This window comes from Micromonospora sp. NPDC050795, from assembly GCF_044456785.1.
GTDB lineage: Bacteria > Actinomycetota > Actinomycetes > Mycobacteriales > Micromonosporaceae > Micromonospora.
In genome coordinates, this window is record NZ_JBITGE010000007.1 from 1 (window position 1) to 115,343 (window position 115,343).

Genomic DNA, 115,343 nt, shown 5'->3' on the forward strand with positions numbered 1-115,343 from the left:
GCCGCGATCTGGCACAACCGGACCACCGGCCAGCCCGTGACGAGATCCCTGATCGCCTACGACCACTGAACCAACTTCGGACTTACTCGTCTAGGGGCGCGCGAACCGCTCGACCGGAAGGAGGTTTTCGGTTCAGTAGGCTGCGGCGTCGGCGCGGGCGCCGTGGCCGGCCGGGCGTCGGGACCAGCACTGGGGGCGCTGTCGGACGGCGAGCTCCAGGGCCTGATGGTCGGACTCGATCATTTCCCGGGCTATTCGACGCGCCATTTCCAGGCGGTCGACGTGCATGTCAAGATCCGTCGGGCCGGCGCCTGCCATCTCGAACTCCTTGTCAGCGTTCGAACTAGTCGCATCATGCGTCACGCCGAGAATCGTCACCATTCCCCGATCGGTGGAAAGCTTCCGCCGTACGGTTCGGTGTCACTTACCCCGGTTGCGCCGATGGTAGCGGTGGCCGCGCCACGTCGCCCGGAACTGCGTACACCTTGTCTTGCCTGCGGTTTGTACATTGCACGGTGCGCGGGTCGGGGGGCGCGACAAGTCCGGTGAGGGATCTTCGTTACGGGAGGACCGCCGTGCAGCATTCGAGCAGGACCGATCCCTTGTTCGTCGCCGTCGAATCAGAATCGATCACCCGGGCGGATGTCGCCGGGCTCATCGCGGGCCGGCTGGCCGCCGTTCGGGTGCCGGGGTTGCTCTCGGTGGCCCGCTGCCAGGCGATCACCGCCGCCCTCGCCAACGCGCCGATGGACCGCTACGACGAGAGTCGGGTCTTTCCCGTCGTCGCCAAGTTCGGTCCGGCCATCAACGACCACCGGTCCGCCGGGGAGCTCCGCGAGGACTACTGGGACGCGGCCAGCGCGGCCGAGAAAAGCTGGTCCACGCTGGGCGTTTCGGACTCGCCCCGGGACCTGTGCCTGGCCGCGTTCCGCAGTGCCTGGCCGGACGTGGCACCCGGGCGGCGGCAGGGTCGGGAGATGCACGTCGGCATCGTCCGCGAGATCAACTCGGGGCTCCAGGTGCACTTCGACGACGCGGTACGGGAGTACGCGGGCCGGCTGCTCGACAGCGAGGTGGTGGCCCAGTTGGCGTTCAACATCTACATCCGGGTGCCACCGGCCGGTGGCGAGACGGTGCTGTGGCGGCGGCGGTGGCAGCCGGACGACGAGCCGCTGCGGATCCCCAGCGGGTACGGCTTCCAGGAGGCGGTGGCCGCCGACACGCAGTCGTTGACGTTGCGCCCCACGCTCGGGGAGGGCTTTCTGTTTGATCCGCGGCACTATCACACGGTGCGTCAGGCGTCGGATGGCCGACGCATCTCCATAGGATGTTTCGTCGGGCTCACCGACGATGGTCGACTGGCCCTCTGGTCGTAGTGAAGGGCGTTTCCCCATGGTGGACAGAAACGACGTCGAGGCTGCTGCGGCCCTTGTCGAGGGGCGGGTCCGGGAAACCCCGGTCATCGCCGTCGACGGCACCGATCTGGGTGTGCCGGGGCAGCTCAGTCTCAAGTTGGAGCTGCATCAGCACACTGGCTCGTTCAAGCCGCGCGGCGCGTTCAACCGGATGCTCCAGGGGTCCCTGCCCTCGGCCGGAGTGATCGCCGCGTCGGGTGGCAACCATGGCCTCGCCGTCGCGTACGCGGCCCGGTCGTTGGGCGTGCCGGCGGAGGTCTTCGTGCCGGTCACCGCCTCGCCGGTGAAGGTGCAGCGGTTGGCCGGGCTGGGCGCACAGGTGCGCCAGATCGGCCAGCACTACGCCGAGGCCCTGGCCGCGAGCACACAGCGGGCCGCGGAGACCGGCGCGCTGGTGGTGCACGCGTACGACCAGCCGGAGGTGGTGGCCGGTCAGGGCACCGTCGGCCGGGAGCTGGAGCGGCAGGTGGACGGGATCGACACCGTGCTCGTGGCGGTCGGCGGCGGCGGGTTGGTGTCCGGCATCGCCAGTTGGTTCGGTGGCTCGGTACGGGTCGTGGCGGTCGAGCCGGAGCAGATCCCCACCCTGCACTCGGCCCTGAAGGCGGGTCGTCCGGTCGACATCGAGGTGGGTGGCATCGCCACCGATTCGTTGGGTGCCCGGCGGATCGGCGAGATCGCCTTCGACACCGCCCGCCGGACCGAGGTGGTGTCCGTGCTGGTCCGCGACGAGGACCTGGTGCGGGCGCGCCGGCTGCTCTGGTCGGAACTGCGGGTCGCCGCCGAGTTGGGTGGCGCGGCCGCGCTGGCCGCGCTGGTCGGCGGCGCGTACGTGCCGCAGCCGGGGGAGCGGGTGGCAGTGATCATCTGTGGTGGCAACACCGACCCGAGCGACCTGGGCCCCGCCGCACCGCACTGACTGTTCAGTCGCCGTTGCGCAGCCGGCGCAGCGCGTGCTCCACCTGAAGGGTGTCCAGGTGGGTGTCGCCGAGGAGTCGCCGACGGTCGGCCAGCAACTGCTCGTACACCCCGATCGCCGCGTCGACCTGCTCCTCGAGCAGCAGCACGAGCGCCAGGGTGGATCGGATGGCGAGCACCTCGCTGCGGTCGGCGTGCCGGGGTTCCACGGTGGCCAGGGTGGCGCGCAGCTCGGCTTCCGCCTCGGCGAACCGGTCCTGTGCCTGCATGCAGCGGGCCAGCGTGTGCCGGGCCTGCCAGGTCTCCGGTTGGTTGAGCGGCCACAACCGGTAGCGGACCTCCAGGATGGCGTGCAGCATCTCCTCGGCCTCGGGTGCCCGTTGCTGGGCCAGAACCGCCAGCGCCAGGCTGTGCCGCACGATCATGGTGTCCCAGTGTTCCGGGCCGCGTACCTGATCCTCGGCGGCGACGATCTGCCGCAGCTCCAACTCGGCCTCCGGCCACTGCCGCTGCGCCATGATCGCTTTGGTGAGCTTGTGCCGGCTGGCCAGGGTGTCGGCGTCGTCGCTGCCCAGCACCCTGGTGCGGTCAGCGATCACCTCGCGGAGCACCCGGTCGGCCATCTCCGGCTGGTTGCGCTCCAGCCAGGTGCGGCCCAGTTCGTGGCGCAGCGCCAGCACCTGCGGCCGGTCCAGGTCGTGGTCATACGCGGCGCAACCGCGCACGATCGGGTCGAGGATGTCGAAGGCCGAGCCGGGTAGGCCGACCGCGATGAGGTAGCGGGCGGTGAGTCGGGTCAGCTCCAGCGCGCGGCGTACCGTCTCGGGGTCGTGCTTGTGCCTCTGCGGCACGAGGTATCCCCGCACGGCCTCGACCAGGTGCGGCACCAGCACGTCCCAGTTGGTCCAGGCCGCCGAGTCGTCCGGGTTCTGCCCCTCGGTGGCGGCGAGCAGCAGCTTCATGACCAGCCCGTGGTATTCGGCGATCTGCTCACGCACCTCGTCGCGGTCGCGGAACATCGCGTGCACCAGTGGGTGCAGCGAGAGCACGTGCGCGAACGCGGGGTCGGTGACCTCCTCCTGCACGTCGAAGTCGACCAGGGCCAGGTTGCCGATGCCTTCCAGCACCTTCACCCGCTGCCGGCCGGTGAGCCCCTTGAAGAGCGGCGACTCGGCCAGGATGGCCGGCTTGAGCACCACCTCGTAGGGCACCGGGGAGATGCTCAGGCAGGCCAGCACGTTGAGCAGTGGTCGGCTCTGTTGGAGTTGGCGGCGGGCCAGCAGGTCCAGTGAGATGTCGTCGACCTCGCGGACGATCTCCAGGCCGAGGGACTCGTCGAGGTCGACGTCGTCGTCGTCGCGCGGGGAGCGGAACCGACGCTGCACGGCGGTGCGGTAGTCGGCGAAGGTGGTGATCGTGGATGAGCCGCGCCAGACGGGGCTGGCGTTGACCGACCGCAGGTAGTTGCCGGCGGCGCGCAGAGCGAGAGGCAGCCCGCCCAGCTCGCGGGCGAGTTCCCGGGCGTCAGCCGGGCCGCCGGCCTGGGCGCCGGCCCGGTCGATGAGCACCTTCGCGCCGGCGTCGGCGTCGAGTGGGCGCACCTGGTGCAGCACCGACCAGGTGCCCCAGGTGGCCCGGTTGCCGTCCCGGCTGGTCACGATGACCATGCCGTCTTCGGCCTCCGGGCTGCGCAGCCAGCCGGTGCCGTCGGCGAGGACTCCGTCGGTGGGGCCCAGGCTGGCGGGCTCGTCCGCACTGTCGAAGATCAACAGCCAGGGCTGCGCGGCCTGGTTGAGGTAGCGCCACACCAGGTCGGTGGCGCTGATCATGCCGGCCCACGCCTGGTCGACCTGGGTCTCCGACGCGCCGAGTTGGCTGACCACCTCCCGCATCCCGGAGTTGAGCCGCCCCGCCTGCACCCACCAGACCGTACGGCCGTCGGCGCGGGCCCGACGGGCGATCTCCAGCGCGACGTGGCTCTTGCCGGAGCCACCCATGCCGCACAGGATGTGCACAGCGGGTCGCTCCGCGGCAGCTTCGCCCTGGGGCATGATCTTGCCGATCAGGTCGTCGCGCCCGTGCAGCGGGCTGTCCAGTCGCCCGAGCGGTGGATCGACGGAGACCCGACTCGGTCTGTCGTACGCAGGCCGAGGCACGCCGGCATCCTCGGGTGGAACGTCCGCAGTCAATGCGGTCCCCCTTCGGTGGCGAATTCGCAATGGGGCGGAGGCGAAGGATCCTGTCCATCTGATGGACAGTCGGAGGGATTGCCATCCGCACCATGTCGACCGCAAGCGTATCCATCCCCGTACTGGGTTGCACACTCTCCGTTCAGGCCACCCGGCTGACCAAAATCAGCGCTGGAATTCCCAATTCGCCGCTGATTCCGGCCGATCCGCCGTGCGCGGCACTCGACACGGGCATCCACGATGGACTTATGAACTGGTCGCCAATCCAGGACGTCGTCGACTGGGGTTCCGTGCCGGACTGGTTCGGTGCGGTCGGCTCCATTGCCAGCGTGCTCTTCGTCTACCTCGGATTGCGGCGGGAAATCCGTGCCCGTCGCGACGACGATCTGCGGGTTCGGGCCACTCAGGCTCGGCTGGTCTCGGCGGTGGCCGAGATTCGCGGCGCCTCGGTGCTGCGGGTCGCGGTGGCCAACGAGAGCGACGCCCCGGTGCTGGACGTGGTGGTGCTGGCCCGGCTCGCCGCGCCCGACGATCCGGACGCCCCACCGGTCGGGCTGGCGGCGGCGAAACAGGTCCGGCGGATTCCTGGCCGCGACGTGCACGACCTCTTCGTCACCGTCGCGGCGGAGCATCGGCTCCGCCCGGCCGACACCGTTCTGGTGGACCTCACCTTCACCGACCACGACGGTAATCGCTGGCACCGGATCGGTGCCGGCCAACCGGAGCCGGTGGGTTGACCGGAAACGGTGGTCCGGCGGAAGAACGCTCCGCCGGACCACAGTGCGCTCAGAGGGGATAGGTGCGGGCGACCGCCAGCATCTCCGAGCTGTGCGACCCGACGACGCCGACGGCCGGCGGCCGAGGGCGGAAGCCGGGCAGCGCGTCCAACCCGTCACTGGCATCCATCGCCCGCAGCGACACCTGCCCGGCGATCGGGCGCACTGTCAACACGACCTCGATGCCCTCCGCCGGCGGGGCGTGGAACACCAGCCCGAAGCCCCACTTCCCGGCGCGGGGCTCCACCGGCACCGACCGCCCCGCCACGTCGGCGCGCAGCACGGTGGCGGTCGACGTGTCGACGTGCAGGGTGGCGAGCCGGGCCACCCGCTGCGGGGTGAGCCGCAGCCGCAGCGTGCGCTCGCCGCCCGCGGTGGCGTCGGCCACCACCTCCAGCTTCGGCGCCGGCAGGTTCGCCGACTGCGCCGGACCGGCCCGCAACTCACCGTCGCCGAGCCCGGGGAAGTCGTCGCCGACGTCGGTGACCCCGTCGACGTAGCCGTCCGTCCACGGCTGCGGGTCGCTCTCGTGGCTGAGCCAACGGGCCTGGCCGGTGCCGGCGTCCAGGGCGTACATCAGGTGGGTGGGAGCGGGGTGGGCGGCGTCGAAGCGGTCGACGCCCAGGCCGACCCCGGCGAGCACCACGGCCGCCACGGCGGCGGCGCCGGCCGGCAGCACCGCGAGCCGCCGGGCCCGCAGCGCGAGCAGACCACGCTGGCCGCCGGCCTGCGGGTGCAGCAGGTCGACCACCGGCAGGGCGACCAGGCCGAGCAGCACCGCGACCAGCGCGGCCACCCCGCCCATGGCCATCCCCAGCGCGGGGAAGAGCAGCACCACGGTGGGCAGCAGGATGACCACACCCACTGCCGCGGCGGCCGTCACCGCCACCACTGGCCACGGTCCGGTCTGCCGGGTACGCAGCGCGACGAGCCCGCAGAGGGCGCCGGCCAGCGCCGGCACCGTGGTGAGGTACGCCCCACCCGGCACCGCCACGGCGAGCAGCACCCCGAGCACTGCCAACCAGGCCAGCCCGCCGACGGCCAGCGCGGCCGGGCCGATCCGGCGGCGGGTCAGCGCGTACCAGGTGAACAGGATGGCGGAGGCGAGCGCCAGGACGGCCAGCCGGTACCAGATCGGCCGGTACGGGTCGAGCAGTTCCGCGTACCCCGGTCGGATCGTGGTGATCGCCAGCCAGAGCAGTTGGGCGGCGACCGGCGCGGCGATGATCGGCACCAGGGCCAGCGCGAAGCCGGCGGCCAGCCGGCCGGTGCTGGCCCGGCCGCTGCGGCGGGTCAGCCAGCCCAGGGCGCCCACCAGTGCCACCGCGAGCAGGGCCAGCGGCACTGTGAGCCAGCCGGGGTAGCGGACCAGCCCGCCGGGGACGGGGAAGTAGGTGGCGTCGTGCCCGGAGCGCAGGTCGGTCAGGTCGGTGCCACCGAACTCCCGGGCGAGGCCCAACGCGTTGTCCCCGTGCTGCTGGAGGCTGCCCCGGTCCATGGCGGCCGGGGTGTCCAACGGCGTGTGGTAGATCGCACCTCCGTCGATGTACGCCGAGTTCAGCCCGACGAACTTCTGATCGAGGAAGGCGGTGAAGTCGGTGTCGTTGGGCAGCGCGCGGTAGATCTCCACAGCGAACGAGGTGCCGACCGGGTGTGGGGCGGCCCGGCCGAAGATGTCCACCAGCTTCGCGTTGTTCCGGGACGTCTCGAACATGATCACGGGCCCGGTGGAGCCCCGCGCCTCCAGGTTCAGCACCACACCGCCGTCGGCGGCCAGCGGGTGGCTGGCGGCGAACGCGGACGCGCCGCAGAGGCACGCCTCCTCGGCGTCGGTCAGGACGAAGACGATGTCGTTGCGCGGCCGGGGGCCGGTGGTCAGCGCGCGGGCCACCTCCAGGATCGTCGAGGTGCCGGCCGCGTCGTCGTTGCCACCCGGCCCGGTCTGCACCGAGTCGTAGTGGGCGACCAGGAAGACCCGGCCCGTCGAGTCGGTGCCCGGCATCCGGGCCACCACGTTGCGGACCCGGGCCAGCGTCGCCCCTCCCGCCGCCCCGCTGAGCTGACCGGCCTCCGGTGCCACGGTGTCCTGCACCTCGGTCTCCAGGCCCAGCCCCCGCAACTGCTGCTCAAGGTGAGCGCGGACCTGCTCGTTGGCCGGGCTGCCGGCGACGTGCGACCGGGCGGCGATCACCTGGACGTCCTCGTACGCCCGGCCGGCGCTGAACGCGTCCGCCGGGGCGTCGGCCGACTTCGGGGCGGGGGTGCTCAGGTCGAGCAGACTGCCGGCGCCAACGGCGGCCAGCGCGACCAGAGCCGCCGCGGCGGCCACGAGCCGCCGGCGCGGCCGGGTCAACGCGCGATCGGCAAGGGGTACGCCCGGGACCGGACGGGGTGGCGTGCCCGTCGTGGCCGGGGTGGTGGGTGCTCCCACGGGAACTCCTCGGGGGGTGGTGGGGCCTGGGGTGGGATCATCCTGCCCGTCGGCGGTCGCGGAGGGGATGGCCGGTACGTCAGGCGTCCATCAGCCGCCCGGTTTGTCCACGGCCGAGCAGTGACGCGCCCCATCCCCGCCCGCGCCGGAGGCATCGTGTTGTGTGCGACCGTTGTCTAATACAGGATCAGCGGGGCACTCGGAAGGAGCCCGACATCACCAGCGAACTCCCGCGTCTCGCGGCGGTGACCCGGCCGCACCGGGGGGCCGGCTCGGCCGGTTCCCCAGTTGTGCCGTACCCGCACGGTGGTCTGGCGCGGCACGCCAACCTGCCGCCGGGTGAGCGGCTGCGTGTGCTGCTGGTGGAGGACGACGAGGGCGACGCCTTCCTGGTCGGTGAGCTGCTCGCCGAGACGAACTCGATGATCGACCTGCTGGTCGCCACCAGCCTGCGGGAGGCGCGGCAGCGGATCAACGACGTCGACTGCGTCCTGCTCGACCTGGGTCTGCCCGACGCGCAGGGGCTGGACGGGCTGCGCCAGGTGCTGGAGATGTCCAGCGGCGCCGCGGTCTGCGTGCTGACCGGCCGCACCGACGAGCACCTGGGCGTCGTGGCGGTCGCCGAGGGCGCCCAGGACTACCTGGTCAAGGGCCAGGTCGACGGGGTGCTGCTGACCCGGGCGCTGCGCTACGCCGTGGAGCGTAAGCGCGCCGACGAGAACGCCCGCCGGTTGCGCGAGGTCGAGCTGCGCCAGGCCGAGTCGGCCCGACTCGAACGCGGTCTGCTGCCCCAACCGCTGATGACGACCGACCAGGTCGCGGTGCACACCTTCTACCGGCCGGGCCGGCACGCCGCCCTGATCGGCGGGGACTTCTTCGACGTGGTGCAGACCCACCCGGACCGCCTCGACCTGATCGTCGGCGACGTCTGTGGGCACGGGGTGGACGAAGCCGCGCTCGGGGTCGAGCTGCGGGTGGCCTGGCGCGCCCTGGTGCTCGCCCGGGTGCCGGACGACGAGGTGCTGCCCGCCCTGGAGCAGGTGCTGATGAGTGAGCGCCGCCTCCAGGAGATCTTCGCGACGGTGGCCACCATCAGACTGGACCTGGACGCCAACCGGGCCACCGTACGACTGGCCGGGCACCCGCCACCACTGCTGCTCTCCGGCGGCCGGGTCACCCCGGTGCCCGCGCCCGGCGGCCTGCTGCTGGGCGTACGACCTCGCCGGCCGATCGCCTACGACCTGGAGTTCGACACCGATGACTGGTCCCTGTTGATGTACACCGACGGCCTGATCGAGGGGCGGGTGGGTGCCGGCAACGAACGGCTCGACGTGCCGGGCCTCAGTGGCTTGCTGGACGAGCCGGCCAACCGTACGGTGTCGCTGCCCGAGCTGCCGGCGTGGCTGGTCGGGCGGGCCGAGCGGCTCAACGGTGGTCCGCTCGCCGACGACGTGGCCATGCTGCTGGTCAGCCGGGGCGGTGGCCGGTGAGGCCGGTCGTCGGCGGCTGGAGTCTCCGCCGCCGGGTGATCACCCTGCTCACCGTCGTGGGCTTCCTGTTGATCGGGCTGGCCGGCGCGGAAGCGGCGATGGCCGCCCGCAACCGCACCCAGATCGACGCGGTGTTGAACGAGACCGGCCCGTTGCGGGTGCAGTCCCAGGAACTGCTCAACGCGCTGCTCGACCAGGAGACGGCGATCCGCGGGTACGCGGTCAGCGGCGACCAGGACGACCTGAACCCCTACCGGGAAGGGCTCGCCCAGGAGCAGAGCGTCACCGCCTCGATGCGGAAGCTGCTCGACGACTATCCGGAGATCAGCCAGGAGCTGCGGACCGTCGAGGAGCGTGTCACGCAGTGGCGGCGGTCGGTCGCGGAGCCGGTGATCACCACCACCGAGCAGAGCGGCACCAGCGCCGGCCAGGCGTTGGTCACCGAGGCGGCCCGGCAACAGTTCGACGAGGTGCGCTCGGCGGTGAACGACCTCCAGCAGGAGGTCCTGGCCGCCCGGGAGAAGACCGCCGCCAACGTGCGTAGCAGCAGCAACGTGCTGGTCGTCCTGCTGATCGTGGCGGCCCTGGTGGTGGTCATCGCCGGTACGGTGCTGCTGCTCTCGCTGGACCGGATGGTGATCCGGCCGCTGACCGGCCTCGCCAACCAGGTCCGCGAGGTCGCCGAAGGCGACTACCAGCACCGCATCGCCACCGTCGGCCCGCCGGAGTTCATCCAGCTCGGCGAGGACGTGGACGCGATGCGGCAGAAGATCGCCGCCGACCTGGCCGAGGTCCGGGCCGCCCGCGAGCGCATCGAGTGGGTGAACAGTCAGCTCCAGAAGCAGGCCGAGGAGTTGACTCGTTCCAACCGGGATCTGGAACAGTTCGCGTACGTGGCCTCGCACGACCTGCAGGAGCCGCTGCGTAAGGTCGCCAGCTTCTGCCAGCTTCTCCAGCGCCGTTACGCCGGGCAGCTCGACGAGCGGGCCGACCAGTACATCGCCTTCGCCGTGGACGGCGCGCAACGGATGCAGCGCCTGATCAACGACCTGCTCGCGTTCTCCCGGATCGGGCGGCTCACCACCGGCTTCGTCGAGGTCGACCTCAACAAGGTGATGGGCGACGTGGCCGGCCAGACCGAGGCCGCCCGGCAGTACGCGGACGCCGAGTTGACCTGGGCCGGGCTGCCGACGATCTCGGGTGAGGAACCGCTGCTCACCAACCTGCTGGCCAACCTGGTCAGCAACTCGATCAAGTTCCGCCGCCCGGACGTGCCGTCGAAGGTGCACGTCTCGGCCCGCCTGGTGGGTGCCGAGTGGGAGATCACCTGCCAGGACAACGGCATCGGGATCGAGCCGGAGTTCGCCGACAAGATCTTCGTGATCTTCCAGCGGTTGCACTCGAAGGACGCGTACCCGGGCACCGGCATCGGGTTGGCGATCGTGAAGAAGATCGTCGAGTACCACGGCGGCCGCGTCTGGGTGGACACGGACGTGCCCGAGGGCACCGCGATCCGGTTCACCCTGCCGGCACTTCCCGAGGATGTCGCGGCGGCTGCCGCCTCCGATTCCGCGGGGGAGCCGACCGATGGTGACGTGACGCCCTCGACCGAGGCTCCGGCAGAGCTGACGGAGCAGGCCGACGGACCGGACCATCCGGACCGGGCCGACCAGACGCTGGAAAGCGGTAGAACGGGTGACATGAAGGAGACGGTGGGATGACCGCGCCGGCGGATGGCAAGAGCCCGATCGAGGTCCTGCTCGTCGAGGACGACCCGGGTGACGTGCTGATGACCCAGGAGGCGTTCGAGGAACACAAGCTGCGTAACCGGCTGACCGTCGTCTCCGACGGGGCCGAGGCGCTCGCCTACCTGCGGCGGGAAGGTCAGTACGCCGACGCGACGGCACCCGACCTGATCCTGCTCGACCTCAACCTGCCCCGGCGCGACGGCCGGGAGGTGCTGGAGGAGATCAAGAAAGACCAGGATCTGCGCCGGATCCCGGTGGTGGTGCTCACCACCTCGCAGGCCGACGAGGACATCCTGCGCAGCTACCAGCTGCACGCCAACGCCTACGTGACCAAGCCGGTGGACTTCGAGCGCTTCATCTCGGTGGTCCGTCAGATCGACGAGTTCTTCGTCAGCGTGGTCAAGTTGCCGCCGCGTGGCTGACACCCTGCTGGACGACGTCGGCGGCCTGCTCTGGGAGGCCGCCGACCAGGTCGTGCTGCCACTGTTCCGCAAGCTCGACGACGATGACGTGTCGGAGAAGGCGCCCGGTGAGGTGGTCACCGTCGCCGACCGCCGGGCCGAGGAGCTGCTCTCGGCGGGGCTGCGCCGGCTGCGGCCGGGCTCGATGGTGGTCGGCGAGGAAGGTGTCGCCGACGATCCGGGATTGCTGCGGCACCTCCGCGACGGCGGGGACGTCTGGCTGGTCGACCCGGTCGACGGGACCGCCAACTTCGCCGCCGGTCGCCGGCCGTTCGCCCTGATGGTGTCGCTGCTGACCGACGGGCGACCGGCCGCCGGCTGGATCCTCGACCCGCTCGCCGGCACTCTCGCCGCCGGCTCGGCGGACGAGGGCACCCTGCTCAACGGTCGACCGGTGGACAGCACCGGCTCGGTGCCGCCGCTCGGCGAACTGCGCGGCGCGGCGATGACCCGGTTCCTGCCGCCGGAGACCCGCGACCGGGTCCGCGCCGGCGGGCGGCGGCTCGGTGAGCTGCTGCCCGGCCAGCACTGCGCCGGTCGGGAGTACCTGGACATCCTCACCGGCGAGCAGCAGTTCGTCCTCTTCTGGCGCACCCTGCCCTGGGACCACGGCCCGGGCACGCTGCTGGTCCGTGCCGCCGGGGGCGTCGCCCGCCGATTCGACGGCGTCGACTACCACCCCGCCGACGACGGCAGCGGTCTGCTCGTCGCCGCCAACGAGCGGGTCTGGGCCGACGTGCGCGAGGCGCTCCTCAGCCCCTGATCCGCGCGCTGTGCGACGGCGCTGGAACGCTGCGTCGACATCGAGGCGGCCGGAGGGTCAGCAGGCTGGTCACCAGGCCACGATCCGGTATCGTGACCGGCGGTCTCCGCCAGCGGGCCGCCGACCGGCGTCGCCATGCAGCGTTCAATCGGGGGCCGGCGGTCGACGGAAGGACGCTTTCGTGCCCAGGACCAGGTTCAGCCCGTGGCTCGGTCGCCGCGCTCTGTTCGCCGTGCTCGCCGCCGTCGCGCTGGTGCTCGGCGGTGCCGCAGTGCCCGCGTACGCGGAGCCGGACGAGGGCGGCAGCAAGAAGCTGCGGGACGCGCTGGAGCTGACCGCCAAGGGCCACATCGAGGCCAAGGCCAAGCTGGACAACTCCAAGCGTCGCCAGACCGCGCTGGCCGGCGAGCTGACGACGATCGAGGGTCGGCTGGTCGGGCTCACCAGCCAGGTGGGTGAGGTGGCCGCCCAGTCGTACCGGGTGGGTCGGCTGAGCGCCGTGTCGATGCTGCTCAACACCGCCACGCCAGAGGCGTTCCTGCAACGCGCCGGCGACCTTGATCTGATGGCCCAGCGGGACAGCAAGCGGCTGCGTGACCTCACCGAGGCCCGGCAGCAGGCGCAACAGGCCAAGGTGGCCATGGACGCCGAGGTGCGCGAGCAGCAGAAGCAACTCGCCGTGATGGCGAAGAAGAAGAAGGAAGCCGAGGAGGCGCTCGCCGAGGTCAGCTCCGGCGGCAGCAACGGTTTCAGTGGTGGCAGCTCCACGTCGGCGAAGCCGGCACCGCGTAACTCCGACGGGTCCTGGCCGTCGGAATCCTGCTCGGTGAAGGACCCGACGACCTCCGGATGCATCACTCCGCGCACCCTCAACGCGCTCAAGCAGACCCAGGCGGCCGGCTACAAGCGGCACGTCTCCTGCAAGCGCAGTGGCGGCGGCGGCGAGCATCCGAAGGGCCGTGCCTGCGACTTCTCGGCCGCCACGAACGGCTTCGAGGACAAGAACGCGACCGGCGGCGACAAGGCGTACGGGGACAGCCTCGCCGCCTGGCACGTGCGCAACGCCGACCGGCTGGGCGTGCTCTACGTGATCTGGTACCGGCAGATCTGGCATCCCGGCACCGGGTGGCGCTCGTACAGTGGAAGCGGCTCTCCGGCGGCGACCCACACGAACCATGTTCATCTCTCGATGTACTGACCCGGAGCACCAGCTTCGCTGCGTACCATCGCGACGATGAGCTCCCCACCGTCCGACGTAGCGGCCCTTCCGGCACCTCCGGCCCAGCCCGTGCCGATCACCGGCCGGGCGCTGCCCAACGGCCTGGCCGCGTTCCTGGTCTTCTTCTCCAGCGGTGCCGTGCTGGTGCTGGAGACCGTCGCGCTGCGCCTGGTCGGCCCGTACGTCGGGGTGACCCTTCAGGTGACCAGCTCCGTGATCGGCATCGCGTTGGCCGCCATCGCCTACGGCGCGTGGTCCGGTGGCTGGCTGGCCGACCGACGCAACCCGCGGGGCCTGCTCGCGCCGGCGTTGGTGCTGGCCGGCATCGCCACCGCTGTCACCCTGCCCGTCGTCCGGTACGCCGGTGAGGTGCTGCGCGGTGGTGCGGCCAGCGCCATCCTGCTGCTGGTCGCATTGGCGGTGTTCGTGCCGGCCGCGCTGCTGGCCGCGGTCACCCCGCTGGTCGTGAAACTCCAGCTCGCCGACCTGCGCCGCACCGGCCAGGTGGTCGGTCGACTCTCCGGGATCGGCACCCTGGGCGGCATCACCGCGACCCTGCTGACCGGGTTCGTGCTGGTCGCCGCGCTACGCAGCACCGTCATCCTGCTGGCCCTGGCGCTCGCGCTCGGGCTGGTCGGCATCGGCCTCGGCTGGTACCTGCGCCGACAGGAGCCCACCGAGCTGCCCGGTCCGGCCCGGGTCCGGGCCGCGCTGGCCGTGCTCGGCCTGGCCGGGGCGGGGCTGAGCACCGTGGCACCCAACCCGTGCGACATCGAGACGGCGTACCACTGCGCCCGGGTCACCGCGGACCCCTCCCGGCCCAGCGGACGGACGCTGCTGCTCAACTCCGCCCAGCACTCGTACGTGGACCTCGCTGACCCGAAACACCTGGAGTACGCGTACACGAAGTGGATCGGCGCGGTCGGCGACGTCGCCGCGCCGGCCGGTCAGCGCCTGGACGCGCTGCACCTGGGCGGCGGCGGGTTCACCGTGCCGCGCTACCTGACCGCGACCCGACCGGGCACCGACAACCTGGTGTTCGAGATCGACGGCGGGCTGGTCGAGCTGGGTGAGCAGGAGCTGGGCGTACGGTCGGGGCCGGACCTGCGGGCGGTGGTGGGCGACGCCCGGATGCTGGTTGCCGGCGAGCCGACCGACAGCCGTGACCTGGTGGTCGGCGACGCGTTCGGGCACCTGGTGGTGCCCTGGCACCTGGCCACCCGGGAGATGGCCGCCGACGTCCGGCGGGTGACCCGTCCCGGCGGCGTGTACGTGCAGAACGTCATCGACTATCCGCCGCTGCGGTTCATCCGCGCCGAATTGGCCACGGTGGCCGCCGAGTTCGGGCACGTCGCGTTGATCGCGCCCCCGGAGGCGCTCGCCGAGGAGCAGGGCTCCAACTTCCTCATCGTCGGCTCCGACGCGCCGTTGCCGCTGGAAGCCGTCCGGGCCCGGCTGGCCGAGGTGGACCCGAAGGTCAGCCTGCTGTCCGGCGCGGCGCTGATGGACTTCGTCGGTCAGGCGATGGTGTTGACCGACGACTACGCCCCGGTTGACCAACTGCTGGCCACCGCCTGATCGGGTGACAATCCTGACCGATTCCGATACTCCAGGTGTAGGCGGGCCGTTACTGGGCAACATCGCTCACCATGGGCGGTGGGGACCGGAACGGCGCGCAGTTGCTCGATGAGCGGTACCGGCTGATCGAGCAACTCGGCGCGGGTGGCATGTCGGTGGTCTGGCGTGGCTACGACGAGGTGCTGGGTCGCCAGGTCGCGGTGAAGGTGTTGGCCTCCCGGCTGGCCAGCGACCGGGCCTTCCGCCACCGCATCCGGATCGAGGCGCAGGCCGCCGCGCGGCTCTGCCACCCCAACATCACCAACGTGTACGACTACGGCGAGTCCGAGCAGGTCGGTCTCACGGTGCCGTACGTGGTGATGGAACTGGTCGACGGCGCTTCGCTGGCCAGCCGGTTGGGTCGGGAGAGTCAACTGCCGTGGCGGGAGGCGGTGACCATCGGCGCCGAGGTCAGCTCCGCGCTGGCCACCGCGCACGCTCGCGGGGTGGTGCACCGCGACGTCACCCCGGGCAACGTCATGCTCACCCCGACCGGCGTCAAGGTGGTCGACTTCGGCATCTCCGCGCTCGTCGGGGAGAGCGAGAAGGGTCCGGACGGCGCGCTGCTGGGCACTCCCGCGTACCTCGCCCCGGAGCGGCTGGACAACGGCCAGGTCTCCCCGGCCACCGACGTGTACGCCGTTGGGCTGCTGCTCTACCGGATGCTCACCGGCCGACTGCCGTGGCTGGCCAGCACGACCACCCAGATGCTGCGCGCCCACATGTACAACGACCCGGAGCCGATGCCCACCGTCCCGGGGCTGCCCGACGGGGTGGCCGACCTGGTCGGACGCTGCCTGGCCAAGCGACCCGCGGACCGGCCGGCCACCGCCGAGCTGACCCGGACGCTCGCCGAGGCGGCCGGCATGCTCGCGGCGGTGCCGGTCTCCCCGGCCGCCGGGCCGCTGGACGCGGCGATGCTCGGCAGTGCGCGTACCACCATCCTGCCCTGGTCGGCGGCGACCGACGCGTTGCCGCTGTCGCGGACCCGTAACCGTCGGACCCAGCAGCGGGTGACCCGGCGTCGGCGGGTGGAGGCCGGCGTGGCCGCCGTCGGGCTGATCGCTGTCACCGGGGCGATGTGGGGGTTCACCTCGCGCAGCCCGGCCAGCGGAGAGGACCGGCCGACGACCGAGGCTCGGATGGGTCTGCCGACGGCGGCGCCCTGCGAGGTGGCGTACGCGTTGCGCACCGACTCCGGCACCGACTTCTCCGCCGAGCTGACCCTGACCAACACGGGTGGCCGTGAGCTGCGGGACTGGGCGATGAGCTTCACCTTCCCCGGGCAGCAGAAGGTGACGAAGGCGGAGCCCGCGCCGGTTCACCAGCAGGGGAGCACGGTGCTGATCCGACCGGCGGCCCAACGCACCACGCTGGCCCCCGGTGCGGCCGAGAAGGTGACCCTCACCGGCAAGTACAGCGGGGCGAACCCGTTGCCTGTCGAGTTCCGACTCGGCGACGCGACCTGCGGGGTTCGGGTTTCCGGGGTCGCCGGCAGCGTGCCGTCCACGGCCCCGCCGGCCAAGGCCGCCACGGTGAAGGCCCCGCCGAAGAAGACGACGGCACGCGGCGGCTCCGGTGCGGGCGGCGGCGCGTCGAAGGCCAAGCCGCCGAAGCCTGCGAAGGCCCCGGCGAAGCCCGCGAAGGCCGCGAAGGCCGCCGGTGGTGGTCCGGGAAAAGTGTGAAGGTGACCAAGGGGCCGGGCGGTCACCGGAAGAAGTAAGCAGGCCACGGCGGGTCAGCGCATCCCCGCGAATCGCTGCACCTGGTCGATCCCACCCTCGACGATGAGCACCCCGCCCTGGGGAAGCGTGGTGTCGTCGGAGGTGTACCGGAAGCGTTCGCCCGGCAGCTTGGCGCCGACCACGCGTACCCCGAAGCGCTCCTCCGGTCTCAGGTCGAGCAGGGTGCGCCCGACCAGGGACTCCGGCACCCGGACGGTGGCGATGGCGAAGTCGTCGTCGAACTCGATGAAGTCGAGCAACCGGCTGACGATCAGGTGCGCGACCCGGTCCCCGGTCTCCGCCTCCGGGAAGATCACGTGGTGCGCGCCCACCGACGCCAGGATCTTGGCGTGCTTCTGCGAGGTGGCCCGCGCCCAGATCTCGGGTACACCCAGCTCGACCAGCGCCAACACGGTGAGCACACTCGCCTCCACCGAAGCCCCGATGGCCACCACCGCCCGCCCGAAAGTGGTGATGCCCAGTTGCCGCAGCGCCCCCTCCTCGGTCGCGTCGGCCTGAACCACCCGGTCGAGCTGAGCCGACCAGCGCTGCACCTTCGCCGGGCTGCGGTCGATCGCCAACACCTCGCGGTCCATCCGGGTCAGCGACCCGGCCAGGTGGCAACCGAATCGACCCAGCCCGATCACCACGATGCCGCCTCTGTCCGCCCGTCTAGCCGACACCTCGGCCCTCCCTGCTTCCGATGGCGTGTCCCCGGTGTGTGGACCGGCCGACACCTCCGAACCACGCCCTAGCCGACAATGGGTTGCTCCTGGGGATAGCGGTAGAGCCGGCGTCGGGTGTTCAGGGCGATCGCCGACCCCAGGGTGAGCGTCCCGACGCGGCCGATGAACATCAGCACGGTCAGCGCCAGTTGGCCGCCGGCCGGCAGGTCGGCGGCCAGACCGATGGTCAGACCGGTGGTGCTGAACGCCGAGGTGATCTCGAACAGGGCCGCGACGAAGCGGACGCCCTCGGTGAGCAGCAGCAACAGCATGGTTCCGGCCATCACCAATGCGACGCTGAGCAGCGCCACGGTGATCGCCTGCCGCTGGCTTGCGGTGGCCACCCGGCGGTGCCCGATCGTCACGTCGGGCTCACCGCGCAGCTCCGCCCACATGGTGAACGCCAGCAGGAAGAACGTGGAGACCTTGATGCCACCGGCCGTGCTGGCGCTCCCGCCGCCGATGAACATCAGCACGATCAGCAGGGGGTAGCTCTCCTCCTGAAGAGCGGTGATGTCCAGGACGCTGAAGCCGCCGGTGCGGCTCAACGCGATCTGGGTGAACGACGCGAGGACCTTCCCGGGTACGTCGTACTGGCCGATCGTGCTCGCGTTGGTCCATTCGGCGGCGAGCAGGCCACCGAAGCCGAGCAGCAGCAGCACCGCGCTGCCCCAGATGGTCAACTTCGTCGCCACCGCCCAGCGGGTCGGCTGCCGCCATTCGCGGACCGCCTCGAAGAGCGCGGGAAACCCGAGACCGCCGATGATCGCGCCGATCGCCAGGGGCAGCGACACCCACGGATCACGGCTGAAGGCCAGCAGGCCGTCGGTGTAGAGCGCGAAGCCACCGTTGTTGAACGCCTGGACGGCGTGGAAGACGCCCGACCAGAGGGCCTCGGAGAACGGGTAGTCGTAGGTCAGCCAGAGTCGACCGGCGACCAGCACTGTCATCACCGCCTCGCAGGCGAAGACGGTCAGCGCGATCCGGCGGAGCAACCGGCCCACGTCACCGAGGCCGAACTCCGCCGTCTCGGCCTGCACCAGCAACCGGTTGCGGAGTGCGAGCTGACTGGAGACCACCAGGATGACCAACGCGGCGACGGTGAGGATGCCGAGGCCGCCGAGCTGGGTGAGCAGGGTGATCACCAGCAGGCCCCAGCCGGACCAGTAGTTCGGCGTGTCGGTGATGGCCATGCCGGTGACCGACACGGCCGAGGTGGCGGTGAAGAGCGCCGTGACCACTGGCGGGCGTACGTGTTCGTCGGTCGCCCAGCGCGCCATGAGCAGCCCGGTGCCGAGCAGGATCGGCACCAGGAACGCGAACGGCACCAGCCGCACGGGATTGCGGAAGAACCGGCGCACCAGACAATCTTCCTGTCCGCCCGCGCCTCCGGAGTGGGAACGGGCATTCCGGAGATTCATCTGCCGGCCAGCCATCGACCAACTCCTGGCAAATCACGGACGGTCTGCTTACCCGGACCATCGATGACAGGAGACGGCGTTGCGACGTACCCTCTCGACCCTCGGCGTGGCCAGCGCTCTGCTCGCCGCCGCCGTGGCCCTGCCGACAATGGCCGCGGCCGAACCAACTGCCGACGCGGACCGCTCCCGGGCCAACGACCGACCAATAGTGATCGGCCACCGTGGTGCCAGCGGCTACCGGCCGGAGCACACGCTGGAGGCGTACCGGTTGGCGATCCGGATGGGTGCCGACTACATCGAGCCGGACCTGGTCTCCACTTCCGACGGCGTGCTGGTCGCCCGGCACGAGAACGAGATCTCCGGCACCACCGACGTGTCGACCCACCCGGAGTTCGCGGCCCGTAAGGCGACGAAGACCATCGACGGTGTCGCGGTGACCGGGTGGTTCACCGAGGACTTCACCCTCGCCGAGCTGAAGACGCTGCGGGCCAAGGAGCGGCTGCCGCAGGTACGCGTGGCGAACACCGCCTTCGACGGCCGTTTCGAGGTGCCCACCCTCCAGGAAGTCATCGACCTGGCCCGGACCGAGGGGCGGGCACGGGGCCGCACCATCGGCATCTACCCGGAGACCAAGCACCCGAGCTACTTCGCGTCGATCAAACTGCCGCTGGAGGAGCCGCTGCTGCGGGTGCTGCGGCAGAACACGTTGGACCGGAAGAACTCGCCGGTCTTCATCCAGTCGTTCGAGACGGCCAACCTGCGACGCCTGAGCCGGCTCACCGACGTGAAGCTGGTCCAACTGCTCGACGCGACCGGCCGCCCGTACGACTTCACCGTCGCCGGCGACGCCCGCACCTACCAGGATCTGGTCACGCCGGCCGGGCTGAAGTGGATCGCCGGGTACGCCGACGGCATCGGCGCGAACAAGAACCTGATCGTTCCCCGGAACGCTGCCGGCGCCCTGCTCGCCCCCACCAACGTCGTACGCGACGCGCACCGGGAGCGCCTGCTCGTGCACTCCTGGACGTTCCGGGCCGAGAACCAGTTCCTCCCGGCGGACTTCCGGATCGGCGCCGACCCGAACGCGCGCGGCGACATCACCGCCGAGTACGAGCTCTTCCTCGGCCTGGGCCTCGACGGGGTCTTCAGCGACCACCCGGACACCGCCGTCGCCGCCCTCGCCGGCCGCGCCGCGCGCTGACCCACTCCGGGCCTCCCTAGGAGTCCCCGCCGAGCTGACCTCGGCCCGGAGCTGATCCGCTCCGAGTCGACGACCGGGCTGACACGCCCGGCCCACACGCTGGCCCGTCGTCCGCCACCCGGACGACGGGCCAGCCCTGTGCCCGCCCGCCTGAAGGTGCCCGCAGGGGTGGGGGCATCACCTCGCGGACGCTTTGGAGCTGATGCCGTAACCGAATCGCACCGCGCTGTAGCCGCAGGTCAACCCGTGCTGAAGAAAGGGATCCTGGCCGATCACGGTAGGTGGAGCGAGAAGACCGCGCCGATCTTGCGATTTCGGTAGTCGACATGGGTGGAATGCAGCTTATGTCGGGACAGAAAGTGCAAGATCGCGGAGCAGGGGCAGTGCGGCGCGACGTCCACGATCGAGCACGATCTTGACAGCTCGAGCCGGAATCCGGGCGACAACTTCGGCGATCTTCGCCCGCTCGGCGTGCGGGGCGCGTCGGCGCTGCCCACGCGTGAGCGGCCCACGACGGGCCCTGCGGCCGACCGAACCGGGGCGAATGGCGCGGGGCGACACACGGTTCGGGTGCTCCGTGGGGGTTCGGGCCATCGAGGGCATGAGCTCCCGGCTGGTAGTGCGGCCCGCTGTAACCTCCGGCCACCTCATTCCTGTTACTTGTGTGTTTCCGCCACATAGCTCGTGGGTGACGTCACTTCTAGCGTGAGCCGTCACGAAGAAGTTCTCTCCCTCTGAGTCCTCATGTGGAGTCGCAATGACGGTCCGGACGACGCGGCGGGCGTTCCTCTCCGCCGCCACGATGATGGCCGCGGCGCTGGCCGCCACGGCCTGTGGCAGCCCGCAGGACACCGCCACCGGCGGCGGCGACAGTGCCGCGCCGGTCAAGGTCGGCCTGGTGTACTCCCAGTCGGGAGCCCTGGCCAGTTACGGAAAGCAGTACATCGAGGGGTTCAAGGCGGGGCTGGACTTCGCCACCCAGGGCACCGGCAAGGTCGGTGACCGGAAGATCGAGCTGACCGAGGTCGACGACGCGGGCGATCCGGCCAAGGCGGTCTCCGCGGCGAAGGACCTGATCGGCAAGGGCACGAAGATCATCGCCGGCTCCACCGCCTCCGGTGTGGCGCTCCAGGTGGCGCCGATCGCGGCGCAGAACAAGGTGCTGTTCATCTCCGGCCCGGCCGCCACGGACGCGGTGACCGGCGCGAACAAGTACACCTTCCGCTCCGGTCGGCAGTCGTACCAGGACGTGGTGACCGCCAAGTCGTTCATCGGCGACCCCACCGGCAAGAAGGTGGTGGTCTTCGCCCAGGACGGCGCGTTCGGTGACGCCAACGAGGCCGCCGTCAAGGCTGTCATCGGCAGCGCGGGCGCGACGGTGAGCAGCGTCCGGGCCCCGGCCAGTGCCACCGAGTTCACCCCGTTCGCCAGTCAGATCAAGGCCGCCAAGCCGGATCTGCTCTTCGTGGCGTGGGCGGGCACGACCGCCCCGGCCATGTGGCAGACCCTCGACCAGCAGGGCGTCCTCTCGTCCACCACCGTCGTCACCGGTCTGGACATCCGCGCCTCGTGGCCGACCTTCGGTGCTGCCGGCGCGAAGATCTCCTTCCTGTCGCACTACTTCGACGGTGCCAGCGACACCGAGGCCAGCAAGGCGCTCAAGGCCAAGGTCAACACCATCGACCTGTTCCACCCGGACGGCTTCGCCGCCGCGCAGATGGTGGTCCGGGCCGCGCAGGAGGGCGGGGACGACGTCGACAAGATGGTCACCGCTCTGGAGGGCTGGAGCTTCGACGGGGTCAAGGGCAAGATGACCATCCGGGCCGCCGACCACGCGCTGCTCCAGCCGATGTTCCAGGCCAAGCTGACCGGCAGCGGCACCGCGTTCACGGCGACCGCGCAGAAGAGCCTCACCGGTGACGAGACCGCGCCGCCGGCCGTGGCCATGAAGGGCTGACCATGCTCGCCACCCGCGGTCTGACCTGGCGGATCGGTGAGGTCGCCATCGTCGACAGCGTCTACCTCGACCTGGCTCCCGGGGAGTTCCTGGGCGTCATCGGGCCGAACGGCGCCGGTAAGACCTCACTGTTCAACCTGATCACCGGCCTGCGTCGGGCCACCGAGGGTCGGGTCGTTCTGGACGGGCAGGACATCGGGGCGCTTCCGCCGCACCGGCGGGCCCGCCTCGGCCTGGGCCGTACCTTCCAGGCGTCCTCGGTCTTCGGCTCGCTGAGCGTGCGGGAGAACGTCCGGCTCGCCGTACAGGCGCACCGCGGGGGCTCGATGGCGTTGTGGCGGCGGGCGGCGGCCGACCGGGAGGTCGCCGTCGCCGCCGACGCGGCGCTCGACCGGGTCGGCCTCGCCCACCGGGGTACGGCCCTCGCCGGCACCCTGGCCCACGGCGAGAAGCGCAAGCTGGAGATCGCCCTGCTGCTCGCCGGTGAACCGCGGGTGATGCTGCTGGACGAGCCGATGGCCGGGGTCAGCGCCGAGGACGTGCCAGAGCTGGTCGCCGTCATCAAATCGTTGACCGGCGACAGCGGCCGGGCGGTGTTGATGGTCGAACACCACATGGACGTCATCCTGGAACTGGCCGACCGCATCGCCGTCATGCACCACGGTGCGCTGCTGGCCTGCGACACCCCGGAGACGGTGATGGCCAACCCCACAGTGCAAGAGGCCTATCTGGGGGAGTCGCTGTGACGGAACCGATCCTCACTGTGGAGGACCTGTCGGTCCGGATCTCCGGGCTGCACATCCTCCAGGGGGTGTCCTTCACTGTCGCCCCGACCGGCGTGACAGTGCTGCTCGGTCGCAACGGCGTCGGCAAGACCACCACGCTGCGCGCGATCGTCGGCCTCACCCCGCCTGCCGGGGAGGTCCGCGGGACCATCCGGATGGGCGCGCAGAGTCTGCTGGCCCGGCCGACACACCGTCTGGTCCGCGGTGGGCTCGGCTACGTGCCCGAGGACCGCTGCGTGTTCGCCGGGCTCACCGTCGCGGAGAACCTGCGGCTCGCCGAACGGCGGGGCACCACCCCGGCGTACGACAAGGTCTTCGCGCTCTTTCCCGAGCTGGACCGACGCGGACGGCAACGGGCCGGTTCGCTGTCCGGAGGGCAGCAGCAGATGCTCGCCATCGGTCGGGTGCTGCTCAACGACAACCGGCTGCTGCTCGTCGACGAGCCGACCAAGGGGTTGGCGCCGAAGGTGGTGACCGAGGTGGCCGAGGTGTTGGAACGGGTCGCGGAGTCGGTGCCGGTGCTGCTGGTCGAGCAGAACCTCGCCGTCGTACGCCGACTGGCCCGCGACGCGGTCGTGCTGGCCGCCGGCAAGGTGGCCTGGACCGGCGACGCCCACGAGTTGCTGTTGGAGACCGCGTTGACGAAGTCGCTGCTCGGTGTCGGTTCGGCGGAGGTGTCGCACTGATGGGCACCGTGATCCTGTTGGCGTTGACCGGGCTCGGTCTGGCGGCGCTGTACTTCCTGGTCGCGTCCGGCCTGTCCCTGGTCTTCGGCCTGGCCGACGTGCTCAACTTCGCGCACGGGCTGTTCCTCGGCGTCGGCGCGTACGGCACCTGGTGGGCGGCGGGCAACCTGCCGGGCGCCGGCCCGGACGGGTTCGGCTTCGTGGTCGCTGTCGCCTTCGGGGTGGCCGCCGGCACGCTGGTCGCGATCCTGGTCGAGCTGGTGCTGATCCGCCCGCTGTACTCCCGCACCATCGAGCAGGTGCTGGTCACCGTCGGGCTGTCGCTGGCCGGGGTGGCGTTGCTCCAGGCCACCTGGGGTGCGGACGCCCGTCCGTTCCCGCGTCCGGACTGGACCCGGCAGGTGACCGGGATCTTCGGTGCGCAGGTGCCCAACGGTGGCCTGCTGCTGATCATCGCGGCGGTGCTGGTGCTCGGCGCGATCCTGGCGTTCCTGCGGTGGACCCGGTACGGCCTGGTGATCCGGGCCGGCGTGGAGAACCGGGAGATGGTGACCGCGCTGGGCATCGACGTCCGCAAGGCGTTCACGCTGGTTTTCGCGATCGGTGGGGCGGCTGCGGCGCTCGCCGGCGCGCTCGGCGGGGTCTACTTCGGCACCGTCTCGCCCGGGCAGGGCGGCTCGCTGCTGATCTTCGCGTTCATCGTGGTGGTGATCGGCGGAATGGGCTCGGTGGTCGGCTCCGCGTACGCGGCGGTCGTGGTCGGGCTGGTGCAGCAGTTCGTCAACTACTACGGCACGTCCGGGCTCGGCGACATCTGCGTGGTCGGGCTGCTGGCCGTGGTGCTGCTGCTGCGCCCGCAGGGCATCGCCGGAAAGGTGGCAACGGCATGACGGTGATCGACGCTCCTCCCGCGCAGGTGCCCGACGAGTTGACCCCGCAGCGGGGGAGGTGGCACCGGGCCCGCCCGTTCCTGCCGCTGGTAGCGCTCGTCGTGCTGGCGATCCTGCCGTACTCGACGATCTCCCTGCCGGGGATCTTCGAGGGGCCGGTCAACTCACCCGGCACCCTGCAGATTCTCGCCATCTGCCTGATCTTCGGCGGGCTGGCGGCCGGGTACGACCTGCTCTTCGGTCGGACCGGGATGCTCTCCTTCGGGCACGCGCTGTACTTCGCCGCCGGTGTCTACGGCACCGACATCCTGGTCACCAGGGCCGGTCTGCCGCTGTGGCAGGCGGCGCTGCTGACCATCACCGGCGGCACCATCCTCGCCGCGCTGCTCGGCGCGGTGGCGCTGCGTACCGTGGGCATCGCGTTCGCCATGGTCACGTTGGCCTTCGCGCAGGTCGGGGCGATTCTGGTGGCCCGGGACTTCGGCGGGCTCACCGGTGGCGAGGAGGGCCTGCCGCTGGACGTGTCCGGGCTGCCCGCCGGACTGGTCGGGGTGACCAACACGGTCAACCTGTACTGGCTGGCGCTCGCGTACCTGACGCTGGTGGTCTTCGTGGTGCACCGGGTGAGCGGCTCACCGACCGGTCGGGTGCTCGCCGGGCTGCGCGACGACGAGCGGCGGATCGGCGTGCTCGGGCTGGACCCGTACCGCTACAAGCTGGTGGCGTTCACCCTGGCCGGCGGGTTGGCGTCGGCGGGCGGGGTGGTCTACGTCCTGATCGTCGGCGGCGCGTCGCCGCACATCACGTCGTCCGAGCTGACCCTGTCGTTGCTGGTCATGGTGGTGCTCGGCGGGCCGGGCACCCGGTGGGGTCCGGTGCTCGGTGGTGTCCTCTACATGTACCTGGACCACCGGCTCACCGCCTTCGGTACGAGCGACGCGGTGGACAACCTGCCGGCCGTCCTCAGCCGTCCGCTGAGCCAGCCGCTGTTCGTCCTGGGCACTGTCTTCATCCTGGCCGTCTACTTCTTCCCAGGTGGCCTGACCAGTCTGGCCCCCCGCCTCTCCCACCTGACCCGAGCCCTCCGCCCCCGCCGATAACCCCGGGCCGATAAGCCCGTTGATCAAGAGGTTTGCGTCAGAAGCCGACCGGATGGTGACGCAAACCTCTTGATCAACAAGGGTATGACGGACGGCGCTGGTAGAAATGCCGGGTGGAGACAGCAGAGCGGGCAGCGGTACGCGAGCGGGCCGAGGCGGTGCTGCGCCGGCTGGCCGGTGACCACGCCCGGCTGCGCGAGGATCAGTGGCGCGCCATCGAGGCGCTGGTCGTCGACCGGCGGCGGGTGCTCTGCGTCCAGCGCACCGGTTGGGGCAAGTCGGCTGTCTACTTCGTGGCCACCGCCCTGCTGCGGGAGCGGGGGGAGCACGGCCCGACGGTCATCGTCTCGCCGCTGCTGGCGTTGATGCGCAACCAGGTCGAGGCCGCCGCGCGGGCCGGCATCCGGGCCCGCACGATCAACTCGGCGAACCTCGACGAGTGGGACGAGATCACCGCCGAGATCCAGACCGGCGCGGTGGACGTGCTGCTGATCAGCCCGGAACGGCTCAACAACCCGGATTTCCGCGACGGCGTCCTGCCGAAGCTGGCCGCCACCACCGGCCTGCTGGTGGTCGACGAGGCGCACTGCGTCTCCGACTGGGGGCACGACTTCCGGCCGGACTACCGGCGGCTGCGGACGTTCCTCGCCGAGCTGCCCGAACGCACCCCCGTGCTGGCGACCACCGCCACCGCCAACGCCCGGGTCACCCAGGACGTCGCCGAGCAGCTGGGTGACGCCCTTATCCTGCGCGGCACCCTGGACCGCGAGTCGCTGCGCCTCGGGGTGCTCGACCTGCCCAGCCCGGCGCACCGGCTGGCCTGGCTCGCCGACCACCTGGACCAGCTGCCCGGCTCGGGCATCGTCTACACGCTGACAGTGGCCGCAGCGGGGGAGACCGCCGAGTTCCTGCGCTCCCGGGGCTACCCGGTCGCCTCGTACAGCGGGCAGTCCGACGACGCCGACCGCCGCGCCGCCGAACAGGACCTGCTCGACAACAAGATCAAGGCGTTGGTCGCCACCAGCGCCCTCGGCATGGGCTTCGACAAGCCCGACCTGGGCTTCGTCGTCCACCTCGGCGCGCCACCCTCGCCGATCGCGTACTACCAGCAGGTCGGCCGCGCGGGCCGCGCCGTCGAGCACGCCGAGGTGCTGCTGCTGCCCGGCGTCGAGGACGCCGCGATCTGGCGTTACTTCGCCTCGCTGGCGTTCCCACCGGAGCAGCAGGTCCGGGCCGTGTTGGCGGCCCTGCACACCGACCGCCCGCTCTCCACCCAGGCCCTCGAACCCCTCGTCGACCTGCGCCGGGCCCGGCTGGAGCTGATGCTCAAGGTGCTCGACGTGGACGGCGCGGTCCGCCGGGTGCGCGGTGGTTGGCTCGCCACCGGCGAGCCGTGGGTCTACGACGAGGCCCGGTTGCGCCGCGTCGCCGAGGCGCGCACCGTCGAGCAACAGGCCATGCGGGAGTACGCGACGACGTCCGACTGCCGGATGCGGTATCTACGGGAACGCCTGGACGACACCGAGGCGGTCGACTGCGGCCGATGCGACAGGTGCGCCGACCCGCTCTTCGCCGCGGACGTGTCGACAGCCGCGCTCGCCGCCGCGCAGACCTACCTGGGTCGACCCGGCGTGGAGATCGCTCCGAAGAAGCTCTGGCCGACCGGGCTCGACGCGGTGGGCGTACCCCTCAAGGGCCGGATCGCCCCCGCGGAGCAGGCGCTGCCGGGCCGGGCCGTCGGGCGACTCTCCGACCTGGGCTGGGGCAGCCGGCTGCGTGCCCTCGTCGGCCCGGAAGCGCCGGACGCGCCGGTGCCCGACGACGTCGCCGGCGCGGTCGTGGAGGTGCTGAAGGCGTGGGCGCACGGCGACAACCCGTGGCCTCGTCGACCGGTGGCGGTGGTCGCGGTCGGTTCCCGGCGGCGGCCCCGGCTGCTCGGCTCGCTGGCCGAGCGGATCGCCACAGTGGGTCGGCTGCCGCTGCTCGGTGAGGTCACCGCGGCCGGCCCCGACGGCCCGGCCGGGCCGCGCGGCAACAGCGCCCAACGGGTACGCGCGCTGCACGACGCCTTCACCGTGCCGACCGACCTGGCCGACGCCCTGGCCGGGCTGGACGGCCCGGTGCTGCTCGTAGACGACCTGATCGACTCGGGCTGGACGATGACGCTGGTGGCCCGGGCCCTGCGTCGGGCCGGCGCGACCGACGTGCTCCCGCTCGCCCTCGCCGTGGCCGGTTGACCCGCCGCCCCCACGTCCGCCACGAGGCCGGTCCTCGGCGATGTTCGGGTCTGCGCCGCGGTCCGTGCCTTTTCGGGGCGTTGCCCGGCGCTGCGGCGCGATCTGCGCCGTGGTCCGTGCCTGCTCGGGGCGTTGCTTGGCGCCGCGGCGCGATCTGCGCCGTGGTCCGTGCCTGCTCGGGGCGTTGCTTGGCGCTGCGGCGCGATCTGCGCCGGTCGGGGTGGGAAAGTTCCCGGGCGGTGTCGAGTGCGACGGTCGCCACGCTGTCCGGGCGTCGGCCTGACCCGGCCGGGCGCGGCGGTACCGTGGTCGGCATGACCAACCAGCAGCCCTTCACCCGTGCGCGGACCATTGCGGGCAGGATCGCTGGCGGCGAGGCCGGTCAGGCGCTGGGCGTCGGTCGTGGCTGACCAGGGCCCCGTCGAGCCGGACCGGAGCACCCTCCGGCTGGCGCTGGTGGTCGGCGGGCTGGTGCTGGCGGTGCTGCTCGGCTTCGGCCTCGGCCGGCTGAACGCCAACGGCGCCGTCACCGGCAGCCCGTCGTTGGCCGCCGAGCACACCGACCCACCGGGCGTCGCGCCGCACAACCACGGCAGCGCCACGGCCACCGATCAGGGCGCGGCCGTCGAGCCGGGTGGTCTGGCGGTCAGCTCGGCCGGGTTCACCCTGGTGCCCCTGGCCACCGAGTTCGTGGCGGGTCGCCCGGGTCAGCTCCGCTTCCAGGTGCGCGACGCGCAGCGCCGGCCGATCAGCCGGTTCGCCATCGTGCACGACAAGCCGATGCACCTCATCGTCGTCCGGCGGGACCTGACCGGTTACCAGCACCTGCACCCGACCATGGCGGCGGACGGCACCTGGTCGGTGCCGTTGACCCTCGCGCAGCCTGGCCTCTGGCGCGCGTACGCCGATTTCACAGTGGTCGCCGACAACGGCGCGCAGACCGCTGTGACCCTCGGGGCGGACCTGGTGGCCCCCGGCGACTACCGACCCCGTCCACTGCCGGGGCCGGCCACCTCGACGACAGTGGACGGCTTCACCGTCGGCTACCAGGGCACCGCGCAGGCCGGGGCGACAGTGCCGCTGACCTTCCGGGTGGATGGTGCTGGTGGCGCAGCCCAGTTGGCGCGGTACCTCGGGGCGTACGGGCACCTGGTGGCGTTGCGCGAGGGCGACCTCGGCTATCTGCACGTGCACCCGGAGACCGAGTTGGTGGACGGTCAGATCAAGTTCTGGTTGACCACCCCTGGCCCGGGCCGCTACCGCCTCTACCTCGACTTCCAGGTGAACGCGGAAGTCCGAACCGCCGAGTTCACCCTGACCGTCCCCTAGCCCCGCCCGTCCGCTATCCCCCGATGATCATGAGGTTGTCTTCTCTCGTCCCAGCGTGTCGTGACGCTAACTCCATGATCAACCCGTCTCGGGGCGGGGCGGGTTAGCTGGCTCGGCGGATGGGGCGGCGGGCCAGGTAGCGGAGCAGGTCGCGGATGTGGTGCTTCTCCTCGGCGGGGACCGTGGGGTCGGCCAGCCGGTCCAGGATGGCCCGGACGTCGGCCTCGACCGGGCCCTCGTCGGTGCGTCGACGGGGCGCGGGACCGGCGTCGGGCAGGCCGAGCGCGCGGAACGCGGCAGCGACCGGCAGATCCAGCGCGGCGCAGAAGCCGCGCACCTTGGCCAACTCGGGATAGTCCTGCCAGTCGCCGGCCAGCCAGCGGAAGACGGTGGAGCGGCCCACGCCCGTGTGCGAGGCAAGATCAGTCACGGTCCAGCCACGTTCGTCGCGAGCGTCATCGATGGCGCGCCGGACGAAGCGAGCGAAGGCCATCTGCGGTGATACGTCGGCTGATCCCATCCCTGCGTGTCTTCCCCCCTGCCGGAGCACCGGGACGATGCGCCTTCCGAGGGTAGTACGCGGGGAGCCGGAATCAATTGACTGACCGCACAAACTGTCCCGTGGGCGAGACTTTTCTCTGGAAGCGTGTGTGCAGAACGAAAATTGCATCGAGCGATCTTCATCGTTCTTCCATTAAGCTCGGTGCCCGTCCCGACATCGCGTCTTTCGCCCGCCGCCTGCGACGGGACCATCGCCGAGGAGCACCATGGCCGAATTGAGCCGCCCCCAGCCGTACCAGCCCGGTGCGGTGAGCCTCTTCTTCGTCGCCAAGGCCGGCGTCTTCGCCGCCGCGTTCTGGATCTGGTTGCTGGTCCTGGTGCTCCGCACCGACTCCGCGACCGGTCTCCAGGTGCTGGCCGCCACCGGCGCCATCACCACCACGCTGGTCGCTGTCCTGCTCGGCGCCCGGATGGCGTTGCAGCACAACGCCGCCATCCGGCACGCCGAGGTGAAGAAGCTGCTGGTCGACATCTCCTGGAACGCCTTCGCGGCGGCCGGCAACGCCGGGACCGACGGCAAGGTCGTGCCATTCCCGACCACCCCGGTCGACGGTGACTGGGCCGCCCAGCGGCCCGCCGCCGACCGAGTGTCGGTCCTCGACCGTGGTGTCAGCGAGCGCAACGGTGGCCGGGACCGCCGACGCTAGTTACTAAGGAGCTGAGCAGGCGTCTCTCCGGCGGCCAGCAGGGTCTCCAGCCGGGGAGTGACCTGCCACTGGTCCACCAGCTCGCGGTACTCCGCGCGCTGTGGCCCGGTCGCCCCGGCACCGGTCCGACGGGCGCGGATCAGCAGGTTACGCGGGGTGTGCTGCGAGTCCACGAACTCCACCACCTCGGTCCGGTAGCCGTGCACCCGCAGCAACCCGGCGCGCAGCGCGTCGGTGAGCACGTCGGCGAAGCGCTCGCGCAGGATGCCCTGCCGGGTCAGCAGCTCGTACGGGGCCGGGGCGGGATGGGCGCGGAGCTGCTTCGCCAGATCGTGGTGGCAGCACGGCGCGGCCAGCACCCAGCGCGCCTCCCAGCGCACCGCGCGGGCCAGCGCCTCGTCGGTGGCGGTGTCGCAGGCGTGCAGCGCCAGCACCAGGTCGGGGGCGGGGTCGACGACGGCGTCGGCGATCGTCCCGGCCACGAAGCTGACCTGGTCGGCCCAGCCGAGCCGCTGCGCCAGCTCGGTGTTGCGCCGCCGCTGGTCCTCCCGGACGTCCACGCCGACCAGGTGGACGTCGAGCCCCCGACTCGTCAGGTAGCGGTACGCGGCGAACGTCAGGTAGGCGTTGCCGCAGCCCAGGTCGACCACCCGTAGCGGGCCCGTCAGGTCGTCGGGCAGGGTCGCGGCCAGGGCCCGCAGGAACGCGTCCACCTGGCGACGCTTGGCCGCCGAGCCGCCGATCTCGGCGAAGATCGGGTCACCGGGGTCGAGCAGGTATTCCTTCGCCCGGTCGTTCCCGGTGGGCGTCGCCACCGGACGGGACGTCGCGGCCCGGTGCACCTGCGCCTCGCCGGACTTGGTCACCCGCAGTTGAAGGGTCGCGTCGGCTGTCTCGACGTGCCAGTTGCCGAACGGCTCGGCGAGCAGTTCGTCGATGGCCGCAGCGGCCTCCGGACCGGAGGCGAGGTTGCGGGTGTAGGGGCGAGCACCGTCGGACGTGGTGATCTGCATCCGGGGCCCGGCCTTGAGCCGCACCGGCCGCAGTTCGGCCCGCTCAACTGTGGGGCGGCGACCGCGTCGACGTCCGGCGGCGACCGCCCGGGTCAGCGCGGGGTCGAGCAGCAGCGCCCGAACCTCGGTCAGGGCGGCGTCCAGTGGTTGCGGCATCGTTCCATCTTCGGCAGGTGGGGTGGGAGAAGGGAACATCCCCCGTACCGCGCGAGGCGGTGCGGGGGATGTCAGGTGTGGCTGGTGGTCAGTCCGCTGTCGCTTCGGCCGGCGTACCCGCGTCGGAACCGCCACCACGGCGGCGGCGTCGGCGACGCGGCTTGGACGCCTCGCCGTCGGACGCGGTGGCCGGCTCGGACGGACCGGCGTCGGCGGAGATCACCGCGGTCGTCTCGGCCGCGACCGCCTCGCCGGCCCGGCGGCGACGCCGACGGCGGGGGGTACGGGTGCCTTCGTCGGCGGCGTCGGCCGCAGGTGCCTCGGCGGCGGCCGGCGTGCCGGCGTCGGAACGGTCGCGGCGGCCATCGCCCCGACCACGGCGCTCGCCACGACCCTCACCACGGCTCTCGCCGCGTCGGGGGCCACGACCACCGCTGTCGCCCCGACGGGAGCGGGTCGTCCCACCCAGATCCTCTTCGATCTCGGCGGACAGCCCGGCCCGGGTGCGCTCGGCCGTGGGCAGCGTGCCGCTGACCTCGGTGGAGATGTGCAGGTCGGTGTAGAGGTGCGGCGACGTGTGGTACGTCTCCGGCGGCTCCGGCATCTCCAGACCGAGGGTCTTGTCGATGATCCGCCAGCGCGGCATGTCGTCCCAGTCGACGAAGGTCACCGCGACACCCGTCGCGCCGGCCCGGCCGGTACGACCGATCCGGTGGGTGTAGGTGTCCTGGTCTTCCGGGCAGTCGTAGTTGATGACGTGGGTGACGCCGGTGACGTCCAGCCCACGGGCCGCCACGTCGGTGGCGACCAGGATGTCGATCTTGCCGGCCCGGAAGGCCCGCAGCGCCCGCTCACGGGCACCCTGGCCGAGGTCACCATGTACGGCTGCGACCGCGAACCCACGGAAGTCGAGATCCTCGGCGACCCGGTCGGCCGCCCGCTTGGTACGCGTGAAGATCATGGTCAGCCCGCGCCCCTCCGCCTGGAGGATGCGCGCCACCACCTCGACCTTGTTCATCGAGTGGGTGCGGTAGACCAACTGCTGGGTCTGCGGCGACGGGCCGGTCTCGGCGGTGTGCCCGGCGTGGATCGTCATCGGCTGGCGCAGGAAGCGCCGCGACAGGGTGACGATCGGATCCGGCATGGTGGCCGAGAAGAGCATCGTCTGCCGGTCTTCCGGAAGCATCGCCAGGATCTTCTCGACGTCGTCGAGGAAGCCCAGATCGAGCATCCGGTCGGCCTCGTCGAGGACGAGTGCGTGCACCCGGTCGAGCCGGAGGTGCTTCTGCTTCTGCAGGTCCATCAGTCGGCCGGGCGTGCCGACCAGGATCTCGACGCCCTTGCGCAGCGCGTCGATCTGCGGCTCGTACGCCACGCCGCCGTAGATCGGCAGCACCCGGACGCCACGCGTCCGGCCGGCGGCGGCCAGGTCCTTGGCGACCTGGATGCCCAGCTCACGGGTGGGGACGACGACCAGCGCCTGCGGAACACCGTCGCTGCCCTCGCCCGGGGCGAACACCCGGTCGAGCAGCGGTACGCCGAAGCCGAGGGTCTTGCCGGTGCCGGTGGGCGCCTGGCCGATCAGGTCGACGCCGCGCAGCGCGATCGGGATCGCGTACTCCTGGATGGCGAAGGCGCGGGTGATGCCGGCCGAGGCCAGGGCCTCGACGGTCTCGGCGCGGGCGCCGAGTGCGGCGAACGTGGGGGCCTCCGGTCGGACCGGGGCGGTGGGGGCCAGTTCCTGGCCGTCCAACAATTCTTGAGTCAGGTCGCTCATGTGGATGTGGGGGTGCCCTCTCGTGGGTGCGCCCGTCATGTCCTCAGGGCGCGTTCGGTATGACGCGGGCCACACGGTCGGCGGCAGATTGCCGAGCCGGACCGGGCCGCACGCGCGCCGCGGGCTGAGCTTCGATCAGATCGGCGCCCACGGCAACTGCTCCATGTTACCTGAACAGGCATACCCCCGTCCCGATTCCCAGTCGGCCACTCGCCACGCGGGGCAAGCAATTGTGACCCACACCACATCCGCGCCCAACCCGCCCGCGCCCCCGTTGTCCCGCGCCTCCGTGCCCCCGCCCCGCGCCCCCGCCCGCGTCGATCATGAAGTTGTGCTGGTGGACAAAAGCCTCGAAAATGCACCGAACCGGCACCACAACTCCAGGATCGGCGGGGCCAGCGCTCAGGGCGGCCACGCGATAGCCTGCCGCTCGTGTCCGCCTCCGGTTCCGCGTACGCCGACCTGCTGGGTCTGGTCGCCTTCGGCGAGCTGCTCGCCTTCGAGCGGATGGCGGGCGATGCCCGGCTCGCTCCTGACCTGCGCCGACGAGCCGCGCTGAACGAGATGGCCGCGGCTGAGATCGCCAACTACCGGCGCCTCGCCGACCGGCTCACCGCGTTGGGCGTACCGCCCGAGGACGCGATGGCGCCCTATGTCGAGCCGTTGCAGGCGTACCACGACTCGACCGAGCCGCGGGACTGGGCGGAGGTGGTCACGAAGGCGTACGTGGGCGACGCGATCACGGACGACTTCGTTCGCGAGATCGCCGACGCGCTGGAGGAACCGGACCGGGCGCTGGTGCTGGACGTCCTGCACGACTCCCGGTACGCGGACTTCGCCGCTACGGAGATCCGGGTGGCCGTCGCCGACGACCCCCGGGTGGCCGGTCGGCTCTCCATGTGGGCCCGACGGCTGGTGGGTGAGGCGTTGTCCCAGGCCGGCCGTGTCGCCGCCGAGCGGGCCACCCTCACCGCGCTGATCGCACGCGACGGCCGGGTCGACGTGCCGGGGCTGTTCGGCAGGCTCACCACCGCGCACACCGCGCGAATGGCCGCCGCCGGGCTGAACAACTGACCGCCCGACCGGGTTGGCCGGCGCCGGCCTGCGGCAGGTGGGCCGAGTGCCGACCTGCCGCGATGGCCGGACCGGTCAGCGGACGGTGAACCCGACCGACCGGGGCGACGCCTCGGCGATCTCGACGTAGGCGACCTTCTCGACCGGAACGATGACCCGCCGGCCCTTCTCGTCGGTCAGGGAGAGCGTGCCGCCGTTGCCGGCGAAGGCGTCGGTCACGATCTGCTCGATCTCGGCCGGCGACTGCGCGCTGTCCACTACCAGCTCGCGTGGCGCGTACTGCACGCCGATCTTGACCTCCACTGTGCCTCCTCAACTGGGGCGAGAGAACCGCCCTGCGAAGGCTATCCGATCACGGGCCCGGCGGTCAGGCTGACTCACCTTGCAGCGGGAAGCTCGCGATGCCCCGCCACGACAGCGCGGCCACCAACGCCTCAGCTTCGGCCTTCGGCACCTGCCGGCCGCCGGCCAGCCAGAACTGTGCGGCCGTCTCCGCCGCGCCGACCAGCCCGGAGGCGAGCAGCTCGGCGTGCGCCCGGCTCACCCCGGTGTCGGAGATAATGGTGTCGGTGATCGCCGCGATGCAGCCCTGCTCGACCCGCTCCACCCGCTGCCGCACGGCCGGGTCGTTGCGCAGGTCCGACTCGAAGACGAGTCGGAACGCCTCGCTCTCGTGGTCGACGAAGTCGAAGTACGCCCGTACCGACGCGCTGACCCGCTCCTTGTTGTCGCTGGTGCCGCGCATCGCATCCTGCACCTGAGCGACGATGGCGTCACAGTGCGTGTCGAGCAGCGCCAGGTAGAGATCCATCTTTCCGGGAAAGTGTTGGTAGAGCACCGGCTTCGAGACCCCGGCCCGCTCGGCGATGTCGTCCATCGCGGCGGCGTGGTAGCCCTGCGCGACGAACACCTCCTGCGCCGCAGCGAGAAGCTGCTTACGACGCGCGGAGCGAGGCAGGCGGGTGGGCCGGCCAGCGGTCTGTGCACCGTTCCCCGCAGCGGTCATGGGATCCTCCGAGTTCTCCGTACGAGCCGGCATTTTCCCCCCAGACCGGGCGAGGCCCGTGACCTCGGTCGTGGAAATGGCCCGCCGCTGTAACTTATCGCCACTCTCGGCACACGGTAGCCTCAGCGGGGGCGACCAAGGAGCGCGCGGTGAGTGAAACAGGGCAACCCGGAGCCGCCACCCCGGGAGAGCACGGTGACGGAGCGGGTCAGCACGACGACCCGAGCCGTTCCGTCAGTGGGTGGGCGCCTCAGGCGGGTGGGTGGCCCCGAGCCGCCGACCACGAGGACGCCCGGGATGAGGCGCCGCGCTGGCAGCCCGACCCCGCGTCGGGCTGGCGGACCTCCTCGGCACGGCACGGCGACCTTCCATCGCCGCTGGTGGGGCGGTCGGGCGACCCGGAGTCGCCGGCCCGCACCAACGGCCACCAGGTCAACGGCGTGCACCACCCGGACGACGTCAACGGCGTCCACCACCCCGGTCTCGAACCGCCGTCGGGGCGCCCCACGCCGGTGAGCGCACCGCCCGGGCTGCCCGAGGAGGGTCGCCTCGGGGCGGCCGGCGACCGGCTCGTGGTGCCCGCCCAACGTCCCGCACCGCCGACGGAGCAGGGTGCCGTCGAGTCCGACCCGGGCCCCGCCCCACAATCCAGCGCCGATCCGGCTGCCGCGCACCGTGCCCGCTGGGCCGAGCCCGGCCTGCCCACCTCGGCCCCGCCGGCCGTCCAGGTGCCACCCGTCGGCACCGCGGCGTCGGGTTTCGAGGTTCCACCCGGTTTCCACGCGCCGATCGGCGAGCGGCTGGCCGCCGACGAGAGTCCGACCGCCCCACGCGACTGGCGGGACCCGCTCGCACCCGAGCCCGCAGCCAACTCGGGACGCAACCCGGGCCCGGCCGCCTCCGCCGACGAGGGCGAGCCCGGTCGCGCTTCCGAGGGTTCCCGGCCGGCAGACACGCATCGCGCCGGCGAGGCGCATCGCACCGGGGACGCGCACCGTCCCGGCGAAACGCACCGGGCCGGGGAGCCGTCGGTCACCGAGCCCGACTGGTCGGGGCCGAGCTGGAACCGCCCGAGCTGGGGTGGCGGGTGGGCCCCGCCCTGGTCCCGCCAGGACGACGAGCCGGCTGGCCCGGCTGCACGGGACGAGTCGGCGCCGGACTGGGTCGGCGAACCCCACCAGCCGTACGAGCCCGTGCGCGCCGAGGTACCCCGTCCGTACGAGCCGGTGCGCGCCGAGGTACCCCGGCCGTACGAACCCGGCCGGGTCGAATCCGCGTCCACCCCGGAACGCCCCGCCGAACCGACCAGCGCACCACCCGCCGACCGTCCGTCGTGGGCGGGTGGCGCGTCGCCGACCAGTGGTCCGCCGGCTGACCGGCCGTCGTGGGCGGGTGGTGCGTCGCCGACCAGTGGTCCGCCGGCTGACCGGCCGTCCTGGGCGGGTTCCGGGGCGACCGGCGGATCCCGGGCCGACCGCCCGTCCTGGGCTGGCGGGGCCGATCCCGACCCCACCACCGCGTCGCCCGCGCGGCCCTCCTGGGCCGGGGGGTCCGATCCGACGCCGACCAGCCTGCCGCCGGTGCGGCCGTCCTGGGCCGGCGGGTCCGAGGCGGCGACCAGTGCGCCGCCGGTGCGGCCGTCCTGGGCCGGCGGTGCCGAACCGCCCGCCACCGGCGCTCCGGCGACGCGACCCTCCTGGGCCGGCGGCGCCGATCCGGCACCGGCCAGCTCCCCACCGACGCGACCCTCCTGGGCCTCCAGCCCGGCATCGGCCGACCCGTCCGCGCCGGCCGAGGCGACACCTCCGGTACCCGCCGGACCGCCTCCGGCTCCGGCCGGGCCACCTCCCACGCTGATTGACGCGCCACCGGCTCCGGCAGGCCCGTCGCTGGTCGCGGAGCGCTCGTCCTGGACCGGCGGTTCGCCGACGGCGAGCAGTTCCGGGGCCGAGCGGCCGGACTGGTCCGAGGGCCGGCTCCCGGCCACCCCGATCGAGCGCCCGTCATGGCCGGCCAGCCGGTCGGCCAGCGCCGGTGGGGGCGACGGAGGCGAGACGCCTGGCCGGTCCCGGCCCGACGTCCGACCGACCGGGCCGTTCCGGCTCCGGCCGGCGACACCCGAGCCCGGTCCGTCACCCGTCGGGCCGCCCACACCGGCCGCGCCGGTGAACGGCTCGCCATCGACTGACGTCACCCCGCCCTCCACCGCAGCGGTCCCGCCCACCGACACCTTGGGTTCCGGCCGCCGCGATCAGTCCGCACCGACGTCCGCCTCCGCCTCCGCCTACGCGGCGCGCCGATCCGCTCCCGACCCGACGTCCCCGGCCGACGATGGCCGGCAGTCGGCGGCGAGCGCGGTGGTGCTGCCGCAGCGCGTCCCCGCGGAACCGGACGTGCCCGTCGTGCCGGAGCCGCCAGCCGTGGAGCCACCCGCCGAAACCCCGGAACTCGCCCGCATCGCCACTCACCTGCGCCGGGACGACGAGCCAGCCCCACTGCGCGAGCGGCCCGAGGGGTTCGACGTCAACGCGATCCTGGACGCCGTCCGGGAGGTGGCCGGTGTGCGCGACGCGGCCCTGCGCCGCACTCCGGCGGGGGCGCACAGTCTGCGACTGGACCTGGCCGACGGTGCCGACCCGGCCGAGGTGAGCCGGCAGGTGGCCCGGCTGCTCCAGGAGCGGATGGGGTTGGCCGCGGCCCCGCAGAACGTGCCCGGCCTGCCCAGCACGCCACCACCACCGGTTCGCCGTCGCGCGGCCGAGCCCGCCGAACGGCGTACCCCGGAGACTCGAAACGCGGCTTCGCGCGATCCCGGCGAGGTCCGGTCGGCCGAGTCGCCGACGGTCGCCCGCCCGTCAAGCGGCCGGGTCGAGTCCCTGCCGGCCGGGCCGGAGCAGCGGACCGGCACGGACGCGACGCGCCGCCGCCGGTCGAACGCTCCGCACCGGGGGCGCGCCACGGTGGAGGAACCGGGGTCGGTCTCGTCCGCGCCGGCTGGCGCCGCGACCGGTAGCCCGGCAACGCTGGGCACCTCGTACTCCGGCGGTCAGGTGACCACGACGGAGTCGGCGCCGTCGCGGCCGCTGGAGACCGACGGTACGCCGGGGCCCCGGGTGGTGGTCGACCACGTGCAGGTCAGCACCTTCGGCCTGGACGCGAACGTGGAGGTCCGGCTGCTGGCCGGGGGCGACAGCGCCTCCGGGTACGCCACCGGGCCGGCGGTGGACGGCTACGTGTTGCGGCTCTGCGCGGTGGCGGCTGCGGCTGCGGTAGACGAGTTGCTGCGCGGTGCCGAGAACGCCGAGCGGGGGCGCTGTTTCGTCGAACACGCCGCGGTGGTGCCCTTCGGCAACTGCGAGGTGGCCACCGTTGTGGCGCTGCTGGTCTGTGAGGGCTGGGTCGAGCAGCTCGCCGGGTCGGCCCTGGTCGCGGGTGATCCGCGTCAGGCGGTGGTCCGGGCGACGCTGGCGGCGGTCAACCGTCGGCTTGAGGCGCTGCTGTCCTGAGTGGTTCGAGGCAGACTGGAGCAATGAGACGCGCCACCCTCTGGCCGGACCACCTGCTCCCCGACGACCGCGTCCCGCCGCCATGGCCGGGCCGGGAGGTCCGCCTCGACGGCCGGGTCACGTACGTCCGGGACACCCCGGCCACCGCCGCCGGGGCGGAGCCGGCGTTGTACGTGCACGGGCTGGGCGGGTCGTCGCAGAACTGGACCGACCTGGCCGGTCTGCTCGCCGACCGACTGGACGGTCAGGCCATCGACCTGCCCGGCTTCGGCCGTAGTGAGCCGGGCCCGAGCTACACGATTCCGGCCTTCGCGAATCTGGTCGTCCGCTGGATCGAGCAAACCGGTCGAGGGCCGGTGCACCTGTTCGGCAATTCGCTGGGTGGCGCGGTCGCGGTCCAGGTCGCCGCGCTCCGGCCGGATCTGGTCCGCACCCTCACCCTGATCTCCCCGGCGCTGCCGTTCCTGGATTTCCGGCGCTCGTTGCAGGGGCGGATGCTGCCGGTGCTCGCCATTCCCCGAGGTGAGCGGCTTGTCGCCCGGCACCTCACCCAGCTTGCCCCCGAGGTGATGGCCCAGCAGGTGCTGGAGGCGTGCGTCGCCGACCTCAGCCGGATCTGCGATCAGCGCCGGGCGGAGGCTCTGGAGGAGATCCGGGTGCGGTACGAGGCCGAGCACTACGCCGCCGCGTACGTCCGGACGTTCCGTGGGCTGGTGTCCAGCTTCCTGCGGGCGTACCTGCGGGGGCCGGGGTCGCTGTGGCGCCTCGCCGAGGCGGTACGCGCACCGACCCTTGTGGTGGGTGGTCTGCAGGACCGTCTCGTCGACGTGCGGGTCGGGCCGCAGACCGCCCGGCTGATTCCGGACAGCCGATTGATGATGCTCGAGGGCGTCGGCCATGTGGCGCAGTTGGAGGTTCCCCGGCTGGTCGCCCGCGCGGTGGTCGGCCTGCTCACCGAAACGGGGGACGCCGCGGGGCGGTCTGATCTGGCAGGCTGACCTGGATGCTCAGGTCAGCCCGCCATTCTGCTCGCCGTCGGAGACGGTTCGCGCTGGTCGCCCAACTGGTGGCGGTGGTGGTGGCCGTCGGCGCGGCGGTGACCGTGATCGCCGAAGGGCCGGGTGGGCACCCGGGCGCTGAGCGGTTGGCCGCCGAGGAGATCAGCGCGTCGCCGCCGCCGCTGGTGGCCGGGCCGCTGCCGCCCGCCCCTTCGCCCTCCGGCGCGGTCACGCCCAGCCCGCGCCCGGTGTTGCGGGTGCCCGGCGCGGTTCCGAGCGCGGGCACGGGCGGGTTCGGCTACGACGCCCGTTCCGGCCCGGTGCTGGGTCGGGCGGGTGAGCTGCGGCGTTACCGGGTCGCTGTGGAGTCGGGCAGCACGGAGGACGTCACCGAGTTCGCCGAGGCGGTGGAGGCGGCGCTGGCCGGGCCGGGCAGTTGGGTCGACAGCGGCAGGTTGCGGCTGCAGCAGGTGCCGGGGGCTGCGCCTCGGGACTTCACCGTCTACCTGGCCACCGCCCGCACCGCTGGTCGGATGTGCGCGAAGGGTGGGGTCGACATCCGGATCGACGGCCGCCCGTACACGTCCTGTCGGGCGCCCGGCCAGGTGATCATCAACCTGGATCGGTGGCGGTTGTCAGTGCCGCACTTCGTCTCGGCCGGCGTGCCGTTGACGGTCTACCGGACGTACGTGGTCAACCACGAGGTGGGTCACCAGCTCGGCCATCGGCACGAGCGCTGCCCCGGCAAGGGCCGGCAGGCTCCGGTGATGATGCAGCAGACGCTCTTCCTCAACGGCTGTCGGGTCAACCCCTGGCCGTACCTGAACGGGCGTCGATACACGGGCCCCGCCCTCTGAGTACGACACGCCGACCATTGACCCCTCCATCAGGCGTCTTGCGGCAATAGCGGCGAAAACGGAGAAATGCCCGAATAATCTGGCAGGCTTGATCCTATGACGCCGTCGTCCCCTTGCGGCCCGCCCCGGCCGCCCGAGCCCAGCTCGGCGTTGCGGGGTGCGCGTCCCGCGTTCGTCCGGATGCACCGGCGTCGTCGTCGCAGCATGCTGCTCGGTCTCCTCGTGCTCGCGGGCGCCATCGGGGTGACGGTGAGCCGGGGCGGCGAGCCGTCGGCCGAGCCTCCGGCCACCACGCAGGGCGGAATGGGCCACGGAGGCGGGGCGGTCGCGCACCCGGCGCCCACCGGCTATCCGTCGGTCGGCGCGGGACGCTTCTCGGTGGCCGACGGCGAGACACCGGTGTACGGCACGGACGGGCCGCTGCACCGATACCGGGTCGTCGTGGAACGCGGCGCCGGCCAGGACGCCGACGTGTTCGCCTCCCGGGTGGACGAGGTGCTGACCGACCCGCGCAGTTGGATCGCGTCCGACGAGCTGCGGGTGCAACGGGTGGCCGACGCCGGGGCCGCCGACTTCACCATCTACCTGGCCACCCCGGTCACGTCCGAGCGGATGTGCGCCGAGGGCGGGTTGACCACCGAGCGCTACACCTCCTGTCGCCTGCCCGGTCAGGTCATCATCAACCTGGCCCGCTGGATGGAGGCGGTCCCCGACTACGGCGCCCCGCTGGACACCTACCGGACCTACGTCATCAACCACGAGGTGGGCCACGAGTTCGGCGCGGAGCACGAGGCGTGTCCGGGCCCGGGGGAGCCCGCCCCGGTGATGCAGCAGCAGACGTACGGGCTGCAGGGCTGCGTCGCCAACGCCTGGCCGTACCTCGACGGTCGTCGCTACGCTGGGGACATCGTCCCCTGATCCGCCGGGTCGCCGGTTATTCCCGCTCCCGCATACCGGACCACGTGTCGTCCCTCATGGCCGAGGAGGGCTCCCGCGAGCAACAATGGCGCGGTTCACACCGCCGATCCCGGGGAGTCCACCGTGTCGTTGCCCCCGCTCGTCGAGCCCGCCGCCGAGCTGACCGTAGACGAGATCCGCCGCTACTCACGCCACTTGATCATCCCGGACGTCGGGGTGACCGGCCAGAAGCGGCTGAAGAACGCCCGGGTGCTCTGTGTCGGCGCCGGTGGCCTCGGGTCGCCCGCCCTGTTGTACCTCGCCGCGGCCGGGGTCGGCACGCTCGGCATCATCGACTTCGACACCGTCGACGAGTCGAACCTCCAGCGCCAGGTCATCCACGGCGTCTCCGACATCGGCCGGTCCAAGGCCGAGTCGGCCGCCGCGTCGATCCGCGAGATCAACCCCCTGGTGAATGTGGAGATCCACAACACCGCGCTGGACCGCGAGAACGTCCGCGAGATCTTCGCCCAGTACGACCTGATCGTCGACGGCACCGACAACTTCGCCACCCGCTACATGGTCAACGACGCGGCGGTGCTGCTGGGCAAGCCGTACGTCTGGGGGTCGATCTACCGCTTCGACGGCCAGGCGTCGGTGTTCTGGGCCGAGCACGGCCCCTGCTACCGCTGCCTCTACCCGGAGCCGCCGCCGCCCGGCATGGTTCCCTCCTGCGCCGAGGGCGGTGTGCTCGGCGTGCTCTGCGCGTCGATCGGTTCGATCCAGGTGAACGAGGCGATCAAGCTGCTCACCGGCATCGGTGAGCCGCTGGTCGGCCGCCTGATGGTCTACGACGCCCTGGAGATGGAATACCGCAAGATCAAGGTCCGCAAGGACCCGAACTGCGCGCTCTGCGGCGACAACCCGACGGTCACCGACCTGCTGGAAGACTACGAGGACTTCTGCGGCGCGGTCTCCGAGGAGGCCCAGGAGGCGACGCTCGACTCGACCATCACCGCACTGGAGCTCAAGGAGTGGCAGGACGCCGGCAAGGACATCTTCCTCGTCGACGTACGCGAGCCGGCCGAGTACGAGATCGTGCAGATCCCCGGTGCCACCCTGATCCCCAAGGGCGACATCATCTCCGGTGAGGCCCTCGCGAAGCTGCCACAGGACCGGCAGATCGTGCTGCACTGCAAGTCGGGCGTCCGCTCGGCGGAGGCGCTCGCCGCGCTCAAGGCAGCCGGTTTCAAGGACGCCGTGCACGTGCAGGGCGGCGTGCTCTCCTGGATCAAGCAGATCGACCCGTCGCTGCCCGCGTACTGACCGATCGAGCCGGGGCGGCCCCGGCGCGGCCACACCGCCAAGCCGGGGCGGCCCGCGCGACCGCCCCGGCAAATCGACGCAGATAACGCCGAGCGGCCGCCCGGCCGGAGCGACGCAGCCATCCCGGGCTGGCCGATACTCCGAGGCGGCATCGCGTCTGCGCAGGTAGCGTCTCCGCCGTGGTCGACTTGGAAGCCGCGATCGGGTTCGTCGTGGCGCACGGGGATGCGGTGGAACGCGCCCGCCTCTCCTGGCTCCGCAACGGCACCGCCGTGCCCGCCGAGTTGCTGGAGACGGCCGAGGTCGGCCAGTCACCGGACGGCGGTTGGCCGGCCACCTGGGGCGGCGAGGTCGCCTCGATCGACGCCACCTGCTTCCGGCTCGTCGAGCTGGACGACCTGGGTGCCCTCGGCCGTCCCGCCGCCCGCCGCGCACTGGACTGGCTGGCGTCCCGGCAGCAGGCCGACGGCGGTTGGGAAGAGGACGCGTCGCTGGCCGACTCGGCACCCGAGTGGGCCCGTCCCGGCGACCCTGAGGCCGGGTTCCTCGTGTCGGCGAACGCCGGTTTCTGGCTCACCGTCGCCGGCCTGGACGCCCGGGCGTCGGGTCCGCTCGACCATCGGGTCGGTGGGGCGTACGCCGGGGTGGTGCAGGCGGCGGCCCACTCGCTCGCCGCGCGGCTTCGCCCGGACGGTAGCTGGCCGTCGTACCTCGCGGCTGGCTGGCTGAGCGCGGCCGTGCTGCACCGGCAGGAGATGTTTCAGGAGTCCGCCCGGATCCAGGTGGCGCTCGCCGAGCGGATGCCGAAGATGTCCCCCGGGGACGTGGCGTGGCTGGCGGCCACGTTGCGCCGCGCCGGCATCGACTCACAGGACTGGATCATGGTGCGGGCGCTGCGTCGGCTGGCCGAGACCCAGCGCAGCGACGGCGGCTGGGAGAGCGACGACGGCCACCAGTTCGACGTGCACGCCACGCTGGCCGCGATCCGGGCGGCCCGCCCCGCACCACCCAGCTGAACCGCCCAGCCCCGGCCCCGCGCGCGCCCCGGCCCCGCCCGCGCCCCGGCCCCGCCCCGGCCCCGCCCGCGCCCCGGCCCCGCCCCGGCCCCGCCCGCGCCCCGGCCCCGCCCCGGCCCCGCCCCGACCTCGGCGATCTTGCAGTTTCTGTCGCGGAAATGCGGATAAACGTCCCTTATGCCGGGACAGGAACTGCAAGATCGCCGCGGGCAGGCGGGCAGGCGGGCAGGCGGGCAGGCGGGAGCGGGCGGGGAGCGAGGGGTTAGCGCACGTGACCGTCGCCGGTTACGACGTACTTGGTGCTGGTCAGCTCGGGCAGGCCCATCGGGCCGCGAGCGTGCAGCTTCTGGGTGGAGATGCCGATCTCCGCGCCGAAGCCGAACTCGCCGCCGTCGGTGAACCGGGTCGACGCGTTCACCATCACCGCCGCGGCGTCCACCCGCGCGACGAAGTCACGGGCCGCGCTCGCCGAGTCGGTGACGATCGCCTCGGTGTGGCCGGTGCCGAAGCGGCGGATGTGCGCGACCGCCGCGTCCAGCGAGTCCACCACCGCCACCGAGATGTCGGCGGACAGGTATTCGGTGGCGTAGTCCTCGTCGGTCGCCGGGACCACTGCGGCGGAGTGGGCGGCCACCTCGGGTGAGCCGTGCACTGTCACCCCCGCCTCGGCGAACGCGGCCAGCACCAGCGGCAGGAATGCGTCGGCGATGCCCGCGTGCACCAGCAGCGACTCAGCGGTGTTGCAGGTGGACAGGCGTTGTGTCTTGGCGTTCATCGTCACCGCGACGGCCTTCGCCAGGTCGGCGGCGGCGTCGACGTAGACATGGCAGTTGCCCACCCCGGTCTCGATCACCGGCACTGTCGACTCCTCGACCACTGTGCGGATCAGCGACGTGCCACCACGCGGAATGAGCACGTCGACGAGACCCCGGGCGCGCATCAGTTCCTTGACCGAGTCACGGGAGCTGGCGTCGAGCAACTGCACCGCGTCGGCGGGCAGACCGGCCCCGGCGACCGCGTCACGCAGCACCGCGACCAGCGCGGCGTTCGAGTGCGCGGCCGACGACGACCCGCGCAGCAGCGCCGCGTTGCCGGACTTGAGGCAGATCCCGGCGGCGTCCACCGTCACGTTGGGCCGCGCCTCGTAGATGATGCCGACCACCCCGAACGGCACCCGGATCTGGCGCAGCTCCAAGCCGTTGGGCAGGGTGGACCCGCGGACCACCTCGCCGACCGGGTCGGGCAACGCGGCCATCTCACGCAGCGCGTCGGCGATCCCGGCGACCCGACCCGCGTCGAGCGCCAGCCGGTCCAGCACGGCCGCGCTCAGTCCGGCCTCGCGGCCGGCCGCCAGGTCCGTCTCGTTCGCGCTCAGGATCTCCGGGGTACGCGCCACGAGCGCGTCGGCCATCGCCACCAGCGCGGCGTCCTTGACGGTACGGGTGGCGGTGGCCAGGTCGGCGGCGGCGTCCCGCGCCCGCTTCGCCTGCTCGACGACGCTCATCGACTACTCCTCAGCTGGGCAGTTGGCTTACAGCAGCACCAGGTCGTCGCGGTGGACGACCTCTCGTTCGTACGCCGGGCCGAGCGCCGCGGCGAGTTCGGACGTGGAACGGCCGAGCAGCCCGGGTAGCTCCACCGCGTCGTAGTTGACCAGCCCTCGGGCGACCGACGCGCCGGCGGTGTCCACCAGGTCCACGGGGTCGCCGGCGGTGAACGTGCCGTCCACGGCGGTGATGCCGGCCGGGAGCAGCGACTTGCGCCGCCCGACGACGGCGGCGACGGCGCCCGGGTCGAGGTGCAGCCGGCCCCGGGGTGAGGTGGCGTGGGCCAGCCAGAACAACCGGGCCGTCGGACGTCGCCGCTGCGGGTGGAAGAGCGTGCCGACCGGTTCGCCGGCCAGCGCCGGCGTGGCCAGGTCGGCGGCGGTGAGCACCACCGGGATGCCGAAACCGGTGGCGATCCGCGCGGCCTCGACCTTGGTCACCATGCCACCGGTGCCGACGCCGGACCGGCCGGTCCCGCCGATGGTGATGCCGGCGAGATCCGTGTCGTCGCGCACCTCGGCGATCCGGGTCGAGCGCGGGTTGGTGGGGTCACCGGTCCAGAGCGCGTCCACGTCGGAGAGGAGCACCAGCAGGTCGGCGTGCACCAGCGCGGCCACCAGGGCGGCCAGCCGGTCGTTGTCGCCGAAGCGGATCTCCTGGGTGGCCACCGTGTCGTTCTCGTTGACGATCGGCACCGCCCGCAGGTCGAGCAGCTTGCGCAGCGTCCGGTACGCGTTGCGGTAGTGCGCTCGCCGCGTCACGTCGTCGACGGTGAGCAGCACCTGCCCGACGGTGCGGCCGTGCCGGGCGAAGCTGGCCGCGTACCGGCCGATGAGCAGCCCCTGCCCGACGCTGGCGGCGGCCTGCTGGGTGGCCAGGTCGCGCGGACGTCGGGACAGCCCGAGCGGGGCGAGCCCGGCGGCGATGGCGCCGGAGGAGACCAGCACCACCTCGCGCCCCTCGGCGGTGAGTCGACCGAGGGTGTCGACCAGCGTGTCGACGCGCTCGTCGGCCAGCCCGCCGGTGGCGGTGGTCAACGAGGAGGATCCGATCTTGACGACGACCCGCCGGGCCGTCGTGACTGCGTCGCGCACCCGACCATTCTGCGTGGTTACCGCCGCACCGCCCGGCGGCGTTCCCATATGGTGGCGGATTGTGACTCCAGACGAGTACGTCGAGGCGGTTCTCGACCTGGTCGAGCGGATCCCGGAGGGCCGGGTCATGTCGTACGGCGGGGTGGCCGACGCCCTGTCCGAGCGCTCGGGCCGCGCCTCGGCCCGGTTGGTCGGCACCATCATGGCCCGGCACGGGGGCTCGGTGCCCTGGCATCGGGTGGTGACCGCGAGTGGTCGACTGCCGCCGGGACACGAGCGGGAGGCGCGGTCCCGACTGCGGGCCGAGGGGGTGCCGCTGCGCGGCGAGGGTGTGGACATCGCGGCGGCGGGCTGGTCGCCCGATGAGGGGATGTGACCGTCGCCCTAACGTGAGTAATGTTCGGCCCCATGAAAACGCCGCCGGGCCCCGGCTCGCTGCCTCGACGGGTGCACGCCGGCTACGCGCTCGGCTCCCTGGCGACCGGAGCGTTCGGCACCGTGCCCGGTCTGCTGCTGCTGCCGTACCTGACCGACACGCTGGGCGTGGCCGCAGGGCTGGCCGCGCTGCTGGTGCTGCTGCCCAAGGCCTGGGACGTGCTGGTCAACCCGGTCGCCGGGCGGATCTCCGACCGCACCCGGTCGCGGTGGGGCGCCCGCCGGCCGTACCTGCTCGTCGCCGGCCTCGCGCTCGCCGTCCTGTTCGCATCGATCTTCGCCGCGCCGTTCGGTAACGGCTCGGGCGCCGCGGCGTACGTGGCGTTCGCCTTCCTCGCCACCGCCACCGCGTTCGCCTTCTTCCAGGTGCCGTACGTGGCGATGCCGGCGGAGCTGACCGGCGACTACGCCGAGCGAACCCGGTTGATGACCTGGCGGATCGCGGTGCTGGCGCTGGCCATCCTCGTCTCCGGCGCGGTCGCGCCGCTGGTGGTCAGCGCCGGTGGTGACGGCGTGGCCGGGCACCGCTGGATGGGCCTGTTCGTGGCGGTGCTGATCGCCCTCGGCGCCCTCGGCGCGTTCCTGGGGACCCGGTCCGCGCCGACCGGCACCGTGGGCGAGAGCGAGCCGACGCTGCGCGCCCAGCTCGCCGTGGCCGGCGCCAACCGTCCGTTCCGGGCACTGCTGATCTGCTTCGTGGTGCAGTCCGCCGGGGTGGCGACGATCCTGGCCGGGGTCAACTACTTCGCGGGGCAGATCCTGCGCGACGAGGAGAGCGGGCCGACCCTGCTCTTCGTCTGCTTCGTCGGGCCGGCGCTGCTGGTGATGCCGGTCTGGAGCCGGATCGGTGCCCGGCTGGGCAAGCGCACCGCCCTGGTGGTCGCCTCGCTGATCCTTGCCGTCGGGGCCTTCGCCCTGGTCGCCGCGCCGGTGCTGCCGGCGGTCGCCGTCTATCTCCTGGTCGCGCTGATCGGCGTCGGGTACGCCGGTCAGCAGGTCTTCGCATTGGCGATGTTGCCGGACTGCATCGCGCACGAGACGGCGCGCACCGGCCGACGGCAGGCGGGGGTCTTCACCGGGCTGTGGACCGCCGGGGAGACCTTCGGGCTGGCGCTCGGCCCGGGTATTTACGGACTGGTGCTCCAGCTCTCCGGCTACGTGTCCTCCGACACCGGCTCGGCGGCGGCCCAGTCCGACACGGCGAGGCTGGGCGTCCTCCTCGGCTTCACGCTGATCCCGGCCCTGCTGATCGCCCCGCCAATCATCCTGCTCCGCCAGTACACCCTCACCGCCCACAGCGACCTGGTCGATCATGAAGTTGTGCCGGGGGACGAAAGCGTTGACCGCCACGAGAAGGGCACCGTTACCCCATGATCGACGAGAGCAGGGTTGAGGCCGGAGCACTTTCCGCCACCGGGGTTCCGGCGGAAGAGGTTCTGGAAGAGGTGCGCAAGCTGCGGGCGGGTGACGCGCCCACCCACGGGGGACGGCTGTTCGCGTACGTCTACGACCCGGCCGTCCCGGGGCTGGACGAGCTGGCCGCCGCCGCCCACCGGGAGAGCGCGCACGTCAACGGGTTGGACCCGACCGCGTTCCCGTCCCTGCTGGCCATGGAGAACGCGCTTGTCGGCGCCGCCGGCCGGGTGCTGGGCGCCGGCCCCGGGACGACCGCCCCGGACGTCGTGGGCAGCGTCACCAGCGGCGGCACCGAGTCACTGATCCTCGCCGTCAAGACCGCCCGGGACGCCCACCCGGAGATCTCCGAACCCCGGATCGTGGTGCCGTCGAGCGCGCACGCGGCATTCGCCAAGGCGACGCACTACCTGCGGGTGGCGCTGGACGTCGTGCCCGTCTCCCCGGCGACGCTGCGTCCCGACCCGGCCGCGATGGCCGCCGCGATCCGCCCGGAGACGGTGCTGGTCGCCTGCTCCGCGCCGTCGTACGCGCACGGGGTGGTGGACCCGGTGACGCAGATCGCGGCCGCCGCGGCCGAGGCCGGGGTGCGCTGCCACGTGGACGCCTGCTTCGGCGGCTGGACCCTGCCGTACCTGCGTCGGCTCGGGGAGCCGGTGCCGCCGTTCGACTTCGCGGTGCCCGGGGTCACCTCCATCTCGGTCGACCTGCACAAGTACGCGTACGCGCCGAAGGGGGTGTCGGTGCTGCTGCACCGCGACGCCACGTTGCGCGCCCCGCAGTACTTCGCGTACGCCGACTGGCCCGGCTACACCATGATCAACCCGGTGATCGCGTCCACCCGCTCGGGCGGCCCGATCGCCGCCGCGTACGCCACGTTGCGGCACCTCGGCGACGAGGGTTACCTGCGGCTGACCGCCCTCACCCGGGACGCGGTGGCCGGGCTGGCCGACGCGGTCCGCGCCGTCGACGGGCTGCGGCTGATGGCCGAGCCGGAGTCGACGGTCGTCTGCTTCACCGCCACCGACGGTGGTCCCGACCTGTTCGTCCTGGTCGACGAGCTGACCGCGCGGGGCTGGCACACCCAATCCCAGCTGTCGTACGACGGCCTGCCCGCCAGCGTGCACCTCACGGTGACCGCCGCTGTCGCGCCCCGGGTCGCCGAGTTCGGGCCGGACCTGACCGCCTCGGTGGCGGCAGCCAGGGCCGCCGGCCCGGTGCGGCTGCCCGCCGAGCTGGCGGCACTGGTCGGCGCGCTGACCCCCGAGGCGCTGACCCCGGACCTGATCGTCGGCCTGGCCGCCGGGCTGGGGCTGGGTGGCGAGGAGGGGTCGGACGCGGGACCGCTGCCGGAGCGGATGGCACTGGTGAACACACTGCTCGACGCCGCGCCATCGGCGCTGCGCGAGCGGTTGCTGATGGAATTCGTCAGTTTGCTGCAACGCCCCAGTTGGACGCCGAGCTGACCGTGCGGCAGCGGGCCCGGCCTCCGGTGCCGGCCGGGCCCGTTGCCGCAGGTCGATGTCAGACCTCGCCCGGCTCCTCGATGCTCTCGTCGAGCAGTCCCGCCAGCGCTGTCCGGCCGCGGTGCAGCCAGGACTTGATGGTGCCCTCGGCCACCCCCTCCTGACTCGCTATCTCGTTGACCGGCAGGTCGGCGAGGTAGCGCAGGATGACGGCCCGCCGGTGGTGGGCGGGCAGTTGGGCCAGCGCGGCGTCGATCGCCACCCGATCGGGCGTCGGCCCGGCCATCGTGGCCTCGGCTCGCCGTTGCCGGAGCAGGTGGTTGCGCGCGGTTTGAAGCCGCCGCCAACGGCTCCGGGCGAGGTTCAGGGCTACCTGCCGGACCCAGGCGACCGGGTCGTCGTACCGGGCCAGCCGGTCCCACCGGGTCAGGGCCCGGCAGAACGCCTCCTGCGCGAAATCCTGGGCCTGTGCGAGGTCGCCCACGTAGGCAACGAGTTGGCTGGTCACGTTGCGAAAGTGCGCGTGGTAGAAGTCGTCGAAGCTCACTGTCGTGCTGCGCTCTCCGGCCATCGCGGCAACTGCCGTCGGTGGCTCGTTGGCACGGGTCCCCGTCATCACTGTCACTGCCCTCCCCGTTCGCCGTCGGGCCCGTACCCGAGGCGGTCGTACCACTCGCCCAGCGGGGATCGGTTCCGCGGCCCCCGTTGTCGGCGGTCCTGCTCGGCGCGCCGTACCCCCCTAGAAGCCCGGAACGGGCCTCGGGGTTGCCGCCGACGCTGTGGATCGACTGTCGTGTGGAGGACTGAGTGGCGAGGTGGGGTCGGACGCGGGGCCAGCGCCCGGGTGGTGAGCGGAGCGCCGGCCACGTCGTACGCCCCCGTGGCGTACGACGCGGCCGGCGACCGTCAGCCGTAGGTCACCGTCATCTGAACCAGGTTGTCGGCTCTGTTGACGTCCGGCAGGACGTCACGTTCGCTGTCCATCGGCTGGACGTCCACGTCCGCCTTGTTCGTGCTCAACGTGATCCCTTGGAGCACCCGGAAGTCCAGGTCCAGCCGCATCTCCGCCCCGGCGGCCAGCTCACCCAGGCGGCAGGTGATCGGTTCGACGCTGTCGTGGACGCCCGCGCACGTGCCCCACCCGTCGACGTCCGCGCGCACCACAGCGGGCACGCCCAACCGCAGCACCACGTGAGCGACCGGGCCCGTGCCCCGGTTACGGATCCGCACCGTGGCCGTACCCGTCCGGGAGCCGTCGTCGGCAGTTCTCAGCACGAGGTCACCGGTGGTGACGGCGACGTCCGCCAGGTTCGGGTTCGGACCGAAGCTCGTCGGCCCGGAGACCTGGCTGAAGGCGTCACCCTTCCAGCGGTAGCCCCGCCACTGCCGTTGTGACCACCTGGCGTTCCAGCCACCCCCGGGAGCGATGTCACCGACCTGAACGCGAACCGTGCCGTCGCCCACGACATCCAGCGCGAACAGCCACTCCGGCTTGTCGATGGTGGTCGCGACCACCCGCCCGACAGTCGTCGCCTTCCCTTTCTCGTCGCGGTCGAAGGCGACCACCTGCATCGGCCCGCGGGTGCCGAGCACGCACTGCACGAGAGCCACGGTCTCCACCGCGCCGTCTCCGTCGATGTCGCCGTGGTCGAGCGCCAAAAGCCAGTTCGCGCCCTCCCGGGCGTCGGCGGTGAGCCGCGTCTGCGACGTCGGGCAGCCTCGTCCGGCCCGCCATGCCGGCAGGGTCACCGGCACCCCGAGCAACTGGGCCCGGCTGAACCGGCCGTCCGGCACCCCGACGGTCGGGCCGGCGCTGGTCCCGGCAGGGCTGGGGGTCGGACTCGTCGGCGTCGGCGCAGGCGTCGGTGACGCCGAGATGCTCGGCGTCGGGTCGACCGGACCGGGCCGATGGTCCGGGCCGCTCAAGGCCGCGTATCCGACGGCCGACCCGCCGAACAGGGCGAGCGCCGTCGTGGCGGTGGCAGCCAGCCGACGTCGGCCGCGGCCTCGTACGGTCCGTCGAACGGCGGCGGGCCCCGGCGCCTCGACCTCCGCCAGCGCGGTACGGCGGTAACGGGCGAACTCTTCGGCAAGGTCAAGAATCTCCTGCTCAGACATCCCGCACCTCCTCATTGGTGTCGCGTAGGTGAGTGGCGAGCGCGGTTCGGCCCCGGTGCAGCCAGGACTTGACGGTCCCTTCGGCGACCTGTTCCTGGGCGGCGATCTCCGCGACCGTCAGGTCGGCGAGATAGTGCAGTACGACGGCCCGCCGCTGTTTCGGCGGCAACTTCGCCAACGCGATGTCGACGGCGACCCGGTCGGGGCTCGGCTCCGCGACGTGTGTCTCCCGCTGCCGCAGCAGCCACTGCTGGGCGGTCCGCAGCCGCCGCCAGCGGTTGTGTCCGAGATTCCACGCGACCCGACGGACCCAGGCCAGCGGGTCCTGGTATCCGGCGAGCCGGTCCCAGCGGGCGTACGCCCGACAGAACGCCTCCTGGACCAGGTCCTGTGCCTGCCCGCGGTCACCGGTGTACGCGGTCAGCTGCACCACGAGACTGCGGTAGTGGGCGTGGTAGAAGTCGTCGAAGACCAGCTCTGCCGGCGCGGAGGTCGCGGCTCCCGGTGGGTCCGGTGGGCGCCCACCCACCGGCACATCTCGTGTCACAAGCACTTGTCCTCCCCGTGGCGACTGCCGGCATCGTGTTCGCCAGCACCGGTCACACAAGCGAGCGCACCGGTAGGTTGCGCGTCGATCGCTGCCGATCCTTGTCGGCTCGGGGACAATTGGTGGGCCGCTCGGGCCGATCACCGCCGGACCGCGCGGACGCCGGCTGTGATTCACTGTCGGTGAGGAGAGGGGGCGGTCGTGCAGCTGCCGGCAGTGCTCGGCGAGCCGATCCGGTTCGTGCTGAACTGGGGGCGCCGCTACTCGCTCTGGGTGTTCAACTTCGGTCTGGCCTGCTGTGCCATCGAGTTCATTGCCACCAGCATGGGTCGGCACGACTTCATCCGACTCGGCGTGATCCCGTTCGCCCACGGCCCCCGCCAGGCCGACCTGATGGTGGTCTCCGGCACGGTGACCGACAAGATGGCCCCGGCGATCAAGCGCCTGTACGACCAGATGCCCGAGCCGAAGTACGTCATCTCGTTCGGCGCCTGCTCCAACTGCGGCGGCCCCTACTGGGATTCGTACTCGGTGACCAAGGGCGTCGACCAGCTCATCCCGGTCGACGTGTACGTGCCCGGCTGCCCGCCCCGCCCGGAGGCGCTGCTGCACGGCATCCTGCGCCTGCAGGAGAAGATCGCCGCCGAGCAGTCCGGCATCGGAGGTGTGCCGCAACGGGACGTGCTGGCCGCGCCGCTGGACGCCCCGCCCCGCGAGGCCGCCGCACCCCGCTCGGTCTACTCGCTCACCGCCCCGCCGGTACGCCCACCAGCCGCGACCTGAGGGCGGCCGGCCGCCATCCGGAGCTCGTCCGGGTAGCGACTGACCGCCCTACAGTCAGGTCAGCTGGTCGGCAATGCCAGGGTGAACGTGACGGTGTTGTCGCTGGGGTCGACGTCGGAAACTGTCTCGTTCCAGTAGTGCGTCGCCAACTCCACGGTGATGGGGGTCGCCTCGTCCGCCGGGTCGGTCGGCCGGCTGATGAACAGCGCCACGTCGCGCTCCTCACCCTGCATCAGCAGCCCGCCCGGCACGAATGCCTGCGGGCCGTACACCGGGCCGTCGAAGGGCTCGGTAAAGAGGATCATCGACCCGGCGGGCAGCTGCGTGGCAGTCAGCGAGTTGGCGAGCTGCCGGGCGTCACCCGAGTACCGGACCCGGAGCGGCACCCGGCGGGTGTTCTCGGGGCCGTCGGTCACCGGACCGGCCAGCTCGACGGACGCGTTAGCCTGGGCGTCCTGCACATACGTCTGCGGGCGGGCCAGCTTCCCGTCGAGGGAGCGGAACTGTGCGCTGAACGGCACGGTGCCCAGGGACCCGGTCTCGTACGAGTAGGCGGTGACCAGGCCTCCCGCCGCGATCATCGGGTAGCTGCGAGGGGTGGTCAGCACCTGGAACTCCACGGTCGCCCGGCGAGACTCGCCCGGGGCCAGATCGTTGCCACGCGGCAGGGCGCAGGTGCGGACCAACAGCCCTTCCTCCACGCCGTCCGATTCGCAGCGTGACTCCACGCCCCCGGAGAAGGAGCCAGCCACGGCCTCGCGGATCTGGAAATAGATGCCCTGCGTGCTGTCACTGTTGTTGGTGATGGTCACCCGAAGGCTGCCCCGGTAGCCGCGTTCGGTCGGCTCTAGCACCAGCCGGCTCAGCGAGAACGTGGGGGCGTCGGCCGAAGCCGACGGTGCGGCCGAGGCTGGTCCGGCCCCGCCGATCGTCGCCGTCAGGCCGAGTAGTGCGGCGGTGAGTAGGGTCTTCGTTTTGCGGAGCATCTGTATCTGGTCCTCCATGGTCGATGCCCGGCGAGGGACCTGTCGCCGGTCGTGGCGATGCCTCGATCGACGACCGTAACCATGGTGTCCGGGCCCCCGCGCCGTGACCCGGACAGCATGATCGATGGATGGCTTTGTTCGCCACCCCGTTGTGGACCCGCCGGACTAGCCTGCGCACTATGAGCAGCTCAGGGGACCAGCGCTCCGTCCACATCGTCGACGTGCTCACCGAGGAGTTCGGCGCGTCGATGGCGATCGACCCGGCCGCCTTCCGCCGCAAGTTCCGAAAGATGGCGGCGTCGCCGTTCGCCTTCTACCGGGGCAGCGCAGCGCTTTTCTACGCCGACCAGGTCGGCGACTTCGCCGACGACCGGTTCTCCGACGAGCAGACCAGCCGGGTGTGGATCCACGGTGACCTGCACGCGGAGAACTTCGGCACCTACATGAACGCCTCCGGGCAGCTCGTGTTCAACGTCAACGACTTCGACGAGGCGTACGTCGGGCCGTTCACCTGGGACCTGCGCCGGCTCGCGGCCAGCGTGGCGCTGCTCGGCTACGGCAAGGCACTCTCCGACACGGCGATCGGGGAACTGGTGGCCGGGTTCGCCCGGTCGTACCTGACCGAGCTGCGGGCCATCGCCGCCGGCGGTGACGACGCGATCGGTTCGATCACCCTGGACAACGCCGACGGGGTGCTACGCCGGGTGCTCCAACGGGCCCGGCTGAACACCCGCGTGGACCTGCTGGCCGCGCAGACCACCATCGACAACTACGAGCGACGGTTCTCCATCGGCGACGGCGTCTTCGAGATCGACGACGCCACCCGCGACCTGGTCAGCGCCGCCTTCCAGGACTACCTGGGCACCCTGCCAACCGCCTCGACGCAGCTGCGCCCGGTGGCGGCGCGGATCAAGGACGTGGTGCTGCGCAAGGGGGTGGGCATCGGCTCGGCCGGGCTGCCGTCGTACAACCTGCTGCTGGAGGGGCACACCCAGGCGCTGGAGAACGACGTCGTCATCTACATGAAGCAGGCGCAGGTGCCGGCCGTGGCGCGGTACGTCACCGACGAGTCGGTCCGTGGCTACTTCCAGCACCAGGGCCACCGGACCGCCGAGTCGCAGCGGGCGTTGCAGGCGCACGCCGACCCGTGGCTGGGCTTCACCGAGCTGAACGGGGCCGGTCAGCTGGTCGCCGAGGTCTCCCCGTACGCCGCCGACCTGGACTGGTCGGACGTGAACGAACCGGAGGAACTGACCGGCGTACTCGTCGACCTCGGTCGGGCGGTGGCCCGGATGCACTCCGTCGCCGACGACGAATCCAGCCACGACCTGGTGGACTACTCCACCGAGGAGGCGATCGTCGCGGCGGTGGACGCCGACGAGCAGGGATTCGTTGCCCACCTGGTGGACTTCGCGCACGCGTACGGGGTGCGCGCCCGCCAGGACCACCAGCTCTTCGTCGACCTGTTCCGCAACGGTCGACTGCCGGGCATCTGATCGGGCGCGGCGTCGCTCAGGACGCGAACTCCAGCACCACCTTGATGTCGTCCGGCCCGGGGGTGTACGCGTCGGCGTACCGGTTCACCGGCACCCGCCGCGTGATCAGCGACTCGAGCCAGACCTGGTCGGCGCGGGCGAGCGCCTGCGCGGCCATGGTCCAGTGTCGCCGGTTGGCGTTCACCGAGCCGAACACCACGTTGTTCTCCAGCACCAGCGCCCGGTTCAGGGCCCCGGCGTCGAAGTCGATGCTCCGGCCACCGCTGGACACCCCGGCCAGGCAGACGATCCCGGTGGGGGCGGCCTTGCACATGACGTCGAGGACCACTGTGGGAGCGCCGGTGCACTCGATCACCACGTCCGGCTCGAAGGGCAGGTCGTTGACCGGCACCGTGTGGTAGGTGGCGCCCAGCCCGGCGACCAGCTCCGGCTTCGGGCCCTCGGTGTTGCGGTCCAGCACGTGGACGGTGAGCCCACGCTGGGTGCCGAGCAACGCGGCCAGCAGACCGATCGGCCCGGCCCCGGTCACCAGGACGGTCTGCGGCTGCCACTCGGCCCGGTGCCCGATCCGCTCGATGTGGTCCCAGGCCTTCGCCACCACACTCGTCGGCTCCAACAGCACCCCCACCTGGGCCAGCGTCGGGTCGAGCGCGACAGCGAACCGCGGTTCCACCCGCCAGCGGTCCCGGGCGAACCCGGCCAGTGCCTTGATGCCGTGTTCGGTGTACTGACCGTTACGGCACATGTCCCACTCGCCGACCGCGCAGTTCGGGCAGGGCACCGGGTCGGGATACCTGACGATTCCGGCCACCAGGTCACCGGGTTGCAGGGTGCCGCTGGAATCCTCGATCACCCGGCCCAGTGACTCGTGCCCGATGACCAGGCGCTCGGCACCCGGCGGTGCCTCGCCGTACTCCCCGGCGATGATCTCGTGGTCGGTGCCGCAGATCCCCACCGCCAGCGCCTCGACCAGGACAGAGCCCTCCTCGGCAGCCGGCTCCGGCTGATCGTCGACGAGGCTCAGTGAGTTGGCGACCCCAGGTTTTACCGTCACAGCGCGCACGTCCTCATCTTTCCCCGCCCAGGCGTGCGCCGCGCCCAAAGCCGGCAGATCGTCGGGCATCGGCGGCGGCCAGGTGCGGCCTCGGCCGGCACTAGGATCAGCGGCATGACTCCCGAAGAGGTCGGCGCTCGACTGGTCGCGCTGCTCGCGCCGGCTGAGGCGACCCCGTCGGTCTCCGGCGGGCAACGTTTCGCCCGGGCCACCGTCGACGTGCCACCCACGAGTTGGCTCACAGCGGTTTCGGCCGCCCGCGACGACGCCGAGCTGGCCTGTGACTTCTTCGACTGGCTCTCCGCCGTCGACGAGTTGGCCGAGGGCTTCGACGTGGTGGCGCACCTCTGGTCGACGCGACTGCGGCACGGCGTGCTGCTGCGTACCCGGCTGCCTCGCGGCGCGCCCATTGTCGCCTCGGTGGTCGACGTCTACCCCGGTGCCGCCTGGCACGAGCGGGAGACGCACGAGATGTTCGGCATCGACTTCGCCGGGCATGAGTCGCTGCTGCCGCTGCTGCTGCCGCCGGAGTTCGAGGGTCACCCGCTGCGCAAGGAGTTCGTGCTGGCCTCCCGGGTGGCGAAGCCCTGGCCGGGCGCGAAGGAGCCGGGCGAGTCCGAGGCCGGCGGCGGACGTCGACCGATCCGCCCGCCGGGCGTTCCCGCTCCGGGCGAGTGGGGGCCCACGCCCACCCCGGCCGGCGCCGGAGGAGTGGGGGAGGGCCCGCGTGGCGGCACCCCCGCCAGACCGGCCCGTGAGCGTCCGGCGCGGCCCGCCCCGGGGGCCCGCCCGGCGCGTACCCCCCGCCCGGTCGGTGCCACCGACGGCCCGACCCTTGCCGACCAGCCCGCGCCCGACGCAGGCCCGGCCGCACCTGACCAACCTGGCGCCGGCCCGACTGCCGCGCCCGGCGCGGCCACACGCGAAAAGCCTGTGTCCGGCGGGCCGGCTGCCGAGCCCGTTCCCGGCGTTGACGAGGCCGGCCACGCGGCGTCCGGCGCGGCCACACCCGACAAGCCCGGCGAGGGCTCAGCCGCGTCGGGTGGCGAGCCGGTCGAGGACCCGCCGGGCCGCGATGGCCGGAGCGACCACGACGGGGGTACGGCCTGATGCCGCTCTGGTTGGAGTTGGTGCTCCGGATCGGCGGCGTGGTGGTCGCTTTCCTCACCCTGCCGTTGCTTGTCGGCCAGGCCGAGCACAAAGTGATGGCGCACATGCAGGGTCGGCTCGGCCCGATGTACGCGGGCGGCTTCCACGGCTGGGCGCAGCTCGTGGCCGACGGGGTCAAGTTCGTGCAGAAGGAGGACATCACCCCGCGCGAGGCGGACCGGGCGGTGTTCCGGTTGGCGCCGGCGGTGGCCCTGGTGCCCTACCTGTTGGTGTTGCTCGTCATTCCGCTCGGTCCGAACGACCTGGTCGGGCAACCGTTGGACATCGGCCTCTTCTTCGTGCTGGCCGTGGTCGGCGTCGGGGTGGTGGCGGTGCTGATGTCGGCGTGGGCGTCGGCCAACAAGTACAGCCTGCTGGGCGGGTTGCGCGGGGCGGCCCAGCTGCTCGGTTACGAGCTACCGCTGGTGCTGGCCGCCGCGTCGGTGGCGATGGCGGCCGGCACGCTCAGCCTGTCGGGCATCGTCGAGGCGTGGCAGCCGTGGTGGCTGCTCTGGCAGGCACCCGCGATGATCATATTTTTCGTCGCCGGGCTGGCCGAGATCCGTCGACCACCGTTCGACATGCCGGTTGCCGACTCCGAGCTGGTCTTCGGCTACATGACCGAGTACACCGGGCTGCGGTTCGCGTTCTTCCTGCTCGCCGAGTACGTCGGCATCGTGGTGATCGCCGCGCTGACCACTGTGCTGTTCCTGGGTGGTTGGCAGGGCCCGTTCGCCGACGACCAGTTGGGCTGGCTCTGGACGCTGCTCAAGATCTTCGCGGTCTCCTTCGTGATTATCTGGCTCCGGGTTTCCTACCCCCGGCTACGCGAAGACCAACTCCAACGCCTCTGCTGGCTGGTCCTGGTCCCGGCCTCGTTGGCGCAACTGGTCCTGACCGCAGCCGTCCGCATAGCGCTGTAACCACGCCCTGCCCTGTCGCCCGGGTCCGCCCTGCCCTCCCGCCCCGCCCGGCCCTGCCCCGCCCGGCCCTGCCCTGCCCCGCCCGGCCCTGCCCTGCCCCGCTCGCCCCGCCGCCCCTGCTGCGTCGATCATGGAGTTGTGGTGGGTGACAAAGCTCCCGGACAGCAATAATCCAGGCACCACAACTCCATGATCGACGGGGCGAGAGGTCACCGACCCGCGATCTTGCACTTACTGTGCCGACAGAAGGGGCAAATTGCTCGAACCGGCAACCGAAACCGCAAGATCGGCGGCGCGGGCGGGGCGAGCGCGTGGCGCGCACGGGCACGGGGCGGGGGCGCGGGGGGTGCGGGGGTTGCTTGTTTAGGGCAGCGGGGTGTGGGCGGGGTCTACGGGCTCGACCGGGGGTGGGGGTGGGGTGCCGTCGCCGAAGGGGCGGCCACCCAGCGCTTCCCGATCGTGTGGGGTGAGCCAGTTGGACAGGTCCGGGCCGAGCGGCACGATCCCGGTCGGGTTGATGTCGCGGTGCACCTCGTAGTAGTGCCGCTTGATGTGGTCGAAGTCGATGGTGTCGCCGAAACCGGGAGTCTGGAACAGGTCCCGGGCGTACGCCCACAGCACCGGCATCTCGCTCAGCTTCTGCCGGTTGCACTTGAAGTGGCCGTGGTAGACCGGGTCGAAGCGGACCAGCGTGGTGAACAGCCGCACGTCGGCCTCGGTGATGGTGTCGCCGACCAGGTAGCGCTGGTCGGTCAACCGCTCGGTGAGCCAGTCAAGCCGGTCGAAGAGCCGGTGGTACGCCTTGTCGTACGCCTCCTGGCTGCCCGCGAACCCGCACCGGTAGACGCCGTTGTTGACGTCCCGGAACACCACGTCGTTGACCTCGTCGATCTGTTCCCGCAGGTGCTCGGGGTAGAGCTGCGGTGCGCCCTCGCGGTGGTACGCCCCCCACTGCGTGGACAGGTCCAGGCTCATCTGCGCGTAGTCGTTGGTCACCACCTGCCCGGTCGGCACGTCGACGATGGCCGGCACGGTGATGCCACGCTCGTAGCCGGGGAAGCGCTTGAAGTACGCCTCCTGGATGCGCTCGATGCCGAGTACCGGGTCCCGGCCGTCGGGGTCGAGGTCGAAGGTCCAGCTCCGGGCGTCGTGGGTCGGGCCGGCCACCGCCATCGAGATGGCGTCCTCCAGACCGAGCAACCGCCGCACGATGATCAGGCGGTTGGCCCACGGGCAGGCCCGGCTGACCGCCAGCCGGTACCGGCCCGGCTCGACCGGGTATCCGTCGCGCCCGTCCTCGGTGATCCGGGTGGCGATGTACCGCTGGTCGCGGGTGAACTCGCCGCCCGGCTCGACGTACTTGCCGCCTTTTTCCTCGCCCACGTCGCCCTCGCCCTCCCGGTCTGTTCTGTTGTTTCTACCCAATCCTCGCGGATCTACGGCGCACAGTGGTCCCGGATACCCTGCCGGCATGACGGATGTGGAGGCGGCGGCCCGGCGGTTCATCGCCGATGTGTGGAATGCCCGCCAGGAGGAGTCGGCGTACGAGCTGGTCGCCGAGGAGTGCCCGGGGCTGGGCGGCACCGGGCCGGAGGCGACGTTGGCCTGGCACCGCGAGCGTCGGGCGGCCTTCCCGGACCTCCGCTACAAGATCGTCGACGTGGTCGCGGCCGGCGAGCGGGTGGCGGTGCACTGGCGGGCCGCGGGCACCCACGCCGGGCAGTTCGGGCCGGTGCCGCCGACCGGGCAGGTGGTCAGCTACTCGGGGGCGACGTTCCTGCGCTTCGACACCGCGGGCCGGATCGTCGAGGTGTGGAGCTGCAACGAGTTGTTCCAGTTGTTGCAACAACTCGGCGTCGAGATGCTCCCACCGGCCGTGGTCAGCGGACCCGGGGCGTGATCCGGCTGTTCCGCAGGTGACCGCGCTCCTCGGGTGAGCCCTGAGGTCGTCGACCTGTGGGTGGTGGTCGCGCGCGCAGTGGCCACAGGGCAGGATGGTCGACATGAGCGACCCCAGCGAGCGCGGTGACACCAGCGAGCGCGGCCTCCCCGGCGCGGGCCTGGTGAAGGGGCTGGCGGTCACCCTCAAGACGATGACCAGCCGGTCGACCACTCAGCAGTACCCCGATGTGGCCCCCGAGCTGCCGCCCCGTTCGCGTGGGGTGATCGCGCTGTCGGAGGAGAACTGCACGGTCTGCATGCTCTGCGCCCGGGAGTGTCCGGACTGGTGCATCTACATCGACTCGCACAAGGAGGAGGTGGTGGTGCCCGGCGCCGCCCGCCCCCGCCAGCGCAATGTGCTCGACAAGTTCGACATCGACTTCTCGCTCTGCATGTACTGCGGCATCTGCATCGAGGTCTGCCCGTTCGACGCGCTCTACTGGTCACCGGAGTTCGAGTACGCCGAGTACGACATCAAGGACCTGCTGCACGACAAGGACCACCTCGGTCAGTGGATGGCCACCGTTCCGCCGCCGCCCGCGCACGACCCGAACGGCGAGCCGGCCAAGGAGGAGACCTCCGCCGCGCGCAAGGCGGCCGCCGCACGTCCCGCTCCACCGGCGGTACGCCCCGACGCCGACCAGGACCCGGCGTCGTGAGCGCCCGGGCCGCAAGGGCGCTCCGGTGACCGGCGCGGACGTGCTGCTGCTCGCCCTCGGCGCGGTGGCGGTCGGCGCGGGCGTGCTGGTGGTGACCACGAAACACCTGGTCCGGGCCGGGCTGTACCTGGTGGTGTGCCTGGGTGCGTTGGCCGGTGACTTCCTGGTGCTCAGCGCCGAGCTGGTGGCCTGGGTGCAGGTGCTGATCTACGTGGGCGCGGTGGTGGTCCTGCTGCTGTTCGCGGTCATGCTGACCCGGGCCCCGATCGGCGCTTCCGACGACCTGGACCGGCCGGGCTGGCCGGCCGCGCTGATCGGTGGCGGCGCCGGGCTGGGGCTGGCCGCGTTGCTGGTCGACGCGTACCGGTGGAGCACGGTCACGTTGCCTGACGCCGGCACCGCCGAGCGGCTGGGCGAGCAGATCTTCCAGTCCTGGGTGCTGCCGTTCGAGGTGCTGTCGGTGCTGCTGCTCTCCGCGCTGGTGGGCGCGATCGTGCTGTCCCGGCCGGACATCGGCCGTGCCGCCCCGCAACGCGACGCAGGCGACCTGGTCGACAGCGAGCCCGGGGGGCGCCGGTGAGGCCGGTCATCCCGTACGTCACCGCCGCGCTGCTGTTCGGCCTCGGCGTGTACGGCGTACTGCGCCGCCGCAACGCGGTGCTGGTGCTGATGTCGGTCGAGTTGATGCTCAACGCTGTCAACCTGATCCTGGTCACCGCGGACACCACCGCCCGCGCCGTGCTCCCGCACTCGGGGCAGGTCTTCGCGTTGTTCGTCATCGTCCTCGCCGCCGCCGAGATCGGGGTGGGGCTGGCGATCGTCCTTCAGCTCTACCGGTTGCGGGCGACCGTCGCGGTGGATGACGTGCCGCTCACCGAGTCGCCGGATCCCTCCGTCGGGCGTGAGCCGGTCGTCGCGGACTCGGAGGTTGGCCGGTGACCGGGCTGCTCGGGGCGCTGCTGCCCGCCGTACCGCTGGTTGCCGGGTTGCTCGGTCTGCTGCTGCCACCGGCCCCCCGGCGCGACAGCGCGACCGGCGGCGACCGGGCCCGGTCGGCCGCCGTGACGCTCGGCGTCACCGGTGCGGCCGGCGCGCTGGCGTTGGCCGTCGCTCTGCTGTTCACCGTCGACGGGGCGACGGAAACGTCGACCACCTGGGTCGACTTCGGCGGGCTGGCGGTGACCCTCGGCGTACGGCTGGACGGCGCCGCCGCGCTGGTCGCGGTGGCGGTCACCGCGGTCGCCCTGGCCGTGCAGGTCTACTCGATCGGCTACCTGCGGCGCGGACCGCACGACGACGTCGACGTGGACCACCGCTACCCGCCCTACGCCGCCCAGATCAGCCTCTTCACCGGTGCCATGCTGCTGGTGGTGGTCGCCGGCGACCTGATCATGCTGTTGGTCGGCTGGGAGGTGATGGGCCTCTGCTCGTACCTCCTGATCGCCCACGACCGCCGACTGGCCGGCGCCCCCGCCGCCGCCATGAAGGCGTTCCTGGTGACCCGGGTCGGTGACGTCGGGTTCCTGCTCGGCATCGCGCTGCTGGGTGTGTCGACGGGCAGCTTCCGGATCGCCGACGTGCTCGCCCACGACCATTCTGGCGCGACGTTGACCGCTGCCGGCCTGCTGCTGCTCGCCGGTGTGGCCGGCAAGAGCGCGCAGTTCCCGCTGCACACCTGGTTGCCGGACGCGATGGCCGGCCCGACCCCTATCTCCGCGCTGATCCACGCCGCGACGATGGTCGCCGCCGGGGTGTACGCGGTGGCCCGGCTCTACCCGCTGTTCACGGCCGCGCCGGTGACGCTGACGGTGCTGGGGGTGCTCGGGGCGATCACGTTGCTGCTCGGCGCGCTCGCCGCCACCGCCCAGGACGACATCAAACGCGTGCTGGCCTGGTCGACGGTGTCCCAACTGGGTTACATGACCGGCGCGCTGGCGGTCGGTTCACCGTCGGCCGCACTGTTTTATCTGCTCACCCACGCCGCCTTCAAGGCGCTGCTGTTCCTCGCCGCCGGTGCCGTGATCCACGCCGTCGGCACCACGCTGATGTCGGAGATGGGCGGGCTGCGGCGCAGCATGCCGGTGACGTTCTGGTGCACCGTGGTGGGCCTTGGCGCGTTGGCCGGGGTGCCGCCGCTGGCCGGTTTCTGGAGCAAGGACGGCGTGCTGACGGTCGCCGAGTCGGCCGCGCTGGAGGGCACCGGGCCCGCCCCGTCCTGGGTGGGCTGGATCGTCTGGATCGCCGGGCTGGTCGGCGTGGCGGTCACCGCCTGGTACGCGGGCCGGCTGCTGCTGCGCGCCTTCTTCGGCGCTCCGCGCCTGCCCCTGCTCCAGCCGCACGACCCGCCGGCCGTGCTGCGCTGGCCGGTGCTGCTGCTGGCCGTGCCGGCCGCGCTGCTCGGTCTGGCCGGGTTCGTCGGGGTGTTCGCCGACCGCCTGCGGTTCCCCACCGTCCCGGTGGCGGGCTCCGAGGACGGCCTGGTCCACCTGGGGCCGGGGGTGCTGCTGCCGCTGGCGTTCCTGCTGTTCGGCGCCGCGCTGGTGACGCTGGGCTGGCGGCGCGACCCGGCCGCCGACCCGGCCGCCGCGCTGGGTCCGCTGCGGCCGGTCTTCGCCCGCGCGTTCCGGCTCGACGACGTCCAGCGCACCCTCGTGGTACGTCCCGTCCGCGCGCTGGCCCGCGCCGCGCGTACGGGTGACGAGGTGGTGGTGGACGGCGCGGTCGAGGGCAGTGGGCGAGCCGCGTCCGGTCTGGGCGCGGGGCTGGCCGCGCTGCACCGCGCGGCGCTGCCCCGGGCCGCCGCCGGCGTACTGGCCGGTGCTCTGCTGATCGGCCTGGCCGCCGCCCTGGTTGGAGTTAACCGATGATGTTGGGGCAGGGGTTGCTGGTCACGGTGCTGGCGGTGCCGGCGCTGGGTGCGGTCGCGGTGGCGGCGACGCCCCGGGACCGGGCGGCCCGGTTGGTCGGCACCGTCGCGGCGGCGTTGACCCTGCTGGCAGCGGTGCCGCTGGTGTTCGGCCGTCAGGACTGGCTGGTCTGGTCGGGTAACGAACCGGCGGTGCTCCCGTGGCATCACCTGGATCTGCCCTGGGTGCCCGGTCTGGAGTTGCGCTTCCACCTCGGCGTCGACGGCATCTCCTGGCCGCTGGTGGTGTTGACCGCGCTGCTCACGTTGCTCTGCTGCGCGTACACCATGTGGCGGGTTCCGGACGGCGGCAGCGGCCGGGCGCTCGTCGCGCTGCTGCTGGTGGTCGAGGTGGGCATCCTGGGCACCTTCCTCGCCCTGGACCTGGTGTTGTTCTTCCTCTTCTTCGAGGTCGTCCTGCTGCCGATGTACGCGATCATCGCCGGCTGGGGTGGCACGGACCGGCGTCGGGCGGCCCGGAAGTTCGCCCTCTACACGCTGTTCGGCTCGGTGCTGCTGCTGGTCGGCGTGTACGTCGTGGTCGCCGCCGCCGGCACCGCCGACCTGGTGACGCTGACCGGTGGCGCGGGGATGTCCCGGGGCACCCAGTTGGCCGCGTTCACACTGCTCGCGTTGGCGTTCGCGGTGAAGAGCCCGCTGTGGCCGTTGCACTCCTGGCTGCCCGACGCGCACACCCAGGCACCCACCGTGGGCAGCGTCGTGTTGGCCGGTGTGCTGCTCAAGATGGGCACGTACGGCCTGATCAGGGTCGCGGTGGGGGTCGCACCGGAGGGCGCCCGTTGGGCCGCGCCGGTGCTCGGTGTGCTGGCCGTCGCCGCGATCCTGATCGGTTCGCTGGTCTGCCTGGCCCAGTCGGAGGTCAAGCGGCTCATCGCGTACTCCAGCGTGGGGCACATGGGCTTCGTGCTGCTGGGCGTCGCCACGCTGACCGCCACCGGCATCCAGGCGGCGTTGATCGGCAACGTCGCGCACGGGGTGATCACCGGCCTGCTGTTCTTCCTGGCCGGGGCGGTGAAGGACCGTACCGGCACGGGCACCCTCACCGACCTGTCCGGGCTGCGGGAGACCTCGCCCCGGTTGGCGGGTCTGCTCGCGTTCGCGGCGATCGCGTCGCTGGGCCTGCCCGGCCTGGCCGGTTTCTGGGGTGAGGCGTTCGCGGTGATCGCCGCCGTGCAGGTGGGCGGTCCGCTCTGGACCACCCTCGGGGTGCTGGCGGCGGTCGGTGGGGCGCTCACCGCCGCGTACTTCCTGCGGTTGCTGCGCCAGGTCACCCACAACCGGCCGAGCCCCGCCGTCGGTCGGGTCGGCCCCGGCCTGGCCGGTGCGGAGTTGACCGCCTGGGTGCCGCTGGTGCTGCTCGCGTTGGCCATCGGGCTGGCACCGACGCTGGTCCTCGGTGTCGCCGAGGCTCCCGTCGACGCCCTGATCGGAGTGGTGTCCCGGTGAGCGCGAGGAGTGCAGCGGAGCGGAGCCCCGCAGTCGCGAACGAAGGCGAGCCCCGATGACCGTCGTGCAGAGCGTGGACAGCGTCGCGCTGCTGCCGGCCTACCTGGCCGCCGGCACGGCCGTGCTCGTGCTCATCACCGATCTGCTCGTGGCCCGGCCACGGGCCACCATCGCCGTGGCCGCGCTCGGCGCGCTCGGCACCGCCGTCGGTTCCGCGCTGGTCGGGGCGGGTGCCGAGCGGCGCACGTTCTGCGTGGGCGCCGACTGCTCCTGGATCTTCGGCGGTCGGGCTGCCCTGATCGCCGTGGTGGTCGCGCTGCTCACGGTGGGTGTGCTCGGGCTGTCGGTGCCCGCGCTACGGGCCGGGCGGTCACCGGTCGGGGAGTACGCCTTCCTGTTGGCCTGCTCGATGACCGGCGGCGTGGTGCTCGGCGCGGCCGGCGACCTGATCACGCTGATCGTCGCCCTGGAGACGCTGACCCTGCCGCTGTACGTGCTGGTCGGCCTGCGCCGGGGGAGCCTCGCGAGCGCCGAGGCCGCGTTGACCTTCTTCGTGGTCAGCGTGGTGGCGACGACGCTGACCCTGCTCGGCGCGGCGCTGCTCTACGCGGTGACCGGTGGGCTGCACCTGGACCGGCTCGGCGCGCTGCTCGCCGAGCAGCCAGAGGTGCGGGACCTGCCGTTGACCACCGCCGCGGTGGCGGTGCTGCTGGTCGGCCTGGCCTTCAAGGTGGCGGCGGTGCCGTTCCACGCCTGGGCGCCGGCCACCTACGACGGCGCGCCGCTGCCGGTGGCCGCGTACCTGTCCACCGCGTCGAAGCTGGGCGGCCTGGTCGCCCTGCTCGCCGTGGTGCAACGGGCGCTGCCCGCTGATCAGACCGGTCCGGTGCTCGCCCTGCTCGCCGTGCTCACCATGACCGTCGGCAACCTGGTCGCCCTACGTCAGCGGCGGACCGTCCGGCTGCTCGCCTGGTCGTCCGTCGCGCAGGCCGGCTACATCCTCGCCCCGCTGGGAGCGTTGGCGCTGGCCGCCGGACGCACGGACGAGGCACGGTCCGCCGCGTACGCGGCTGCCATCGCGTACGCCGTCTTCTTCGTGGTGTTGGAGTTGGCCGCGTTCGCCGGAGTGACCGCGCTGCGGCCGACGGGTGCGGACGGCGGCACGCTGGACGACCTGCGCGGGGCAGCCCGACGGCACCCGTGGCGAGCTGCGGCGTTCGGTCTCGCGCTGGTGGGTCTGGCCGGTCTGCCGCCAGGGCTGGCTGGCCTGTTCGCGAAGGTGACAGTGGTCCGGACGCTGCTGGACGGTGGCGCGGCCTGGCTGGCGCTGGTGGTGGCGTTGAACGCCGTGATCGGGCTCGCCTACTACCTGCGGGTGACCGCCGCGCTGTGGGCACCGACGCCTCTCGCCGCCCCGAACGTCGGCGGCGCCGCGGCCGTACCCGTGGTGGGTGTGGTGGGGGTGGTGCTGGCGGTGGCGACGGTGGCCGCCGTGGTGCTGGGTGTCGCCCCGCAGCTGGTGCTCGACCTGGCCGGCCGTTGACCTGACCTGCGGCCCCGGTCTCAGTGAACTCTCAGCGTTGAGACGGATGGTTGACGGGTACCGGGTTGTTGGACCGGTCAGCGGATCCCGGTGATCCGTGCACCGAAGGAGACATCGTGCACCACAACCGTCTGAAGACCGCAGCGCTGCTCGGCCTGCTCAGCGCCCTGATCCTGGCGGTGGGCTACTGGTTCGGCGGCAGCGGCGGCCTGGTCATCGCCGTCGTCGTGTCTCTGGTCATGAACGGCGTCACCTACTTCTACTCCGACAAGCTCGCACTGCGCTCGATGGGGGCGCAACCGGTCACCGAGGCACAGTTCCCCGAGCTGTACCGGATGGTCCGGGAGTTGGCCACCGACGCCCGGCAGCCGATGCCGCGGCTCTACGTCAGCCCCACCGCGCAGCCCAACGCGTTCGCCACCGGCCGCAACCCGCAGCACGCTGCCGTCTGCGTGACCCAGGGCATCACCGAGATCCTCGACTACCGTGAGCTGCGCGGCGTGATCGGGCACGAGCTGTCCCACGTCTACAACCGGGACATCCTGATCTCCAGCGTGGCCGCCGGCCTGGCCAGCATCATCACCCTGCTGGCGAACCTCGCCTTCTTCATCCCGCTGGGCGGCGGGGACGACGAGGATCGACCCAACCCCGCTGTGCTGCTGCTCACCCTGATCCTGGGCCCGATCGCGGCCACCGTGATCCAGTTGGCGATCAGCCGGAGCCGCGAGTTCCAGGCGGACGCCTCGGGCGCCGAGCTGAGCCGCGACCCGCTGGCCCTGGCCAGCGCGCTCCGCAAGATCGACGCGGTGGCCCGACGTCGGCCGTTGCCGGCCCAGGGGCAGCTCACCAGCACCGCCCACCTCATGATCGCCAACCCGTTCCGGGGTGGCGGCATGGCGGCGCTCTTCTCCACCCACCCCAAGATGGAGGACCGCGTCGCCCGGCTGGAGCAGATGGCCCGCAACTCGGGGCCGGTGCAGTTCCAGCGCTGACCCGCTGAACACCGCCTCCGCCCGTACCTGGCCACGCCGGGTACGGGCGGAGTGCTGTATTTCCGTTGTCTACCGGCCGAGTGATGGCGTTAGGGTCATAACGGCTCACGCTCATTACATCCCCGGGAGGTTCACGGTGACCGCGCTGCGTCAGTACCTGGGTGTCTGGCGGATCCCCGGCGCGCCCATGCTGCTGATCACCGGCATCATCGGGCGGCTCGGAATCGGCATGACCCCGCTGGCGCTGCTCCTGGTCGTCGAGCAGGTGACCGGGCGCTACTCGCTGGCCGCCATCGCCGGCGGCATCTACGCCCTCGCCGGCGCCGCGCTCAGCCCGGTGGCCGGACGGATCGCCGACCGGGTCGGCCCCAGCCCCGTCCTGCTGCTCACCGCCGTGGCCCACCCGCTGGCACTGATCGGGCTGCTGCTGGCCAGCCGCTCCGGCGACGACGCGCTCCCCGTCATCTACCTCGCCGCAGGCGTGGCCGGTGCCACCTACCCGCCGCTGAGCGCCGCCATCCGAGGCGCCTGGAACGACCTGACCAGCCCCAACTCCGGCCGATACCACCTCCGCAACACCGCGCTGGCCGCCGAGACCACACTGTTCGAAATCGTCTTCGTCCTCGGCCCACTGCTCGTCGCCGGCTTCGTCCTCGTCGCCGACGCGGCAGCCGCGCTGATCGGTGCGGCAGTGGTCACCCTGGTCGGCACGACCGCCGTGGCCCTCGGTCGGGTCATGCGCGGCTGGCGTCCGCACCCGCAGGAACACCACGCGCGCGGCCTCGGCCCGCTACGGGTCGCCGGCTTCCCGGCCCTGCTGATCTGCGTCGCCGGCCTCGGCATCGCGTTCGGGGCCGCCGGTGTGATCGTGCCGGCGTTCGCGAGCGACCACGCCACCGGCGACCCGGAGAGCCTCGCCGGCGTCCTGCTCGCCGTCTGGGGGATCGGCAGCGCCATCGGCGGGCTCTGGTTCGGCGTCCGCAAGCCAGCACCGAACATGACCCGACAGTTCGCCCTGCTGCTCGCCGCGCTGGCCGCCACCTTCGCCGTCTTCGCGGTGATGCCCAACCCACTCGCGCTGGGTGTCGCGCTGATCGCCGGCGGGGCCACCATCGCGCCCGCGCTGACCCTGGAGAACACCCTGGTCGGCCGGATCGCCCCGACCGGGATGTTGAACGAGGCGTACACCTGGGTGGTCACCGTCGCTGTGGCGTCGAGCGCCGCCGGCGGCTCGGTGGCCGGAGTGATCGTCGACCACGCCGGTGGCGTCCGCTGGGCGTTCCTGTTCGCCGGGGCCGCGGTCGCCGTCGGGGCGGCGGTCGCCGCACTACCCGCCGGGCCCATCGCCCGCGCCGAAACCACCGCGGTACGCGCCGAACACCCCGTCCCCGTCTGACCTGCTGTCTTCGGGCTGGTCGCTCGCGTCGTGGTCGGCTCGCGTCGTGGTCGGCTCGCGTCGTGGGTCGGCTCGTGTCGTGGTCGGGTTGCCCTTGATCGACTCGGCTTCCTGAAAGTCGCGGCGTCCCAGTCGCCCGGACGCCCCGACTTTCAGAAAGCCGAGTCGATCTCAGCTGGACGCCGTGTGGCCGGGGACCGGATCGCTGTGGATAGCCGTCAGCGGTAGTTGTTGAACTGGAGTGCGACGCCGAAGTCCTCGCCCTTGAGCAGCGAGATGACCGCCTGGAGGTCGTCCCTCTTCTTGCCGGTGACCCGCAGCTGGTCGCCCTGAATCTGCGCCTGCACGCCCTTGGGGCCCTCTTCGCGGATCTTCTTGCTGATGGCCTTGGCCTTGTCCGTCTCGATGCCCTGGATCACCTTGCAGTCGATCTTGAAGATCTTGCCCGACGGGCGCGGCTCCCCAGCATCCAGCGACTTCAGCGAGATGTTCCGCTTGACGAGCTTCTCCTTGAACACGTCCAGCGCGGCGCGGACGCGCTCCTCGGTCTCCGCCTGAAGGCCAATCGCCTCCTCGCCGGACCAGGAGATCTCAGCGCCGGTGCCACGGAAGTCGAACCGCGTCGCAAGCTCCTTCTCCGCCTGACGAAGGGCGTTGTCGACCTCCTGACGGTCAACCTTGCTCACGATGTCGAACGACGGGTTCGCTGCCATGATTCTGCTCCTGCTGTCCGGCGGTCTGGGCCTGCCGTCGGCCGCCGACCAGCGGCACGACCCCCTGACCGTACCCGGTTGCGTAGGTGCCGGGGGGAGCCGCTATCCTTGCTTCCGCCGCCGCGTTACGACGCGGTGGGGTGCCCTGGCGGGTTGCCCGAGCGGCCAATGGGAGCGGACTGTAAATCCGTCGCGAAAGCTTCAGAGGTTCGAATCCTCTACCCGCCACCAGGTGCAGATACGGCCCCTGACCAGCAGAAATGCTGATCCGGGGCCGTTGTCGTTGGTCTGGCCGAGTCCGGCTGAGTCCAGGCGTTGACGACTGGTTGTGGGCAGATGGTGGGCAGGTCGATCTTGCCCGTCAGGGCTTCTCTGGGCTGCGAACGCTCGTGCTCTGGGGAGTCGCCGGCCCGGCGCGAACACGCCTGGAGTGACCGGCTGAGGGCTGCTTGTGGGCTTCGCTGACTGCAGGGCTAGGCCGGGGGCAAGCCAGTCCCGGGGTTGGACTGGCGCGGCAGTCGGAAGCCCTGGCCCTCGATCAGGTCGACATGCTGGCTTCCGTGCCGCCCGGCCGTGCGCGTGCTGCGTCTGGATCAGCTGAGTTCGGGGCGGCGGTCCGGCGGTAGTCGGTGGCTCTCCGCCCCGGCGCCGGAGGCGACCGGGGCGGCTTGCCGCCGGCCGGCTCACCGCCCGCGCCGCGCGGAGCGCGGCGCCTTGATCCAGAACAGAAGAAGTCGGCAACAGCGTGAGGGTGGGAGGTGCAAGCGACGCATCTCGTTGACACACTCTGTGCACGTCGCCCGGTCTAGTCGGTCTGGGTTCGCGACCCGGCGGCTGTTCGTGTACGGCTATCGGTGGTCATTCTCGTTTACAGCGGCTGCCCTGGCCGGTGCTGTCGGGGCCCTACCCACCCGCCCGGCAGCCGAAGCACGCCGCCGGGCCAGGAACGACACCGTGAGTACGCTCTTGCTCTCGAACGTCACAGGAAGGCAGCGCGATTGTGAGCCAGGCGAGTCTGGGTTTGGTGGGGCCGGCCCAGTCGGACCTGCTCGTGCACTTCTGCGGGCGCCCCGAAAGAACGCCTCATACTCCGAACGTTCCGCCGACGATCGCCAGCACCAGCCCCATGATGCGGCTCGACCAGATCCTGGGTGGGGAGAAGCTGCTGGGCTTTCCTCCATTCGGCGCTGAACTCGACCAGCCCACTATCTGCTTCTCGGAGAGCCCAGAGTCCCATCTGGTGCACCTACTGGAGCGGGGATGGCAGCCATGGGGACTGCTGTTCAACCGGCAGTGGGTCTACGACCAGGGTGGCGCCCCGGTGTCGTATTTGCGTAGGGCCAGATGGGAACAGCGACGACGGGAGGATAAGCCCTGGTCAGTCCGCCTGGAAGCGGACCCGACCTACGGTTGGTCGGACTGGACCCATGAGCGTGAGTGGCGGATCCTCCTCGATCCCCAACAGCCCCACCTGACCCTGACACCGCAATCTCTTGCTGGCGTTCTTGTCGCCGACCCTCTCTGGCAACCGACTCCCGTCCCCTGCGGCTATTACATCGACGCGGAAACCGGGCAACTGAGCGACGGCAGTCAGCCGTTCGACCAGCCGTGGTTGTCGCTGCCCCAGCTTTGGACATCCGTGCCGAAGTGGCAATGGGACCCCACAACTCGCAAGCTTCTGAGCCCCACATAGAACACCGGTGTTCGAGGGCAGGCATCGTCCTGACTGGTCCCACTCGGGCTACGAGCTGCGCGGGGGATCCCGTCCCGCCCGATGGGGCAGCCGACTCGTTGGGGGAGCCAGACTGGGTGTCGGCCCCAAACGTCGCCTGATGCCGAGGGACGACGGTGGGCGCGCGCCAGGACATCGTCCTGACCTACCTCGGTCCGCACCAAGCCGCGTGCTGCCTCGGTGCTGCCCTTCCAGCCCAGACTCGGTCGCGGCTGTAGCCCCGACCGCTGGATTGCCTGCGGTGACGTTGCAGACGCCTCCCTGCGCTACACAAGCTAGCCGTCGGATGGACAGCAACGGACTGACAGATGCTCAACACAAGTCTTCTCATGTGGACAGAAGATCCCTATCCTCTGCGCATGACAGCGGAGATCACGCATCGAGATGACTCGGACACGGATCGCGACGCCGTGGTCATGGATGGCTTGGCCGCCCTGGAGGCCGAGCGCGCCGTCAGCACTATCCCGGTCCACGTCAGCTACGAGATCATCAGGCTCTTCTCGGAGGGCCTGTATCAGAGCCCCCACAAGGCCATCGAGGAGCTCGTCAGCAACAGCTACGACGCGGGCGCCAAGCATGTTCACGTGCTGCTTCCGCAAGCCGAGGTTCCCGATGACGACCAAGCTGCGACCGGCACGGAGGTGCCCTGGCAGCTGCCCCCTTTATGGGTAGTCGACGACGGACATGGCTTGGACAGTGACGGGTTCTTTCAGCTGTGGAGAGTTGCCGATTCCGTTAAAGCGGCAGCGCCGCAGGACGCCGAACGCCCTCCGATCGGGCAATTCGGAATCGGAAAGCTGGCCGCTTACGTTCTAGCTTGGCGACTCACCCACGTAAGCTGCGTTGGCGGGGTCATCCGGTCAACGACGATGAATTTCCGCAGACTCGCAGGCATTCACCAGTACAACAATATTTCGCCTTTCGGCCTAGAGTTGCATGAGATAACAACCGAGCGGGCTCAAGAGCATCTCGCCGACATCAAAGACCGAGATCCAAAGGCTTGGGATCTGATGTTTGGAGAATATCCGGCCGAAAGCTGGACCGCCGCCGGGCTTTCAGACTTCAAAGACCTATACGACAAACTTTCGGCGGGCCGGCTGCAATGGGTCCTCAGTACAGGCCTGCCGCTGCATGCCGATTTTCAAATATTCCTTAACAAGAATGAAGTGAAGTCCAGCAAGGAAAATCTTGAAGTCCTGTATCTCCATGAATGCGGGGGAGACGATGCGGTTGCAGAGGCCCTCACATTCAAGACGACGCCGACGGGGGTAGTCATCCCGGGAATCACCGGCGAGGTGACTGGAACTGCAAAAATTTTCAAGAAGAAGCTTACGGAAGGCAAGTCCGACCAGTATTCGCGCAGTCATGGGTTCTTCATTAGAGTTCGTGGCCGAGTCATCAACCTGGATGACCAGCTATTCGGGCTACCGGCACTCAACCATGCGGCTTGGTCGCGCTTCTCTATGGAGATTACAGTCGACGGGCTTCGTGAGCATCTGCTGTCCTCCCGTGAGGGGGTCCGGAATTCACTAGCCACAGATGCGTTCCGCGACTATCTTCGGGGAGTATTCAACGCCTGCCGAAATGCTTTTGATGACTGGAACGAAAAGCAAAAGCACGGCATAGACCTAGACCACTTGCTCAAAGACTCGCCAAGCGCATTTCTGACCGAGCCGCTGATTGACGGCGTGTCCCGCGTTGTGCAAGACAACGAAGAGTCGTTCTACATTGACCTTCCGGAGGTCGAACCAAGCGACCGTGTGGAATGGCTACGAGAGTATAGCCAGAGCGTAAGCCAGGCGCCCTTCAGTGAGTTCATACTTGAGGCTACGGGGCAGTTTGGCCGGGCTGTCCGATACTCACCCGATAATCGCGCGCTGTTCATCAATACGGATCACCCGTTTATCGAAAAGCTCCTTGCAAGCGGAAAGACGAAAGCTCCTGTCTACCTGTTTGGCTCTTCTGAGGTGATGGTAGACCTAATTCTTCAGGATCATGGCCTGAGTCGCGCGGCCATAATCGACTTTATGGCCGATCGGGATCGAGTGCTGCGCTTGGTTGCCGGCGCAGAACCGTCGACTGCTGCTGAAGTGTTGCGGCTATTGCAGAGTGCGAATAAGCATGAATTTGCCCTTGAGCGAGCCGTCGGCCTTGCATTCAGGGTTTTGGGATTCGAGTATGAACGCGGTGGGTTGAACATTCCCGGTGCTGACGGAATTCTTTATGCGCGTCTCGGCCGGGGCAGCGGTGAGTCACTGATTGACTACAAGGTCGTGTACGACTCCAAGCAAACCAACCAGCCTGCCGTTCCAGCGGACAAGATAAACATCGACAGCATTCGCGATTTTCTTAAAAAAGAGTCGGCGGACTTTGCATTCTTCATCGCGGTAGCGTTCGCCGGTCAAGAGCGCGACGACAGTAAGCTGGGCCGCGCCATCATCGAAGCCAAGGAAACCGGGCGACCGGTCTCGCTTTTGGTTATCGATCATCTGCGGCGGCTAGTCGAACTGCACTATCAGCACGGGATTACCCTAACCCGACTGAGGAGCCTGTTCAAAGAGGCGCACACGGTTTCCGAGGTGACCAGATGGATCGATAACCTCGAGCGTGAGTTGTCGGAGCAGGACGAGCGAGTTCCCCTCATGAGGCTGCTAGAAGGACTTGAGGAAGCCAAAGCAGACCATCTAGCGATACCTAACGTCCATACGGCACGGGCTCTGGACTCGGAATTAAAGGCATTCACGCCCGAACGGTTGATTGCCGCATTGCAGGCAGTTGCCACGATCGTGGGGTCACGCTGGATCGAGGTCGAGACCGGCGGAAACATCCGACTACACCACACTGCTCAACAAATTATCGCCGAGGTGGAAAGGCACCTTAGAGGCCTACTCGGCGTAGATGCCATGGAAAGGCGCCCAGTTAAGTGACCGCCACGATGCAGGTTGTCCATCCGTTTCCGGCCCGGATGGCACCTGAGATCGCACGAGATGTTGTAAAGACGTTGCCAGCAAACAGCAAGCTGTTGGATCCAATGTGTGGGTCCGGCACAGTGCTCCGATTCGCGGTCGAGCGAGACGTTCAGGCATTCGGCGTCGATATTGACCCTCTAGCGGTGATGATGGCCCGCACGTGGATCAGTTCGATTGAGAGTGATCAGCTGCTGATTGATACGCACTACTTCATAAAGAAGGCCCGGGAGATCGCGGGTCAAGAGATCGCCCTTCCGTGGCACGATGATGAGACGAGAGAGTTCGCCAACTACTGGTTTGCGGATAAGCAGCGCCGTCAGTTGAGCGCTCTGGCAATGGTGCTATCGCAGTCCAAGAAGAAGTCCAAAGAAGCGATCATGGTAGCGCTAAGTCGCGCTATCGTTACCAAAGATCGAGGCCTATCGCTCGCAAGGGATACCTCTCACAGTCGACCACACAGAGTGTGGAGTGACAACCCTTTGGACGTGTATGACACCCTGCTGCGGAGTGTGAGGACGCTATCCTCACGACTTGGCTCGCACCTGATCCGATCTGTGGGCGACGTTCGCCGCGGCGATTGCCGGGCGCTCCCGCACATCGCTAGCGGGAGCATAGACTGCGTCATCACGTCGCCGCCATACCTCAACGCAATCGATTACCTCCGAGGACACAGGCTTAGCCTGATTTGGCTAGGCTATTCTGTTGCGGAGATTAGGCAGCTGCGCGGCGCAAGTGTTGGTTCTGAACGAGGAATCCAGTCGCTTCCCCTAGACCTTGATCGTTATGTGCGGAGCACCTCCGGCTCTCCACTTCCCGATCGGCACATCGGCTGGTTGAAGCGGTATTACCAGGACGCGACGTCATGCACCAGGGAGCTGGGCCGTGTGGTTCGACCCGGGGGTAAAGTCGTTTTGGTCGTCGGCAACTCTTTTCTGCGCGGGTGTAACGTCGATAACTCGTTGGTTTTTGAGGACCTCCTTCGCGAGGCGGGCTTTGGCGGGATTTCTCGTCGTGAGAGGGAGATCCCGGCCCGCCGTCGCTACCTCCCGCCACCGTCCACCGGCTCCGCGCTCGCTGCCCGGATGCGCTCGGAGGTTGTACTAGCCGGGGAACGGATGTAGGCCGCGACAGCCGACGCCCTCCCGTGCGCCGTCGAGTCGCCCTGTTTCGGGGCGAGGGCCACCACCGGACCGCCCTCGTCATGGGGGCCTGAACGGCCCGAACGGACGCTGACGGGTCGGCGGTGGTCTACTCGGCTGGCCCGGCTCGCCTGCAGGCGGGAGGACATACCACAACGACCGTTCGGTTTGCGGCGGCAAGCAGGCTCCCGCTCCTGCGTCAATCGCCAGGCTGTTGGGCGGCCGGGTCGTAGCGTCAGCGGTAGCGGCCAAGGCGCGTCCGTGCGTCGGCACTTGTCGGCCCCTTGACGGCCGCCGGAGGACGTGTCGAAGGTGCGGACTCCTCTATCGCTCTGTCTAAGGCAGTCGGTAGGTTCTGACGACTGTTCCGACGGCTCCATTTATTCGGGTGAGGCTCTGTTGTTCCATCAGGGCCGCGCCCACCTCGACAGCGAAGAGGGCTGCCAGCTCCGCGTCGGCGGCGACTTGACGCTGTTGCGTTTCCGTCTTTGAATCCCCGTCTACCCCTCGCCTGGGCTGACGGGGGGTGGTGTAGGTGCCGCGGCCGTGTTCGGTGGCCACCAAGCCTGCCTCCCGTAATGCGGCTATCGCCTGACGAACCGTGCCGCGCGCTGCTCGGAATTCGGCGGTGAGCGCGCTCTCGGTCGGCAAGAGGGCTCCGGGCGGGATGGTGCCGCTTTCGATGCGCTCTCTCAACTCTTCGGCGATGACGCGATAGCGGGGCTGTCCGTAGTGCGGGGTGGGCACCTGCTCACCGTACCTGGCACTTGTCTTACCAAGTGCCAACAAGTGACCTATTTCGACGTCTAGACAACTCGTCCACTTGTAGATACGTTTCCTGATGTGCGGCTGAGGTGACGGCTCGTGTCAGGGGTGGTCCCGCGCCGGTTCTGGTCGCACCTGATGCGCGGCGTCCTGTCGGACCGGTTGCGGTAGCCGCGCGGACAAGTTGGCTCGGCGATACCCGACCCGTCCGGCGTCGGACGGTGCGCCGTGCCTTCATTCGGGCCGGTGGCCGGCTGCATTCCCCCGTGGCTGGCCACCGGTCCCCGCCTACCTGTGGAGGTGCGATGTCCGGCTCTCACCGTCGGCACCATTGGCTCTCGTCCTGGTGGTCTCGGAGACGCCCGTCTGCCCGGGGTGCCAACAGCGACGTTCCGCCGAGTCAGCGCGTGACTTCTACGACCTTCTCCCCGCGGTGGTCGACGGGCGCCACCCGTGAGTTGCCTGTGCTCCGGTATGCGCCCTTGATGACGCGGGCCCAGCTCTTCAGAGGCAACGGCGGGCGGTGGCCGCGATGAGTCGTCCGAACAAGCCGGCTGCCGTCACCAGCCATCCGGACTGGTGCGCCCCGGATCGCTGCGGCTACCTGGTGCCGCCGGTCATGACGCATATGGCTCGCCGTCATCGCGGCCCGATGCAGCGGGCCGGCGACAGTCGGGCGGGCGGGCTCGTCGTTACCTACCTCATCAGCAGTGAGGCTCTGGGTGGCCCCATGGTCGGTGTTCACGTGACCTGCCGGGCCGGGAACGCCTGGGCGGAGTTGTCCTTGCCGCAGGCAGCCCAACTGGTCGAGCAGCTTCGCGGATCGCTGGCGCACGCCACCGGACAGGGGGCGGGCGATGAATGAAGGGACTGCTAACCCAGAGGGCTCGTTGCCCTCGTCGATCGCGCCGGTCGTGTGCCCGGTCTGGTGTCGAGGCTGTGGACCGAACGACCCGATGCACCGCGGGCTTCTCTCCACCATCGGACGGGAGCGGACCGGCTGGGTCACCGTCCAACTGATCGTCGACCGGTTCGCCCGCCGGGACCTGGCCGTGAAGCTCGACGCGACCCGATACGGCGCGACGCAGACCGTGCTTCTGTCGCCCGCGCAGGTGGACCGGCTCATCGACGAACTGGTGTATGCCCAGCTGGAGATGCTGACACCGGCAGAAGGCGGCGAGCGGGCCGGAGAGACGCGGTGAATGCCAACACCCGTCGGGGCTCAGCCGTTCCTCGTGCTCCTGGCCTTCGCCCTGCGCGGCCACCGCGAGCAGCGGTAGCCGTACCGCCGGTTCCTGAGCGGCCCGCTGGCGGGACCACCTGGCAGACGTTGGAACGTCTAGGGGGTACGGTGACCGGTGTGCAAGGCCGGGACTGGCGCCCTCGCTACCTGCAACTCGCCGAAGAGTTGCGGGCAAAGATCGTGAGCGGCGAACTGGCCCCCGGCACCCTGATGCCCAGCGAGACCGAGCTGGCCGACACCTCGGGCCTGTCGCGCACAAGCGTCCGCAACGCCATCCGGCAGCTCCGCGAGTGGGGCTTGGTCCGCGCGGAGCAGGGGCGCGGCACCTACGTGCGGGCACCCCGCCAGCGGGTACGCCGTCGCAACACCGAGCGGTACCAGTGGGAGAAGGATCGCGTCCTGCTCGATGAGGACGAGCGGCTGAAGACTGGCGCCACTGAGCACGACACTGGCCTGACCGTCGACGACCTGAAGTTCCACGCCGAGTATTCGCGGGTGGAGGCTGATGCGGAGATGGCGGCGGCCTTGAAGGTCGAGCCGGGTACGCCGCTGCTGCGCCGGGTCTACTGGACGTCGTCGCGGCACGAAAATGCGCCGCTGACCGTGTCGTACTCCTATCTGCCGTATGACCTGGTGGCCGCGAACCCGGACCTGCTCGACGCGGGCAAGGAGCCGTGGCCGGGCGGTACGCAGCATCAGCTCTACACGCTCGGCATCGAGCTGGACTGGATCGACGACGAGATCCGCGCTCGTCCGCCGTCGCCCGATGAGGCCGAGTTGCTGGACATCGACCCGGGCGTCTCCGTCCTCACCGTGCGGAAGACCTCAACCGACACCACGGGTCGCGTCGTCGAGGTCGCCGACGTGGTGATGCCCGGCGACCGCACCGAGCTTGTCTACTCCCACAAACTCCAGCGGTGGAAAACTTGACGCAGCTCGTCTCGGTCATCACCCCGGTCCACGCGCCCAGCATCGAGCACCTGCCTGGCGCCTACGAGTCGTTGGCCAAGCAGGAGATGCCGGCCGGCTGGGACTGGGAATGGCTCGTCCAGGAGGACGGGCAGACCGGCGCCCTGGTCGACGCGCTGCCCGGCGATCCCCGGATCAGTCTGGGCACCGGCCGTCCCGGTGGGCCTGGAGTTGCCCGCACCCTTGCTCTTTCCCGAGTCTCCGGACAACTCATCAAAGTCCTGGACGCCGACGACCAGTTGACCCCCGGCGCGCTCGCCCGGGACATCGCCGCGTTCGACGCGCACGCGCAGATCGGCTGGACCACCTCGCGGGTACTCGACCTGCTGCCCGACGGTTCGACCGCCGGTTGGGACAAGGACCCGGCCGGCGGTCTCATCGACCGCGGTGCGGTCCTGGCGTTCTGGAAGGCCAACGACCACCGGGCATCGGTGCACCCGGCGACCCTGTGCCTGCGGCGAGATCTCGTCTTCGCCCTGGGCGGCTGGATGGCGCTGCCCGCCTCCGAGGACACCGGCCTCCTGCTCGCCGCCAACGCGGTCACCGCGGGCTACTTCACCCGCGAATACGGCCTGCTCTACCGCAAGTGGCCCGGCCAGGTCACCAGCCAGGCGGCACACCGGGAACCGGCTGAGTACCAGGGTCGGATGAGGATTATCGAGGCCAGAGCCAACGCCCTGGCCTCGATGATCCCCGACGGCTTCGACGGCAGCGCTACGGCGTAGCTTCGTGCCCCGGCATCCCGCGGGTACGCCGCCGCTCCTTCATCTCCGCCTCGAAGATGTGCCGCCGACCGCCGGCTAGCTCCTCCCGCGCGTCCCGCTCGACTTCCTGGAACGCGGCGTAGTAGCCGTCGTCGAACTCCTCCATGATCTGGAACGTCCACCGGCCGGGTAGCACGTTGCGCCCCAACAGCTCGTGCTCAACCCGGTCGGCCATCTCGTCGTGTCCGGCCTCGCGAAGTAGCTTTACCACCCGGTCGAGGGTGAGATCCGCGCCGCCGACGAGCTGGTGCGCCGAGTACAGGTGGCCTCGTACCCGGTGGATCGTCTCGAGAGCCTTGCTCAACTCACCCAGAGCCTCGACCGTCTTGTCGCCCACACCTGCCGGACGCGAGTGCTCTTGATCGACAGCCTGACCCGCCTGCTTGTGCGTCATGGCTGCGCTCATACCCAGCCGGTCAGCTTTGACGCTTCCTGCGTCAGTAACTGCTCGACCGTCGAGGCGCTACATTGAATAGCAATCAAGGTCAAGCAAGGACGCGGTCCTTATTGCGCGAATCGCTGCAATTATTTTTGACCCACCGGATCTGTCAGACTTCGCTTGCAATTGGCCCTAGCGGTATGCCTATGATCTCGGTGAGGTCAAACTCAACCGACCGTGCGCGCACAAACCGGGGACCCGCCTTCAACTATCAGCGTTGAGGGCGGCGAACTCATGCCCGCATAAGGAAGGTGAAGTATGGCCAACGCCAAAAAGGGCTCAAAGCCTCGCAAGCTGAGAGGCAGAGCCCCGAAGAGCCATGCCTGGCATCCTCGGCCTGAGATGGAGCGCCTGAGCTGGTACTTCAAGCTCATCGCACCTACCTTGACCTGGTTGATCATGGACTGGCTCAGAGGTGGGGGGGTTGGTCGGCTCGCCAATTAAGCGAGCCGACCCTCCTCACGGGCCGTCACCCTTCGCTCTGTCCGGGGCACGGGTGGCGGTCCGTTTCCCGTGTTGGTGCAGGATCGTCGAATCTTGACCAACACGTGTGCAGTTGAGCGTCAGCGCGTTGAACGTTCAACGCTTCTCAACTTCCAATCTAGGTAATTTAGAAGTGCTGCTACACCGTACAACGTCATCCGTGTCATTGCTACTTCGCTACCGCATCGCCGTAGCGAACGGCCGAATCGGAACTTCGAATCGTGTAGCTCATCAGCAGTGCCGGTTTCGCAAACATGCTTGCAAAACTCCCTAGGGCTTCGACCCCCTTCCGCTCGTCACGGCAGTCCTGAGCGCAGGCCCGGCTGGCGGCGGGCTCCTGTCAGTGCGTCCTTCAGCCTGCCCTCGGCATAGTCGTTGACTTGTCTGCCAAGCCCCGTCTACCTTGGACGCAACTTGGCAGACAAGTTAACAAGTTGGAGGTTGAGCGATGGCTCTGCGAGGCGGCACGAGGTTCGCGGTGCGGTGTGAGGACGTGTTCCCGGCGGGGTGCGCGTTGGTGCCCGAGTCTCTGGGCGAGGTCGAGGACTACGACGAGAAGACCGGTCGGCGTAGCCCGGCGAAGGACAAGCTGACCGGCCAGCGGGTGTGGCAGGTCCGGGTAATGGACCTGGATCCGGAGCTGGGCAAGCGGTCGCGGGAGACGACGGTGAAGATCTCGGCGGACTACCAGCCGGTGCCGCCGACGGGCGGCCTGTTCGAGGCGGTGGAGTTCGACGGCATGACCGTCACGCCGTACGTGGGCAACAACGGTCGGATGGCGTATTCGCTGCGGGCGACCGGGATGCGTGCCCCGGCAGGCGTGGCGACGAAGGCGGCGCAGTAGCCGCATCTGGTGGGGGCGGGGCTGTCAGGTCTTGGCGGACGGCAGCCCCGCCCTCTGTCTCTTTCCCCTGCTCTGTCGAGAGAGGTAGTGACATGTCCAAGCGTATGCCTGCCGTCCTGCGGCGGCCCACAGTGGCGGGTGCGCGATGATCCGCCGGCCGCGTGGCGAGGTCGTGATGACCACCGCCGGGGACCTGATGGTGATCCGGCCACGCCGGCTGGAGCTGCCGGTCTGGCTGATCGCGCTCGGCCTGGTGCTGCGGTGGCTGTGGCGGGGCCTGTGGTGGTGTCTTCGTCACCCGGTCGCCGTCGCCCTGGTCGTGGCCGCTGTGAGCCTCTTCCGCGAGTTCGGCCGGGCCGGCGTGATCGTGCCCGTGGTCCTGGCCGCTGCCGTGTCGGCGATATGGCGGTGGCGCCACGAGTCGTCCTGGTGGACCTGGTGCGCAGGCCCTATCCTCGGCCGGTTCCGCCAACTCTTCGTCTACCGGCGGGCCTGGCGCGAGGCAATAACCCTCTGCGGCCTGGCCAAGGTGTACGACCACCGCACGGTCCTGCCGGAGCTGCTGCGGGTCCGCTCGGATCAGGCGCTCGACGTGCTGACCATCCGCATGGTCCGCGGCCAGACACCGGAGGAGTTCCAGAAGGCAACGGCGAACCTGGCGTACGCCTTCGGCCGGCGACACGCCCGGGTCTACTCCGAGCGCCCCGATGACCCGCCGATCCGGTCGGGCTACTGGGCGCTGGTCCTGGGCGCGGTGGACCGGCTGCGGTTCCGGGACCGGCCGTCGGTGGTCTACCTGGTGGTGGTCCGCACGGATGCGCTGCGCACTCTGGTCGACCCGTTCGACGTCCCGTCGGTGCCCGATTTCACCGCTCTACCCCTGGCGCGACGGGAAGATCTGCGGCACTGGTGCCTGCACTTGCTCGCCACGCACGTCCTCATCGGCGGTGCCACCCGCTCCGGGAAGGGCTCGGTGCTGTGGTCGCTGGTCCGCGTTCTGGCCGGTGGGATCTCCTCCGGGCTGGTCCGACTCTGGGTGATCGACCCCAAGGGCGGCATGGAGTTCGCGATGGGTCGGCCGTTGTTCGCTCGGTTCGCCTGCAAGTCGTTCGAGGCCATGGCCGACCTGCTCGACGAGGCCGTCACCGTGATGCGGGAACGGCAGACCCGGCTTGCCGGCGCGGTGCGGGTGCACACTCCGACCCTGGCTGACCCCCTGGTCGTGGTCGTCATCGACGAGATGGCGGCACTGACCGCGTACCTCCAAGATGTTGACCTGCGCAAGCGCATCGCCGGCTCACTCGGGCTGCTGCTGTCGCAGGGTGCCGGCGTCGGCGTCCTGGTGGTGGCCGCGTTGCAGGACCCCCGCAAGGAGGTACTGCCGTTCCGGGACCTGTTCCCGACCCGCATCGCGCTCGGCCTGACCGAGGCCGCTCAGGTCGACCTCGTGTTGGGCGACGGCGCCCGTAACCGGGGTGCCCTCGCCGACCAGATGCCCCGCTGGGCCAAGGGCGTCGGGTACGTGATCCTCGACGGCATCCCAGAGCCAGCCCGGGTCCGCTTCTCTTACATCTCCGACGACCACATTCGGGAGTTGGCCGCCGAGTACCCGGCGCCAGCCGACGCGGCGGACATCCTCGCCCAGGTCGGCCGGGAAACCGCCACCGAACCGACCCGGCCGACCCTGCCCCGGCAGCGTCGCGGACCACTACTGCCCGACTCGCTGCTGAACATCCTCGACCGGGACACCGACGGGGGTGAGCCGCGGTGACCGCCCCGACCGACGGCCGAACCTTCTACCGGCTCCGCGCCCCAGGCACTGACGGTGCCACCAGCACTGCCGTGTCCGTCCGCGTCGACCCCGACCGGCCCGATGCGTACCCGGTCTATCTCGCCGTCGGCGGCGGTCGGCGCCGCATGTACCTGACCCCCGACGAGGCGTGGGCGCTGTGGCGCTGCCTCTCCGAAGCGGTGGCATCCCTCGGCGAGCCACCCGAGCACATCCGTACCCGCGTCGCCCCGGCCCGGAGGTAACCGATGTCCCTCAAGAGCTTCTTCCTCGGCACCCACCGCCTCAAGCCGCTGCACATCGAACTCAACGGCTCCCCGGACCGGCTCGCCGGTGCCCTGCACGGCCTGGCGCACATGGTCAACCGTCGCCGCGACCTCAACGGCCAGCAGATCTGCATCATCCTGACCGTCCGCGACACCAGGGGCGGCCGATGATCCGCGAACGCGCCGAGTCCGGCGTACGGGTGCTGATCCTGCTCGCCATCGGCACCATGGCCGGCGCCGCTGCCTTTACCCACGTCCATGACCTGACCGTCGCCCACGGCCAGCCCGACTGGATCGGCTGGGCCAACGCCGTAGCGGTCGAGCTGATGGCCATCTACCTCGGCCTGGAGATCCGCGCCCGCCGCCGTGATGGTCGACCCGTCGGCCTTGTCGGCGTCCTCCTCATCGCGTTCGCGCTGCTCTCCCTCGCCGCCCAGGTCGCCGAAGCCGAACCCTCCGTCTGGGGCTGGATCGTCGCGGCCGTGCCGTCGCTGGCCTTCCTCGCCCTGGTAAAGGTCGTCCTGTCCAGCGAACCCGCTACTCCGCCGGCATCGGAGCCCAATCAGCCGCAGGGCGATTGGTACGACGAGCCGCAGCCTGTCGAACCCGCGCCGCCGGCTCCGGTGATGCCGCCGGCATCAGCCGCGGTGCTGCCTCGGGTCGGTGTCGTCCAGTCCAATCGGCCCCAGGTCGTCGGGATCATCCGATGACGGCTCCCACCCTGCCCGGCCTCGAACCCGCCCCGACCCCGGTTGCTCCTCGGCCGGGGTCGCGGGCGGCCCGCATGGCGCTGCCCCGCTCGATCGACGTCCTCAAGGACATCGCCATCGAGTACGGCGTCTGCGTCCGCCCGCTCGCCATGCGCCGGACCGACCTCGACACCGGACTGACCGAAGTCATCGACCTGCCCTGCGGCGCGACCCGCGAGGACAAGTGCCCGCCGTGCGCCAAGAAGAACCGCCGGCTACGGCAAGCCCAGATCCGCGAGGGCTGGCACCGCGACGACGAGCCGCTACCCGGCCCGGAACCCGCGACCGAGGCGCAGAAGTCGCTGATCCTGTTCCGCGCACACCTGGAGTTCTCCCGGGACGAGGCGGTGAGGGCGGCCCAGTGGGATCAGGTGACCGACCTCGACGAGGCAATCCGCGAGGTAGAGGAAGCCATCGCCGCTGAGGGCCTGCGCGGGCGCGTCGGACCACCTCACGTCACCGACGACGAGGACCAGGACGACGAGCCCGGCCAGCGACGCAAGCGCTCCACCAAGCGGCGCCAGGACGCCCCCGAGCTGCCCCGGCGCAAGGTCGAACGGCGCACTGTCGGCAGGACCTATACCGCCCCGGACGGCTCCACCTACCAACCGTCGATGTGGCTCACGCTCACCCTCGACTCGTACGGCCCTGTCCGCCCCGACGGCACCCCCGTCAACCCAAACCGGTACGACTACCGCCGCGCCGCCTGGGACGCCGTGCACTTCCCCCGGCTACTGGACCGGTTCTGGCAGAACCTCCGACGGTGCGAGGGCTGGAACGTCCAGTACGCCGGCTGCGTCGAGCCGCAACGCCGTCTCGCCCCGCACGCCCACTTCGCTATCCGGGGCACCATTCCTCGGGACGTGCTCCGCACCGTGGCGGCGGCGACCTATCACCAGGTGTGGTGGCCCTCGGTCGACGTCCAGCGGTACACCCTCGACCGGCTCCCGGTCTGGGACGAGGAGGCGGCGGCATGGGTCGACCCAGACACCCGGCAGCCGCTGACCACCTGGACGGAAGCCCTCGACGCCATCGACGACGACCCGGACGCAGAACCGGTCCACGTCGTGCGCTTCGGCGCCCAGGTCGACGCCCGCGGCGTCATGCCCGGCACCGAGGACGCCGAACGGACCATCCGGTACGTCACGAAATACATCACCAAGCACACCGGCGACTGCCACAAGGCCACCAGCGACCGGCAACGCAAGCACCTCGACCGGCTCTGGCAGCAACTCCAGCTGACCCCGTGCACCGACCGGTGCGCGAACTGGCTGCTCTACGGCGTCCAGCCGAAGAAGGCGCACGCCAAGCTCAAGCCGGGCCGCTGCAAGGGCAAGGTCCACCAGCGCGACACCCTCGGCATCGGCGGCCGGCGCATCCTCATCTCCCGTGACTGGTCCGGGAAGACCCTCGCCGACCACAAACACGATGCGCGGGCCTGGGTACGGGCACTGCTCGGTGTCACCACCGACGGCACGCAGCTCGTCGACGACCAGGGCGACACCGCCGATCGGGTCCGGCACGCCTGGGAGTTGGCCCGACCCGACGACCCGGACGTCGGCCCGATGACCCATCGGCTCATGCGATCGATCAGCGAGCGCGCCCGCTGGCGCTCCGAACTGCTCGCCGCCAAGGACCGGGCCGCGCAGGGTTCCTCAGATCTTTCGGCAACTCAGCCCAGCGCACAGCACGACGGGGAGGAAACGCAGTGAACGAGGAGTTGTTGACCGTGCCGGAAGTGCTCGCCGAGCTGCGCGTACCGCGCTCGACCTGGTTCTACTGGCGGCAGACCGGCAAGGGGCCACGGGTGATCAAGCTCCCGAACGGGCAGCTGCGGGTCCGCCGGTCGGCGCTCGGTCGGTGGCTCGGCGACCTGGAGCAGGACGCGGCATGAAGAGCTACGAGGTCCAGATATGGGAGATCGGTAAGCGCGCCGACCGGAAGGCTCGGCCCTGGCGGGTCCGCTGGGCGGTAAGCGGCCAACGCTTCGAGGACATGTTCCGTACCAAGGCGCTGGCGCACTCGTTCCGCGCCGAGCTGGTCCAGGCGGCCAACGCGGGAGAGCCCTTCGACCCGGCCACCGGGCGCCCGGTCTCCGAGGCCAGAACCAAGAACCCCACCACCTGGTACGCCCACAGTCGCGCGTACGTCGAGATGAAGTGGCCCCGGGCGGCGGCCAAGACCCGGCGCTCGATCGTCGAAGCGTTGACCTCCATCACGGTGACCCTGACCCGCCCAGCGAAGCGGGGCCGACCGACTGACGCGCTGCTCCGTGAGGCGCTGTACCTCTACGGCCTCAATCCGCGCCGCTGGTCCGACGAGATCCCGGCCGACCACGCGGCGGCGCTCGCCTGGCTGGAAACCGCGTCCCTCCCGGTAGTCGAACTCGACTCACCGGCGATGGTCCGCCGCGTTCTCGACAGCCTCTGCGTACGCCTCGACGGCAAGCCCGCGGCTGCCTCCACCGTCCAGCGGAAGCGGGCCACCTTCTACAACGTCCTCGGGTACGCCGTCGAGCTGGAGCTGATCGCCTCCAACCCGGTCGACCGGGTCCAGTGGACCGCCCCCGAGGTCGCGCAGTCCATCGACCGGCGGGTGGTGGCGAACCCGGCCCAGGTCGCCACACTGCTGGAGGCGGTGAAATCTCTCGGCAAACGCGCCGACAAGGTCACCGCGTTCTTCGGCTGCCTCTACTACGCGGGCATGCGTCCCTCGGAAGCCGCGGACCTACGGCGAGAGGACTGCGACCTTGCCGGCCGGTGCGCCGACTGCGGGGCCAACTTCGACGACCTGGCGACGGTCAAGCCTTCCCGGTCCTGCGACCACGAGAAGATTGAATACCGCTGGGGCCGTCTGGTGCTCGCCGGCACCTCGCCGCGCGCCGGGTCGCACTGGACCGATGATGGTGGCTCCCACGAGCGGCGCGGGCTCAAACACCGGGGGAGGGCCGAGACTCGCACGGTCCCGATCCCGCCCCGGCTCGTCGAGCTGCTGTGCGCGCACGTCGAGAATCACGGGGTCGGCCCGGACGGTCGATTCTTTCGGGGTCTGCACGGTGGGCCGCTGTCCGAGTCGGTCTACGACCGCTGGTGGAAGCTCGCCCGCGAGAAGGCGCTGACCGAATCGCAGGTCGCCTCGCCACTCGTCCGCCGGCCCTACGACCTGCGGCACGCGGCGGCCTCGCTCTGGCTGAATGCCGGCGTCCCACCAACCGAGGTCGCCCGGCGCCTGGGCCACGGCGTCGCGGTCCTGCTCCGCGTCTACGCCAACTGCATCGACGGCGGCGACGACACAATGAACGACAAGATCGGCGACGCGCTCGGATGAGCAGCGCTGGTTCAGTCGCCTCCGACGCCGGTTTCACCAGCCAAGCGGCGCGCCTCGGCAATGACATCCGCGTCGATGCCCTCAGTCGTGGGGCTGGACTCGTACCCCCCGTAGTCGGGGTCAACGTAGTCGTACGTGATCTCAAGGCCGATCAGCTCGGCCGCCATGGGGGTGCCATCCCACGTGATGAACCGGTACGCCCAGGTCGTGAGTTCGCGAGGCGTGATGGTATGTCCGAGCAGCCGGCGCGCCATGACTCGGAGGGCTTCCTCCTCACCCTCTTGGCTGCCCTCCGGGTAGTAGGTCAGCGAAAGCTCCGCGAGGCTGCCTTCAAGCCAACGCCGCAGCTCGTCACTCTCGTTGCCCTTCACGGGAGAGACGCCGGCGAGGATCCGGAGGGTCGGGCTGTCGATTCCTGCCGTGAGGCAGTCGCACGCTGCCGCGATCACGTCGGCCGCGGTGCTCGGCCTGACGCTCCACAGGGTGGCGGCGTCTTGGAGGCGGGCGAGGTTATCTTGCACCGGTACATGATCTGCCGGCTCGTCACCGCTGTCGCTGGCTTATCGGCCTGTGACCGGACGCGTGGGCAGATCCGTGGGCATGGGCAGATGGTGGGCGGTGGACCGGTTGACGCCCGCCGGGGGAAGTGAAACGCCAGGTCACATGCCCTGAGGCAGCCATGATCACGGACGCCCTGTAAATCCGTCGCGAAAGCTTCAGAGGTTCGAATCCTCTACCCGCCACCAGGTGCACCAACGGCCCCTGACCAGCAGAGATGCTGATCGGGGGCCGTTGTCGTCGTTCTGGCCGGCGCCCGTATCGACGGCGGCGACGCTAACGACAAAGATCGCGCTCGACGACTGTCCCTCGTTCAGCTGCTGTGGTGCCGCCGGCGAGGGGGCGAGCTACGCCGATGACTTTCGCGACAGGTCCGCGCTCGTCGCGCTGGTGTACGGCCGCTTGTCCGCCGCGCGGCCGGATCCGTGGCTGCCGAAGCTGGGGGTGTGGAAGACGGGGCGCCGAGACTGGACGGGCCAGGCGGCTCGGACGATGGCACGGATGACTCGGCGTCGGTCCCCTCCCGGCCGGGGAGGAGCCGGAGCTCGCCGGCACCGAGGTGCGGGCCGCGTTCCAGGGTGTTGCGGTGATGCCCGTCGGTCGCCGGGTTGGCGCGCGAGTTGGTGGCGAAGTTGACACCAGGCAGCGCCTCCTATAAGCAATCATCGATACCAAACGCCATGCTAGCTGCGCAGATGCTGCCGATGGTCAGCGCTCGTCTTGCTCTCCGCCCAACGGAAATGAATCCGACGAGGTACTAGCGGGATGGCGAGGAGGCGGTATGGTGGTCGATGGCCGGGTCGGAGGCGCACGTTTGTCGGGGGCTGTGGAGGCGTTGCTGACGGTGACTGTCGAACCGGATGTGGCGAGTCCCTCCGGCTGGACCCGAATTGTGTTGAAGGTCGTATTCGACGCTGCGTGAAGCGGTTAAGCGCCCCGCAAGCTTGTGGTCTGGTCCGGTGCGTCGGGGGCGGTAGGCCGAACGGCGGGAAGTAACAGACGGTGGGGCCAGTCGGGCTACCGCCACTTCTCTGGCTGCCCGCGCTGTGGCACGATCGTGGAACCTCCATCAACGCTGTACATCTCCCGACAGGAGCGATCATGTCTGGTCGAAGGCTAGGCCGACTCGGTGGGTCTCTCCTCCTTGTGCTCGCTGCCGCCGCCATCGTGGCCGTCCCCGCCGGCCTTTTTGACAGCAGCACCGGCGGAGCTCAGGCCATCGATCTCATCTGGACCGTCGTTCCGGAAGGCGCTACCGTCGGCAGTGGTCGCTGACCGGCTCAGCTCATTCCCATCCGAGGGCGGTAAACCGCAGGCGCCGTAGGGAGCGGTATGGCTCCGCGTGATCGATCGCGACGCCGTTCGGCGGATCGCGCCTGGTTCATCACCGCGCCGCTGGTGTTCTTCGCAGCGATCTGTTCCATGGTCACCGGGCTGGTGTCGTCCCAGCCCTTCGGTGACTGGCTTCTCGCGCTCCTGTTGTTGGTCGCCATGGCCGCCGTGGGCATGCCGGTCCTCAACTTCGTCGTCCGGCGGCAATCGTTCGGCATGACCCTGACCGAGATTCCGCTGGTTCTGGCGCTGTTTCTTCTGCCACCGCTGACCGTCGTCGTGATCTACACGGTGGCGTCCATGCTCACCCAGACACGGCACCGGTTCGCGCCCGTCAAGTTCTGGTTCAACGTGGCCAAGGCGGCCGCCGGCACCTCTCTCGCCGTCCTCCTCCTTCAGGCGCTACCGCCCTCGAACGAAGTGGACGACCCCGGCACCTGGCTGAATCTCTTTGCGGCCGTGACCGCGGTGATCCTCGTCAGCCTCGCGGGCATCGTCGGCGTGCACACCCTCCTGCAGGGTTGGCAGGCGGGACGGGACTCTCTCCGTACCGCCCGCCCGGCCCTGCTCACCGCGGCGATCAACGTCTCCCTCGGTCTGATCATTCTGATCGCCGTCACCACCACCTGGTGGTCGTTGGTGCTGCTGGCCGCACTCGGTGCGGCACTGGTCCTGGTCTACCGCTCCTACGCGGAGTTCTTCCGGCAACACCGGACACTGGCCGCCCTGTACGACCTGACCCGCGCGATCGGGGAGCGGGGCCAGGACGGCGCGCTCGTCGATGCTCTCCTGGGTCGGGTGCGGGCCCTGATGCAGGCCGAGTACGCCACCCTGTGGCTGCCCGCCCTGGGTCGCCATCCCGAGGTGCTGCTCACCGCCAGGGTCGACGACCCGGGTCTGTTGGACGTCGTACGGACGCCGGCTTCTCTTCGCGAGCGCGCCGCGGATGAGGGGCGGACCATCGCGGTGGGGCGGGCCTTCGACGAAGAGTCGAACGAGCGCCAAGCCCTGAGTGAGGGCAAGATCAAGGACGTCATCGTGGTGCCGCTGCGGTCCGGCCAGGCGGTCATCGGCACCCTGGAGGTCGCCAACCGACTCAGCGATGTCGGCCACTTCACCCGGGGTGACATCCCCATCTTCGAGACCGTGGCGGCGCATGCGGCCGTGGCTCTGGAGAATTCGCGGCTGGTCGACCGGCTCCGCCACGACGCGCACCATGACACGTTGACCCGGTTGCCGAACCGGCGGCGTATCACCGGTGCTCTTGACGAATCGGTCAAGATCGGCGCGCCGGACGAGGTGGTGGCGCTGCTGCTCTTCGACGTCGACGGGCTGCGCCAGGTCAACGAGTCACTGGGGCACGCGGCCGGGGACAAGGTCCTCACCGAGGTCGCCAATCGGTTGCGGGCCAGCGCGCCGTCGTCGGCTCTGGTTGGCCGTGCCGGTGGGGACGAGTTCCTGGTGACGCTGCGGTTGGAGAGCGCCGAGGCGGCGGTCGAGCTGGCCGGCCAACTGCGCGACCAGATCCGCGACGAGATGGTCTTCGACGCGCTCACCCTCGACGTGGACACCGCCGTCGGGGTGGCCGTACACCCGGATCATGGCAGCGACGCGGCGACCCTGCTGCTTCGGGTCGACCTCGCCGCCACCGCGGCCAAGTCGGTGCCGGGCAGCGTGCAGCTGTTCAATCCCGCGCTGGAGTCCCGTTCACTGCGCCGGTTGGGTCTGGCCGGCGATCTGCGCCGAGCACTGGACCAGGACGAGCTGGAGGTCTACTTCCAGCCCAAGGTGACTCTGCGGGACCGGCGCCTGGTGGGTGTGGAGTGTCTGGCCCGCTGGGAGCACCCGGCGCACGGCACCGTCGCGCCCGAGGACTTCGTGGCGGTGGCCGAGCACACCGGCCAGTTGAGCCGGCTCACCGAGGTGGTGCTCCGGGAGGGCCTTCGCCGCAGCCGGGACTGGGCGCTGGCCGACCAGCCGCTGCCCATCGCGGTCAACCTCTCGGCCCGTACGCTCATCGACCGGCACTTCCCGGATCGGGTCCAGGAGTTGTTGACCGAGTACAAGGTGCCGGCGCAGCGCCTCACCCTGGAGATCACCGAGTCGGGGGTGTTGGACGGCACGGACCGGCCCATCCCCACTCTGCAACGGCTGCGGGATCTCGGCGTACGACTGTCGGTGGACGACTTCGGCACTGGTGACTCGTCTCTGGCGCACCTGCGCCGGCTGCCGGTGCACGAGGTGAAGGTGGATCGCTCCTTCGTGCAGGGCATGGCGACCGACCCGGGGGACCTGGCGATCGTCAACGCGGTGGTCACCCTCTCCCAGCAGTTCGGCCTGGCGGTGGTGGCCGAGGGGGTGGAGAGCGAGCTGACCCTGGAGCTTCTCCAGGACATCGGCTGCGAGATCGGGCAGGGCTTCCTGTTCAGCCGGCCGCTGCCGTACGAGCGGTTGGCTGCCTGGTTCGGTGCCCAGGTCGAGCCGGAGACGACCTCGAACGGGGAGCTTCCGCGCCTGCGTGTCGTGCCCTGAGCAGGGCGCGGACGATCACCGGGGATCCGATTTCACCTGTCGAGCCGGGCCGTGTACTCTTACTCCTGCGCGCCCCACGGGGAGATCGCGCAGGCCCCCTTAGCTCAGTCGGCAGAGCGTCTCCATGGTAAGGAGAAGGTCTACGGTTCGATTCCGTAAGGGGGCTCGAGGGTTCAGCTGGACCCATCGCAGCGGTGTAGCTCAGATGGTAGAGCAAGCGGCTCATAATCGCTGTGTCGCCGGTTCAAGTCCGGCCACCGCTACTCTCGTCTTCCGGGCTCGTTGCCGGTGGTCGTAAGAATGGGCGCTTCCGGCGCCCACTTTGCATGTCCGCGCTGTCAGCGTCTAGGCTGGCGCGTCGTAGTTGTTTCCGTTAGCGAGGAAGGCACTCCGCCGTGGCGAAGGCTACCGATGTCCGGCCGAAGATCACTTTGGCGTGTGTGGAGTGCAAGGAGCGCAACTACATCACGCGCAAGAACCGGCGCAACGACCCCGACCGCATCGAGCTGAAGAAGTTCTGCCCACGCGACGGTCGGCACACGGTCCACCGCGAGACCCGCTGACTGCTGGCCGGCCTCAGGGCCGGCCGTTGTCGAAGCTTTCCGATCGCCGATCTGACCGGTTTGGTGCGGCTCAGCCGCCGCCTACCGATCAGGTCGGCGATTGGGCTTTCCGTGTAGGTTCGCGGCATGCCTCTGGACCCTTCCTTCGTCGGCCGGACGTATCCGCCGACCGCCCCCTACCAGGTGGGCCGAGAAAAGATCCGCGAGTTCGCCAGCGCCATCGGCGCCACCGACCCGGCCCACCACGACCCGGAGGCCGCGCGGGCGCTGGGCCACCCCGACGTGGTGGCCCCGCCGACCTTTCCGGTGATCGTGACGATGGCCGCTAGCAGCCAGATCATCGAGGACCCGGCCCTGGGTGTCGACTACAGCCGCCTAGTGCACGGTGACCAGCGGTTCGCGTACACCCGGCCGGTGGTCGCCGGCGACGAGCTGGTCTGCACCAACACCATCGAGGACGTCAGCACCAGGGGTGGGCACGGCTTCCTGACCACGCGCACCGACGTGAGCACCGTCGGCGGGGAACCCGTGGTGGCGGTCTGGGCCAGGTATGTCATTCGTGGGGAGGCGTGAGGTGGAGTTGCCAGCACAGACGTTTCAGGTGACCCGCGCGGACCTGGTCCGCTACGCCGGTGCCTCGGGCGACTTCAACCCGATCCACTGGAGCGACCGGGTCGCCACCAAGGTGGGTCTGCCCGGGGTGATCGCCCACGGCATGTTCACCATGGCCCTGGTCGGGCGGGCGGTCACCGAGTGGGCCGGGTCGCCGGACGCGGTGGTCGAGTACGGCGTGCGTTTCACCCGCCCGGTGGTGGTCCCCGACGACGACCAGGGGACCGAGATCGAGGTGACCGCGCGGGTCCGCGAGGTGACCGAGGACGGTCTCACCCGGCTCGAGGTGACCGCCACCTGCCTGGGTGAGAGGGTGCTGTCGCAGGCGCGGGCAACCATCCGGACGGCAGGCTGAACCGAGCCCGCCACGCGTGGCGGAGAGACCGGTTGGGAAAGTCGGGCGGCTACCCGTACACTGGTCCGCCGTGGGGCAAGTGACCCCTGCTCGGTCGTCTGTGGCCGCGTGGGGCGAGTGTTGCCACATAGGGGTGTAGCTCAATTGGCAGAGCAGCGGTCTCCAAAACCGCAGGCTGCAGGTTCAAGTCCTGTCACCCCTGCGCCTCAGGCCTGACCGTTCCCGTGGGCCGCGCCGCCACCTGGCGGCGTCCGGCCCGTGGTGGTGGCATCGGCGGGGTGGCTCCGAGGCATTCGGGGCCCTCCGGGTGATCCACCGGCCGCGGCCCGTCGCGGGACGGTTGGGTCCGGCCGGCGTGACCAGCGCCGCGTGCGCCACTCGGCGTACGACCCCAGATTCCGCGACGGAGGGCGAAGTGGCCGACAACAAGCGGCGCGACGACGACGGCGACGATCGTCTGGACGACGAGGTCGTCGACGACGTGGCCGACGACGACGCCTCCGGCGCGGACGAGCCGGTTTCCCGGGGAGGCACCGCCACGCGGTCCCGTGCCCGGGCGGAGTCGGCGGACAGCCGGCCGACCACGCGGTCGGAAACGGGTCGGGTGGGCGTCTTCGGCCGCATCGCCCGGTTCTTCCGCGAGGTCGTAGCTGAACTGCGTAAGGTCATCTGGCCGACCCGCAAGGAGTTGCTGACCTACACCGCCGTGGTGGTGGCGTTCGTCGCGGTGATGCTGACGATCGTGGGTGTGCTGGACTTCGGCTTCGCCAAGGTCGTGTTGTTTGTCTTTGGCAACTCGGACTGACCGGCTGCCTCCAGCCATAGTGACGGAAGTGAGCGAGCGTGCCTGAGTACGACGAGACCGCCGGACCGGTGGACGAGCAGTCCACGGTCGCGACGGCGGCTGGTGACGAGTCGGTCGAGGCCGCCAGCGAGCCGGAGTTCCCTACGACCGAGCCCGCACCGGACGAGGACTACGACCCCGTCGCGGAGCTGAGGCAGAAGCTTCGCTACGCGCCGGGTGACTGGTACGTGGTGCACTCGTACGCCGGCTACGAGAACAAGGTGAAGACCAACCTCGAGACCCGGATCACGAGCCTCGACATGGAGGACTTCATCTACCAGGTCGAGGTGCCGACCCGGGAAGAGGTCGAGGTCAAGAACGGTAAGCGTTCGCAGATCCAGGCCAAGGTCTTCCCGGGTTACATCCTGGTCCGGATGGAGTTGACCGCCGAGTCGTACTCCTGTGTCCGGAACACCCCGGGTGTGACCGGATTCGTCGGCGCGACCGACCGGGCCGACCGGCCCGCCCCGCTCTCGCTCGACGAGGTGCTTAAGTGGCTGGCGCCGGCTGTCGAGACCGAGCAGAAGAAGGCGAAGCCGGAGATCAAGGTCCTCGACTTCGAGGTGGGCGATTCCGTCACCGTCACCGACGGCGCGTTCGCGTCGCTGCCGGCCACGATCAGCGAGATCAACGCCGACCAGCAGAAGCTCAAGGTGCTGGTGTCGATCTTCGGTCGTGAGACTCCGGTGGAGCTCAACTTCAACCAGGTCGCCAAGATCTGATTGGTCGTCGGCGGCGGGCCCGGCCCGCCGCCGACGTCGGCGTACGCGCTCTCGCTCGACCTCGGCGGACGAGTGGGCTGCGGCCTGCGCTACTCTTGAATGTCGCCGCTGTCGCACCGCGCTGACCGTGCGCGCCCGAGGGCGGCGACAGCCGCATTTTCCCAGCTCCAAGCCCCAGGAAGTGACATGCCTCCGAAGAAGAAGCTCGTCAAGACGTTCACGCTTCAGTTGCCGGCGGGCCAGGCCACGCCGGCGCCGCCGGTCGGCCCCGCGCTCGGCCAGCACGGCGTGAACATCATGGAGTTCTGCAAGTCCTACAACGCGCAGACCGAGTCTCAGCGGGGCGACATCGTCCCCGCCGAGATCAGCGTGTACGAGGACCGGTCCTTCACGTTCGTGCTGAAGACCCCGCCCGCCGCCCGGCTGCTGATCAAGGCCGCTGGTGTGCAGAAGGGTTCGGGTGTTCCGCAGTCCGAGAAGGTCGGCTCGGTCAGCCGCGCCCAGCTGCGTGAGATCGCTGAGAAGAAGATGGCCGATCTCAACGCCAACGACATTGCCCAGGCCGAGAAGATCATCGCCGGCACCGCCCGGTCGATGGGCATCACCGTCAACGACTGACGTCGGCCCCGACCTTCGTTCCGACCGTGGGAGGGCTCGCGCCGAGCGGCCCGCCAGAGACCACAGGAGTAATCAGCAATGCAGCGCAGCAAGAGCTACCGCAAGGCCGCCGATGTCATCGACCGGTCGAAGCTCTACACCCCCACCGAGGCCGTGAAGCTGGCCAAGGAGACCACCAACGTCAAGTTCGACGCCACGGTCGAGGTCGCCATGCGCCTCGGCGTCGACCCCCGCAAGGCGGACCAGATGGTCCGCGGCACGGTCAACCTGCCGCACGGCACCGGTAAGACCGCCCGCGTGATCGTGTTCGCCAGCGGCGCGAAGGCCGAAGAGGCCGCCGCCGCGGGTGCGGACGAGGTGGGCACCGATGAGCTGGTCGCCCGCATCCAGGGTGGTTGGCTCGACTTCGACGCGGCGATCGCCACGCCGGACCAGATGGCCAAGATCGGCCGGATCGCGCGGATCCTGGGCCCGCGCGGTCTCATGCCGAACCCGAAGACCGGCACGGTGACCATGGACGTCACCAAGGCGGTGTCGGACATCAAGGGCGGCAAGATCACCTTCCGGGTGGACAAGCACTCCAACCTGCATCTGATCATCGGCAAGGCCTCCTTCACGGAGACCCAGCTGGTGGACAACTACGCCGCGGTGCTCGACGAGGTGCTGCGTGCCAAGCCGTCCGCGGCCAAGGGCAAGTACCTCCGCAAGGTCATCCTGACCACCACGATGGGCCCGGGCGTCCCGGTCGACCCGAACCTGGTGAAGAACCTTCGGGAGGACCAGGCCGACGCCTGAGTCGACAGTTCGCTCCGCCGGGGCGCCGCCACGACCGTGGCGGCGCCCCGGCGCGTTCGAGGTGTGGCAGGCTCGACGCCATGCGGCTGGAGAACGTCTGGTTGCGGTACCACCGGCGCGGGCCGTGGGTGCTGCAGGGCATCGACGCGCGGATCGGTCCCGGCGAGGTGGCGATCGTGCTGGGCCGCAACGGGGTGGGCAAGTCCACACTGCTCCAGGTGGCCGCAGGGGTCCTCCGCCCGGCCCGCGGCCAGGTCACCGGCCGGCCGGCACGGGTGGGCTGGGTGCCGGAGCGTTTCCCCGCGGACCAACCGTTCACAGTGACCCGCTATCTGACCGGGATGGCCCGGCTGGCGGGGCTGGGCAGGGCCGCGGCCGACGACGCGGTGACCTCCTGGACGGACCGGCTCGGGCTGTCCGCCTTCCGCTCGGCCCGGTTGCCGGAGCTGTCCAAGGGCACCGCGCAGAAGGTCGGCCTCGCCCAGGCGCTGCTGCGCCCACCGGGCCTGCTGGTGCTCGACGAGCCGTGGGAGGGGCTGGACGCCGCCACCCGTGAGCTGGTGCCCGAGCTGATCGCCGAGGTGCTCGCCGCCGACGGGTCCGTCCTGGTCAGCGACCACCGCGGCGAGACGGTCCGGCTCCCGGCCGCGCGCCGCTGGCTGGTGGCCGACGGCTCGCTCTCCGAGGAGACGTCGTCGACGGACGAGACGATCGCGGTGGTCGAGGTCGCGGTGCCGGCCGCGCGGGTCGCCGGCACCGTCGCCCGGTTGCGCGCCGAGGGCCATCAGGTGCTGCGGGTACGCTCCGACGCCTCCACCGCCGCGTCCCAGGCCCCACCTGTCGAGCCGCTCCGGTCGGCCGGTGCCGCCCGACCCGCCGAGCCGTCGCTCGGGACGGCCGGGGAGTTGACAGCCGGCCGGCCGGACACCGCCGACGCGGCTGTCGAGTCGGCAGCGGGGGAGACCCGGTGAGCGGCCTGGTCCGGATGCGGTTGGCCGGTTTCCTGCGAACCGGCCGGGCGTTGGCGCCGTTGCTCGCCGGCCTGATCACGCTCGGGACCCTCTACGGGGGTGGTCGCGCCCAGCCGGCGGAGGCGTACGGGGTTTCCGCGGCGGTGCTCTTTCCGGTGCTCACCTGGCAGACCAAGATCCTCTTGGATGTCGAGCCGGACGTGCAGCGTCGGCTGGCGCAGGTGACTGTCGGGGTGGCCCGGGAGCGGTTGGCCGGGCTGCTCGCCGCCGCGGTGGCGGCGCTGGTGACGGTGGCCGTCGCGCTGCTCTTTCCGTGGCTGGTCGGCGGGGTGTCCGGCCCGGTCGACCCGGGGGACCGGTCGATTCCGGTCGGGCTCGCGCTGGGGTTGTGGGCGCATGCGCTGGTCGTACCCGCTGCGGTTGCTCTTGGGGCGCTGGCCAGCCGGGCGTCGGTGGGCGGCGCCGGGTACGGCGTCGCGGTGTTGGCCCTCGGCGGGGTCGGCGCCGTGGTGTTCGGCCTGACCGGCTCGGTGGCGCCCTGGCTGGCACCGCCGATCATGGCGGCCGCTCGCACCACCGGCGGCGAGGCCGCCGCGCTGACGGTGCTGGGGTTGAGCGGGTGGGCGCTGGCCTGGAGCGCCGCGGTCGTCGGCGGCTACCTGTGGCGTCGGCGGGCCCAGGGCTGACCCGGTCGGTGACCCAGCTCACCAGGGGCGATTTGGCGCTGGTGACGGGGGCGCGTACTCTTCAGACCGTCATCCGTGTTCTCATGGATGAGGAACCACCCAGAGACCGCTGGTCATCGTGCTTCGGCACGGTCGAAGGCCCCGCGACATCGGGCGACCCGCGTAGGGCGGCAAGCGTAACTCGGCAGTGAGCATGGTCCGCCGACCATGACGATCCGCCGGCCTTCGCCCCGTGCGCCCTGCGCCGGGGCTTTTTCGTTGTCGCGCTGCCTCCGCCCCCGTTCCGGCTTCGGCCGAGACGGGGACCAGCCTCGAGTAACGAGAGAGGAGGGACATGGCGGACAAGCCGATCCGGGCCGACAAGGCCACGGCCGTCGCTGAGCTGACCGAGAGCTTCCGCAGCTCGGGCGCCACCGTGCTGACCGAGTACCGCGGTCTGACGGTTTCCCAGCTCACCCAGCTTCGGCGCTCGCTCGGCGCCGACACCAGCTACACGGTCGCGAAGAACACGCTGGCCAAGCGTGCTGCGACGGACGCGGGCATCACCGGCCTCGACGAGCTGTTCACCGGTCCTACCGCGCTGACTTTCGTTTCGGGCGACGTCGTCGAGGCGGCGAAGGGGCTTCGCGACTTCGCGAAGGCCAACCCGAAGCTCGTCATCAAGGGCGGTGTCTTCGAGGGCAAGGCCATCACCGCGGCCGAGGTCACGAAGCTCGCCGACCTGGAGTCCCGCGAGGTGCTGCTGGCCAAGCTGGCCGGCGCGATGAAGGGCAACCTGAGCAAGGCCGCGGCCCTGTTCCAGGCCCCGCTGTCGAAGACCGCCCGTCTGGCGGCTGCACTGCAGGACAAGCGCGAGAAGGAGGGCGCCGAGGCGGCCTGAGGCCCCCACGGCGCACCAATTCTTTACTTAACAGAATCAGGAAAGGACGCCAGATATGGCGAAGCTCAGCACCGACGAGCTGCTCGACGCGTTCAAGGAGATGACGCTGATCGAGCTCTCTGAGTTCGTGAAGCAGTTCGAGACGACCTTCGAGGTCACCGCTGCCGCCCCGGTCGCGATCGCGGGCCCGGGTGGCGGTGGCGGCGGCGCTGCTGCCGAGGCCGAGCCGGAGCAGGACGAGTTCGACGTCATCCTCGAGGCTGACGGCGGCAAGAAGATCCAGGTCATCAAGGTCGTGCGTGAGCTGACCGGCCTGGGCCTCAAGGAGGCCAAGGACGCGGTCGAGTCCGCGCCGAAGGCCATCCTGGAGAAGGTCAACAAGGAGACCGCCGACAAGGCGAAGGCCAAGCTCGAGGGTGAGGGCGCCAAGGTCACCCTCAAGTGACCTGACGCTCCACCAACGCGTACCCGGCTCGTGAGCTGGGACACCATCGCGTCGCGGCGGGCGGTGATCCGACACGGATCACCGCCCGCCGTATTTGTGGATCCGGCTGCGACCGGTCCTGAGCTGGGCTCCGACCGTGGGTACCCTTGACCCGAACGAGCGTGGCGGGTCGCCCTCCAGTGGGAAACAAGGGGCAACCCGGATCCCGGCCCTTGACGCGGCCCCGGGCTGCCAGGCACGCTGACACCAGCAAGACACCGCGCTTGCGACGGCCACGACGTGGGTATGACAGCGGCGGCACCATCGGCCGCTGTAACCCGAGCGGCCCAGTGGGGAGTTGCGTTCTGAGCGGCCCGGCAGACCCCGGTTGACGGGGGCCGAGGCGCGCTCCGCAAACAACCTGCGGGGTGGGCTGGACAGCGGTTAGCCTCTCGGCTACACTGCTAGTTTGCGCTGCCTTCCGACTTGACCCCTGCTCGGAAATGTCCGTTTACGGATATTTCTGGTGGGGTCATTGGAGTGCACGCGTACCAGCCGTTCTGCAGCACCGGTCCTCGGAAGGACGCATCTTGGCAGCTTCCCGCCCTGCGAAGACCAGTCGTACGTCGAGCGCATTCGCTCCCCGCCGAGTTTCATTCGGCAGGATCACCGAACACCTCGAGGTCCCCAACCTCCTTGCCATTCAGAACGAGTCCTTCGACTGGCTCGTCGGCAACGAGGCTTGGCAGGGCCGGTCGGCGGACGACCCGCACGCACGATCGGGTCTCGCGGAGATCCTTGAAGAGATCAGTCCCATTGAGGACTTCTCCGGCACCATGTCGCTTTCCTTCTCGGCGCCGCGCTTCGACGAGGTCAAGGCCTCGATCGAGGAGTGCAAGGAGAAGGACCTGACCTACTGCGCTCCGCTCTTCGTGACCGCGGAGTTCACCAACAACACCACTGGCGAGATCAAGAGCCAGACGGTGTTCATGGGTGACTTCCCGATGATGACGCCCAAGGGCACCTTCGTCATCAACGGCACCGAGCGCGTCGTGGTCAGCCAGCTCGTCCGGTCTCCGGGCGTGTACTTCGACAAGCAGCCGGACAAGACCTCCGACCGCGACCTCTCCAGCGTCAAGGTCATCCCGAGTCGGGGTGCCTGGCTGGAGTTCGACATCGATAAGCGCGACACGGTCGGTGTGCGCATCGACCGTAAGCGTCGGCAGGCCGTCACCGTCCTGCTCAAGGCCATCGGATGGTCGGCCGAGCGAATTCGTGAGAAGTTCGGCTGGTCCGAGCTGATGATGACCACGCTCGAGAAGGACCACATCGCCGGCGCCGACGAGGCTCTGCTCGACATCTACCGCAAGCTGCGCCCTGGCGAGCCGCCGACGCGCGAGAACGCCCAGACCCTGCTCGACAACCTCTTCTTCAACCCGAAGAGGTACGACGTCGCGAAGGTCGGGCGCTACAAGTTCAACAAGAAGCTGGAAGTCGACGTGCCGATCACCACCGGCACGCTGACCGAGGACGACATCGTCGCCACCGTGGAGTACCTGTGCCGGCTGCACGCCGGTGAGGACGGCTACGAGGCCGACGACATCGACCACTTCGGCAACCGGCGCCTCCGTACCGTGGGCGAGCTGATCCAGAACCAGGTTCGGGTCGGCCTGTCCCGGATGGAGCGGGTCGTCCGCGAGCGGATGACCACGCAGGACGTCGAGGCGATCACCCCGCAGACCCTGATCAACATCCGCCCGGTGGTGGCGGCGATCAAGGAGTTCTTCGGGACGTCCCAGCTGTCCCAGTTCATGGACCAGACCAACCCGCTGGCGGGCCTGACCCACCGGCGTCGGCTGAGCGCGCTCGGCCCGGGTGGTCTGTCCCGGGAGCGGGCCGGCTTCGAGGTCCGCGACGTGCACCCGTCCCACTACGGCCGGATGTGCCCGATCGAGACGCCGGAAGGCCCGAACATCGGCCTGATCGGCGCGCTGTCCACCTTCGCCCGGGTCAACCCGTTCGGCTTCATCGAGACGCCGTACCGGAAGGTCGTCGAGGGTCGGGTCACCGACCAGATCGACTACCTGACCGCGGACGAGGAGGACCGGTTCGTCAAGGCCCAGGCCAACGCGCGCCTGAAGGCTGACGGCACGTTCGCCGAGGACCGGGTGCTCTGCCGTCGTAAGGGCGGCGAGACCGAGGACGTCGTCCCCGGCGCCGTCGACTACATGGACGTCTCGCCCCGGCAGATGACCTCGGTCGCGACCGCCATGATCCCGTTCCTCGAGCACGACGACGCCAACCGGGCACTGATGGGCGCGAACATGCAGCGCCAGGCGGTGCCGCTGGTCAAGGCCGAGGCGCCGCTCGTGGGTACGGGCATGGAGTACCGGGCCGCTGTCGACGCTGGCGACGTGGTGGTCGCCGAGGTCGGCGGTGTGATCGAGGATCTCTGCGCCGACTACGTCACCATCCACCAGGATGACGGCCACCGCCGGACGTACCTGCTGCACAAGTTCCGCCGCTCCAACGCCGGCTCCTGCGTCAACCAGAAGCCGGTCGTCTTCGAGGGCGACCGCGTCGAGGCCGGTCAGGTCATCGCCGACGGTCCGTGCACCGACGAGGGCGAGATGGCACTCGGACGCAACCTGCTGGTGGCGTTCATGTGCTGGGAGGGCCACAACTACGAGGACGCGATCATCCTGTCGCAGCGCCTCGTGCAGCAGGACGTGCTCACCTCGATCCACATCGAGGAGCACGAGGTCGACGCCCGGGACACCAAGCTCGGTCCGGAGGAGATCACCCGCGACATCCCGAACGTCAGCGAGGAAATGCTCGCTGACCTCGACGAGCGCGGCATCATCCGGATCGGCGCCGAGGTCGTCCCCGGTGACATCCTGGTCGGCAAGGTCACGCCCAAGGGTGAGACCGAGCTGACCCCGGAGGAGCGTCTGCTCCGCGCGATCTTCGGTGAGAAGGCGCGTGAGGTTCGGGACACCTCGCTGAAGGTGCCGCACGGCGAGACCGGCACGGTCATCGGTGTGCGCACGTTCTCCCGCGAGGACGGCGACGAGTTGCCGCCGGGTGTCAACGAGCTGGTCCGGGTCTACGTCGCCCAGAAGCGCAAGATCCAGGACGGCGACAAGCTCGCCGGCCGGCACGGCAACAAGGGCGTCATCTCGAAGATCCTGCCGGTCGAGGACATGCCGTTCCTCGAGGACGGCACCCCGGTCGACATCGTGCTCAACCCGCTCGGTGTGCCGAGCCGGATGAACATCGGCCAGGTGCTGGAGACCCACCTCGGTTGGGTTGCCAAGACCGGTTGGAAGGTCGAGGGCGACGACGCCGAGTGGAAGCGCCAGCTCCGCTCGATCGACGCGCACGAGTCCGAGGGTGACACCAACGTGGCCACCCCGGTCTTCGACGGTGCCCGCGAGGAGGAGATCTCCGGTCTGCTCGAGTCGACCCTGCCCAACCGGGACGGCAAGCAGCTGATCGGTCGTACCGGCAAGGCGCAGCTCTTCGACGGTCGTTCCGGTGAGCCTCTGCCGGACCCGATCGCGGTCGGCTACGTCTACATCCTGAAGCTCAACCACCTGGTCGACGACAAGATCCACGCTCGCTCGACCGGCCCGTACTCGATGATCACGCAGCAGCCGCTGGGTGGTAAGGCGCAGTTCGGTGGTCAGCGTTTCGGTGAGATGGAGTGCTGGGCGATGCAGGCGTACGGCGCTGCCTACGCCCTGCAGGAGCTGCTCACGATCAAGTCCGACGACGTGCTCGGCCGAGTGAAGGTCTACGAGGCCATCGTCAAGGGCGAGAACATCCCGGAGCCGGGCATCCCGGAGTCGTTCAAGGTGCTGCTCAAGGAGCTGCAGTCGCTGTGCCTCAACGTTGAGGTGCTCTCCAGCGACGGTGTGGCCCTGGAGATGCGCGAGACCGACGACGAGGTGTTCCGGGCCGCTGAGGAGCTGGGCATCGACCTGTCCCGGCGCGAGCCGAGCTCGGTCGAAGAGGTCTGAGGTGAGCGGTCGGGGGCCGGCTCGCCGGCCCCCGACCCCACCCGAGAATTAGCAGTACAGACGACGACATAGGGGACATAGTGCTCGACGTCAACTTCTTCGACGAGCTGCGCATTGGTCTCGCCACCGCCGACGACATCCGTCAGTGGTCGCACGGCGAGGTCAAGAAGCCTGAGACGATCAACTACCGCACCCTGAAGCCGGAAAAGGACGGGCTCTTCTGCGAGAAGATCTTCGGTCCTCAGCGGGACTGGGAGTGCTACTGCGGTAAGTACAAGCGCGTTCGGTTCAAGGGCATCATCTGTGAGCGCTGCGGCGTCGAGGTGACTCGCTCCAAGGTCCGCCGTGAGCGGATGGGGCACATCGAGCTCGCCGCTCCGGTGACCCACATCTGGTACTTCAAGGGCGTTCCGAGCCGGCTGGGTTACCTGCTGGACCTCGCTCCCAAGGACCTCGAGAAGATCATCTACTTCGCCTCGTACGTCGTGACGAGCGTGGACGCGGAGTCGCGTCACCGCGACCTCTCGACGATCGAGAACGAGATCCTGGCTGAGAAGCGGCAGTCCGAGAACAGCCGCGACTCGGAGATCGAGAAGCGGGCCGCCAAGCTCGAGGCCGACCTGGCCGAGCTGGAGGCCGAGGGTGCCAAGGCGGACGTCCGGCGCAAGGTCAAGGAGGGCGGAGAGCGCGAGATGCGCCAGATCCGCGACCGGGCCCAGCGCGAGATCGACCGCCTGGACGAGGTGCTGGACACCTTCCGCAAGCTGGAGCCGAAGCAGCTGGTCACCGACGAGCTGCTCTACCGCGAGCTGCGCGACCGGTTCGGTGAGTACTTCACCGGTTCCATGGGCGCCGAGGCGATCAAGGCGCTGGTCCAGAACATGGACCTCGACGCCGAGGCCGAGAGCCTGCGGGAGACCATCCGGTCCGGCAAGGGTCAGCGGAAGATCCGGGCGCTCAAGCGACTCAAGGTCGTCGCGGCGTTCCTGAACACCCGCAACTCCCCGCTCGGCATGGTGCTGGACTGCGTCCCGGTCATCCCGCCGGACCTGCGCCCGATGGTGCAGCTCGACGGTGGCCGCTTCGCGACCTCCGACCTGAACGACCTGTACCGCCGCGTGATCAACCGGAACAACCGCCTCAAGCGGCTGATCGACCTCGGCGCGCCCGAGATCATCGTCAACAACGAGAAGCGGATGCTCCAGGAGGCCGTCGACGCGCTGTTCGACAACGGCCGTCGCGGCCGGCCGGTCACCGGCCCGGGTAACCGCCCGCTCAAGTCGCTGTCCGACATGCTCAAGGGCAAGCAGGGCCGGTTCCGCCAGAACCTGCTGGGCAAGCGCGTCGACTACTCCGGCCGTTCGGTCATCGTGGTCGGCCCGAAGCTGAAGCTGCACCAGTGCGGTCTGCCCAAGCAGATGGCGCTGGAGCTGTTCAAGCCCTTCGTGATGAAGCGGCTGGTCGACCTCAACCACGCACAGAACATCAAGTCCGCCAAGCGGATGGTCGAGCGTCAGCGCCCGGTCGTGTGGGACGTGCTGGAAGAGGTCATCGGCGAGCACCCGGTGCTGCTCAACCGGGCGCCGACCCTGCACCGCCTGGGCATCCAGGCCTTCGAGCCGCAGTTGGTCGAGGGCAAGGCGATCCAGATCCACCCGCTGGTCTGCACCGCGTTCAACGCCGACTTCGACGGTGACCAGATGGCGGTGCACGTGCCGCTGTCCGCCGAGGCTCAGGCCGAGGCACGGATCCTGATGCTGTCGTCGAACAACATCCTCAAGCCGGCCGACGGTAAGCCGGTCACCATGCCTACCCAGGACATGGTCATCGGTCTGTACCACCTCACCCACCTCACCGCCGGTGAGAAGGGCGAGGGCCGGGCGTTCAGCTCGGACGCCGAGGCGCGGATGGCCTTCGACAACGGCGAGCTGCACCTGCAGGCGCCGGTGAAGATCCGCCTGCACAACGTGATCGGGGTCGACAACGGCTCTGGTTCCGAGGCGTGGACCGCCCCGGAGGGCTGGGTCGAGGGTGACCCGCTGACCGTGGAGACCACCCTGGGTCGGGTGCTGTTCAACGAGACGCTGCCGCAGGGCTACCGCTTCGTGAACTACGAGATCCGCAAGGGTCAGCTCTCCGCGATCGTCAACGACCTCGCTGAGCGCTTCCCCAAGGTGGCGCTGGCCGCCACCCTGGACGGGCTCAAGGAGGCCGGTTTCCACTGGGCCACCTGGTCCGGCGTGACGATCGGCATGGAGGACGTCATCGCTCCGCCGCGTAAGGCGGAGATCCTGGCGCGGTACGAGAAGGACGCCGACCAGATCGACAAGCAGTACCAGCGTGGTCTGATGACCGCCGAGGAGCGTCGCGGCGAGCTCATCGAGATCTGGACCAAGGCGACCAACGAGGTCGCCAAGGAGATGGACACCGCGCTGCCGCAGGAGAACCCGCTGTGGAAGATGATCAACTCGGGTGCTCGCGGTAACCTGCTCCAGCTCCGGCAGATCGCGGCGATCCGTGGTCTGGTGGCCAACCCCAAGGGCGAGATCATCCCGCGGCCGATCAAGGCCAGCTACCGGGAGGGTCTGTCCGTGCTGGAGTACTTCATCTCCACGCACGGTGCCCGTAAGGGTCTCGCCGACACCGCGCTGCGGACCGCCGACTCGGGTTACCTGACCCGTCGTCTGGTGGACGTCTCGCAGGACGTCATCATCCGCGAAGAGGACTGCGGCACCGACCGGGCGATCCCGATGCAGATCGGCGAGAAGCTGGACGGCAAGCTCGTCGTCCACACCCACGCCGAAACCAGCGTGCACGCCCGTACGCTCGCGGACGACATCAAGGGGCCGGACGGCACCGTGGTGGCCGAGCGCGGTCAGGACATCAACTCCATCGGGGTCGACAAGATCGTCGCCGCTGGTGTGGAGACGGTCCGGGTGCGCAGCGTGCTCACCTGCGAGTCGAAGCTGGGCGTCTGCGCGGCCTGCTACGGCCGGTCGCTGCCGACCGGTAAGTCGGTCGATATCGGCGAGGCGGTCGGCATCATCGCCGCCCAGTCCATCGGTGAGCCCGGTACGCAGCTGACGATGCGTACCTTCCACACCGGTGGTGTCGCGGGTGAGGACATCACCCAGGGTCTGCCGCGTGTGCAGGAAATCTTCGAGGCTCGGGTCCCGAAGGGTAAGGCGCCCATCGCCGACACCCCCGGTCGGATCCGGATCGAGGACGGCGAGCGCTCGCGCAAGATCATCGTGGTGCCGGACGACGGCAGCGAAGAGATCGTCTACGACAAGATCTCGAAGCGCGTCAAGCTCCGTACCCACGACGGCGGTCACGTCGCGGTCGGCGAGAAGCTGACCGAGGGCACCATCGACCCGCACGAGCTGCTGCGGATCATGGGTCCGCGGGCGGTCCAGGTCCACCTGACCAGTGAGGTCCAGGAGGTCTACCGCTCGCAGGGTGTGCTCATCCACGACAAGCACATCGAGATCATCATCCGCCAGATGCTCAAGCGGGTGACGGTCATCGACTCCGGCTCGACCGAGTTCCTGCCGGGTGTGCTCGTCGACCGGGCGCTGTTCGAGTCGGAGAACCGCCGGCTCGTCTCGGAGGGCGGCGAGCCCGCCGCTGGTCGTCCGGTGCTGATGGGTATCACCAAGGCCTCGCTGGCCACCGACTCCTGGCTCTCGGCGGCCTCCTTCCAGGAGACCACCCGGGTGCTGACCGACGCTGCGATCAACTCGCGCAGCGACTCGCTGGTCGGCCTCAAGGAGAACGTGATCATCGGAAAGCTCATCCCGGCCGGTACCGGCATCAGCAAGTACCGCAACGTCCGGGTCGAGCCGACCGAGGAGGCCAAGGCCAAGGTCTACTCGATGACCGGTTACCCGGAGACCGACTACGGGTTCGGGCCGGCCAGCGGGCAGGCCGTGCCGCTGGACGACTTCGACTTCGGGTCGTACCGCTAAGCACCAGTCACACGACGAGGCCCCCGGTGGAAGCCGGGGGCCTCGTCGTGTCCGTGCCAACCCACCGCTTGCGCCGGGTTCGGCATGATGGGGGGATGACGACCGCACCCGGGCAGGTGTCCGTCGCCCAGCAGGGCGCGCGGCACCCGCTCGACCCGGACCCGGCCCGCGCCACGAAGGCACGGGCGGTCTTCGCGCTGGGCCTGCTCGGCATGCTGACCGGGCTGTTCATCGGTGGCGTGGTGCCGGCCACCGTGGCCCTGCAACTGGCCCGGCAGGCGCGCCGCGAGGCGTACGCCTCAGGGGGTTTCCTGACCGGCGGCGTCTGGCTGCGGCGGGGGGAGTGGATGGCCTGGACCGGCCTGGTGCTGGTCGCGGTCAGCGTCGTGGCCGCTGTGGTCATCGGGGTGGTCCGGTTGGCCGGCGCCCCGTTCGGCCACGACTACCCCGCGAACATGGACTGAGCCACCGGTGGCCGCGCCCGGCGCGGGCGGCGGTGCTGCCGGCGGTAGCCTGGCCGGTGTCCACCGTGTGACGGTGGCGGCCTTTCGACAGGAGGACCTCGTGACGGAACCGGCGCGGCCCCCTGCGGACGAACCGGCCGGCCCGCCGGACGTGCCGGCTCCGCCACCCGAGCCGAGCGACTGGGCGCGACCCGGCCCGAGCGACGAGACCCACCAGCCGGCGTCCACCCCGGGCGACGAGACCCACCAGCCGGCGTCCACCCCGGGCCCGCAGGCCCCTGCGGCGCCGCCTCCCGGTTGGGGTCCGAACGGCTGGGGTGCCACCGCGACGCAAGGCTCCGACCAGCCGTACCCGGTCTCCAGCGCACCGACCTCGACGCCGCAGGGCTGGGGCCCGCCCGGCTCCGGGCCGGGAGTGCCGCCCGGCTGGGGCCCGCCCACCTCCGGGCCGGGTGCGCCGCCCGGCTGGGGCCCGCCGCCGGCTGGCTCCGGAGTGCCGTACGGCTGGGGCCCGTCCTCGTCCGCACCGGGTGTGCCGGCAGGCTGGGGTCCGTACCCGTCTGCGCCGTCCGCGCCGCCCGGGTGGGGTTCGTCCCCGTCCGCACCGCCGGGGTGGGGGCCGTCCCCGTCTGGGCAGGTCGCGCCGTACGGCTGGGGACCGCCGCCGCCGGGGCACGGCCCCGGGTGGGGTGGCACGCCGGGGCGTTCCGTACCGCCGCCCACCGACGACCAACGCCGGCCGCCGAAGCGGGTGGAGGCGGTTTCGGGGACGACGTTCGGCGTCGTGCACCTGGACGTGGCACCGGTCACCTCCGGGCTGGCCATCGGGGCGCTGGTGGCGGGGATCGCCTCACTTCTGGTCTCCCTGCTGGTGATCTGCTTCGGAGTGGCTTTCAAGAACGACGGCGGGGCCTGGGCCTCCGGGGCGTTCGCGGCGCTGGGTGTGCTGGCCGGTGGGGCGGCGGTCGTCATCGGGCTGCTCGGCCGGCGACAGATCCGGCGACCGACCGCGCCCTCCGCGGTCCAGTTCACCGGTCGCGGGCTGGCGATGGCCGGGATCAGCTGCGGCGCGGCGGGGGCGCTGCTCAGCCTGCTGGGCCTGGGTCTCGCCCTGCTTCTCACCCTGACCTGAGGGTGATCACCGACAGATCCGGCACCTGACGGGGGTTTTCCGCGGAGGGCTTCCGGTCACCCCGGGGGCGATGGGTGCTTCTGCGGGGAAGCCGGTACACTTGTATTCGTAGGTGCCCATCGCGGGCGACGGGGCAGGACGAGATCCGGCCGGCTGGTGTGAGACAGTCGCCGGGCCATTCCGTTTTGACCTGGGCGGTTGTGGTAGGTACTCTTTCCCCTTGTGCCCGGGCATGCCCGGGCAACTCGTGCGTGCGCTGTTTCCGGCTTACGGACGGCGGCACGACAAGCCAAGGATCCGGAGCGGGGCGACCCGCGCGCCGGTGACAAAACCCGGTACGAACGCGAGAGCGTCGCAACGGGGCCGTGACGAGGGCGACACGCCCGACCGCGGGTGCCGGGGTCTCCGCAAGGCGACCCTGGTCGGAATGTAGGAGAGCCGGTCACCAGGCCGGCTAACGAGCAGACGGCGCGGCCGCGGATGCGGCCGAAGGGAGCGGAGAAACCCGGTGCCCACGATCCAGCAGCTGGTCCGAAAGGGCCGCCAGGCGAAGACGACCAAGACCAAGACCCCGGCGCTGAAGGGTTCCCCTCAGCGGCGCGGCGTGTGCACCCGCGTGTACACCACCACCCCGAAGAAGCCGAACTCGGCGCTGCGCAAGGTCGCTCGCGTGAAGCTCAGCAGCCAGATCGAGGTGACCGCCTACATCCCCGGCGTCGGTCACAACCTGCAGGAGCACTCGATCGTGCTCGTCCGCGGCGGCCGTGTGAAGGACCTCCCCGGCGTGCGTTACAAGATCGTTCGCGGCTCGCTGGACACCCAGGGTGTCCGCAACCGCAAGCAGGCGCGCAGCCGTTACGGCGCGAAGAAGGAGAAGAGCTGACATGCCGCGTAAGGGACCCGCTCCGCGGCGGCCACTGGTCGCTGACCCGGTGTACAACTCGCCGCTGGTCACCCAGCTGGTGAACAAGATCCTGCTCCGCGGCAAGCGCCAGCTCGCCGAGTCCATCGTGTACGCGGCCCTCGAGGGCTGCCGCGAGAAGTCCGGCACCGACCCGGTCGTCACCCTCAAGCGGGCGATGGACAACGTCAAGCCGACCCTCGAGGTGCGCAGCCGTCGTGTCGGTGGCGCCACCTACCAGGTTCCGGTCGAGGTCCGCCCCACCCGGGCGACCACCCTGGGCCTGCGCTGGCTGGTCACGTACTCCCGCGCCCGGCGCGAGAAGACCATGGTCGAGCGGCTGATGAACGAGCTGCTGGACGCGAGTAACGGCCTCGGTGCCGCCGTCAAGCGGCGCGAGGACACGCACAAGATGGCCGAGTCGAACAAGGCCTTCGCGCACTACCGCTGGTAACACCCTGGTTCCGGCGCCTCCGGGCGCCGGAACCGCCACCAGTTGTGTCGAGACGACGATAAGTAGGGATTGAAGTGGCCGCCGCAGACGCGCTCGCCAAGGTACGCAACATCGGCATCATGGCGCACATCGATGCCGGTAAGACCACGACCACCGAGCGAATCCTGTTCTACACCGGCATCACGTACAAGATCGGTGAGGTCCACGAGGGCGCTGCCGTCATGGACTGGATGGAGCAGGAGCAGGAGCGTGGTATCACCATCACCTCCGCTGCTACCAAGTGTGAGTGGAAAGACCACACGATCCAGATCATCGACACGCCCGGCCACGTCGACTTCACGGTCGAGGTCGAGCGGTCGCTGCGGGTCCTGGATGGTGCGGTAGCGGTATACGACGGTGTCGCCGGCGTGGAACCGCAGACGGAGAACGTCTGGCGGCAGGCCGACAAGTACAACGTCCCGCGTATGTGCTTCGTCAACAAGCTCGACCGCACCGGCGCCGACTTCTTCCGCTGCGTGCAGATGATGATCGACCGGTTGAACGCCACCCCGCTGGTGCTCCAGATCCCGATCGGGCTCGAGGGTGACCACATCGGTGTCGTCGACCTGATCGGCATGCGCGCGCTCACCTGGCGTGGGGAGACCCAGAAGGGTGAGGACTACGCGGTCGAGGAGATCCCGGCCGAGCTGGCCGACTCCGCTGCCGAGTGGCGCGAGAAGCTGATGGAGACCCTCGCCGACGTCGACGACGCGGTGATGGAGAAGTACCTGGAGGGCGACGAGATCTCCGTCGAGGAGATCAAGGCCGCCATCCGGCGTGCCACCATCGCCGGCAAGGCCAACCCGGTGCTCTGCGGCTCGGCGTTCAAGAACAAGGGCGTTCAGCCCATGCTCGACGCCGTTGTCGACTTCCTGCCGTCGCCGCTGGACGTTCCGGCGATCGAGGGTACGGCCACCGACGGCGAGACCCCGCTGCTGCGTAAGCCGTCCAACTCGGAGCCCTTCTCCGGCCTGGCCTTCAAGATCCAGACGGACAAGCACCTGGGCAAGCTCACCTACGTGCGGGTCTACTCCGGCACGCTCGATTCCGGTTCCCAGGTGGTCAACTCCACCAAGGACCGCAAGGAGCGCATCGGCAAGATCTACCAGATGCACGCCAACAAGCGGGAAGAGCGTCCGTCGGCGCAGGCCGGCGACATCATCGCCGTGCAGGGTCTCAAGCAGACCACCACCGGCGACACTCTCTCCGACCCGGCGAACCCGGTCATCCTGGAGTCGATGACCTTCCCGGAGCCGGTCATCTCGGTGGCGATCGAGCCGAAGACCAAGTCCGACCAGGAGAAGCTGGGCACCGCCATCCAGCGCCTGGCCGAGGAGGACCCGACCTTCCGCGTCCAGCTGGACGAGGAGACCGGTCAGACGGTCATCTCCGGCATGGGTGAGCTGCACCTGGACATCCTGGTCGACCGGATGCGCCGCGAGTTCAACGTCGAGGCCAACGTCGGCAAGCCGCAGGTGGCGTACCGCGAGACCATCCGCCGCAAGGTGGACAAGGTCGAGTACACCCACAAGAAGCAGACCGGTGGTTCCGGCCAGTACGCCCGCGTGATCGTGAGCGTCGAGCCGCTTCCGCTGGACAACGACTCGCCGACCTACGAGTTCGCCAACGCCGTCAGCGGCGGCCGCATCCCCCGGGAGTTCATCCCCTCGGTGGACGCCGGTGCGCAGGACGCGCTGCAGTACGGCATCCTGGCGGGCTTCCCGCTGGTCGGCGTGAAGCTGACCCTGCTGGACGGCCAGTACCACGAGGTCGACTCGTCGGAAATGGCATTCAAGATCGCCGGCTCGATGGTGATGAAGGACGCGGCCCGCAAGGCCGATCCGGCACTGCTCGAGCCGATGATGGCCGTTGAAGTCACCACTCCTGAGGAGAACATGGGTGACGTCATCGGTGACCTCAACTCCCGCCGCGGCATCATCCAGGCGATGGAGGAGCGCAGCGGCGCCCGCATCGTCCGGGCCCTGGTGCCGTTGTCGGAGATGTTCGGCTACGTCGGCGACCTGCGGTCGAAGACCCAGGGCCGGGCTAGCTACAGCATGCAGTTCGACTCCTACGCCGAGGTTCCGCAGAGCGTCGCGAAGGAGATCATCGCCAAGGCAACGGGCGAGTAGCGCTCTGAGCAGGTGATTCGTGGTTGGTCGCGGGAGGGTTCACCCGCCCGCGGCCACCACGATCGGATCGCGTGAGACCGGGCCTGTAGGCTTCATCGCCGCAGAACCCACAAAGGCTCTCCGGCCTTCGGGCCGGAAAGGCTGTCGACAGAGTCCTAAGCGCCGACCGGCGCGCCGGGCGTACGAACCAAGAAGTCCACAGGAGGACACCAGTGGCGAAGGCTAAGTTCGAGCGGACTAAGCCGCACGTCAACATCGGCACCATTGGTCACATCGACCACGGTAAGACGACGCTGACGGCGGCCATCACCAAGGTCCTGCACGACCAGTACCCGGACCTGAACCCCTACACGCCGTTCGACGAGATCGACAAGGCGCCGGAGGAGAAGGCCCGCGGTATCACGATCTCGATCGCGCACGTCGAGTACCAGACCGAGTCGCGGCACTACGCGCACGTCGACTGCCCTGGGCACGCCGACTACATCAAGAACATGATCACCGGTGCCGCGCAGATGGACGGCGCGATCCTGGTGGTCGCGGCGACCGACGGCCCGATGCCGCAGACCCGCGAGCACGTGCTGCTGGCCCGTCAGGTCGGTGTGCCGTACATCGTCGTGGCGCTCAACAAGAGCGACATGGTCGATGACGAGGAGCTCCTGGAGCTCGTCGAGCTCGAGGTCCGTGAGCTGCTCTCCTCGCAGGAGTACCCGGGTGACGACCTGCCGGTCGTTCGGGTTTCGGCGCTGAAGGCCCTTGAGGGTGACCCCGAGTGGACCGGCAAGCTGCTGGACCTGATGACCGCTGTCGACACCTCGATCCCGCAGCCGGAGCGCGAGGTTGACAAGCCGTTCCTGATGCCCGTTGAGGACGTCTTCACGATCACCGGTCGTGGCACCGTCGTCACCGGTCGCGTCGAGCGCGGCGTTCTCCTGCCGAACGAGGATGTCGAGCTCGTCGGTATCAAGGAGAAGAGCTTCAAGACCAAGGTCACCGCGATCGAGATGTTCCGGAAGACCCTGGACGACGCCCGCGCAGGTGAGAACGTCGGCCTGCTGCTGCGTGGTACCAAGCGCGACGAGGTCGAGCGCGGCATGGTCGTCGTGAAGCCGGGCTCGAACACCCCGCACACGGAGTTCGAGGCGACGGTCTACATCCTCTCCAAGGAGGAGGGTGGCCGTCACACCCCGTTCTTCCAGAACTACCGTCCCCAGTTCTACTTCCGGACCACGGACGTCACCGGTGTCGTCACCCTCCCCGAGGGCACCGAGATGGTCATGCCGGGTGACAACACGTCCATGTCGGTGAAGCTGATCCAGCCCATCGCCATGGAGGAGAACCTCAAGTTCGCGATCCGCGAGGGTGGCCGCACCGTCGGCGCCGGGTTCGTCACCAAGATTAACAAGTGAACTAGGTAACCCCGATTAGACCCGCCGCCGGTCGTGCGGCATACTAGTCAGGTTGCGTAACGACAGTTCGTCGCCTGTGTTCGGCTTTCGCTGAACCTCCGGGTGGCGAGGCAGTCGAGCGTAGGGTGGTTGGCGGCCCAGTCGCCAACCACCCTCGCACGGCGTTCAGGTCGCGGTAGTGCGATCGGCGCCTTGACCCCCAGTGCGGTCAGCACCACTCCGGTACGTAGGGGCGGAGCTCGGCCCGAGGGCGCGACACGCCCGACCGCGGGGGTCGGCGAAGTGGGCCTGTGCCAGCCGGTACAGGCGCCCGCAACACAGCGGCATCGAGAGAAGGAACAGAAGCCACCATGGCGGGACAGAAGATCCGCATCCGGCTCAAGGCCTATGACCACGAGGTCGTCGACTCCTCGGCTCGGAAGATCGTCGAGACGGTGACGCGCACCGGGGCGCAGGTCGCGGGCCCGGTGCCGCTGCCCACGGAGATCAACCGTTTCTGCGTTATCCGCTCGCCGCACAAGTACAAGGACTCGCGCGAGCACTTCGAGATGCGCACTCACAAGCGGCTGATCGACATCATCGACCCGACCCCGAAGACGGTCGACTCGCTCATGCGCCTCGACCTGCCGGCTGGCGTCGACATCGAGATCAAGCTGTAGGGACCGGACAAATGGACAGGCAAGTCAAGGGGATCCTGGGCGCCAAGCTCGGCATGACCCAGGTCTGGGAGAACAACCGCGTTGTTCCCGTGACCGTGGTCGAGGCCGGCCCGTGCGTCATCAGCCAGGTTCGTAGCGCCGAGAAGGACGGTTACTCCGCGGTCCAGCTCGCGTACGGCACCATCGACCCGCGCAAGGTCAAGAAGCCGGTCAGCGGGCACTACGCCAAGGCGGACGTGGCGCCGCGCCGGCA

At 70.2% G+C, this 115,343-nt stretch carries 100 protein-coding genes, 4 tRNA genes and 1 pseudogene (1 of these 105 running past the window's edge); 83 read left to right on the forward strand and 22 right to left on the reverse strand.

The window, feature by feature from the left end:
• Window positions 1–132: 132 nt before the first annotated feature.
• A complete protein-coding gene (locus tag ACIBEF_RS08065) occupies window positions 133–381 on the reverse strand; it encodes a hypothetical protein (protein ID WP_396792252.1) in 249 nt (82 codons plus the stop codon).
• Between the two features lie 194 nt (window positions 382–575).
• Here ACIBEF_RS08065 and ACIBEF_RS08070 point away from each other — a divergent pair, with 194 nt between their 5' ends.
• Together ACIBEF_RS08070 and ACIBEF_RS08075 are read left to right on the forward strand one after the other, a co-directional pair.
• Window positions 576–1,376: a proline hydroxylase gene (locus ACIBEF_RS08070; RefSeq protein ID WP_396792254.1), complete on the forward strand. Its 801-nt coding sequence runs from the start codon at window positions 576–578 to the stop codon at window positions 1,374–1,376.
• A 16-nt stretch (window positions 1,377–1,392) separates the two neighbouring features.
• Entirely contained in the window at window positions 1,393–2,334 is a 942-nt protein-coding gene (locus tag ACIBEF_RS08075) for a threonine/serine dehydratase (RefSeq protein WP_396792255.1), read from the forward strand.
• A 4-nt stretch (window positions 2,335–2,338) separates the two neighbouring features.
• Here the strand turns inward: ACIBEF_RS08075 and ACIBEF_RS08080 are convergent, their stop codons facing one another.
• Window positions 2,339–4,489, reverse strand: coding sequence for a tetratricopeptide repeat protein (locus ACIBEF_RS08080; protein WP_396792257.1), 2,151 nt, complete (start codon window positions 4,487–4,489; stop codon window positions 2,339–2,341).
• A 281-nt stretch (window positions 4,490–4,770) separates the two neighbouring features.
• On the opposite strand from ACIBEF_RS08080, the gene ACIBEF_RS08085 reads away from it, so the two are divergent.
• A complete protein-coding gene (locus tag ACIBEF_RS08085; protein WP_396792259.1) occupies window positions 4,771–5,259 on the forward strand; it encodes a hypothetical protein in 489 nt (162 codons plus the stop codon).
• Between the two features lie 49 nt (window positions 5,260–5,308).
• Here ACIBEF_RS08085 and ACIBEF_RS08090 read toward each other — a convergent pair whose 3' ends face one another.
• Complete coding sequence (locus ACIBEF_RS08090; RefSeq protein ID WP_396792261.1) at window positions 5,309–7,729, reverse strand: M28 family peptidase; 2,421 nt, start codon at window positions 7,727–7,729, stop codon at window positions 5,309–5,311.
• A gap of 290 nt (window positions 7,730–8,019) precedes the next feature.
• On the opposite strand from ACIBEF_RS08090, the gene ACIBEF_RS08095 reads away from it, so the two are divergent.
• The 7 genes from ACIBEF_RS08095 to ACIBEF_RS08125 all read left to right on the forward strand — a co-directional run bounded on the left by ACIBEF_RS08095 (window position 8,020) and on the right by ACIBEF_RS08125 (window position 16,712).
• Entirely contained in the window at window positions 8,020–9,219 is a 1,200-nt protein-coding gene (locus ACIBEF_RS08095) for a PP2C family protein-serine/threonine phosphatase (protein WP_396792262.1), read from the forward strand.
• Window positions 9,216–10,940, forward strand: a complete 1,725-nt coding sequence (locus ACIBEF_RS08100) for an ATP-binding protein (RefSeq protein WP_396792263.1) — start codon at window positions 9,216–9,218, stop codon at window positions 10,938–10,940. Before ACIBEF_RS08095 ends, ACIBEF_RS08100 begins: the two co-directional genes overlap by 4 nt.
• Window positions 10,937–11,389, forward strand: a complete 453-nt coding sequence (locus ACIBEF_RS08105; protein WP_366610649.1) for a response regulator — start codon at window positions 10,937–10,939, stop codon at window positions 11,387–11,389. Before ACIBEF_RS08100 ends, ACIBEF_RS08105 begins: the two co-directional genes overlap by 4 nt.
• Window positions 11,382–12,191, forward strand: coding sequence for an inositol monophosphatase family protein (locus tag ACIBEF_RS08110; protein ID WP_396792265.1), 810 nt, complete (start codon window positions 11,382–11,384; stop codon window positions 12,189–12,191). Before ACIBEF_RS08105 ends, ACIBEF_RS08110 begins: the two co-directional genes overlap by 8 nt.
• A 181-nt stretch (window positions 12,192–12,372) precedes the next feature.
• A complete protein-coding gene (locus tag ACIBEF_RS08115) occupies window positions 12,373–13,389 on the forward strand; it encodes a coiled-coil domain-containing protein (RefSeq protein WP_396792266.1) in 1,017 nt (338 codons plus the stop codon).
• 36 nt (window positions 13,390–13,425) lie between these two features.
• Complete coding sequence (locus tag ACIBEF_RS08120; protein ID WP_396792268.1) at window positions 13,426–14,988, forward strand: fused MFS/spermidine synthase; 1,563 nt, start codon at window positions 13,426–13,428, stop codon at window positions 14,986–14,988.
• A gap of 71 nt (window positions 14,989–15,059) precedes the next feature.
• Entirely contained in the window at window positions 15,060–16,712 is a 1,653-nt protein-coding gene (locus tag ACIBEF_RS08125; RefSeq protein WP_396792270.1) for a protein kinase, read from the forward strand.
• Window positions 16,713–16,765: 53 nt separating this feature from the next.
• On the opposite strand, the gene ACIBEF_RS08130 is transcribed toward ACIBEF_RS08125, so the two are convergent.
• A complete protein-coding gene (locus ACIBEF_RS08130) occupies window positions 16,766–17,434 on the reverse strand; it encodes a potassium channel family protein (protein ID WP_396792272.1) in 669 nt (222 codons plus the stop codon).
• Between the two features lie 68 nt (window positions 17,435–17,502).
• Window positions 17,503–18,837, reverse strand: coding sequence for a TrkH family potassium uptake protein (locus tag ACIBEF_RS08135; protein WP_396792274.1), 1,335 nt, complete (start codon window positions 18,835–18,837; stop codon window positions 17,503–17,505).
• Window positions 18,838–18,976: 139 nt separating this feature from the next.
• Between ACIBEF_RS08135 and ACIBEF_RS08140 the strand changes: the two genes are divergently transcribed.
• The 8 genes from ACIBEF_RS08140 to ACIBEF_RS08175 all read left to right on the forward strand — a co-directional run bounded on the left by ACIBEF_RS08140 (window position 18,977) and on the right by ACIBEF_RS08175 (window position 29,082).
• A complete protein-coding gene (locus ACIBEF_RS08140) occupies window positions 18,977–20,098 on the forward strand; it encodes a glycerophosphodiester phosphodiesterase (protein WP_396792276.1) in 1,122 nt (373 codons plus the stop codon).
• Between the two features lie 757 nt (window positions 20,099–20,855).
• Window positions 20,856–22,055: a substrate-binding domain-containing protein gene (locus tag ACIBEF_RS08145; RefSeq protein WP_112699098.1), complete on the forward strand. Its 1,200-nt coding sequence runs from the start codon at window positions 20,856–20,858 to the stop codon at window positions 22,053–22,055.
• Window positions 22,056–22,057: 2 nt separating this feature from the next.
• Window positions 22,058–22,801 (forward strand): ABC transporter ATP-binding protein, encoded by a 744-nt coding sequence (locus tag ACIBEF_RS08150; protein ID WP_355005715.1) that lies wholly within the window; start codon window positions 22,058–22,060, stop codon window positions 22,799–22,801.
• Window positions 22,798–23,526, forward strand: coding sequence for an ABC transporter ATP-binding protein (locus ACIBEF_RS08155; protein WP_396792277.1), 729 nt, complete (start codon window positions 22,798–22,800; stop codon window positions 23,524–23,526). Before ACIBEF_RS08150 ends, ACIBEF_RS08155 begins: the two co-directional genes overlap by 4 nt.
• Complete coding sequence (locus tag ACIBEF_RS08160; RefSeq protein ID WP_357200733.1) at window positions 23,526–24,416, forward strand: branched-chain amino acid ABC transporter permease; 891 nt, start codon at window positions 23,526–23,528, stop codon at window positions 24,414–24,416. Before ACIBEF_RS08155 ends, ACIBEF_RS08160 begins: the two co-directional genes overlap by 1 nt.
• Window positions 24,413–25,516 (forward strand): branched-chain amino acid ABC transporter permease, encoded by a 1,104-nt coding sequence (locus tag ACIBEF_RS08165; RefSeq protein WP_396792280.1) that lies wholly within the window; start codon window positions 24,413–24,415, stop codon window positions 25,514–25,516. Before ACIBEF_RS08160 ends, ACIBEF_RS08165 begins: the two co-directional genes overlap by 4 nt.
• A 113-nt stretch (window positions 25,517–25,629) precedes the next feature.
• Window positions 25,630–27,753, forward strand: coding sequence for a DEAD/DEAH box helicase (locus ACIBEF_RS08170; protein WP_396792282.1), 2,124 nt, complete (start codon window positions 25,630–25,632; stop codon window positions 27,751–27,753).
• A gap of 402 nt (window positions 27,754–28,155) precedes the next feature.
• Window positions 28,156–29,082 carry a hypothetical protein gene (locus ACIBEF_RS08175; RefSeq protein ID WP_396792284.1) on the forward strand — a complete coding sequence of 309 codons (927 nt, stop codon included), beginning with the start codon at window positions 28,156–28,158 and terminating at the stop codon, window positions 29,080–29,082.
• Window positions 29,083–29,185: 103 nt separating this feature from the next.
• Here the strand turns inward: ACIBEF_RS08175 and ACIBEF_RS08180 are convergent, their stop codons facing one another.
• On the reverse strand, window positions 29,186–29,602 hold the full coding sequence (locus ACIBEF_RS08180) for a helix-turn-helix domain-containing protein (protein WP_396792287.1): 417 nt from the start codon (window positions 29,600–29,602) through the stop codon (window positions 29,186–29,188).
• A 247-nt stretch (window positions 29,603–29,849) separates the two neighbouring features.
• Between ACIBEF_RS08180 and ACIBEF_RS08185 the strand changes: the two genes are divergently transcribed.
• Window positions 29,850–30,290 carry a hypothetical protein gene (locus ACIBEF_RS08185; protein ID WP_396792289.1) on the forward strand — a complete coding sequence of 147 codons (441 nt, stop codon included), beginning with the start codon at window positions 29,850–29,852 and terminating at the stop codon, window positions 30,288–30,290.
• On the opposite strand, the gene ACIBEF_RS08190 is transcribed toward ACIBEF_RS08185, so the two are convergent.
• Both ACIBEF_RS08190 and ACIBEF_RS08195 read right to left on the reverse strand, forming a co-directional pair.
• A complete protein-coding gene (locus tag ACIBEF_RS08190) occupies window positions 30,287–31,459 on the reverse strand; it encodes a class I SAM-dependent methyltransferase (RefSeq protein ID WP_396792291.1) in 1,173 nt (390 codons plus the stop codon). The genes ACIBEF_RS08185 and ACIBEF_RS08190 overlap by 4 nt on opposite strands.
• Window positions 31,460–31,547: 88 nt before the next feature.
• Window positions 31,548–33,236, reverse strand: coding sequence for a DEAD/DEAH box helicase (locus ACIBEF_RS08195; RefSeq protein ID WP_396792293.1), 1,689 nt, complete (start codon window positions 33,234–33,236; stop codon window positions 31,548–31,550).
• A gap of 432 nt (window positions 33,237–33,668) precedes the next feature.
• Between ACIBEF_RS08195 and ACIBEF_RS08200 the strand changes: the two genes are divergently transcribed.
• Complete coding sequence (locus tag ACIBEF_RS08200; protein ID WP_396792295.1) at window positions 33,669–34,310, forward strand: ferritin-like fold-containing protein; 642 nt, start codon at window positions 33,669–33,671, stop codon at window positions 34,308–34,310.
• A gap of 75 nt (window positions 34,311–34,385) precedes the next feature.
• Here the strand turns inward: ACIBEF_RS08200 and ACIBEF_RS08205 are convergent, their stop codons facing one another.
• Entirely contained in the window at window positions 34,386–34,613 is a 228-nt protein-coding gene (locus tag ACIBEF_RS08205) for a DUF3107 domain-containing protein (RefSeq protein WP_266246431.1), read from the reverse strand.
• 64 nt (window positions 34,614–34,677) lie between these two features.
• Complete coding sequence (locus ACIBEF_RS08210) at window positions 34,678–35,316, reverse strand: TetR/AcrR family transcriptional regulator (protein ID WP_030489514.1); 639 nt, start codon at window positions 35,314–35,316, stop codon at window positions 34,678–34,680.
• Window positions 35,317–37,169: 1,853 nt separating this feature from the next.
• Between ACIBEF_RS08210 and ACIBEF_RS08215 the strand changes: the two genes are divergently transcribed.
• The 6 genes from ACIBEF_RS08215 (at window position 37,170) to ACIBEF_RS08240 (ending at window position 43,916) form a co-directional block, all read left to right on the forward strand.
• Entirely contained in the window at window positions 37,170–38,822 is a 1,653-nt protein-coding gene (locus ACIBEF_RS08215; protein ID WP_396792459.1) for a hypothetical protein, read from the forward strand.
• Between the two features lie 23 nt (window positions 38,823–38,845).
• Complete coding sequence (locus ACIBEF_RS08220; RefSeq protein ID WP_357200757.1) at window positions 38,846–39,820, forward strand: alpha/beta hydrolase; 975 nt, start codon at window positions 38,846–38,848, stop codon at window positions 39,818–39,820.
• 5 nt (window positions 39,821–39,825) lie between these two features.
• Window positions 39,826–40,677, forward strand: coding sequence for a DUF3152 domain-containing protein (locus tag ACIBEF_RS08225; protein WP_396792296.1), 852 nt, complete (start codon window positions 39,826–39,828; stop codon window positions 40,675–40,677).
• 204 nt (window positions 40,678–40,881) lie between these two features.
• The gene (locus tag ACIBEF_RS08230) at window positions 40,882–41,595 is read left to right on the forward strand and encodes a DUF3152 domain-containing protein (RefSeq protein WP_396792297.1); all 714 of its coding nucleotides are present in this window, start codon (window positions 40,882–40,884) and stop codon (window positions 41,593–41,595) included.
• 123 nt (window positions 41,596–41,718) lie between these two features.
• Entirely contained in the window at window positions 41,719–42,900 is a 1,182-nt protein-coding gene (gene moeZ, locus ACIBEF_RS08235; protein WP_112584748.1) for an adenylyltransferase/sulfurtransferase MoeZ, read from the forward strand.
• Between the two features lie 128 nt (window positions 42,901–43,028).
• Complete coding sequence (locus ACIBEF_RS08240) at window positions 43,029–43,916, forward strand: prenyltransferase/squalene oxidase repeat-containing protein (RefSeq protein WP_396792461.1); 888 nt, start codon at window positions 43,029–43,031, stop codon at window positions 43,914–43,916.
• Between the two features lie 262 nt (window positions 43,917–44,178).
• On the opposite strand, the gene ACIBEF_RS08245 is transcribed toward ACIBEF_RS08240, so the two are convergent.
• Entirely contained in the window at window positions 44,179–45,420 is a 1,242-nt protein-coding gene (locus tag ACIBEF_RS08245; RefSeq protein ID WP_396792298.1) for a glutamate-5-semialdehyde dehydrogenase, read from the reverse strand.
• Window positions 45,421–45,447: 27 nt separating this feature from the next.
• Window positions 45,448–46,605, reverse strand: a complete 1,158-nt coding sequence (proB, locus tag ACIBEF_RS08250) for a glutamate 5-kinase (RefSeq protein WP_387352268.1) — start codon at window positions 46,603–46,605, stop codon at window positions 45,448–45,450.
• Window positions 46,606–46,618: 13 nt separating this feature from the next.
• Here proB and ACIBEF_RS08255 point away from each other — a divergent pair, with 13 nt between their 5' ends.
• The 3 genes from ACIBEF_RS08255 to ACIBEF_RS08265 are packed head-to-tail and all read left to right on the forward strand — an operon-like array spanning window position 46,619 to window position 49,871.
• On the forward strand, window positions 46,619–46,933 hold the full coding sequence (locus ACIBEF_RS08255; protein WP_396792299.1) for an MGMT family protein: 315 nt from the start codon (window positions 46,619–46,621) through the stop codon (window positions 46,931–46,933).
• 32 nt (window positions 46,934–46,965) lie between these two features.
• A complete protein-coding gene (locus tag ACIBEF_RS08260; RefSeq protein WP_396792301.1) occupies window positions 46,966–48,366 on the forward strand; it encodes an MFS transporter in 1,401 nt (466 codons plus the stop codon).
• On the forward strand, window positions 48,363–49,871 hold the full coding sequence (locus ACIBEF_RS08265) for a pyridoxal phosphate-dependent decarboxylase family protein (protein WP_396792303.1): 1,509 nt from the start codon (window positions 48,363–48,365) through the stop codon (window positions 49,869–49,871). The genes ACIBEF_RS08260 and ACIBEF_RS08265 overlap by 4 nt, the downstream gene beginning before the upstream one ends.
• Before the next feature lie 58 nt (window positions 49,872–49,929).
• On the opposite strand, the gene ACIBEF_RS08270 is transcribed toward ACIBEF_RS08265, so the two are convergent.
• The 3 genes from ACIBEF_RS08270 to ACIBEF_RS08280 all read right to left on the reverse strand — a co-directional run bounded on the left by ACIBEF_RS08270 (window position 49,930) and on the right by ACIBEF_RS08280 (window position 52,542).
• Complete coding sequence (locus tag ACIBEF_RS08270) at window positions 49,930–50,487, reverse strand: RNA polymerase sigma factor (RefSeq protein WP_396792305.1); 558 nt, start codon at window positions 50,485–50,487, stop codon at window positions 49,930–49,932.
• A gap of 290 nt (window positions 50,488–50,777) precedes the next feature.
• Window positions 50,778–51,989, reverse strand: a complete 1,212-nt coding sequence (locus ACIBEF_RS08275) for a hypothetical protein (RefSeq protein WP_396792306.1) — start codon at window positions 51,987–51,989, stop codon at window positions 50,778–50,780.
• On the reverse strand, window positions 51,982–52,542 hold the full coding sequence (locus tag ACIBEF_RS08280) for an RNA polymerase sigma factor (protein WP_396792308.1): 561 nt from the start codon (window positions 52,540–52,542) through the stop codon (window positions 51,982–51,984). The genes ACIBEF_RS08275 and ACIBEF_RS08280 overlap by 8 nt, the downstream gene beginning before the upstream one ends.
• A gap of 195 nt (window positions 52,543–52,737) precedes the next feature.
• Between ACIBEF_RS08280 and ACIBEF_RS08285 the strand changes: the two genes are divergently transcribed.
• On the forward strand, window positions 52,738–53,319 hold the full coding sequence (locus ACIBEF_RS08285; protein WP_396792310.1) for an NADH-quinone oxidoreductase subunit B: 582 nt from the start codon (window positions 52,738–52,740) through the stop codon (window positions 53,317–53,319).
• Between the two features lie 59 nt (window positions 53,320–53,378).
• On the opposite strand, the gene ACIBEF_RS08290 is transcribed toward ACIBEF_RS08285, so the two are convergent.
• Window positions 53,379–54,305: a hypothetical protein gene (locus ACIBEF_RS08290; RefSeq protein WP_396792311.1), complete on the reverse strand. Its 927-nt coding sequence runs from the start codon at window positions 54,303–54,305 to the stop codon at window positions 53,379–53,381.
• A gap of 179 nt (window positions 54,306–54,484) precedes the next feature.
• On the opposite strand from ACIBEF_RS08290, the gene ACIBEF_RS08295 reads away from it, so the two are divergent.
• Entirely contained in the window at window positions 54,485–55,801 is a 1,317-nt protein-coding gene (locus ACIBEF_RS08295; protein WP_396792312.1) for a DUF2252 domain-containing protein, read from the forward strand.
• A 16-nt stretch (window positions 55,802–55,817) separates the two neighbouring features.
• Here ACIBEF_RS08295 and ACIBEF_RS08300 read toward each other — a convergent pair whose 3' ends face one another.
• The gene (locus tag ACIBEF_RS08300) at window positions 55,818–56,864 is read right to left on the reverse strand and encodes a glucose 1-dehydrogenase (RefSeq protein ID WP_396792313.1); all 1,047 of its coding nucleotides are present in this window, start codon (window positions 56,862–56,864) and stop codon (window positions 55,818–55,820) included.
• Window positions 56,865–56,969: 105 nt separating this feature from the next.
• Between ACIBEF_RS08300 and ACIBEF_RS08305 the strand changes: the two are divergent.
• Window positions 56,970–57,566, forward strand: a pseudogene (locus ACIBEF_RS08305) (NADH-quinone oxidoreductase subunit C); the annotation flags it as partial.
• Between the two features lie 398 nt (window positions 57,567–57,964).
• The gene (locus ACIBEF_RS08310) at window positions 57,965–58,927 is read left to right on the forward strand and encodes an NADH-quinone oxidoreductase subunit H (RefSeq protein WP_396792315.1); all 963 of its coding nucleotides are present in this window, start codon (window positions 57,965–57,967) and stop codon (window positions 58,925–58,927) included.
• Between the two features lie 363 nt (window positions 58,928–59,290).
• Here ACIBEF_RS08310 and ACIBEF_RS08315 read toward each other — a convergent pair whose 3' ends face one another.
• Complete coding sequence (locus ACIBEF_RS08315; protein ID WP_396792317.1) at window positions 59,291–60,310, reverse strand: glutathione S-transferase family protein; 1,020 nt, start codon at window positions 60,308–60,310, stop codon at window positions 59,291–59,293.
• A gap of 88 nt (window positions 60,311–60,398) precedes the next feature.
• Between ACIBEF_RS08315 and ACIBEF_RS08320 the strand changes: the two genes are divergently transcribed.
• The 9 genes from ACIBEF_RS08320 (at window position 60,399) to ACIBEF_RS08360 (ending at window position 69,830) form a co-directional block, all read left to right on the forward strand.
• A complete protein-coding gene (locus ACIBEF_RS08320) occupies window positions 60,399–60,827 on the forward strand; it encodes an ester cyclase (RefSeq protein ID WP_328652088.1) in 429 nt (142 codons plus the stop codon).
• A 103-nt stretch (window positions 60,828–60,930) separates the two neighbouring features.
• Window positions 60,931–61,527: a NuoI/complex I 23 kDa subunit family protein gene (locus tag ACIBEF_RS08325; protein ID WP_396792319.1), complete on the forward strand. Its 597-nt coding sequence runs from the start codon at window positions 60,931–60,933 to the stop codon at window positions 61,525–61,527.
• A gap of 25 nt (window positions 61,528–61,552) precedes the next feature.
• A complete protein-coding gene (locus ACIBEF_RS08330) occupies window positions 61,553–62,107 on the forward strand; it encodes an NADH-quinone oxidoreductase subunit J (protein WP_355005689.1) in 555 nt (184 codons plus the stop codon).
• Window positions 62,104–62,466 (forward strand): NADH-quinone oxidoreductase subunit NuoK, encoded by a 363-nt coding sequence (nuoK, locus tag ACIBEF_RS08335; protein WP_396792321.1) that lies wholly within the window; start codon window positions 62,104–62,106, stop codon window positions 62,464–62,466. Before ACIBEF_RS08330 ends, nuoK begins: the two co-directional genes overlap by 4 nt.
• Window positions 62,463–64,394, forward strand: coding sequence for an NADH-quinone oxidoreductase subunit L (locus ACIBEF_RS08340; RefSeq protein WP_396792323.1), 1,932 nt, complete (start codon window positions 62,463–62,465; stop codon window positions 64,392–64,394). Before nuoK ends, ACIBEF_RS08340 begins: the two co-directional genes overlap by 4 nt.
• Window positions 64,391–65,899, forward strand: a complete 1,509-nt coding sequence (locus ACIBEF_RS08345; protein ID WP_396792324.1) for a NuoM family protein — start codon at window positions 64,391–64,393, stop codon at window positions 65,897–65,899. Before ACIBEF_RS08340 ends, ACIBEF_RS08345 begins: the two co-directional genes overlap by 4 nt.
• 55 nt (window positions 65,900–65,954) lie before the next feature.
• Window positions 65,955–67,442 (forward strand): NADH-quinone oxidoreductase subunit N, encoded by a 1,488-nt coding sequence (locus tag ACIBEF_RS08350; protein ID WP_396792326.1) that lies wholly within the window; start codon window positions 65,955–65,957, stop codon window positions 67,440–67,442.
• 116 nt (window positions 67,443–67,558) lie between these two features.
• Complete coding sequence (gene htpX, locus ACIBEF_RS08355; protein ID WP_124858758.1) at window positions 67,559–68,434, forward strand: zinc metalloprotease HtpX; 876 nt, start codon at window positions 67,559–67,561, stop codon at window positions 68,432–68,434.
• Window positions 68,435–68,570: 136 nt separating this feature from the next.
• Window positions 68,571–69,830: an MFS transporter gene (locus tag ACIBEF_RS08360; protein ID WP_396792328.1), complete on the forward strand. Its 1,260-nt coding sequence runs from the start codon at window positions 68,571–68,573 to the stop codon at window positions 69,828–69,830.
• A 218-nt stretch (window positions 69,831–70,048) separates the two neighbouring features.
• On the opposite strand, the gene ACIBEF_RS08365 is transcribed toward ACIBEF_RS08360, so the two are convergent.
• Complete coding sequence (locus ACIBEF_RS08365) at window positions 70,049–70,543, reverse strand: YajQ family cyclic di-GMP-binding protein (RefSeq protein ID WP_091402478.1); 495 nt, start codon at window positions 70,541–70,543, stop codon at window positions 70,049–70,051.
• Between the two features lie 147 nt (window positions 70,544–70,690).
• Between ACIBEF_RS08365 and ACIBEF_RS08370 the strand changes: the two genes are divergently transcribed.
• The 4 genes from ACIBEF_RS08370 to ACIBEF_RS08385 all read left to right on the forward strand — a co-directional run bounded on the left by ACIBEF_RS08370 (window position 70,691) and on the right by ACIBEF_RS08385 (window position 76,365).
• Window positions 70,691–70,774: transfer RNA gene (locus tag ACIBEF_RS08370), tRNA-Tyr, on the forward strand.
• Between the two features lie 769 nt (window positions 70,775–71,543).
• The gene (locus ACIBEF_RS08375; RefSeq protein WP_396792330.1) at window positions 71,544–72,236 is read left to right on the forward strand and encodes a hypothetical protein; all 693 of its coding nucleotides are present in this window, start codon (window positions 71,544–71,546) and stop codon (window positions 72,234–72,236) included.
• A gap of 398 nt (window positions 72,237–72,634) precedes the next feature.
• Window positions 72,635–75,202, forward strand: a complete 2,568-nt coding sequence (locus tag ACIBEF_RS08380) for an ATP-binding protein (protein ID WP_396792332.1) — start codon at window positions 72,635–72,637, stop codon at window positions 75,200–75,202.
• A 38-nt stretch (window positions 75,203–75,240) separates the two neighbouring features.
• On the forward strand, window positions 75,241–76,365 hold the full coding sequence (locus tag ACIBEF_RS08385) for a hypothetical protein (protein WP_396792334.1): 1,125 nt from the start codon (window positions 75,241–75,243) through the stop codon (window positions 76,363–76,365).
• Between the two features lie 354 nt (window positions 76,366–76,719).
• On the opposite strand, the gene ACIBEF_RS08390 is transcribed toward ACIBEF_RS08385, so the two are convergent.
• Entirely contained in the window at window positions 76,720–77,130 is a 411-nt protein-coding gene (locus ACIBEF_RS08390; RefSeq protein WP_396792336.1) for a GntR family transcriptional regulator, read from the reverse strand.
• Window positions 77,131–77,680: 550 nt separating this feature from the next.
• On the opposite strand from ACIBEF_RS08390, the gene ACIBEF_RS08395 reads away from it, so the two are divergent.
• The 4 genes from ACIBEF_RS08395 to ACIBEF_RS08410 all read left to right on the forward strand — a co-directional run bounded on the left by ACIBEF_RS08395 (window position 77,681) and on the right by ACIBEF_RS08410 (window position 80,085).
• Entirely contained in the window at window positions 77,681–78,013 is a 333-nt protein-coding gene (locus ACIBEF_RS08395) for a hypothetical protein (protein ID WP_396792338.1), read from the forward strand.
• Between the two features lie 91 nt (window positions 78,014–78,104).
• A complete protein-coding gene (locus ACIBEF_RS08400; RefSeq protein ID WP_204942131.1) occupies window positions 78,105–78,350 on the forward strand; it encodes a precorrin-4 C11-methyltransferase in 246 nt (81 codons plus the stop codon).
• Between the two features lie 149 nt (window positions 78,351–78,499).
• Window positions 78,500–79,321, forward strand: a complete 822-nt coding sequence (locus ACIBEF_RS08405; protein WP_396792340.1) for a GntR family transcriptional regulator — start codon at window positions 78,500–78,502, stop codon at window positions 79,319–79,321.
• Window positions 79,309–80,085, forward strand: a complete 777-nt coding sequence (locus tag ACIBEF_RS08410) for a glycosyltransferase family 2 protein (RefSeq protein ID WP_396792342.1) — start codon at window positions 79,309–79,311, stop codon at window positions 80,083–80,085. The genes ACIBEF_RS08405 and ACIBEF_RS08410 overlap by 13 nt, the downstream gene beginning before the upstream one ends.
• Here ACIBEF_RS08410 and ACIBEF_RS08415 read toward each other — a convergent pair.
• On the reverse strand, window positions 80,075–80,518 hold the full coding sequence (locus tag ACIBEF_RS08415; RefSeq protein WP_396792344.1) for a hypothetical protein: 444 nt from the start codon (window positions 80,516–80,518) through the stop codon (window positions 80,075–80,077). The two genes, ACIBEF_RS08410 and ACIBEF_RS08415, sit on opposite strands and share 11 nt — an antisense overlap.
• A 976-nt stretch (window positions 80,519–81,494) precedes the next feature.
• Here ACIBEF_RS08415 and ACIBEF_RS08420 point away from each other — a divergent pair.
• The 8 genes from ACIBEF_RS08420 to ACIBEF_RS08455 all read left to right on the forward strand — a co-directional run bounded on the left by ACIBEF_RS08420 (window position 81,495) and on the right by ACIBEF_RS08455 (window position 88,021).
• Window positions 81,495–81,890, forward strand: a complete 396-nt coding sequence (locus ACIBEF_RS08420; protein WP_091402451.1) for a transcriptional regulator — start codon at window positions 81,495–81,497, stop codon at window positions 81,888–81,890.
• Window positions 81,891–82,065: 175 nt separating this feature from the next.
• Window positions 82,066–83,661: an FtsK/SpoIIIE domain-containing protein gene (locus ACIBEF_RS08425; protein WP_396792346.1), complete on the forward strand. Its 1,596-nt coding sequence runs from the start codon at window positions 82,066–82,068 to the stop codon at window positions 83,659–83,661.
• On the forward strand, window positions 83,658–83,924 hold the full coding sequence (locus ACIBEF_RS08430; protein ID WP_396792348.1) for a hypothetical protein: 267 nt from the start codon (window positions 83,658–83,660) through the stop codon (window positions 83,922–83,924). Before ACIBEF_RS08425 ends, ACIBEF_RS08430 begins: the two co-directional genes overlap by 4 nt.
• A 3-nt stretch (window positions 83,925–83,927) precedes the next feature.
• Window positions 83,928–84,116, forward strand: a complete 189-nt coding sequence (locus tag ACIBEF_RS08435; RefSeq protein WP_112671649.1) for a hypothetical protein — start codon at window positions 83,928–83,930, stop codon at window positions 84,114–84,116.
• Window positions 84,113–84,655 (forward strand): DUF2637 domain-containing protein, encoded by a 543-nt coding sequence (locus ACIBEF_RS08440; protein WP_396792350.1) that lies wholly within the window; start codon window positions 84,113–84,115, stop codon window positions 84,653–84,655. The genes ACIBEF_RS08435 and ACIBEF_RS08440 overlap by 4 nt, the downstream gene beginning before the upstream one ends.
• Complete coding sequence (locus ACIBEF_RS08445; RefSeq protein WP_396792352.1) at window positions 84,652–86,406, forward strand: replication initiator; 1,755 nt, start codon at window positions 84,652–84,654, stop codon at window positions 86,404–86,406. Before ACIBEF_RS08440 ends, ACIBEF_RS08445 begins: the two co-directional genes overlap by 4 nt.
• A complete protein-coding gene (locus ACIBEF_RS08450; RefSeq protein ID WP_030329852.1) occupies window positions 86,403–86,588 on the forward strand; it encodes an AlpA family transcriptional regulator in 186 nt (61 codons plus the stop codon). Before ACIBEF_RS08445 ends, ACIBEF_RS08450 begins: the two co-directional genes overlap by 4 nt.
• Entirely contained in the window at window positions 86,585–88,021 is a 1,437-nt protein-coding gene (locus tag ACIBEF_RS08455; RefSeq protein WP_396792354.1) for a tyrosine-type recombinase/integrase, read from the forward strand. Before ACIBEF_RS08450 ends, ACIBEF_RS08455 begins: the two co-directional genes overlap by 4 nt.
• An 11-nt stretch (window positions 88,022–88,032) precedes the next feature.
• On the opposite strand, the gene ACIBEF_RS08460 is transcribed toward ACIBEF_RS08455, so the two are convergent.
• Entirely contained in the window at window positions 88,033–88,542 is a 510-nt protein-coding gene (locus ACIBEF_RS08460; protein WP_396792356.1) for a hypothetical protein, read from the reverse strand.
• A gap of 1,369 nt (window positions 88,543–89,911) precedes the next feature.
• On the opposite strand from ACIBEF_RS08460, the gene ACIBEF_RS08465 reads away from it, so the two are divergent.
• The 25 genes from ACIBEF_RS08465 to rplC form a co-directional block, all read left to right on the forward strand.
• On the forward strand, window positions 89,912–92,443 hold the full coding sequence (locus tag ACIBEF_RS08465; RefSeq protein WP_396792358.1) for a putative bifunctional diguanylate cyclase/phosphodiesterase: 2,532 nt from the start codon (window positions 89,912–89,914) through the stop codon (window positions 92,441–92,443).
• 93 nt (window positions 92,444–92,536) lie between these two features.
• Window positions 92,537–92,609: transfer RNA gene (locus ACIBEF_RS08470), tRNA-Thr, on the forward strand.
• A gap of 24 nt (window positions 92,610–92,633) precedes the next feature.
• Window positions 92,634–92,706: transfer RNA gene (locus ACIBEF_RS08475), tRNA-Met, on the forward strand.
• A 132-nt stretch (window positions 92,707–92,838) separates the two neighbouring features.
• Complete coding sequence (gene rpmG / locus ACIBEF_RS08480) at window positions 92,839–93,006, forward strand: 50S ribosomal protein L33 (protein WP_007073056.1); 168 nt, start codon at window positions 92,839–92,841, stop codon at window positions 93,004–93,006.
• A 126-nt stretch (window positions 93,007–93,132) separates the two neighbouring features.
• Entirely contained in the window at window positions 93,133–93,579 is a 447-nt protein-coding gene (locus ACIBEF_RS08485) for a MaoC family dehydratase N-terminal domain-containing protein (protein WP_091402433.1), read from the forward strand.
• A 1-nt stretch (window position 93,580) separates the two neighbouring features.
• Window positions 93,581–93,973 (forward strand): MaoC family dehydratase, encoded by a 393-nt coding sequence (locus ACIBEF_RS08490; protein WP_396792359.1) that lies wholly within the window; start codon window positions 93,581–93,583, stop codon window positions 93,971–93,973.
• 129 nt (window positions 93,974–94,102) lie between these two features.
• Window positions 94,103–94,175: transfer RNA gene (locus tag ACIBEF_RS08495), tRNA-Trp, on the forward strand.
• Window positions 94,176–94,388: 213 nt separating this feature from the next.
• On the forward strand, window positions 94,389–94,778 hold the full coding sequence (gene secE, locus ACIBEF_RS08500; RefSeq protein WP_091403530.1) for a preprotein translocase subunit SecE: 390 nt from the start codon (window positions 94,389–94,391) through the stop codon (window positions 94,776–94,778).
• Window positions 94,779–94,816: 38 nt separating this feature from the next.
• A complete protein-coding gene (gene nusG, locus ACIBEF_RS08505) occupies window positions 94,817–95,539 on the forward strand; it encodes a transcription termination/antitermination protein NusG (protein ID WP_112584800.1) in 723 nt (240 codons plus the stop codon).
• Between the two features lie 186 nt (window positions 95,540–95,725).
• Window positions 95,726–96,157, forward strand: coding sequence for a 50S ribosomal protein L11 (gene rplK, locus ACIBEF_RS08510; protein WP_124820953.1), 432 nt, complete (start codon window positions 95,726–95,728; stop codon window positions 96,155–96,157).
• Between the two features lie 78 nt (window positions 96,158–96,235).
• A complete protein-coding gene (gene rplA / locus ACIBEF_RS08515) occupies window positions 96,236–96,952 on the forward strand; it encodes a 50S ribosomal protein L1 (RefSeq protein ID WP_124858778.1) in 717 nt (238 codons plus the stop codon).
• 80 nt (window positions 96,953–97,032) lie between these two features.
• Window positions 97,033–97,923 (forward strand): ATP-binding cassette domain-containing protein, encoded by an 891-nt coding sequence (locus tag ACIBEF_RS08520; RefSeq protein ID WP_396792360.1) that lies wholly within the window; start codon window positions 97,033–97,035, stop codon window positions 97,921–97,923.
• Window positions 97,920–98,609 carry a hypothetical protein gene (locus ACIBEF_RS08525; protein WP_396792361.1) on the forward strand — a complete coding sequence of 230 codons (690 nt, stop codon included), beginning with the start codon at window positions 97,920–97,922 and terminating at the stop codon, window positions 98,607–98,609. Before ACIBEF_RS08520 ends, ACIBEF_RS08525 begins: the two co-directional genes overlap by 4 nt.
• Window positions 98,610–98,943: 334 nt before the next feature.
• Window positions 98,944–99,489, forward strand: a complete 546-nt coding sequence (gene rplJ, locus ACIBEF_RS08530; protein WP_112584808.1) for a 50S ribosomal protein L10 — start codon at window positions 98,944–98,946, stop codon at window positions 99,487–99,489.
• Window positions 99,490–99,544: 55 nt separating this feature from the next.
• Window positions 99,545–99,934 (forward strand): 50S ribosomal protein L7/L12, encoded by a 390-nt coding sequence (gene rplL / locus ACIBEF_RS08535; RefSeq protein WP_357208428.1) that lies wholly within the window; start codon window positions 99,545–99,547, stop codon window positions 99,932–99,934.
• Between the two features lie 569 nt (window positions 99,935–100,503).
• Entirely contained in the window at window positions 100,504–103,935 is a 3,432-nt protein-coding gene (locus ACIBEF_RS08540) for a DNA-directed RNA polymerase subunit beta (protein ID WP_357126527.1), read from the forward strand.
• 80 nt (window positions 103,936–104,015) lie between these two features.
• Entirely contained in the window at window positions 104,016–107,903 is a 3,888-nt protein-coding gene (locus tag ACIBEF_RS08545; RefSeq protein ID WP_396792363.1) for a DNA-directed RNA polymerase subunit beta', read from the forward strand.
• Window positions 107,904–107,998: 95 nt separating this feature from the next.
• On the forward strand, window positions 107,999–108,367 hold the full coding sequence (locus ACIBEF_RS08550) for a hypothetical protein (protein WP_396792365.1): 369 nt from the start codon (window positions 107,999–108,001) through the stop codon (window positions 108,365–108,367).
• Window positions 108,368–109,118: 751 nt separating this feature from the next.
• Window positions 109,119–109,499: a hypothetical protein gene (locus tag ACIBEF_RS08555; protein WP_396792463.1), complete on the forward strand. Its 381-nt coding sequence runs from the start codon at window positions 109,119–109,121 to the stop codon at window positions 109,497–109,499.
• 508 nt (window positions 109,500–110,007) lie between these two features.
• Window positions 110,008–110,382, forward strand: a complete 375-nt coding sequence (rpsL, locus tag ACIBEF_RS08560) for a 30S ribosomal protein S12 (RefSeq protein WP_007465318.1) — start codon at window positions 110,008–110,010, stop codon at window positions 110,380–110,382.
• A gap of 1 nt (window position 110,383) precedes the next feature.
• Window positions 110,384–110,854 (forward strand): 30S ribosomal protein S7, encoded by a 471-nt coding sequence (rpsG, locus tag ACIBEF_RS08565; RefSeq protein WP_007465317.1) that lies wholly within the window; start codon window positions 110,384–110,386, stop codon window positions 110,852–110,854.
• Between the two features lie 74 nt (window positions 110,855–110,928).
• The gene (gene fusA / locus ACIBEF_RS08570; protein ID WP_308193421.1) at window positions 110,929–113,025 is read left to right on the forward strand and encodes an elongation factor G; all 2,097 of its coding nucleotides are present in this window, start codon (window positions 110,929–110,931) and stop codon (window positions 113,023–113,025) included.
• A gap of 212 nt (window positions 113,026–113,237) precedes the next feature.
• On the forward strand, window positions 113,238–114,431 hold the full coding sequence (tuf, locus tag ACIBEF_RS08575; protein ID WP_030489585.1) for an elongation factor Tu: 1,194 nt from the start codon (window positions 113,238–113,240) through the stop codon (window positions 114,429–114,431).
• A gap of 350 nt (window positions 114,432–114,781) precedes the next feature.
• On the forward strand, window positions 114,782–115,090 hold the full coding sequence (gene rpsJ, locus ACIBEF_RS08580) for a 30S ribosomal protein S10 (protein ID WP_007073037.1): 309 nt from the start codon (window positions 114,782–114,784) through the stop codon (window positions 115,088–115,090).
• 11 nt (window positions 115,091–115,101) lie between these two features.
• Window positions 115,102–115,343, forward strand: the 5' portion of a protein-coding gene (gene rplC / locus ACIBEF_RS08585; RefSeq protein WP_357206399.1) for a 50S ribosomal protein L3. Its footprint extends 424 nt past the window's final position; 242 of the gene's 666 nt are visible here — the first part of the coding sequence; the start codon lies at window positions 115,102–115,104; its stop codon lies beyond the right edge, outside the window.

What these genes read in the sequence shown, in the direction of transcription:
- ACIBEF_RS08485 (WP_091402433.1), top strand. Translation starts at nt 93,133, where the DNA reads ATGCCTCTGGACCCTTCCTTCGTCGGCCGGACGTATCCGCCGACCGCC.
- ACIBEF_RS08210 (WP_030489514.1), bottom strand. Translation starts at nt 35,316, where the DNA reads ATGACCGCTGCGGGGAACGGTGCACAGACCGCTGGCCGGCCCACCCGC.
- ACIBEF_RS08345 (WP_396792324.1), top strand. Translation starts at nt 64,391, where the DNA reads ATGATGTTGGGGCAGGGGTTGCTGGTCACGGTGCTGGCGGTGCCGGCG.
- rplK (WP_124820953.1), top strand. Translation starts at nt 95,726, where the DNA reads ATGCCTCCGAAGAAGAAGCTCGTCAAGACGTTCACGCTTCAGTTGCCG.
- ACIBEF_RS08415 (WP_396792344.1), bottom strand. Translation starts at nt 80,518, where the DNA reads ATGACGCACAAGCAGGCGGGTCAGGCTGTCGATCAAGAGCACTCGCGT.
- ACIBEF_RS08445 (WP_396792352.1), top strand. Translation starts at nt 84,652, where the DNA reads ATGACGGCTCCCACCCTGCCCGGCCTCGAACCCGCCCCGACCCCGGTT.
- ACIBEF_RS08165 (WP_396792280.1), top strand. Translation starts at nt 24,413, where the DNA reads ATGACGGTGATCGACGCTCCTCCCGCGCAGGTGCCCGACGAGTTGACC.
- ACIBEF_RS08120 (WP_396792268.1), top strand. Translation starts at nt 13,426, where the DNA reads ATGAGCTCCCCACCGTCCGACGTAGCGGCCCTTCCGGCACCTCCGGCC.
- ACIBEF_RS08465 (WP_396792358.1), top strand. Translation starts at nt 89,912, where the DNA reads ATGGCTCCGCGTGATCGATCGCGACGCCGTTCGGCGGATCGCGCCTGG.
- ACIBEF_RS08550 (WP_396792365.1), top strand. Translation starts at nt 107,999, where the DNA reads ATGACGACCGCACCCGGGCAGGTGTCCGTCGCCCAGCAGGGCGCGCGG.
- rplL (WP_357208428.1), top strand. Translation starts at nt 99,545, where the DNA reads ATGGCGAAGCTCAGCACCGACGAGCTGCTCGACGCGTTCAAGGAGATG.
- ACIBEF_RS08275 (WP_396792306.1), bottom strand. Translation starts at nt 51,989, where the DNA reads ATGTCTGAGCAGGAGATTCTTGACCTTGCCGAAGAGTTCGCCCGTTAC.
- ACIBEF_RS08195 (WP_396792293.1), bottom strand. Translation starts at nt 33,236, where the DNA reads ATGAGCGACCTGACTCAAGAATTGTTGGACGGCCAGGAACTGGCCCCC.
- ACIBEF_RS08295 (WP_396792312.1), top strand. Translation starts at nt 54,485, where the DNA reads ATGAGCAGCTCAGGGGACCAGCGCTCCGTCCACATCGTCGACGTGCTC.
- ACIBEF_RS08400 (WP_204942131.1), top strand. Translation starts at nt 78,105, where the DNA reads ATGCACCGCGGGCTTCTCTCCACCATCGGACGGGAGCGGACCGGCTGG.
- ACIBEF_RS08440 (WP_396792350.1), top strand. Translation starts at nt 84,113, where the DNA reads ATGATCCGCGAACGCGCCGAGTCCGGCGTACGGGTGCTGATCCTGCTC.
- ACIBEF_RS08245 (WP_396792298.1), bottom strand. Translation starts at nt 45,420, where the DNA reads ATGAGCGTCGTCGAGCAGGCGAAGCGGGCGCGGGACGCCGCCGCCGAC.
- ACIBEF_RS08425 (WP_396792346.1), top strand. Translation starts at nt 82,066, where the DNA reads ATGACCACCGCCGGGGACCTGATGGTGATCCGGCCACGCCGGCTGGAG.
- ACIBEF_RS08265 (WP_396792303.1), top strand. Translation starts at nt 48,363, where the DNA reads ATGATCGACGAGAGCAGGGTTGAGGCCGGAGCACTTTCCGCCACCGGG.
- ACIBEF_RS08085 (WP_396792259.1), top strand. Translation starts at nt 4,771, where the DNA reads ATGAACTGGTCGCCAATCCAGGACGTCGTCGACTGGGGTTCCGTGCCG.
- ACIBEF_RS08230 (WP_396792297.1), top strand. Translation starts at nt 40,882, where the DNA reads ATGCTGCTCGGTCTCCTCGTGCTCGCGGGCGCCATCGGGGTGACGGTG.
- ACIBEF_RS08075 (WP_396792255.1), top strand. Translation starts at nt 1,393, where the DNA reads ATGGTGGACAGAAACGACGTCGAGGCTGCTGCGGCCCTTGTCGAGGGG.
- ACIBEF_RS08310 (WP_396792315.1), top strand. Translation starts at nt 57,965, where the DNA reads ATGCCGCTCTGGTTGGAGTTGGTGCTCCGGATCGGCGGCGTGGTGGTC.
- ACIBEF_RS08220 (WP_357200757.1), top strand. Translation starts at nt 38,846, where the DNA reads ATGAGACGCGCCACCCTCTGGCCGGACCACCTGCTCCCCGACGACCGC.
- rpsJ (WP_007073037.1), top strand. Translation starts at nt 114,782, where the DNA reads ATGGCGGGACAGAAGATCCGCATCCGGCTCAAGGCCTATGACCACGAG.
- ACIBEF_RS08225 (WP_396792296.1), top strand. Translation starts at nt 39,826, where the DNA reads ATGCTCAGGTCAGCCCGCCATTCTGCTCGCCGTCGGAGACGGTTCGCG.
- ACIBEF_RS08420 (WP_091402451.1), top strand. Translation starts at nt 81,495, where the DNA reads ATGGCTCTGCGAGGCGGCACGAGGTTCGCGGTGCGGTGTGAGGACGTG.
- ACIBEF_RS08325 (WP_396792319.1), top strand. Translation starts at nt 60,931, where the DNA reads ATGAGCGACCCCAGCGAGCGCGGTGACACCAGCGAGCGCGGCCTCCCC.
- ACIBEF_RS08290 (WP_396792311.1), bottom strand. Translation starts at nt 54,305, where the DNA reads ATGCTCCGCAAAACGAAGACCCTACTCACCGCCGCACTACTCGGCCTG.
- ACIBEF_RS08185 (WP_396792289.1), top strand. Translation starts at nt 29,850, where the DNA reads ATGGCCGAATTGAGCCGCCCCCAGCCGTACCAGCCCGGTGCGGTGAGC.
- ACIBEF_RS08350 (WP_396792326.1), top strand. Translation starts at nt 65,955, where the DNA reads ATGACCGTCGTGCAGAGCGTGGACAGCGTCGCGCTGCTGCCGGCCTAC.
- ACIBEF_RS08145 (WP_112699098.1), top strand. Translation starts at nt 20,856, where the DNA reads ATGACGGTCCGGACGACGCGGCGGGCGTTCCTCTCCGCCGCCACGATG.
- ACIBEF_RS08150 (WP_355005715.1), top strand. Translation starts at nt 22,058, where the DNA reads ATGCTCGCCACCCGCGGTCTGACCTGGCGGATCGGTGAGGTCGCCATC.
- proB (WP_387352268.1), bottom strand. Translation starts at nt 46,605, where the DNA reads ATGGGAACGCCGCCGGGCGGTGCGGCGGTAACCACGCAGAATGGTCGG.
- rplA (WP_124858778.1), top strand. Translation starts at nt 96,236, where the DNA reads ATGCAGCGCAGCAAGAGCTACCGCAAGGCCGCCGATGTCATCGACCGG.
- ACIBEF_RS08520 (WP_396792360.1), top strand. Translation starts at nt 97,033, where the DNA reads ATGCGGCTGGAGAACGTCTGGTTGCGGTACCACCGGCGCGGGCCGTGG.
- ACIBEF_RS08380 (WP_396792332.1), top strand. Translation starts at nt 72,635, where the DNA reads ATGACAGCGGAGATCACGCATCGAGATGACTCGGACACGGATCGCGAC.
- ACIBEF_RS08270 (WP_396792305.1), bottom strand. Translation starts at nt 50,487, where the DNA reads ATGACGGGGACCCGTGCCAACGAGCCACCGACGGCAGTTGCCGCGATG.
- ACIBEF_RS08125 (WP_396792270.1), top strand. Translation starts at nt 15,060, where the DNA reads ATGGGCGGTGGGGACCGGAACGGCGCGCAGTTGCTCGATGAGCGGTAC.
- ACIBEF_RS08320 (WP_328652088.1), top strand. Translation starts at nt 60,399, where the DNA reads ATGACGGATGTGGAGGCGGCGGCCCGGCGGTTCATCGCCGATGTGTGG.
- ACIBEF_RS08455 (WP_396792354.1), top strand. Translation starts at nt 86,585, where the DNA reads ATGAAGAGCTACGAGGTCCAGATATGGGAGATCGGTAAGCGCGCCGAC.
- ACIBEF_RS08260 (WP_396792301.1), top strand. Translation starts at nt 46,966, where the DNA reads ATGAAAACGCCGCCGGGCCCCGGCTCGCTGCCTCGACGGGTGCACGCC.
- ACIBEF_RS08160 (WP_357200733.1), top strand. Translation starts at nt 23,526, where the DNA reads ATGGGCACCGTGATCCTGTTGGCGTTGACCGGGCTCGGTCTGGCGGCG.
- ACIBEF_RS08435 (WP_112671649.1), top strand. Translation starts at nt 83,928, where the DNA reads ATGTCCCTCAAGAGCTTCTTCCTCGGCACCCACCGCCTCAAGCCGCTG.
- ACIBEF_RS08395 (WP_396792338.1), top strand. Translation starts at nt 77,681, where the DNA reads ATGAGTCGTCCGAACAAGCCGGCTGCCGTCACCAGCCATCCGGACTGG.
- ACIBEF_RS08385 (WP_396792334.1), top strand. Translation starts at nt 75,241, where the DNA reads ATGGCACCTGAGATCGCACGAGATGTTGTAAAGACGTTGCCAGCAAAC.
- rpsG (WP_007465317.1), top strand. Translation starts at nt 110,384, where the DNA reads ATGCCGCGTAAGGGACCCGCTCCGCGGCGGCCACTGGTCGCTGACCCG.
- ACIBEF_RS08065 (WP_396792252.1), bottom strand. Translation starts at nt 381, where the DNA reads ATGGTGACGATTCTCGGCGTGACGCATGATGCGACTAGTTCGAACGCT.
- ACIBEF_RS08190 (WP_396792291.1), bottom strand. Translation starts at nt 31,459, where the DNA reads ATGCCGCAACCACTGGACGCCGCCCTGACCGAGGTTCGGGCGCTGCTG.
- ACIBEF_RS08180 (WP_396792287.1), bottom strand. Translation starts at nt 29,602, where the DNA reads ATGGGATCAGCCGACGTATCACCGCAGATGGCCTTCGCTCGCTTCGTC.
- rplJ (WP_112584808.1), top strand. Translation starts at nt 98,944, where the DNA reads ATGGCGGACAAGCCGATCCGGGCCGACAAGGCCACGGCCGTCGCTGAG.
- ACIBEF_RS08365 (WP_091402478.1), bottom strand. Translation starts at nt 70,543, where the DNA reads ATGGCAGCGAACCCGTCGTTCGACATCGTGAGCAAGGTTGACCGTCAG.
- ACIBEF_RS08105 (WP_366610649.1), top strand. Translation starts at nt 10,937, where the DNA reads ATGACCGCGCCGGCGGATGGCAAGAGCCCGATCGAGGTCCTGCTCGTC.